The following is a 113,471-nucleotide window of genomic DNA, read 5'->3' on the forward strand; positions in this document are numbered from 1 at the left end:
AGGTGCTGGAGCCCGGCGCCATGGTGCTGCGCGGCTTCGCGCTGGAGAAGGCGGCAGACCTGCTGCAAGCGGTGCAGCAGGTGACGGCACAAGCCCCCTTCCGGCACCTCATCACCCCCGGTGGCCTGCGCATGTCGGTGGCCATGACCAACTGCGGAAGACTCGGCTGGGTGAGCGACCGCAGCGGCTACCGCTACGACCCCCTCGACCCCGACAGCGGCCAGCCCTGGCCCGCCATGCCGCCGCTATTGCGCCAGCTGGCATTTGACGCGGCGCAAGCAGCGGGCTTCCCCGGCTTTGCGCCTGACGCCTGCCTCATCAACCGATATGCCCCTGGCACCCGGCTGTCGCTGCACCAGGACCGGGACGAGGGCAACTACGCGCACCCCATCGTGTCCGTGTCGCTCGGCATTCCGGCGGTGTTTCTGTGGGGCGGCGCACAGCGCTCCGACAAGGCGCGGCGCATTGCGCTGATGCATGGAGATGTCGTGGTGTGGGGCGGCCCGGCGCGGCTGCGGTTTCATGGGGTGTTGCCGCTACCGGAGGCCCATCACCCGACGACGGGCAGCTACCGCATCAACCTCACGTTTCGCAAGGCGCGCTGAACCCACCCCTTCACCGGGCATAGCCCGTGGCTTTGGCCAAGGTGCTCAGCATCTGCTCCGCCACAGGGCGGCCCTGGAGGCTGTCTGCAATGCTCACGCTCTTGCCGTTGCGCAGATTCACCTGCACCCGAAAGAACGTGGTGCGCTGGTTGCCACTTTGCAGCGTGTAACTCTCCTGGATGGAGAGGCGGGCAATGTCGTGCGCAGGCACCTGCCGCCAGGCCAGCATCAGGCCCAACAGACGGCGTTCGGTGCGCAGGCCCTGGCGGTCCAGCTGCACGGTCAGGCTGTTGGACACTGCATAGAAGCCCCACACCAGCATGGCGCCGCCCACGCCACCAAACGCCAGCGGAAACAACACAGGCGCGCCGATGTAGCCCGCCATCACGCCCAGGCCCAGGAAGCCCCCGCCCATCACCAGCCACAGCAGGTTCTGCCGCCACAGGCGGCCGTAGGGCTGGTACAGGCGCACGCCACCTTCCACGGGCTCGATGTCGCTCACCGCGTCCAGCTCGGCCTCGCGCAGGGCTTGCATCTGCGGGTGCTTGGCGGCGTCGTGTGCGAGCCAGGTGGACTCTGCACCCGTGGCATACACGGGCACCTCAAACCGGCGCGAGAACTTCAGCGCCGGATCGGTGCTTTCCAGCAGCACCGTCCAGTGGTGCTCGTTGGTGCCCACGGCTTGTTCAGACTCGGGCAGGCCCTTGGGCACGCTCAGGCGGAACGCCACGCGGCTGCCCCGTCCCTGGGGTTGCACCTGTGCGGCACCCTCGCCCTCCCACACGATCTGCTCACGCGATTCGCTGCTGTTGTCGCCGCCTCCCGTGCGCGTCTGGTAGTGGTAGGCACAGCGCAGCGTCACGGCAAATCGCAGATCAGGCCGGTACGGCACACCGGGCAAGTCCACGGTGGCGCCCACATGCCCGCCGATGGCTCCAGGAAACGGGTCCATCACCAGCCGCACCTCGCCATAGCACCGCGCATCCAGCGTGGCGCGCACGGCCCACACCAGCAGGCCCAGCCCCACGGCAACCATCAGCACCAGCACGCACAGCACGATGTGGTTCTCGTTGCGCCAGGCGCGGGGAATGGCAGACAACGCCGCGGGGTAGGCAATGGCACCCCACACCACGGCAAAGCCCCAGGCGAACCACACCTCCCAGCGCTTGCTGGAGCGGATGCGGTTGTCGGCCCATGCCTTGTTGGCCAGCCAAGGCTCGTCGCCATGGGTCTGCAAGCGCTCCGCCTTGTGTGCATCGCTGCGCCGAAGGCTCCACCCCCAGATCAACATGCCCACCCCGGCGCCACCAAACAGCACCACAAAAATCATCTGAAAACCCAGCAAACCCAGGCGCAGGCTGCGGTCGGCCACCGAATCCTGCGGGCGCGACGGGTTCACCCACACCGGCACAGGCGTACCGCTGCGCTGCGCACTCTCCAAGCGCCAGGCCAGGTTCTCATGGAAGCTGCCAATGTTGTCGGCCAAGGTGTTGATGGCAGGCCGGTGGCCGTCATACGCCACGCCCGCCACTTCATAACGGTAGTGGACCGACACGCTGTAGGTGCTGCCTGATTTGCTGCCCCGGTGCGTGTTCAGCTGGGCCGAAACCACCCGTGCGGGCACCTCATGCCAGAACTGCATGCGCGACCAGTCGTACAGAGTGGGCAGCACACCCAGCAGCAGCATGCCAATGCCCACGGCGGAAAGCGGCAGCGCAAACAGCATGAGAAACCAGGAGCTGCTTTTGTTGCTTGCCGCGGCCTGATGGTTGGCACCTTTGGTGCGCCGCCGTGCCTGGTTGGCCATACACCCTCCCTCTGCGTGCCCCCTTGCCGGGGGCTTTTGTTCTTCCGGAATCCGGGCGGCGCTGATTCTGCGGCTTGCTGCGGCGGCGGGCCAGTACGTTTTGCAACTCCTAGGGGCCCATGTGGTTTTGCAAGGCCCGTTCTGCTGCAGTACTGACGCAGAAATGCAAACCAAAATGGCACCTAGCGCTTATCCATCAAGCGCAATTAGCTATAAAAACAGAAGCACCGTGGTAAAACGTGCGCGGCCTGTCCTGTATGCGCACCACCACACCTTTGCCAGAATGGCGGCCATGACTGCCTCTGCCACACCCCGCCCCGCGCGCTACTGGCTCATGAAATCCGAGCCCGAGGAATGCTCCATCGACGACGCCCTGGCCGCGCCCAATGCCACCGTGCCCTGGACGGGCGTGCGCAACTACCAGGCCCGCAACTTCATGCGCGACGACATGCAGGTGGGCGATGGCGTTTTGTTCTACCACTCCAGTTGCCCCGAACCAGGCATTGCCGGCCTTGCGCGCGTGGCGAGCGGCACCCGAACCGACCCTACGCAGTTTGACCCCGCCTCGCCGTACTACGACCCCAAATCCCCTGCCGACAAACCCCGCTGGCTGCTGCTGGATGTGCAGGCGCAGCGCAAGACACGGGTGGTGGGTTTGGCGCAGCTGCGGGAGCACCCGGATCTGGCGCAGATGCGAGTGCTGCAGCGCGGCAACCGCCTGTCCATCACCCCCGTGGAGCCCGTCGAGTGGGCAGCGATCATGGAGATGCTGGGCTGAGCCACAGGCTTGCCCTGCTTTGCCCCCGCCTTGCCCGCCCTGGGGCCTCCCCGCTTTACTGCGGCCGCTGAACGGCCACGGCGGCGCGCGCCTGGGCGTGGAGCTTGGCCAGGAACTCCCGGTCCAGCAACAGCCACAGCATCACCGGGGCCAGTGCGGTAAAGATGAACAGGTTGAAGTGGTACAGAAATGCCACCACGTCGGCCACCCACCCGGGCAGTCCCGTCTGCACAAACACCTCAGGCCCCGCCCGGTTGAAGACATCGTTGCACCACTGCAGGGCCACGTTGAGCGCCTGGATCGGCAGCATGGCCAGGGAGCCTATGAGCAGCTTGCGCCCCCAGTGACGGGGAAACGATGCCAGCACCAGCGCCCAGAAGATCACGATGCCGTAGCCCAGCAAGCGGTAGTCCACCAAAGGCGCCAGCTTGCCCGACTTGAACTGGCCGTTTTGCACGGAGACCACCTTGAGCGTGGTGTTCAACAACGCCGTGGTCTCTTTCTGGGTGTAGCTCAGTGCCCAGTGAAACAGGGTGGAAGCCGCCTCGCCCGCCATGAAGAACACGGGCTTGGACAGTTGTGGCGACAGGTAGTACCACAGCGGCATCAGGCACAGCAGGCTGGCGATGGCAACCAGCAGGAAACGTCCGACAGAACTAAGCTGCATTGGCGAGGGGGGGTTGAGGGGGTGAGGGAGGTTGCTGGCGGGCGATCCAGCGAATCCAGAGCATCCAGACCACCAGCACATCCAGCATGATGAGCGCCTGCCAGAGGTACAGGTGGGCAAACTCGAACACGGTCATGTTCCACTTGCCCAGGTAGTACAGGCTGATGATGCGCAGCAGGTTGACGACCTGCACCGCCGCAATGCCAATGGCGATGCCGGCGAGCTTGTGTTTCCAGCTGGAAGGAAACGCGATCATGCCGGCGATAAGGATGATGGCCGCCTCCACGCCATTGCAACCCGCCTCGATAGACACCGCAAAACCCGTGGCCTTGCTCATCAGGATGCGGCCATGGTGCGCCACATCCGAGTCCAGCGGGGTCATCAGCGCTGCGCTGGCGGTGGCGAGCAGGCTGGTCCAGGGCTCGATGGCGACCCGTTGCACCTCATCGAGCATGTCGATGCGAAAGAGGACCGCCAAGACGGCGATGAAAATCAAGAAAAATCGGACCATACGTCGATGAGAAGAACCTGGTGAAGCGCGCACCAACACGTCAGGAATGCGCCAGGCGGCGAGGCCGTGAGAACGTGGGCCTGTGGTTCACACAGGCGCCGCAAAGAATATCAGAAGCTACCCATAACCCACAAAGCCCAAATGGCACTCGCAAGCGGCCCCGAGAAGCTGTTCAAAGGTTCGGGGCGGCGTACACCAGCACCTTGAGGGCGCGCTCGGGGTCCACATCCGCAAAAACAGCCGGGTTGGCCACCCGTTCGACAAAGTGCAGTTCAGGCGCCAGCTCCTGCATCTGCCCTTGCAGGAAGCCCACGCCCAGCTCGGGCGCGTTCAGGCACAGCAGTGCGTGGCCCCCGGGTGCCAGCAGGTCGGGCAGGCGGCGCATCAGCCGTGCGTAGTCCTTGGTGGCCACGAAGCTGCCCTTCTGGTAGCTGGGCGGGTCCACGATGACCAGGCCATACGGCCCGCTGCGGGTGATCTTGCCCCAGCTGCTGAAAATGTCATGCGCCAGAAAGCTGGCGCCGGTGGTGAGGCCGTTGAGCTGGTGGTTCTGCTGGCCCACTGCAATGGCGCCATGGCTCATGTCCACATTGACGACCTGCCTGGCCCCTGCCTGCAGCGCCACCACCGAGAACGCGCAGGTGTAGGCAAACAGGTTCAGCACCTTGAGGCCATAGCGGTCCGTGCTGCGTGCAGCGGCAAAGGCGCCCACCCAGCGGCGGCCTTCGGCCATGTCAAGGAACAGGCCGTGGTTCTGGCCGCGCAGCACATGCACCTTGAATGTCAGGCCGTGCTCCGTCACCGCATGCGGCTCGGGCACGGCGCCCGCCATCAACCGTGTCTCGGTGCGGCCCTGGGTGCGCAGTTGTTCGTTGCGGCACTGGAACACCCAGTTCAGCGGCTGACCGGGGGCAAGCTGCTCGCAGCGCGCGGCCAGTGCAGCGCCCACCGTCGCAAGCTGGGTTTCAGTGTCCTCGCCCGCAGGCAGGAAGCTGGTGAGCACGTAGACCGGCGGATAGGCGTCCAGCGTCCATTGCTCACAACCGGGGTGGCGCCCGCCCCGGCCGTGGAAGATGCGCTGTGCATCCGTGGGCAAAGGCATGTGGGCGATGGCGTCGAGCAGGGCTTGCATGGGGATCAAAGGCGTGTGTTGGGGCTGCGGCAGAGTGGCTTCGGCACATCGGCCACCACGGGGCCGGTCAACGTGCGTTGCGAGGGTGCCGAGGTTACCCGCTTGTGGCGCCCCCTTGCAGCATCAGCGCCACATGCAACAGCAGCATCACCGTCTTGCCGTCCTGGATGGTGCCCGCATGGATTCCGGCGATGGCGTCGGCGAGGGGCATTTCAATGACCTCGATATCCTCCCCTTCCTGGGCCAGGCCGCCGCCCTCGCGGATGCGGTCCTGCGGCGCGTACTCGGCCACAAAAAAGTGCACTTTCTCGGTGACCGAGCCTGGGCTCATGTAGGCCTCGAACACCTTGCGCGGCTGGCGGATGCGGTAGCCCGTTTCTTCTTCCGCTTCACGGCGGATGCAGGTCTCGGGGTCGTCGCCATCCAGCAAGCCCGCGCAGGCCTCAATCAGGTAGCCGTCGGCGCCTCCGTTGATGAACGCAGGCAGGCGGAACTGGCGCGTCAGCACCACGGTGTGGCGCTGCGGGTCATACAGCAGCAGCGTGGCGCCGTTGCCCCGGTCGTAGGCCTCGCGGCTCTGGCGCTGCCACTGGCCGTCGCGGCGGCGCAGTTCAAACGTGATCTTGCGCAGCACATACCAGTCGTTGGAGAGCAGTTGCACATCCAGCAGCCGCACATGGTCTGCCTGCGCGGCGATGGGAGGTGGGGGCGGCCGGCTCATGCGGCAGCCCCTTCGCCAGCGGCCAGCCGCATCGGAAGTTCATCCACATGGTGGACCACGGGCAGGCCCCGCGCCCGGGCCCGCTCCACGTCCATGTCTGCGCCGCGCGATGCGCCGGGCAGCCGCAACACGGCGTCGCAGCGGGCCAGCAGCCGCTCGGCCACGGGGTATTGGTAGGCGTGGAACACCGCGTCGCCAGGCTCTTGCCCGCCCGCCGCATGGATGATGGGCAGGGCCAGCCACTCTCCCAGCAGCGGCAAATGGCCACGTTCGTAGATGGGCAGCGCTGCGGCTTCAAGCCGTTCGCGGTTGGCGGCGATCCGGGCGGGGTCGCCGTCGGTGCCCGAGAGATAAGGGCCGGCGATCAGAACGAGCCAAGGAGAGTCGGCCGGGGGCGCAATGGACATGGTTTCTCCGAAAAATTGCAATCGTGCAGCATCATGCACTTTCAGGCAGTTTCGCGCAACCACTGACACCCATCCGCACCACAATACGGGCCCATATGCTCACCACCCAACGCAAGCAACTCATCCTCCACCGGCTTCAGCAGGACGGCCAGATCGTGGCCCGTGCGCTCAGCGAAGAGCTGGGCATCTCCGAAGACACTGTGCGGCGCGACCTGCGTGAACTGGCGGCCGAAGGGCGGTTGCAACGGGTGCATGGCGGTGCCCTGCCCGCTTCTGCCGCCGTGGGCAGCCTGCAAGTGCGCGCGCAACTTGCCACCGACGAAAAGCGTGAGCTGGGCCGCGCCGGGGCCGCGCTGGTGCAGCCTGGGCAGGTGGTGATCATCGATGGCGGCACCACATCGCTGCAGGTGGTGCAGCACCTTCCGCTGGACCTGCGCGCCACCGTGGTCACCCACAGCCCCAGCGTGGCCGTGGCGCTGGCGGACCACCTGCAGGTGGAGGTGCTGATGCTGGGCGGCCGCCTGTTCCGCCACTCGATGGTGAACGTGGGCGCCAGCGTGACCGAAGCCGCCATGAGGCTGCGCGCAGACCTGTACCTGATGGGCGTGACGGGTGTGCATGCCGACGCTGGCTTGACCACCGGCGATTTCGAGGAGGCCGCCGTCAAGCGCACGCTGCATGCGCGCGCCGCAGAAACCGTGGTGCTGGCCTCCATCGACAAGCTCGGAGCCGCCTCCCCTTTCGGCATTGCGGCGCTCAAGGAGCTGGCGACGCTGGTCGTGCCAGCGGCCACACCGGGCAAGGTTGTCGCCAGCCTGCGGGCGGCGGGGGCCAAGGTCGTCAGCGCCCGGCCGTGATGGCCGCCTGCCGGTGCTTGCTGCCGCTTGCGCGCAAATAGTCGACCAACGTCTGGGCAAAGCCCGAGCGCTCGGCCCCCTTGCGCACGCAGACCTGCAAGTCGCGCTGTGCCCAGGGTTCGTCCATCTCCACCACCACGGGCGGCTCGCTCAGGCCGGCCACCTGCAAGGCCGCACCGCGTGGCACCATGCCAATCCCCACGCCCGCCCCCACCATGCGGCATACCGCCTCGAAGCTGCGCACCTGGATGCGCACGTCCAAGTGCCTGCCCAGTGCGGCGGCGGCATTCATCGTGAAGGTATGGATGGCCGAGCCCGCGTGCAGCATGACAAAGGCGTGGTCGAGTACCTCCGCAAATCCCACCTTCGCCCGCCCGGCCAGCGCATGGCCCGCCGGGACGATGAGCACCAGGCGGTCCTGCCGGTAGGGGGACAACTCCACACCCGCACCCGTGCCACTGTCGGCCAGCACACCCACCTCGATCTCGCCGCTGGCCACTGCGACCACGATCTCTGCGCTGGTGCGCTCCTCCAGGCTCACGCTCACCTGCGGGTGCTGCTTCAGGAAACCCGCCAGGTCGTCAGGCAGAAAGGTGTGCGTGGCATGGGTATTGGCCCACAGGCTCACATGGCCCCGGATGCCACTGGCAAAGGGCGAGAGGTTGGCATGCATCTGCTCGACGCTGGCCAGGACCTGGCGCGCATTGCGCAGCAGGGCCTCGCCCGCCCGGGTCAGCGCCACGCCCCGGGTCTGGCGCTCGAACAGGGAGGTGTTCAGCGCCTCCTCCAGCCGGCGCAGCCGGTGGCTGGCCGACGACGGCGCAAGGTAGGCACGCGCGGCGCCGCGCGTGAGGTTGCGCTCTTCGGCAATGGCGACAAAAAGGCGCAGATCGATCAGGTCATAGGTCAATGGAGGCCCCTCTCACGTTCGTCTTTGACGAACGCATGGTTGCGGCAATGCCAATTGTGCCTGCCGTGCCTACAAGGCACTATCGCCGCATCCTTTCATATTGCCACTGCCCCATGTGCACTGCGTTCGTTGTCTTCGCATGGTCTGGCAGTTTCTACCCCACCCCACCCACCATACCCCCATGCCCTGGAAACACTGGTCCGCCGAACGCCTTGGCCTCCTCCTTGCCATCCTGGCAGCGCTGGGCTTCTCGTTCAAAGCCATCTTCGTGAAACTGGCCTATGCGGTGCCCCAGGCCGCGCCCGTGGACTCCGTCACCCTGCTGTGCCTGCGCATGGCGTTTTCCGTGCCGGTGTTTGCCTGGGTCGGCTGGCGCGCCAGCCGCCACCTGGCACCACTTGCCCGGCGCGACTGGCTGCTCGTGATTGCGCTGGGCCTGCTGGGCTACTACGGCGCGAGCATCCTCGACTTCATCGGCCTGCAATACATCACCGCCAGCCTGGAGCGGCTGATCCTGTTCACCTACCCCACACTCACGATCCTGATCGGCGTGCTCTTTATGGGCAAGCGGGCATCGCGGCGCGAGATGGGGGCGCTGCTGCTGTCCTACGCGGGCATCGGCCTGGCCTTCGCGCACGACCTGCACATTGCGGGCGACACGCGCGCCGTGCTCATCGGCGCGGGCTTTGTATTCGGTTCGGCCGTGTCGTACGCTTTCTACCAGGCGGGCAGCGAGCCCGCCATCCGCAGGCTGGGCGCTGCACGCTTTACCGCCCTGGCCATGCTGGTCTCCACGGGCGCCACACTGCTGCATTTCATGGTGTCGCAACCCGTAGCCTCCTTGGTGCAGCCCGCGCCGGTCTACCTGCACGCCTTGGGCATGGCCATCTTTTCCACGGTGCTGCCCGTGTTCATGACGTCAGCCGCCACCCGACGCATTGGCGCATCCAAAACCGCGCTCGTGGGCACGCTGGGCCCGGTGCTCACGATCTTTTTTGGCTGCTGGTTGCTGGACGAGCCCTTGTCCTGGCCGCAGATGGCGGGGGCCGCGCTGGTGCTGGCGGGGGTGTTGTTGATCAGCAAACGGGGCGCACCGGCAATGCGCCGCCCGCCAGAGGGCGTGCCTTCGCCCGCATCCGCTGAACCCGGCGCCAGGTCGGCCTGACCCTGCGCGGCGGTGGGCCCCAAGGGGTTGGCGCAAACGTCTCTCCAGCCAATGCCTATGCCCCAAACATGGCACCCACCTGCTGCAACCACGCTTGTCGTTTGGCATCGGTGGCGTGGCTGACGGGTGACAAGGCCACCCATTGCACCTTGCGCACGCCACATTTGCGCAGCGTGCCACGCACCAAGGCGCGCTGCACGGCGTCGCCATACAGCCAGCGGTAGGCCCATTTGGGCGTGTTCATCGTGGTCACGACCACCGCGCGCTCGATATGGGTCAAGCGCCCCTCGACGCCGTGTTTTGAGGGCTTGTAGGCCCAGCCGTTGGTGAACACCTTGTCGATAAAGCCCTTGAGCAGCGCGGGCATCACCTCCCACCAGATCGGAAAGATGAAGACCAGTTGCTGGGCGGCATCGATGCGCGCCTGGTAGTGCGCGACGGTCGGGTCTGGGCTTTGGCCCCGGGAGTACCCCGCCAGGTCTGCGCCCCGCATCACGGGGTCAAAACCGTCTGCATCCAGGTGCAGGCGGTCCACGGTGTGGCCGGCGCCTTCCAGCTGCTGCACCACGCGCTGGTACAGCGCGTGGCAATAACTTTTTGAATACGGGTGGGCCAGGATGACCAGGGTCTGCATGCGTGTGCTCCATCAAAGAATGTGATGGGGCGATGGTGCAAAAGGCCCGGCCCGCCGTCATTAACAAAGGTTCAGGTGTTCAGCCGTGCGGGTCGGCTTCCGGCGGGTTCTCTTTCAACTTGCGGCGGATCCGGCTCAGGTGCACCGCACTCACGCCCAGGTAGGCCGCCAGGATGTGCAGCGGAATACGCTCCAACCGGTGCTGGTGCGTGGCCTGCAGCGCCTGGTAGCGCTGGGTGGGCGAGTCGGCAATCGCGCTGGTGTAGAGGTTGGCGTAGTGGATGAGCCGCTGTTGCGTCAGCGCCTGGATGTCCGCTTGCAGGGCCGGGTCGGTCTTGGCGCGGGACTTCAGGGCTGCGCCCTCCACCACGCGCACGCGGCACGGCTCCATGGTGACGAGGTGCAGCGCACTGGGGCGGCCGGTCAAAAAGCTCTCCATCGAGCTGACCACGTCGCCCTCAAAGAAAAACTGGGTGCTGGTCTCGCGCCCCTGCGTGTCCACCAGGTACAGCCGCGCACAACCCTGCTCGATGAGGTACAGCCGCCGTGCGACTTCGCCCGCGCGCAGCAGCAGTTGCCGCGCGTCCACTTGGCGGACCGTGCCCAGTTCAAGGAGTGTGGTGTGAAGGGCGTTCATGGCGGGGTGCTGTGGGCACGGAGATTCAGACAGATCGGAAAGCGCATGGTGGATGCTGCGGTGAGGGGCGCAACGGTGAAGCGCAGCGTGTATTCACGGCGAAACTTGAATCAAATTGCTGCCTTGCGCTTGATGTATAACGATTTTTCGCTATGCATTGCATAGCAATCCATCATTTGCTGCTTTGCGGCCCCGCCTCGCATCGGGCAGCGCCACCGGTGCAGATGGGGAAATCGTGTACCCATCGTGGCCCTGGCCTTGGGCCTTGGTCACGCTCGCGGGCTCACTTCAACCCCAGCCGCGTCAGCTTCTTGATCAACCCCACCCGCGAAATCCCCAGCCGCCGCGCTGCCTCCGACTGGTTGCCCGCCACCGCCGCCATGGTGTCGCGCACCATGCGCACTTCCAGCTCCATCAGCGCGGCGTCCAGCGGGCCGGTGCTGCCAGGCGGGGCCAGTGGGATGGGTTTGAGGTTCGCTGCGGTGTCGCTCGCGTCGGGGATATCGCCGCTGGCCAGTTGCAGCAGCTCGGCGTCCACCTCGCGCTGGTCAGGCATCAGCAGTGCCCCGGCGGACTCCACCACGGCCTTGAGCTCGCGCACATTGCCGGGCCACTCGCGCGCCATCAGCCACGCCAGGGCGCTGGCCGACAGGCTGGCACGGTGCGCCACACGGTGCAAAAAGCGGGTGGCCAGCAGCGGGATGTCGGCGGGCCGCTCGGCCAGCGACGGCGTGCGCAGCACCACGCCCTTGAGGCGGTAGAACAGGTCCTCGCGGAACGTACCTTCGCGCACCATGGCTTCCAGGTCGCGGTGGGTGGCGGCCACCACGCGGGCGTCGGCACGTTTGGGCACACGGCCGCCCACGGGCACAAAAGTGCCCTCTTGCAAAAAGCGCAGCAGCTTGACCTGCATGGGCGGCGGCATTTCGCCCACCTCGTCCAGAAACAGCGTGCCGCCGTGGGCAGCCTCCACCAGGCCGGGCTGGTCGCGGTAGGCGCCGGTGAAGCTGCCCTTCATGTGCCCGAAGAGCTCGCTCTCCAACAGCTCGGCCGACAGGGCGCCGCAGTGGATGGCGACAAAGGGCTCGCTGCGGCGGGCGCTGCAGGCGTGCAAGGCGCGCGCCACCAGCTCTTTGCCGGTGCCCGTGGGGCCCAGCACCAGCACGCTAACCTGGGTAGGCGCCACGCGGCGCACCAGGGCGCGCAGTTGCACCGTGGCGGCCGCCTGCCCCACCATACCCAGGTCATCCAGCGACTGCCCTGCGCGCAGGGTTGCCAGTTCGGCATCCAGACGCGCCTTGCGCAGGCCCCGCGCCACCACAAACCGCAGCATGTCGGGGTCGATGGGTTTGGTCAGAAAGTCCCAGGCGCCCAGTTCGGTGGCGCGCAGGGCCAGCGCGTGGTCGCCGTGGCCGGTCAGCACCACCACCGGCACGCGTGCAAAGCGGGGGATCAGCTCCAGGCCGATCTCTGGGTCCATGTGCGGCGGCATGGCCAGGTCCAGCAGCACCAGCTCGGGCTGCCGTTTGGCAAACGCCGCCAGGGCCTGGTCGCCATCGCCCGCCAGCGTGACGGTGTGGCCCAGGTTGCGCAAAAAGGCACCGCCCAGCCGCTGAAACGCGGCCTCGTCATCGACCAGCAGCACGTGGCCGTTGACATGGTCGCTTGTCGGCTCGCCCGCTGGCGCGGCGTCTTGCCCTGCACCCGGCGGGGCGTCGGCTGCGTTGTCTGTGGTGTTGGCTGTCATGGCAGGCGTTGCGTCGTCGTCAAGGGAAAGCGCAGCGTGAAACACGTGCTCCACGGAGGCCGCTCGGTCAGCGCCACCGAGCCATCATGCGCCGCCATGATGCGGGCCACGATGGCCAGGCCCAGCCCAGTGCCACCGGGGCTGCGCGATGCAAAGGGCTCGAACAGCCGGCTGCGGATTTCGTCGGGTACGCCGGGGCCCGCGTCGCAGATGTGCAGCAGCACGGCGTCGGCGGTGGTTTCTGCGTCGATGTGCACGGGGCTGTGGGTTGCTGACGCTGTTGGGCCGCCACCGGCATCGGCCTCCCCGACATCGGACGCCAGTGCGATGCGCGCGTTCTCCAGCAGGTTGGTCAGCGCCTGGTCCACGCGCCGGGGGTCAGCCTGCAACACCAGCGGCTGGGCCAGGCCCGCGCCCAGGCTCACCTCAGGCAATCGCAGGGCCGCGTTGCGCACGTGGGCGGCCAAATCCAGCTCACGGGGCACCAGCTTCCAGGGCTTGGCAAAGTCGAGCAGGTCGTGCGTCAGGTTGGCAATGCGCGCCACTTGGTCGGCCACCTCGCGCCGCGTCTCGCCGGGCGCAGCAGCCACGGCCATGGAGATGATGTTGAGCGGGTTGCGGATGTCGTGCGCCACGGTGGCGGCCAGCGCCCCCAGCTCGGCTAGCCGCGCCTGCAACTGGCGCTCGCGTTCGCGGGCGGCAAACTGCTGGGCCTGCTCAACCCGCGCCGCAGCCTCGGCCACCACCGTGCCAAACAGTTCGGCCACGTGGCGCGGCCCGGGCGGTGCGGCGTCCCAACCCTGCAGCGTGGTCTGCCAGCCTTGCTCGCCCGGGGTGCACACCAGCTGCGGGGTGCTGCCGGGTGGCGTTGATGGGGCTGATGACGTTGAGGGTGTTGTTGACGCGGACGGATCGCCAATCTGCACTTCCACCTGCGTCCCAATGCGTGCACTCAGCAGCGTGGCGGCCTGCTGCGCCAGGGCCTCGGGCGTCTCCATCGACAGCAGCGCGCTGCGCCACGCACCCAGGTCGGCAATCGACACCTCGCCCCCTGGGTACACCAGCCGCTCGGCCACACGGCGCACCGGGCCGTTGAGCGCCAGCACACTGGCCGCTACCGCCAGCCCACCCAGCCAGCGCGACTCAAACGGCAGCAACGGCGTGAGCGCCAGCACCACCGCCCCCAGCGCCAGCAGCAGCGCCCATACCAGCGCGCGTCGTGCCCAGGCGTTGGCCACAAACACGCCATAACGCAAGATGCCGTAGACCAGAATCAGCGAATACAGCGGCAGGCCCAGCAGCGGAAACGGGTAAATCGGAAAATCCAGCACCGCAATGCCGTAGCCCGCCAGGCACAGCAGCCCCCACAGGCACGACGCGGTGACGGCGGCAATCTGCCGAAACTTCTGCCCGTCACCCGACCGGCGCGCGCGCAGCAAGGCCAGCAGCAGCACCGCCACACCGCCAATGCCCAAAATCACCCAGGCCATGCTGGCCACAGTGCCCACCGGGTCGGCCACCGCAATAAAGCCAATGTCGCGGTGCTCAACCAAGTGCCCCGGCACCAGGATGACGGAGACCACCGAGGCGCCCCCACCCAGCGCATAGGCGGCAGCAACGCCCCAGCGGCCCAGGTCGACACGGCAAAACACCGTGCAGAAATGAAAGAACAGCGCAGAGGTGAACGGCGCTGTGGCCAGCAAGCGCATCGCCACCGGTTCGGTCTCCGGCCCCAGCCAGTTAGGCAGCTCGTTGCCCACCATCCACAGCGAGATCCCGATCAAGAACGCCGCCAACAGGCGGGCCCCCGCCACGCGGTCGGCCCAGGCCAGCAGCAGGGCTGCCAGCACCAGCGTTTCAAGCACCGAAAACCCGAGGACGGCGTGGATCAGCATGTGCAGACGGTGGCGGTGATCATGGCGTGACCTGTTCCTAGCGTTAACGGTGGGGGCTGCGCGCACTGTAAACCAAGTATGCAGTTCGCCAAGCAAATTTCAATGAAATCAACCACTTGCAGCGGCCACTGAGGCTGGCCCGGGTTTCGCAATAGAGAGTGCAACCGCCACTCTTGCAAAGCCCGCCATGTTTGCCCTTTTCACCCCAGCGCCCCGCCACTGCACCGCCAACCCAGCGCACCCCAGCCCGGTGCTCGACCTGCCCGCCCTGGCCGGGGCCGCAGCCTGGGCACGCCTGCCCTCCGCCGTGCAACGCCGCTTTGGCACCGCCCACGCCGACGTCAGCTACCACGGCCACATGGACCTGCGCTGCTCGCTGATCGGCCACATCTACGCCGCGATGACCCGGGCCTGGGGCGGCCCGCTGACCCACATCAACACCACCGCCCTGCCCGCCACCGTGAACGTCAGCCACAACGGGCGCGGCGGCGTGGTGTGGGAGCGGCGCTTTCACACCGGCACGGATGCCAACAACGGCACCCACCACGGCGCAGACCGCACCGTGCGGTCCACCAAGGAGCTGGGCACCGACGGCACCCTGCTGGAGCGCACCGACGGCGGCCTGGCCATGTCGCTGGACGTGCTGGAAGAAGACGGCGCGCTGGTGTTCCGCAGCCGCCGCTTCTGGTGGGTGGCGGCAGGCCTGCGCATCCCCGTGCCGACCTTGCTGACGCCTGGCACCTGCCGCGTTGCCCACACCGACCTGGGCGCAGGCCAGTTCCGCTTCACGCTGAGCATGGTGCACCCGCTGTGGGGCGAAACCTTCCACCAGTCTGGCGTGTTCACCGATCCCGTCATCGATCCCGTGGTCGATGACTGCACCGACCCCGCTGACACCGACTCTTCTTCTCACTGAGGGCTTCACACCATGACTGCCATGAACACCATCTTCCTGCTGCTCTCCATCCAGGCCGCCCTGGGCGCGTTTGACAACCTGTGGCACCACGAGCTGGAGGCCCGGTTGCCCCAGCGCACCTCGGCGCGGTATGAACTCTCGCTGCACGCCGCACGCGAGGCCATCTACGGCGTCGTCTTTGTCGGCCTGGCCTGGTTTGAATGGCGCGGCGCCTTTGCCGCCGTGCTGGCGGCCCTGCTGCTCGTCGAGCTGGGCATCACCCTGGCCGACTTTCTGGAAGAAGACCGCACCCGCCGCCTGCCGCCATTCGAGCGCGTGCTGCACACCGTGCTGACCATCAGCTACGGCCTCTTCCTGGGCCTCATCGCCCCCGTGCTGTGGGCCTGGGTGCAGCAACCCACCGCCATGGTGCTGGCTCCGCACGGCTGGGTATCGTGGCTGTTCACCGCCTATGCCGTCGGCGTGTGGGCCTGGAGCGTGCGCAACACGCTGGCCGCCATCAAGCTCTACCGCACGGCACCGCCTGCACAGCCCCGTGCACTGCATGCCCGTGGCCTTCAACCCCAGCCAGCCACCCTGGTCACCGGCGCCACCGGCTTTGTGGGCAGCGCCCTGGTGGCCGACCTGGTGCGCGACGGCCAGCGGGTGATCGTGTTGTCACGCGACGCCCTGCAGGCCCGCGCCAGTTTTGGCCCCGGCGTGTGGGTGGTGGACACGCTGGACGCGATCCCGCCTGAAACGACCATCGACGCAGTGGTCAACCTGGCAGGCGCCCGCGTGCTGGGCATGCCGTGGACAGCGGCGCGCAGACGCCAACTGCTGGCCAGCCGCGTCGACACCACCGTGGCAGTCGTCAGCCTGATGCGGCGCCTGCAAAAGGCACCGCGCGTGCTGGTCAGCGCATCGGCCGTCGGCTTCTACGGCGCATCGCCCAACGCGACGATGGAGCCCTTGGACGAAACCGCCCCACCCCGCCCGGGCGAGTTCCAGTCAGACCTGTGCGCTGCTATCGAACACGAGGCCCGCCGCGCCGAAGCCCTGGGCGTGCGGGTGGTGCGCATGCGTTTTGGCGTGGTGCTGGGGCATGGTCGTGGTGCGTACCCGATGCAGGCGCTGGCGGGCCGCCTGGGCCTGGGCACCGTGCTGGGCCATGGTCGCCAACCTGCGCCGTGGGTTCACTTGGCGGACGCGGTGGGCTTGGTGCGTTTTGCTATGGCGCACTCATATCTGCAAGGCCCCGTCAATGCGGTGGCGCCTGATGCGGTGACGCAGGCCACGTTCGCGCGAACACTGGCTGCATCGTTTGGCCGACCTGCCTGGCTGCGTGTGCCAGTCTGGCCACTGCGCGCGCTACTCCGGGAAATGTCTACCCTGCTGGTGGACGGGCAGAACGCGGTGCCGAGTGCAGCGCTGGGTCAGGGCTACCGGTTTGTGCACCCTCGACTGAGTGGTGCACTGGCAAACCTTGCGGAGAGTGGAAGGACCGAAGAAAGATTGGTCCAGCAAGAATAAAAATAGGCACTAGCACTTAATGGTAAAGCGCGGATAGCTATCAATACCGTAGCTTAATCTCCAAATTTAATACATTACGCTCAGAAGTTGTCGAGTTGCCAGCGTCCACCGGTCACTCCTACCTGGCGTGGCTAGTCAGTTGTCGCTGAGTGGTTCCAGCGACTTGCGCGAACGGCTTTGCCCAGAAAAAGTGTCATGCGACCTGAATGCGGTTAGAAGAACGGTGCTCTCTCGTCACCCGTGGCACTCCGGTTGGTACATTTATACCGAACACCGAGGATCCAGGATGACAGACTACGATTTCAAAACATTGAACGACAAAGAGTTTGAGGCTCTTTGTACTGACCTCCTCAGCAGGGCTTTGAGTCACAAGTTTGAAAGATTTAAACCAGGAAAAGATGCAGGCGTTGATGGACGATATTTTGCCGAGGACGGCTCGGAGGTAATTTTGCAATGCAAGCATTGGGCAAATACACCTTTGCAGCAACTAATTACTACCCTAGGGCGTGATGAGAAGGCCAAGTTGGATAAGCTTAAGCCTAGCCGATACATTTTAGCGATTTCAAATCCTCTATCGAGGCTTGACAAGAAAAAAATTTCAACTGTACTGTCACCGCATCTTGCTCGAGATAGCGACATATACGGAAAAGAAGATCTTAATGATCTCTTGAAGCAATTTCCAGATATTGAAAGGTTGCACTACAAGCTATGGCTACATAGCACAAACATTTTGGCTATCATCACGCAAAGCGGAATAATTGGACGAAGCGAGTTCACCATCGAGCAGATTGCCCAAAAGGCATCCCGATATGCGCTGACGGAAAATCACAAAAAAGCGGCAGAAATTCTAAATAATTTGGGCGTTCTGATAATTTCAGGTGATCCGGGAATAGGGAAGACGACGCTCGCTGAACACCTATGCCTACAATATGCGGCAGATGGCTTTGCATTCGTCAACGTGATCGACGACATCAGTGAAGCTGAGAAAGTTTTTTCGAAGGATACAAAACAGATATTTTATTTTGATGATTTTTTAGGTCGCAATTATTTAGAAGCACTCACGGGGCATGAAGGCGGGCATCTTGCTGCATTCATACGAAGAATTTCCACCAATAAATTGAAAAAATTTATCCTCACATCGCGAAGTACCATACTAAACCAAGGAAAATTTCTGATTGATGCATTCCATCACGAAAACCTAAAACGCAATGAGTATGAGCTCAGAATCGATGCACTCAGTGCAATTGACAAAGCGCGCATTCTTTATAATCACATCTGGCACTCAGGCTTGTCAGACGAGTTTAAAGAAGAATTTTACAGAGACAAGCGCTACCGCGTGATTATCGAGCACAAAAATTTTAATCCACGCCTAATCAGTTTTATAACCGATCCATCACGAAGAAATTCGGAGAATGTAAGTCAATATTGGCCGTATATTGAACAGTCTCTCTCGGATCCATCGCATATATGGGGTCACTCTTTTGATACTCAAGCAGACCCGGGCCAGCGTGCAATAGTTCTTCTCGTAGTTTTAAACGGCAAACGTATCCAAGAGCAACTACTTGCAAACGCCTTCCACAGGCTCGCAGATCGTCCAGGAGGACAAACTCTACGGGGATCACACGACTTTGGATCGTATATCCGCCTATTAACCGGTTCTTTTTTAAGCAGATTCTTTTTGGCAAAATTTGGAGCTGCACTAGATTTATTCAATCCGTCTATCGGCGACTTTGTTTTAAAAAAATATTCAAGCGATCCGAGAATTCTAAAGGATGGAGTAGCTGCTCTTCGTTCGATCAATGGACTAGCAACAATTCTAAATATAAGAATAGCCGGTTTAATTGCTGACGACGTGGTTAACGAAATTTTCCGTGACGTTCTGGCAGAGGCAGGGCGAGATGAATTTTATGACTACCCCATCTCGTTTGTTGCCAAGCTGTGTCAGGAAGTGCTGTTGTCCGATGCTTCGAACAAATATTTGGATCGTGCTCTTGAAGTCATTATTGAGAAAGGAGCAATAAATGATTTCGATCCATCTCTAAATACCGTCAGAATAGGTTTAGGCCTTGGAAAGATATCTGGTGCAAATGCGGTTCAGTTTGTGATGCGCAACTTGGAAGATATTAGCTCCGACGATGACATTTCCGATGCAACGGCTATCGTTGAGGAACTCCCAAGCGACATGCTGGAGCGAGATTCACTGGCAAATGCAATTTACGATCACGTTGTGGAACTTGCATCGAATTCCCTTGATGAATTTATCGAAGTTACCGATGCATTTTATGGAGTGGGATGGGAGGATACCGATGAAGCTGAAGATAATATTACAAAAATGATCGAGGAGAAATTTTCGCAGTTGGGAATAGAAATAACCAGATACTGCGCTAGGGATATCGCACAGTCGATCGATATTGAGAATCGTCTGCAAAAACATATAATGAATAGCAGCGAGTCCTATGATCGCGATGTATCTCCCAGTTTTTCCGGAGGTCCCGACGAAGTCGATGATCTGTTTGATCGTGGCTAAACAGTAAAAACTCGTACTTTAGAAATTTCTGCATGCGAAAACCTGTTCGGCAATTCCCACTGCGTGGTAGGGCCCCTTCAGCAACCGGACGAAAAATTTCGAATTTAAGCTGTGAAGTCAATAACGTAATCAACTCATTGGTCGAGACAGAAGGGCAGATAAAAACGGATGCTGCCCCCGACCGTTCGCATTTGACATTGAGCGTAATGCCAGCCATCGTCCTACGGCAAATTCTCCCGAAATATCACCTGACTCCGCGTCGTCTCCACCCCGCTCGTCGGCTCCCGCCCATCCCGCAGGTTGGCAAATATCCGAACGCAGTTCATCACCGCGCCCTGCGGGTTCTGCGTGATCACCGCGTCCATGGTTCCGTCAATCAACAGCGCCCGCGTATCCGGCGTGAGCCCGTGGCCGATGAACACGATCTTGCGGTCTGCCCCCGCCTCTTTCAGCGCCCGGCCAATGCCTTCGGCCCCGCCGCCGATGTTGTAGATGCCCGCTAAATCACCGTGCTGCTCCAGCAGCGCGCGGGCCTGGCGGTAGTTGCGTTCGGCGTCGTCCTGGCCTTCGCGCACGCCCACCACCTGCACCAGCGGGAACTGCTCTTCAAACAAGTGCAGAAAGCCCGCCTCGCGCTCCTCGTGGGCGCGGTAGCGCAGTGATCCAACAATCATCGCCACATGCGCCTTGCGGCTGTGGGCCAGCGGGCCCATGAAGCGGGCGATCAGGTAGGCGGCGGTGCGGCCCGCCGCGCGGTTGTCCAGGCCCACGTATGCCACGCGGCGCGAGTTGGATAAATCCGAGATCAGCGTGACCGTGGGCACGCCCTGCTCGGCCAGCTGGGCCACGGCCTCGCGCACCACGGGGTGCTCCAGCGCCATGAAGGCGATGCCGTCGCAGCGCTTGCTGTAGTGCAGCAGCGCCTTGGCCAGCGCGTCGGGGTTAAAGCTTTCGATGTACGCCGCCTGGCAGCGCACGTTGAACGGTGCCCAGTGGTCTTGCGCGTAGCCAATCACGTCGCCCAGCATTTGCAGAAAGCGGTTGCTGCCCTCGGGGATCAGCACCATCAGGCGCAAGGGCTGGGGTTGCAGCGCGGCGTGCAGCTCGGCCTGCGGCAGGTAGCCCAGGGTGGCGGCGGCCTGCAGCACACGCTGCGCGGTGGCGTTGCGCACGCCCGACCGCTGGTTCAGCACCCTATCGACCGTGGCGGTGGAGACGCCGGACAGCTGGGCGATGTCGGGGATGCGCGGGCTGCGGGGACTGCTGGGGTTGGGCGGGGTTTGGGCCATGTCGATTCAATCAAAAACCATCATCTAGTTTGCTGGTATTTGATGGATTCCGCGGATAGTATCACTGGGCGTTCGGTGCTGAAAGGCATCAAATCGAATCAGTACAAACCCTAGGTTGTGACGGTCGCCCTTTCGCGAAACCGATCACGCAGGAGACAAAGACATGCCTGGTATTTCCGCTCACGCTCGCCTGCGCCCACAGGGCAAGCCGCCAGCTTTTGGCCGCCGCGCCAGCACTTGCTGATTGACGCGCACGGCTGCCCACTCATGACCTACGAGTTCGACTTTGCCAGCGTGCTGGCCAACTGGCCCCAGTTTCTGGAAGGGGCGTGGATGACCATCCTGCTGTCCTTCCCGGCCACCGTGTTCGGTTTTGTGGGTGGCACGCTGCTGGCCATTGGCCGGCGCAGCGACCAGCGCTGGCTGGTGCGGGCCTGTGGTGCGTATGTGGAGGTGCTGCGCAACACGCCGCTGCTGGTGCAGGTGTTTCTGGTGTTCTTTGGCCTGGCCAGCCTGGGCTTCAAGGTGTCGGCGTTTGCTGCGGCGCTGCTGACCCTGGTGATCAACGTGGCGGCCTACACCTGCGAAATCATGCGGGCGGGTATGGACTCGATCCACAAGGGCCAGATCGAGGCGGCCGAGTGCCTGGGCCTGACGCGCCGGCAGGTGTATTGGCACGTGGTGCTGCGCCCGGCGATGGAGAAGGTGTACCCCGCGCTGACCAGCCAGTTCGTGCTGCTGATGCTGGCCTCGTCCATCACCTCGCAGATCTCGGTGGAAGAACTGACCGCCGTGGCGGCGCGGGTTCAGTCCGAGACCTTCCGCCCGTTTGAGGCCTACATATTGGTGGCGGTGGCGTACCTGGCGCTGTCGCTGCTGATGCGGCTGGGGCTGTGGGTGTTTGGGCAGATCGTGTTTACGCGCCAACGCAAATTGGGGAGCGCCAAATGATTGACGGTGGATTGAATTCGTACCACCTGCAGTACCTGCTGTTCGGCGCGCTGTGGACCATTGGCCTGTCGCTGATTGCGTTTGTGGGGGGTGGCCTGGCCGGGGGCGTGATTGCGCTGTGCCGCGTCAGCCCGATCAAGGCGGTGCGCTGGGCGACGATTGCGTGGATCCAGATCATCCAGGGCACGCCGCTGCTGGTGGTGCTGTTCCTGTGCTACTTCGGCCTGTCCATCATGGGGCTGGAGCTGCCCGCCATCGTGGCGGCCAGCATTGCGATGATTGTTTACGTCAGTGCGTATCTGGGCGAGATCTGGCGCGGGTGCATTGAATCGGTGCCGCGCACGCAGTGGGAGGCTGCCGAGTGCCTGGCCCTGTCGCGCACCCAGCGCATGCGGCTGGTGGTGCTGCCGCAGGCGGTGCGCATTGCCACGCCGCCCACGGTGGGCTTCATGGTGCAGATCGTCAAGAACACGTCGCTCGCGTCCATCGTGGGGTTTATCGAGCTGGTGCGTGCCGGGCAGCTCATCAACAACTCGATCTTTCAGCCCTTCACCGTGTACCTGCTGATCGCCATCGTCTACTTTGCGATGTGCTACCCGCTGTCGGTGTGGAGCCGCAAGCTGGAGCAGCGCCAGCAGTTTGGAAACCGTGGCGCAGCCACTGTGCCTGTGACCACCGCATGAAACGAGAAGACACCATGAACCTCGCCCAAGACGCTGCCGTGCACCCTTTCGCGCAAGCGGCCCTGTCTGCGCAACAACTACGACAACAGCAGCAGCCCGTGGTCGAACTGAAAGACGTGCACAAAAGCTTTGGCAGCAACCAGGTGCTCAAGGGCGTGTCGTTTGCCATTCCCCGGGGCCAGGTCGTGGCCATCATCGGCAAGAGCGGCTCGGGCAAGAGCACGGCGCTGCGCTGCATTGACCGGCTGGAGATCATCGACAGCGGCACCATCAATGTCTGCGGCCACGCGGTGCATGACCCGGCCATCGACCTGCGCCAGCTGCGCCAGGACGTGGGCATCGTGTTCCAGAGCTACAACCTGTTCCCGCACCTGACGGTGGAACAGAACATCACCCTGGCCCCCAAGGCCGTGAAGAACCTGCCCGCAGCCAAGGCGCGCGAGATTGCCGCCCGCACGCTGCAGCAGGTGGGCCTGGCGGACAAGGCGCAGGCCTACCCCGAGCAGCTGTCGGGCGGACAGCAGCAGCGCGTGGCCATTGCCCGGTCGCTGGCGATGGAGCCGCAGGTGATGCTGTTTGACGAGGTGACATCGGCCCTGGACCCGCAGCTCACCGGCGAGGTGCTGCGTGTGATCGAAGCGCTGGCCCAGGGCGGCATGACCATGGTGCTGGTCACGCACGAGATGGAGTTTGCCGCCCGCGTGGCCGACACCATCATCTACATGCACGAAGGCAAGGTGTGGGAGACCGGCCCGGGCGCGATGCTCAAAAACCCGCAGACCGCCGAGCTGCGCGACTTTCTTTCTCACGGGCTTTGAGATTCAGGCCTGCCCCTTTCGATTCGCTATTCAAAAACCACCAGGAGACAACCATGACCACTTCCCTCACCATCCTCCGCCGCACCCTGCTGGCCGTCAGCGCCGCCGCCCTTTGCGTGCCCGCCATGGCCGAGCTGGCCGACATCAAGTCCGCAGGCAAGCTGCGCGTGGGCATTGACTTTGGCGCGCCGTTTTACGGCTACGTGGACGAAAAGATGAAGCCCGTGGGCTCGGACGTAGAAGCGGCCGAGCTGCTGGCCAAGGACCTGGGCCTGACGCTGGAGATCGTGAACACCACCAACTCCTCGCGCATCCCCAACCTGCTGTCGAACAAGGTCGACCTGATCATCTCGTCGCTGTCGATCACGCCCGAGCGCCAGAAGGCGGTGGACTTCTCCATCCCCTACGGCGCCATCCAGGCCGCGGTGGGCGCGCCCAAGGGCCTCAAGCTCACCAGCATTGAAGACCTGGCCGGCAAAACCGTGGCCGTGACCCGTGGTGGCCCGCAAGACAAGATCGTGACCGAGCGCGCGCCGCAGGCCAAGGTGGTGCGGTTTGATGACGAATCGGCCTCCATCACCGCGGCTGCCACGGGTCAGGCGGACATCGTAGCCATCACGCCGCCGATCATCGCGGCCATCGCCAAGAAGAACCCGTCGCGCGACTTCGAGACCAAGTTCATCCTGCAGTCTTACCAACTGGGCGTGGCCATGCGCAAGGGCCAACCCGAGCTGATGGCCGCCGTGAACGGCTGGATCAAGACCAATCTGGCCAACGGCAAGTTGAACGACATCCATGTGAAGTACGCGGGCGTGCCAATCCCCAAAGAAATCATCGACGGCGCCAAGTAAGTAAATAAAGCAAGCCTGCAACCTGGGCGGCGCCTGATGGGCCCCGCCCGGCTGCGCCCTGCCCTGACGCATCACCAACAAAGGAAATTCTTATGAGCCGTCATTTCGGCGCCATCCGCCAACTTGGCTATGTGGTCCACGACATCGAAGCCGCCATGGACTACTGGAGCAAGACCCTGGGCGTGGGCCCCTGGTTCTACAACCCCAAAGTCCCGATCAAAAACTACATCTACAAGGGCGAGTCGTACGAGCCGCACAACTCGGTGGCGCTGGCCAACTCGGGCTATGTGCAGGTCGAGCTGATCCAGACGCGCAACGACGTGCCGTCGATGTACCGCGACTTTCTGCAAGCCGGGCGCACCGGGCTGCAGCACGTGGCGTACTGGACGAGCGAGTACGACGCAGACTTGGCACGGCTGACGGCCCAGGGTTTCAAAACGGTGATGAGCGGCGAGGTGGGCGAAAAGGGCCGCTTTGTCTACTTCGACACCGAGTACCACCCCGGCACCGTGATCGAGCTGTCGGAAGTGGCCGGGCCCAAGGGGCGGATGTTCGACCTGATCCGTGCGGAGTCGGAAACCTGGGACGGCACGACGGACCCGGTGCGGCCGTTCCCAGACCTGTCCAAGATCTGAAGAAGGTCTGATGAAGTGCGTCTCTCAGATAGGTACATCAACCTGAGCACCCGCACCGGCGCTCGGGGTTGACCCCCTCTCCCCTCGCGGGAGAGGGTTGGGGAGAGGGGGCCCGCACCCGTGCCGCGCCCGTTGCCCCCCTCTCCCACAAGGGGAGAGGGAGTGAGAACCAGCTGAGATAGATAAAAAATCAGGCAAATTAGCCTCTAGCGCTTGTTCCATCAGAGCCAACAGCTATCAAAAAAGTAGTAAAGCCTTGACCATGTCCCCAGACCGCTTTGAAGCCACCTACCTGATCGAGACCCCGCTGGACCCGGCCCACGTGGCCGAAGTGCTGGCGGGCGAACAATCGTGTGGCACCTTCACCCGCGTAGAGGGCGAGACCGACGCACTGCGCGAACGCGCTCGCGCCACGGTCGAGTCGGTCGAGCTGCTGGACGTGGCGCCCGTGCCGTCGCTGCCCAACGGGTGGATGCAGCGGCGCGGCATGTTCGACACGCCGCAGACCTGGCAGCGCGCCCGGCTGCGCGTGAGTTTTCCGTGCGACAACATCGGCCCCAACCTGCCCACGCTGGCGGCCACCGTGTCGGGCAACCTGTACGACCTGGGCGAAGTCACCGGCCTGCGGCTGGAGTCCATGAAGCTGCCCAGCGCCTACCGCGCGCAGTTCGATATGCCCCGCCACGGCATCGCTGGCACCCGCGCGCTGACCGGCGTGCAGGGCCGCCCGCTGATCGGCACCATCATCAAACCCAACGTGGGCCTGTCGGCGGAGGAAACCGGCGACCTGGCCGGCCGCCTGTGCGCCGCCGGGGTGGACTTCATCAAGGACGACGAGGTCTGTGCCAACCCCGTGCACGCGCCGCTGGCCGACCGCGTCAAAGCCGTGATGCGCCGGGTGCGCGCCCACCAGGACAAGACCGGCAAGCTGGTGATGGTGGCCTTCAACATCACCGACGAGACCGACGCCATGCGCCGCCACGCCGACCTGATCGCCGCCGAAGGCGGAAGCTGCGTGATGGTCAGCCTCAACTGGTGTGGATATTCGGCCGTGCAAACCCTGCGCCGCCACACCCCGCTGGCGCTGCACGGCCACCGCAACGGCTACGGCGCACTGTCGCGCCACCCGCTGCTGGGCTTTTCGTTCAACGCCTGGCAAACGCTGTGGCGCCTGGCGGGGGTGGACCACATGCACGTGCATGGCCTGCAAGGCAAGTTTTCGCAGACCGACGAAGAAGTGATCGAGTCGGCCCACGACACGCTGGCGCCGCTGTGTGAAGGGCTGGACGACCGCGTGCTGCCCGCCTTCTCCAACGGCCAGTGGGCCGGCACCGTGCCCGCCACGTGGGACAGCATCCAGTCCAACGACCTGCTGTTCATGTCCGGCGGCGGCATCCTGGCCCACCCCGACGGCCCCGCGGCCGGCGTGGCCAGCCTGCAGCAGGCATGGGACGCAGTGCAAAAGGGCGAGACCCTGGCCGCGCGCGCGGCCCACGCCCCCGAGCTGCGCCGCGCCATCGACTTCTTTGGCAAGAAGTAAGCCCATGACAACGCCCCTGTACGGCTGGTACGGCGACGACTTCACCGGCGCCACCGACACCCTGGCCGTGCTGGCGCAAGCCGGCCTGCGCTCGATGCTGTTCATGGGCGTACCCAGCGCCGAGGCCCTGGCCGCTGCCGGGCCGCTGGATGCGGTGGGCATCGCTGGCGCTGCGCGCGCCATGCCGCCAGACGCCATGCGGGCCGAGATGTCCGCTGTAGGCCGCTTCTTTGAAAAGCTTGCACCGCCGGTGCTGCACTACAAGGTGTGCTCCACCTTCGACAGCGCCCCGCATGTCGGCAACATCGCTTGCGGCATTCAGACCCTGCACCCGTTCGTGAACAACCGCTGGGTGCCCATTGTGGGCGGGCAGCCCAGCCTGGGGCGCTACTGCGCGTTCAGCAACCTGTTCGCTGCGGCGGGCACGGGCGGCGCCGTGCACCGCATCGACCGGCACCCCACCATGCGCCAGCACCCGGTCACGCCCATGGGTGAGGCCGATCTCCGGCTCCATCTGGCGCGCCAGGGGCTCGATGGCATCACCGCCCTGCACTACCCGCTGTACGACGCCACCAACGACACCGACACCGACGCCCTGGACGCCGCGCTGCAGGCCCTGCTGGCGCATGGCGCGGCGTCCCACGCCATGGCGCCCACCTTGCTGGACCTGACCACGCCCGGCCAGTTGGCCACAGTGGGCCGCCTGCTGTGGCAGCAGTCCCAACACGCCCGGTTGCTGGCCGTGGGTTCCAGCGCCGTGGCCCAGGCGCTGGTCGCCCACTGGGGCAAGCCGGCGTTAACGGCCGCTGCACCGCTGGCGCCCGCCGACGGGCCGGTGTTGGCCTGGGCGGGCAGCTTGTCCCCCCTGACCGCCGCGCAGGTGCAGGCCGCCACCGCATACCACCGCATCGCAGTGGACGCCCAGCGGCTGTGCAGCGACATGGCCTACGCGCAGGGCCTGCAGGACGCTATCTGCGCGGGGTTGCACAGCGGACAGAACGTACTGGCCTTCACCGGCCCCACGGACGGCGCGCCGCTGGCCGCTGCGGTTTCGTCCACCGACATCGCCCAGGCCAGTGCCGATCTGATCGCCCGCGTGGTGCAAGCCCGCGCAGAACGCGGCGCGCCACTGCGCCGCATCGGCATCGCCGGCGGTGACACGTCAAGCCACGCAGTCCAGGCGCTGCAGTTGTGGGGGCTGTCGTACAAGACCACGGTCTGCCCAGGGGTCACGCTGAGCAGCGCACACAGTTCAGAACCGTCGCGCGACGGGCTGGAGCTGATGCTCAAGGGCGGGCAGATGGGGGGAACGGATCTGTTCGAAAGGCTGCTCGGCACCGCCTGACGGAGACATCCAGGCGATAAGAAGCCCGCGCATGGCGGGCTTCTTATGGAAAGGCTTAGCGGAAGGCAAGCCTCCCGCTATTTCTTCAAACACGTGGAACGGGAGTTCCTGAGTTCACGCACAGCGCCAGGTTCAGCGCCTTGATCGCGGTCTTGTAGTCCTCGCGCTCGATCACGAACTGCATGTTCACCTGCCGCAGGGTCTGGGACACGCAGTTGACGTTGACCCGCGCATCGGCCAGCGCCTGTGCGGCCTTGGCCAGCACGCCAGGGATGCCGATGTTGGAGCCGATGGTGCACACAATCGCGCTGGGCTTGATCGTCACGATCTGGTAGCCCTCCTGCAGCTCGGCCACCAGCTCGGGCGTGACTTGGTTGTCCCACACCAGATGGGCGATGGAGTTGGCGTTGGTGGCCTTGAGGATGTAGCTCACATCGTGCTTGCAGAACACGTTCATCAAGCCCGCATCAAAGCCCACGGTGCCCACCATGCTGGGGTCGTGGATCTCGATCAGCGTGACCTTGTCGGTGCCGGTCACGATCTCCACACGCGCGCGCTCACCCACGAAGTCCTTGGTGATCAGCGTGCCGGGGTGGTCGGGCTCAAACGTGTTCTTCAGGCGGATGGGGATGCCCGCCAGTTCCATGGGCTTGGCGGCCTTGGGGTGGATGGCTTCCATGCCCACGTCGGCCAGTTGGTCGGCCACGTCGTAGTTGGTGGCGCCCACCACGATGGCGTTTTCCAGGCCCACCAGGTTGGGGTCGGCAGACGACAGGTGGAATTCCTTGTGGATCACGGCCTCTGCGGGGCGCACTTCCACGGCGATCTTGCTGAAGGTGACCTCGGAATAACCGCGGTCAAACTCGCGCATGATGCCTTCGGTGCCCTTGGTGTAGCCGGTGGCCACCACCACCTTGTCGCTCAGGTCCAGGCCCTTGAAGCTCTGCGCAATGCGCTCGTCGATGGTCCAGGCTTCGTTGTCATCAAAGCCAGCCAGGTCCATCAGAGTGGCGTTCACACCATTGGCCTTGAGGATCTCGACCGAGTTGAACGCGCTGTGCGACTCGCCAATCGAGGCCAGCACTTCACGCGCAGCCAGCAGCACATCCTTGCGGCTCAAATAGCCGCTGGCCAGCACATGCTGCATGGCCCCCAGATACTCGCGCGCCTGACCAATGCGCTGGTCGATAAAGGCATCGGCCACATCCAGCGGCAGGCCCAGCTCTGCGTAGCCCGCGTTGAGTTTTTTCAGGCTGACCGCCAAACCCGTCAAGGCATCCTGATAACCCTTGCCTTCCGCAAACAAGGCATAAATGCCGCGCTCACCCGTCTTCTTGTGCTCCAGCAGCTGGTTCGTCACGCCTGAATAGGCCGACACCACGTAGATGCGGCCGTAAATGCGTTTGGGGTCGTGCAGCACGATGTGGCGCAGCACATCGCCAAAAGCGGTCATGGAAGTACCGCCGATTTTCTCGACAGAGATCTTGGAGGAGTTGACGTCTGACATGGGCAAGCTCAGAGGAGCAAAAAAGATTGGGAGGCCGGGCGGATTTTCTGCCCCATGGATGGCGGCAGAAAACCCTCTATTTTCCACGACTTTTGTCGGGGCAGATTGGGGCAGGCCCGACAGACGGGTGCAAGGCACGTACCGTGGCAAAGGAAGTCCTCATTGCGATCTGTGGTCGCAGTTGAACGACCACGCGAATTGCCCGGCACGTTGACTCCATCACGAGGGGCTCACAAAACTCAGCGCAGCGGCCCTGGCCGGGCGGCGATTCTCGGCGTCTGTATGAAACAAACTTCTGGTTTGCGACACTTGATCAAAGTCGCGAAGCATCTGCTGTTGAGCGGGGGGCGCTGGAATCGCAAGCTGCGTCTCCAGTCCTGCAGACGGAAGGGTTGTGCATGGCTTCAAAATCCGCAATCGGTACTGGGGGCGCCATTAAATACCCCTGGTAGGCATGGCAGCCGCAGTTGGCCAGAAAGGCCCTCTGCGCCTCCTGTTCCACGCCCTCGGCAATCACGCGCAGACCCAGGCTTTCCGCCAGAGCGATCACCATGCGGGCGATGGCGGCGTCGTTCGGGTCGACCAGGATGTCCTTGATGAAGCCCTGGTCGATTTTGAGCTGGTCCAGCGGCAGGCGCTTCAAGTAGGTCAGCGACGAGTAGCCGGTGCCAAAGTCGTCCAGCGAAAAGCCCACCCCGTGGGCCTTGAGCGCGTCCATCTTGATGATGGTGTTCTCTACATCGACGACGAGGACGCTCTCGGTCAACTCCATCTTGAGCCTGTGTGGCGGGGCGCCGGTGTCGCGCAGTAGCGCCAGCACCTGCGCAACAAAGTCGTCCTCCTGCATTTGCTTGGCACTGACGTTCACCGCGATAGAGAGACCCTCTGTTTCCGGGCGCACGGCCCATCGCGCCAGTTGCGCGCAGGCCGTCTGTATCACCCAGTAGCCCAGCGGCACGATCAGGCCGGTTTCCTCGGCCAGAGGAATGAAGTACGACGGACTCACCATGCCGCGCTGTGGGTGCCGCCAGCGCAGCAGCACCTCGGCTCCAGTGATCTGGCTCTGGCCCTCTACCTGGGGTTGGTAATGCAGCGCAAACTGCTGCTGCCGCAAGGCTTCGCGCAGATCGGACTCCAGCACTGCGCGCTCACTGACCGCAGCCTGCATTGCCGTATCGAAAAACCGCAAGGTGTTGCGCCCTGCTGTCTTGGCCTGGTACATCGCCAGATCGGCCTGCTTGAGCAGTTCGTCGATGGAGTCACGCGGCCCGTCGAACAGTGCCACGCCGATGCTGGGCGTGCTGCGCACATCGTGCCCCGCCAAGGGGTAAGACAAATTCAGCGCCGAAAAGATCTTCTCGCCCACGATACGGCAGTGGGCGGCCACCTCTTCCGGGTTCTCGCCCAGGTCTTCCAAGATCACCACAAACTCGTCACCGCCCAAGCGGGCCACGGTATCGCCCTCGCGCACACAGGTCACCAGGCGGCTCGCTACCTGCTGCAGCAGCAGATCGCCTTTGTCATGGCCCAGGGTGTCGTTCAGGGTTTTGAAGTGGTCCAGATCAATGAACAGCAAGGCGCCGCACTTGGCGCTGCGGGAGCTGGCGACCAAGGCCTGCTTGAGCCTGTCCATCAGCAGGCGGCGGTTCGGCAACCGGGTCAGCGGGTCGTAGAAAGCCAGGCTGTTGATCTCGTCTTCGGCCGCCTTGCGCGCAGTGAAGTCTTCGATCACCCAGATGCTGCCGGCCTGCGGCTGCTGCGGGTTGAGGCTGCGCTTGCGCACATGTGCCCAGAAGTGTGTGCCGTCCTGGCGCTGCAAAAACCGCAACTCCTCGTCCAGCCGAGTGTCGGGCAGCGGGCTGTCTGCCGGATAAAGTGCGCTGGCCGGCAAGCCCGCCATGGCGCCATGGCCATAGCGAAAGATTTGCTCTGCATGGCGGTTGGCGATGTGCAGTTTGCCGTCGCGCACGAACAGCACGCCCACCTGCACATTGCTCAAGATGACCTGCTGCTCGGCGAACGAGGTTTTCAGGTCGCTGCGCATACGGTCCATCTGATGGGCCAGGCGGCCGATTTCGTCCTGCCGCTCCCAGCCTATGGACTGCTCAAAATCGCCACCGGCCAGCCGGTTCGAAAACAGCGTCAACCGGTGCAATGGCCGCAGCACGCGCAAGTGCAGCGCCACCAGAATACAGCCCAGGGACAGCACAAACTGACCCAGCAGGATGAACGCATAAGCCCTGCGGTCCCGGGCAAACTCCTGCTGCTTCAGGCCGTCGTCGACCTCGATCTCGACGAAGCCCGCCAGCTCTTCAGTGCCATTGCCGCGCATCAGCAGCGGCCGCTGCACCACTTGGGACGTCCCCAGCCTGCGCTGGGCTTGCTCCAGCACCACGATAGGCACTTTGTCGGAATCGCTCACCGTGATTCGCACCACTTGCGGATCCAGCAAGGCCGACTGCCCGATGGTGCGCACACTGACGGTGTTGTAGTTCCACACCGGTATCGCCAAGCTGTTGGACAGCTGCAGAGCCCTTTCGTCCAGGTAGGCAGACAGCTCCTTGTTGATCTGCTCCTGGCGCAGGTAGCTGAGGGTCATGATGCCAATCAGGGCGGGCACGAACAGGCCGGCCGCCATGGCAACCACCATGCCGACGCTCAGGCTGCTCAGCCGGTCACCCAGCTTGGACATGGACTTTCTCGGTCTTTGCAATGAGCAGGAAACGGTGAACCCTGGGCCATGGGTGTCAACACCGGCTGCACATCAGCTTCTGGATTTCGGGGGTCTTGTAGTTGGCGCGCGTCACCAGGGTGATGTCGGTAAAAATGGTTCGGGTTTGGATCGCCTGGTTGCGGGCCGCTGCAGCGGCAGCCTGTATGCCCTTGTAGCCCATCTGGGTGGGGTTTTGAATCACCAGTCCATGGATCTCCTGCTGCTCCAGGCCTGTGAGCAGAAAGTCGGTGGAGTCAAAGCCGATAAAACGCAGCTTGCCGGCCAGGCCTTTGTCGCGCAACGCGCGCAGCATGCCGTCGGTGGACGATTCGTTGACCGCAAACACGCCGTCGATACCCGGATGCGCCGCCAGCAGCTGAGTAGCGCTGTGCCGCGCCTTGCCAATCGAGCCGCCGCCGTAGACGTCGGCCACCAGCGTGACCTTCGGAGCCTTCTCTTTCAGGTAGTCGACAAAGCCCCGGGCCCGCTCATCGGTGGACGCGCTGCCGGCCACAGTCCGGAGCATGGCCACCTTCCCCTGGTTGTTCAGCAAGCCAGCCAGGTTCTTGGCCGCCAGTTGCCCACCCGCGTAGTTGTCGGAGGTGACAAAGTTGAGGTGCTGGTTACCGTCCAACCCCGAATCGACCGCAATCACCTTGATGCCCAGGGCCACGGCCTTCTGCACAGACTCGACCAGGCGCGCCCTGTCGGTGGGCGCGATCAGGATCGCATCCACCCCGGGCTTGGTGTAGAGCTGGACGATCTTGATCTGGGAATCGGTGTCGTCGTTGTGCTCTGGTCCGCGCCATGTGAGCTTGACGTGACCGTCTTCCTTCACCGCTTTATCGACCCCGATGCGCATCAGCTCCCAGAAAACCTGGTCGCTGGACTTGGGTATGAAGACGATGTTGACGTCCTTTTCTGCCGCCTGTGCCGTGCACAGCGCGAGCAACCAACAGCCAACCAACACGGTACGAAAGAACGAGTTCATTGGTATCCCCTTGGTGGGGCTCGCCGCGCACTTGTGCCTATCAAGACGGGGCCCCAATGCGCGTCTTGTAACCAGAAGATACACGATTCAAGCCCGAGCACCGCAAGAACATACCCTTGCCTGCAAATAACCCGGAAAAACGCTAACAGGGCCATCCTCAACGCCCTGTTTTGATAGCACCTCACGATTTATCTATAAGCGCTGGAGGCCGATTTCGCCGATAAAAAAGTGGGGGATGGAAAGCCGCTTCTGCACATGCTTGGGCGTCTCAGTATCGACGACGATGGCCACAGCCATATCGGCGGCCGACCATTGATCTGGCGCGCCAAGCAAAAAGCCCGAACCGTTGCGGGTTCGGGCTTCCATGCAGGCAAGCGTTAAAGCACTTTATTTCTTCTGCGGCGGAACATCCGTGCAGCTGCCGTGCGCAATCTCCGCCGCCATGCCGATGCTTTCGCCCAGCGTGGGGTGCGGGTGGATGGTCTTGCCGATGTCCACTGCGTCTGCGCCCATCTCGATGGCCAGCGCGATCTCGCCAATCATGTCGCCCGCATGGGTACCGACCATGCCACCGCCCAGGATCTTGCCGTGGCCATGGGCCTCTGGCGAGTCGTCGAACAGCAGCTTGGTCACGCCCTCGTCGCGGCCGTTGGCGATGGCGCGGCCAGAAGCCGTCCAGGGGAACAGGCCCTTCTTGACCTTGATGCCTTGCGCCTTGGCCTGGTCTTCGGTGAGGCCCACCCATGCCACTTCGGGGTCGGTGTAGGCCACCGACGGAATCACGCGGGCGTTGAAGGCGGCGGAGGCCAGTTCCTTGTTGCCCTGCAGTTCACCAGCAATCACTTCTGCCGCCACATGCGCCTCATGCACCGCCTTGTGCGCCAGCATGGGCTGGCCCACGATGTCGCCGATGGCGAAGATGTGCGGCACGTTGGTGCGCATCTGAATGTCGACGTTGATGAAGCCACGGTCCGTCACGGCAACGCCAGCCTTTTCGGCGGCAATCTTCTTGCCGTTGGGTGTGCGGCCCACAGCCTGCAGCACCAGGTCGTACACCTGCGGCTCGGGGGCGGTGCCGCCCTCTTCTGCCGGGGCGAACGTGACTTTGATGCCTTCAGGGGTTGCCTCTGCACCGACGGTTTTCGTCTTCAACATGATGTTGTCGAAGCGCTTGGCATTCATCTTCTGCCAGATCTTGACGAGATCGCGGTCAGCGCCCTGCATCAGGCCGTCCATCATTTCGACCACATCGAGGCGCGCGCCCAGCGTGCTGTACACGGTGCCCATTTCGAGACCGATGATGCCGCCGCCCAGAATGAGCATGCGCTTGGGCACTTCCTTGAGCGCCAGGGCGCCGGTGGAGTCGACCACGCGTGGATCGTCTGGCATGAAGGGCAGGCGCACGGCCTGGCTGCCGGCGGCGATGATGGCTTTCTTGAAGGCGATGACCTTCTTGCTACCCGTCTTCTCCTGCGCAGTGCCGGTGGTTTCTTCCACTTCCAGGTGGTTGGCACCCACAAAGGCACCGTAGCCACGCACGGTGGTCACCTTGCGCATCTTGGCCATGGCGGCCAGGCCGCCGGTGAGCTTGCCGATGACCTTTTCCTTATGGCCGCGCAGCTTGTCGATATTGACGGCAGGGGCGCCAAAGTCCACGCCCAGGTCGGCCATGTGGCTGACCTCGTCCATGACGGCTGCCACGTGCAGCAGCGCCTTGGACGGGATGCAGCCCACGTTCAGGCACACGCCGCCCAGGGTTGCGTAGCGCTCGACGATGATGACCTTGAGGCCCAGATCGGCCGCGCGGAAGGCAGCCGAGTAGCCGCCAGGGCCGCCGCCGAGCACGAGCACGTCGCAGTCCATATCGGCAGTGCCTGCAAAGCTGGATGCTACTGGATTGATAGCTGCTTGCGCTTGTGGGGCGGGCAGTGGGGCCGTTTTTTGCTCAGAAACGGCGGATGCCGGGGCTGTAGCAGGCGCTGGAGCTGCCGCGCCCGCGCCCTGCACTTCCAGCGTCAGCACCACCGAGCCTTCGGCGATCTTGTCGCCAAGCTTCACTTTCAGCTCCTTGACCACGCCAGCGTGGCTGGAGGGGATTTCCATGGAGGCCTTGTCGGACTCCACGGTGATCAGGCTTTGCTCGGCCTTGATGGTGTCGCCGGGTTTGACCAGCACTTCGATGATGGCCACTTCGGCGAAGTCGCCGATGTCGGGCACCTTGATGTCGATGATTGCCATGGTGTGTCTTGCCCTTTCGTTACATCACGATGCGGCGGAAGTCCGCCAGCAGCGAGGCAAAGTACACGTTGAAGCGTGCGGCGGCCGCGCCATCGATCACGCGGTGGTCCCAGCTGAGCGACAGCGGCAGCATCAGGCGCGGTGCGAACTGCTTGCCGTCCCATTTCGGTTCGATGCTGCTCTTGCACACGCCCATGATGGCGACTTCGGGCGCGTTGATGATGGGCGTGAAATAGCGCCCGCCAATGCCGCCCAGCGAGCTGATGGAGAAGCAGCCACCGGTCATGTCCGCCGGGCCGAGCTTGCCGTCGCGCGCCTTCTTTGCCAGGTCGCCCATCTCTTGCGAGATCTGGACGATGCCCTTTTGGTCGGCGTCGCGGATGACGGGCACAACGAGGCCGTTGGGCGTGTCGGCCGCAAAGCCGATGTGGAAGTACTGCTTGAGCACCAGCTGGTCGCCGTCGAGCGAGCTGTTGAACTCGGGGAACTTCTTGAGCGCGGCCACGGCGGCCTTGATCATGAAGGCGAGCATGGTGACCTTCACGCCACTCTTCTCGTTCTCTTTGTTGAACTGCACGCGGAAGGCTTCGAGGTCAGTGATGTCCGCGTCGTCGTGGTTGGTGACGTGCGGGATGACGACCCAGTTGCGGTGCAGGTTGGCGCCGCTGATCTTCTTGATGCGCGAGAGGTCCTTGCGCTCGACGGGGCCGAACTTGGTGAAGTCGACCTTGGGCCAGGGCAGCAGATCCAGGCCCACACCGGAACCGCCAGACCCAACGGATGCGGCAGGCGCCTTGGCAGCCTGCGCCTTGGTTTGGGTGGCACCCGACATCACCTGCTTGGTGAAGGACTGCACGTCGTCTTGCGTGATACGGCCCTTGGGGCCACTGCCCTTGACTTCATCGATGGGCACACCCAGCTCGCGGGCGAACTTGCGCACCGAGGGCGATGCGTGCGGCAGGCCCGCTGTGGGCGTGCCAGGCTGGTGGGCGGGCACGGAGGCCGTAGCGGCGACCGGTGCAACGGCTGCTGCAACCGGTGCAGCAGCGGGAGCCGCCGCCGGCGCCGCCGGCGCTGCAGCGGCAGCAGGCGCACTGCCCGCCACCCCTTCCAGCAAGGCCACCAAGTCGCCGATGTTGACGGTGTCCCCAATCTTGACCTTGAGCTCCTTGACCACGCCAGCGGCGGGCGACGGAATCTCCATGGAGGCCTTGTCGGATTCGACGGTGAACAGCGATTGTTCGAGCTTGATGGTGTCGCCCACCTTGACCAGCAACTCAATGACGGCCACGTCCTTGAAGTCGCCAATGTCGGGCACGCGCACTTCCACCGGGCCTGCAGTTGCAGGGGCTGCAGCGGGTGCAACCGGTGCTGGCGCAGCGGCCGCAACGGGGGCGGGTGCAACAGCGGCAGGGGCTGGCGCAGCAGCCGGGGCTGAGGCAACCGCGTCTGCCGACTCGACCACGGCAATCACAGAGCCCTGCTTGACCTTGTCGCCCAGGGCGATTTTGAGTTCCTTGACCACGCCTGCGTGGCTGGACGGAATCTCCATCGATGCCTTGTCAGACTCGACAGTGATGAGCGACTGCTCGGCCTTGACCGTGTCGCCCACCTTGACCAGCAGTTCGATCACGCCCACTTCGTCGAAATCCCCGATGTCCGGGACTTGAATGTCTACCAATGCCATTGTTGTCTCCGTTCGGTTTACGCGTACAGCGGGTTGACCTTGTCGGCCTGGATGTTGTACTTGGCAATCGCCTCGGCCACCTTGGTGGCGGGCAGCACGCCGTCTTCGCTCAGCGCCTTGAGCGCAGCGACCACGATGTAGTGGCGGTTGATCTCGAAATGCTCGCGCAGCTTGCTGCGGAAGTCGCTGCGGCCAAAGCCGTCGGTGCCCAGCACCTTGTAGGTACGGCCCTTGGGGATGAAGGGGCGGATCTGCTCGGCGTAGGCCTTCATGTAGTCAGTGGACGCGACCACGGGACCTTGCGATGCGGACAGTTGCTGCGTGACGAAAGGCACCTTCGCTTCTTCGGTCGGGTGCAGCAGGCTCCAGCGCTCGGCGTTCTGGCCGTCGCGGGTCAGTTCGTTGAAGCTTGGGCAGCTCCACACCGAAGCGGCCACGCCCCAGTCCTTTTCAAGCAGTTCTTGCGCAAAGAACGATTCGCGCAGGATGGTGCCGCTGCCCAGCAGTTGCACGGTGGGCGCATCCTTGGGCAGTGCGGGCGCCTGTTTGCACAGGTACATGCCCTTGATGATCTGCTCTTCGGTGCCGGGTTGCAGGCCGGGCATGGGGTAGTTTTCGTTCAGCAGCGTCAGGTAGTAGAAGACGTTTTCCTGGCGCTCGACCATGCGCTTCATGCCGTCGTGCATGATCACCGCGACTTCGTGCGCAAAGGTCGGGTCGTAGCTCACGCAGTTGGGGATGGTGTTGGCCAGGATGTGGCTGTGGCCATCTTCGTGCTGCAGGCCTTCGCCGTTGAGCGTGGTGCGACCCGAGGTGCCGCCCAGCAGGAAGCCACGGGCTTGCATGTCACCCGCCGCCCAGGCCAGGTCGCCAATGCGCTGGAAGCCGAACATCGAGTAGTACACGTAGAACGGGATCATGATCCGGTTGTTCGTGCTGTAGCTGGTGGCCGCCGCGATCCAGCTGCTCATGCCGCCGGCTTCGTTGATGCCCTCTTGCAGGATTTGGCCCGCCTTGTCTTCCTTGTAGTACATGACCTGGTCTTTATCGACCGGGGTGTACTGCTGGCCTGCGGGGTTGTAGATGCCGATCTGGCGGAACAGGCCTTCCATGCCGAAGGTACGGGCTTCGTCCACCAGGATGGGCACCACGCGCGGGCCCAGGGCCTGGTCGCGCAGCAGCTGCGTGAGAAAGCGCACGTAAGCTTGCGTGGTGGAGATTTCGCGGCCTTCGGGCGTAGCCTCCAGGATGGCCTTGAAGGTGTCCAGCGCAGGCACGGTGAAGCTCTCGTCGGCCTTCACGCGGCGGTGTGGCAGGTAGCCGCCCAAGGCCTTGCGGCGCTCGTGCAGGTACTTCATTTCCGGGGTGTCGTCGGCGGGCTTGTAGAAGGGCAGTTCGGCAAGCTGGCTGTCGGGGATCGGGATGTTGAAGCGATCGCGGAAGGCCTTGATGTCTTCGTCGCTGAGCTTCTTGGTCTGGTGAACCGTGTTCTTGGCTTCGCCAATCTTGCCCATGCCAAAGCCCTTGACGGTCTTGACCAGCAGGACGGAAGGCTGGCCGCCATGGTTTTGAGCGGCATGGAATGCGGCATAGACCTTTTGCGAATCGTGGCCGCCGCGCTGCAGGTTCCAGATCTCGTCGTCGGTCATGTGCTCGACCATCTTCAGCGTGCGCGGGTCGCGGCCGAAGAAGTTCTTGCGCACGTAGGCGCCGTCGTTGGCCTTCATGGCCTGGTAGTCGCCGTCGTTGGTTTCCATCATGAGCTTGCGCAGCGCGCCATCATGGTCTTTGGCGAGCAACTCGTCCCAGCCCTTGCCCCAGATGAGTTTGATGACGTTCCAGCCCGCTCCGCGGAACTCGCCTTCGAGCTCTTGAATGATCTTGCCGTTGCCACGCACGGGGCCGTCCAGGCGCTGCAGGTTGCAGTTGATGACAAACACCAGGTTGTCGAGCTTCTCGCGCGCGGCCAGGCCAATGGCGCCCAGGGATTCGACCTCGTCCATTTCACCGTCGCCGCAGAACACCCAGACCTTGCGGTTTTCGGTATTGGCGATGCCGCGGGCGTGCAGGTACTTGAGGAAACGCGCCTGGTAGATGGCCATCAGCGGGCCCAGGCCCATCGACACCGTGGGGAACTGCCAGAACTCGGGCATGAGCTTGGGGTGCGGGTAGCTCGACAGGCCCTTGCCGTCCACTTCCTGGCGGAAGTTGAGCAACTGCTCTTCGCTCAGGCGGCCTTCCAGGTAGGCGCGGGCATAAATACCGGGCGATACGTGGCCCTGGATGTAAAGCAGGTCACCGCCGTGGTTCTCGCTCTCGGCATGCCAGAAATGGTTGAAACCCGCGCCAAACATGCTGGCCAGCGAGGCAAAGGAGCCGATGTGACCACCCAGATCGCCACCTTCGGGCGGGTGATGGCGGTTGGCCTTGACCACCATGGCCATGGCGTTCCAGCGCATGTAGGCGCGCAGGCGCTGTTCGATTTCAAGGTTGCCGGGGCTGCGCGCCTCCTGGCTGGGCTCGATGGTGTTCACGTAGCCGGTATTGGCCGAGAACGGCAGGTCCACGCTGTTCTGGCGGGCGTGTTCCAGCAATTGCTCCAACAGGTAGTGGGCGCGCTCGGCCCCCTCTTTGTCGATGACGGCGGACAGCGCATCCATCCACTCACGGGTTTCCTGTTGGTCGGTATCGGTGGCGGGCGCGTTGCCGTTTCCGGCCTGAGGGTCGGGCTGAGCTGACATGCTTTGTCTCCTGTAGGTGTAGCAGCAATTTAGTACGTTGGCTCTAGTTTCGCATATTTTTTTGGAATTTCAAATGGTGCCCATGCATTTCATATTACAAGAAAATGCTGCGAACGCACATTGCACATGCTCCGGATTCCGGGCTGCGGCTCCCCTACACTTGAAGGATGGATTCCCTGCCCCCTCACCCCTCCCCCACAGCCATGGTCGTGGCAGCGCCTGCCCGCTGGTGGCGCAAGTGGTGGCGCGGGTTGTCGCCTACCCGGCAGGACAGGTTTGCGGCGCTGGCACCCTTGGCTGCCGTGCTGATGTTTCTGGCCGCCATCGTGGCGGCGTTCTGGTATTTGCGCGCCGAAGAGGCCGAGCGCGAACAAGAAGCCCTACGGCGTGACGTGGAATACGCGCAACAGCGTGTGCGCCTGCGGCTGCTGGAGCGGCAGGAACAGCTCATGCGCATTGCGCGTGACCTGTCCAACCAGGAGCTGGAACGCACGGAGTTTGTGAGCCGTGCCGAAAGCCTGATCAGCCAATACCCCGAACTGCAGGCCATCACGTGGATCGACGAGCGCCGCCGCATCCGTGCCAGCCATGCAGCGCCCACGCTGGCCAGCAGCGAGTTGCGCATTGCCGGCGAAGTGCTCAAATCCGGCGACACGGCCGACACCTTTGGCCTGGCCCGCGACCTGCAACAGCCGGTGTACGCCCAGCCGGCCGCAACCTCGGGCGATTCAACCCCGCTGCTCCAGCTGCAGGTGCCTTTGAACAACCAGGGCAAGTTCAGCGGGGTGGTGCTGGGCGAATACTCCATCGACAGCCTGCTGCGCTACGGCACGCCGACCGAGGTGCTGGCGCGCTACGCCGTCACGCTGCTCGATGGCAAGAACCAGGTGCTGGCCGGAACCCCTTTGGGACCGCGCAACACGGCCACACAGCTCCTGCCTTGGTCACCCCGAGCCAACGAGTACGAGGTGCCCGTCTCCCCGGTGGGCAACGGGCTGGTGCTCAAGGCGCAGGCCTACCGCACCTCGCTGGGTGTGGTGGGCAGTGGGCTGTTCTGGCTGGTGGGCACGCTGAGCGCGATGACGGCCTGGATGCTGATCGCCACCTGGCGCCACACCCGCCGCCGCATGCAGGCCCAGCAGGCCCTGGTCGCAGAGACGAACTTCCGCCGCGCGATGGAGAACTCCATCCTGACGGGCATGCGCGCGCTGGACATGGAAGGCCGCATCACCTATGTGAACGCCGCTTTCTGCCAGATGACTGGCTGGAGCGAGGCCGAATTGGTGGGCCTGAAAGCACCCTTCCCTTATTGGCCCGACTCCGACCACGAAGCCCTGCACGCCAAGCTGCGCGACGAACTGTCCGGTAAAACCATTGTGGGCGGCTTCCAGGTGCGGGTGCGGCGCAAAAGCGGCACTCTTTTCGATGCACGGCTCTACGTGTCGCCCCTGATCGATGCACACGGCCAGCAGACGGGCTGGATGACCTCGATGACGGACATCACCGAGCCCAATCGCATCCGCGAACAGCTTTCCGCATCGCACGAGCGCTTCACCATCGTGCTGGAATCGCTGGACGCCTCGGTGTCCGTGGCGCCGCTGGGCAGCGAAGAACTGCTGTTCGCCAACAAGCTCTACCGCCAATGGTTCGGCTCGCAGACCGGCGGCCACCTGCAGCTGGTGGCGCAGGCGGGCGTGGTGCCCGTGGCGGGCACAGAGCATACGGGCATGGACGACGAAGACGGACTCATGGGCCTGCCCACCGACCCACTCACCAGTGCCCGCACCGAGAACGCCGAAATCTACCTGCCCGACCTGGGAAAGTGGCTCGAAGTACGTTCGCGCTACCTCAACTGGGTGGACGGCCGACTGGCCCAGATGGTGATTGCCACCGACATCACCCCCCGCCGACAGGCCGAGGAACAGGCGGCGCGCCAGGCCGAGCGCGCCCAATCCGTCAGCCGCCTCATCACCATGGGCGAGATGGCCTCCAGCGTGGCGCACGAACTCAACCAGCCGCTCACGGCCATCAACAATTACTGCAGTGGCATGGTCTCGCGCATCCAGAGCGGCCAGCTGACCGAAGAAGCGCTGCTCACGGCACTGCAAAAGACCGCCCACCAGGCCCAGCGCGCGGGCCAGATCATCCAGCGCATCCGGGCCTTTGTGAAGAAGAGCGAGCCCAACCGCACCCTGGCCGACGTGCATTCGATGGTCAACGAAGCCGTGGAGCTGGCCGACATCGAGCTGCGCCGACACAACGTGCGCCTGACTCACTACGTGGCCGCCCGCCTGCCGCCCGTGATGGTGGACACCATCCTGATCGAGCAGGTGCTGGTCAACCTGATGAAGAACGGCGCCGAAGCCATCCAGCACGCCAACCGTCCACCGTCGGGTCGCAGCGTGGAACTGCGCGTGGTGCCCAAACACGTCGAAGACCGCGAAGTGGTGGAATTCTCGGTGCAGGACACCGGCAAGGGCCTGGCCCCCGAAGTGCTGGAGCGCCTCTTCGAAGCCTTCTTCTCCACCAAGGAAGAAGGCATGGGCATGGGCCTCAATCTGTGCCGCAGCATCGTCGAGTCGCACCAGGGCAGGATGCTTGCGGAGAACCTCTACAATGGATCCGAGGTCACGGGCTGCAAGTTCTCCTTCTGGCTGCCGCTTGCCAAGCCTGCTGATGCCACTACAAATTCTGTAGCAAACATTCAAAAACCAAGGACAATTGCATGAGCTTGATTCCGAAAAAAGGCACTGTCTACGTTGTGGACGACGACGAGGCAGTTCGCGATTCCCTGCAGTGGCTGCTGGAAGGCAAGGACTACCGGGTGCGTTGCTTTGATTCGGCCGAGACCTTTCTCTCACGCTACGACCCCCGCGAAGTCGCCTGCCTGATTGTGGACATCCGCATGGGCGGCATGACGGGCCTGGAGCTTCAGGATCGACTGATCGAGCGCAAGTCCCCCCTGCCCATCGTGTTCATTACAGGCCACGGCGACGTGCCCATGGCCGTGAACACCATGAAAAAAGGCGCGCTGGATTTCATCCAGAAGCCTTTTGACGAGGAAGAACTAGTGGGCCTCGTCGAGCGCATGCTCGACCACGCCCGCGAAGCCTTCGCCGGCTACCAGCAGGCCGCCAGCCGCGATGCCCTGCTGTCCAAGCTGACCAGCCGCGAAGCCCAGGTGCTCGAACGCATCGTGGCCGGTCGCCTGAACAAGCAGATTGCCGACGACCTGGGCATCAGCATCAAGACGGTGGAGGCGCACCGCGCCAACATCATGGAAAAGCTCAACGCCAACACCGTGGCCGACCTGCTCAAGATCGCCCTCGGCCAGAACGCCCCCAAGGGTTGAAACTCACATTTTGATAGCTGCTCGCGTTTGCTGATAAAGCGCTAGAGACCAATTTGACTCATATTCTCTGACATGACAGCCCAACTCATCGACGGCAACGCCCTTTCCCGCCAACTGCGCAGCGAGGTGGCGCAACGCGCTGCAGCGCTCACCGCCCGCGGCCACCAGCCCGGCTTGGCCGTGATCCTGGTGGGTGAAGACCCTGCTTCGACCGTATACGTGCGCAACAAAGTCAAGGCTTGCGAAGACAGCGGCGTGCGCTCCATTTTTGAAAAATACGACGCCGATCTGAGCGAAGCCGCGCTGCTGGCCCGTATCGAGGCGCTCAATGCCGATCCCACGGTACACGGCATCCTGGTGCAAATGCCGTTGCCCAAGCACATCGACCCGCACAAGGTCATCGAGGCCATTGCGACATCCAAGGACGTCGATGGCTACTCGGTCCTCTCCGCGGGCGAGCTCATGGCCGGGCTGGAAGGTTTCCGGCCTTGCACGCCCTACGGCAGCATGAAGCTCATCGAATCCACCGGCCAGACCATCAAGGGCAAGCACGCCGTGGTCATTGGCCGCAGCAATACGGTGGGCAAGCCCATGGCCCTGCTGCTGCTGCAGGCCAACGCCACGGTTACCGTCACCCACAGCGGCACCCCCGACCTGGGCTACCACACCCGCCAGGCCGACATCGTGGTGGCAGCGGTCGGCCGCGCCAACACGCTCACAGCCGACATGGTCAAGCCTGGTGCCATCGTCATCGACGTAGGCATCAACCGCAAGGCGGACGGCAAACTCTGCGGCGACGTGGACTTTGACGGCGTCAAGGAAGTGGCCGGCTGGATCACCCCCGTGCCTGGCGGGGTTGGGCCCATGACCATTACCATGCTGCTGGTGAACACCATCGAAGCCGCTGAGCGCACTGCAGGGCACTGACCTGGGTCAGTGCTGTCGATGTCGGCGGCTTTGCAACTTGAACCTGCGCCATCTGGCGCCATCTGATTTCGCATGAGCAACGCCCTTCTCGACTTCTCGGACCTCCCCCATTTCGACCGCATCACACCGCAGGACGTGGCGCCTGCCGTGGATGTTCTGCTGGAGCGTGCCAATGCCGCGCTGGAGACCGTCACCTCACCCGACTTTCCAGCCCGCTGGGATGCGATTGCGAAAGTGCTGGATGTGGCCACCGAACGGCTGGGCACCGCCTGGGGCAGCATCAGCCACCTCAACAGCGTGGCCGACACCCCTGAACTGCGCGCAGCCTACAACGCCGCCTTGCCCAAGGTCACCGAGTTCTGGACGCGCCTGGGTGCCGATGAACGCCTGTACGCCAAGTACAAGGCCATCGACCCCGCCACCCTGACTGCAGAGCAGCGGCAGGCACACCTGAACGCGGTGCGCAACTTTGTGTTGAGTGGCGCGGAGCTGACCGGTGCAGCCAAGGAGCGTTTTGCGCAGATCCAGGAACGCCAGGCCGAGCTGAGCCAGAAGTTCAGCGAAAACGCCCTCGATGCCACGGACGCCTACGCTTACTACGCCACGGCCGAAGAACTGGAAGGCATTCCAGACGATGTGCAACAGGCCGCGCTGGCCGCAGCACAGGCAGACGGCAAGGAAGGCTACAAGCTCACCCTGAAGATGCCCTGCTACCTGCCGGTCATGCAGTTTGCCGCGCGCAGCGACCTGCGCGAGAAGCTCTACCGCGCCTATGTGACCCGTGCCTCCGACCAGGCTGAGGGCGATGCACGCAAATTCGACAACACAGCGCTGATCAGCGAAATCCTGGCACTGCGCCGCGAAGAGGCCCAACTGCTGGGCTACGCCAATTTTGGGGAAGTGTCCGTGGTACCCAAGATGGCCCAATCACCGGCGCAGGTGATCACCTTCCTGCGCGATCTGGCCCGACGCGCCCGCCCTTACGCCGAGAAAGACATCGCCGACCTGCGCGCGTTTGCCGCCGAACACCTGGGCCTGGCCAATCCGCAGGCCTGGGACTGGCCCTACATTTCCGAAAAGCTCAAGGAAGCGCGCTACGCCTTCAGCGAGCAGGAGGTCAAGAAGTACTTCACGGCGCCCAAGGTGCTGGCGGGCCTGTTCAAGATCATCGAAACCCTGTTCGAAGTGTCCATCCGGCGCGACACGGCCGCCGTCTGGCACCCAGCCGTTGAGTTCTACCGCATTGAGCGCACGCACCCGGAGGGCGCCCATAAGGGCACCCAGCTGGTGGGCCAGTTCTACCTCGACCAACCTGCACGCACCGGCAAACGCGGCGGCGCATGGATGGACGATGTGCGCACACGCTGGCTGCGCCCCGACACGGGCGTGCTGCAAACCCCGGTGGCGCACCTGGTGTGCAACTTCGCCAGCGGCGTGGACGGCAAGCCACCGCTGCTGACCCACGACGACGTGATCACCCTCTTCCACGAGTTCGGCCACGGCTTGCACCACATGCTCACCCAGGTGAACGAGCGCGACGTCTCGGGCATTGGCGGCGTGGAGTGGGACGCGGTGGAGCTGCCCAGCCAGTTCATGGAGAACTTCTGCTGGGAATGGGATGTGCTCAAGCACATGACGGCCCATGTGGACACGGGCGAGCCCCTGCCCCGCGCGCTGTTCGACAAGATGATTGCCGCCAAGAACTACCAGAGCGGCATGCAGACGCTGCGACAGATTGAGTTCTCGCTGTTCGACATGCTGCTGCACACCGAACACGACCCGGCCCAGGACATCATGCCTCTGCTGGACCAGGTGCGCCGCGAAGTGGCCGTGCTGCAGCCCCCGGCATTCAGCCGTACGGCACACACCTTCAGCCATATCTTTGCGGGCGGGTATGCCGCTGGCTACTACAGCTACAAATGGGCCGAGGTACTGAGTGCAGACGCCTACGCAGCCTTCGAGGAAACCGCTGGAAGCGACGGTCTGCCGAGTATAGAAACGGGTCGCCGCTACCGCCAGGCCATCCTGGAAGCCGGTGGCAGCCGCCCTGCGATGGAATCGTTCAAGGCCTTCCGGGGCCGCGAGCCCAGCCTGGAAGCCCTGCTGCGCCACCAGGGCATGGCGGAAGAATCGACTGCCTGAGCGAACCGAACCCACGGCCTGAAATGCACACGTTGCACCCAGGCCTGACGACAAAGAAGGAGCAAGGAGAATGAACATGCACAAGCCACTGACCGCCCCCCTGTTGGCGACTTTGCTGATGACACTGGCCTGCGCCAGCGTGCAAGCACAAGGCGTCTACCGCATCGTCGGCCCGGATGGCAAAGTGACGTTTTCGGACCGACCTCCCGCCGACGCCAATGCCAACGCGCAGCCCGCCCGCACGGCCAACGAGGCGCCCGCTATTGCCAACGGCGCGCTGCCCTACGAGCTGCGCCAGGTTGCCAACCGCTTTCCGGTCACTCTCTACACCGGCAACGACTGCCCGCCCTGCACCTCTGCGCGCAACCTGCTCACGTCACGGGGTGTCCCGTTTACCGAGCGCACCGTGTCCAGCAACGAAGACATAGCGGCGTTTCAAAGGTTGAGTGGCGGTACCGGCCTGCCCTTCGGCACCATCGGCGGCCAGCAGCTCGCAGGCTTTTCCGAAGGGGAATGGGTACAGTATCTGGACGCTGCGGGTTACCCGAAACAATCCGCACTGCCCCGAAACTACCGCCAGCCAGCGCCCACGCCATTGGTGGCCGTCAAGGCGGCAGAACCCGCAGCAGCGGCCTCGGCCCCAGCGCCCGCAGCACCGTCCAGGGCACGCCCGCCCGCACCTGTCAATGATGGGCCATCACCCAGCAATCCCGCAGGTATCCGGTTCTGATCTCGGAGTGCGGGAACGCGCGGCCAACTGCCAAAACAAAGGGGCCTATTCAGGCCCCTTTTTCTTTGCCGGAAAAACTGCTCAGGAGTTCATGCTCAGTAGGTGAGCGTTTTCACACCCTGTGCGGTGCCCAACAGGCAGACAGACGCCTTCTGGTGGGCAAAAACCCCCACCGTCACCACCCCCGGCCACTGGTTGATGTCGGATTCAAACGCCAACGGGTCCGTGATCGAGAGCCCACGGACATCCAGGATGTGTTGACCGTTGTCGGTCACCAGGGGTTGCCCATCCCGCATCCGCAGCTGCGCCTGCCCCCCCATCGCCGTAAAACGCCGTGCAATGTGGTTGGCAGCCATGGGGATCACCTCGACCGGCAAGGGAAACTGCCCCAGCGCCTGGACCAGCTTGGATTCATCGGCAATACACACAAAACGCGTGGCCAGTGCCGCGACGATCTTCTCGCGCGTCAGCGCAGCGCCACCGCCCTTGACCATATGGCCTTTGCCATCGATCTCGTCGGCACCGTCGATGTAGACCGCAAGCGAAGCCACTTCGTTGGCATCAAACACTGGAATACCGAGCGCCTTGAGCCGCTCCGTGCTGGCCACCGAGCTGGAGACAGCACCCTTGATCTGGTCCTTGATGGTAGCCAGTGCGTCAATGAACTTGTTGACGGTGGAGCCGGTGCCTACGCCCACAATCTCGCCAGGCACCACATATTGCAGTGCGGCTTGGCCTACCAGGGTCTTGAGTTCGTCTTGGGTCAGGGAAGGAGTGGTCGTCATGGGAGAAAATCAGGGGTAATTCTTGAATTATCCCTCCATGTCCCTGATCCCCTACGCCCTCACCCGCCCCTTTCTCTTTGGCATGGATGCCGAGACCGCCCACGAACTCACCATGGACATGCTGGCACGCGGGCAGCGCACTCCGCTGCAGTGGGCCTGGTGCAACGAAACCGTGGACGACCCCGTGGAACTGGCAGGCCTGACCTTTCCCAACCGCGTGGGTATGGCGGCAGGCCTGGACAAGAACGCCCGCTGCATCGACGCACTGGGTGCCATGGGCTTCGGCTTTGTCGAAGTGGGCACGGTGACGCCCAAGGCGCAGCCCGGCAACCCCAAGCCGCGCATGTTCCGCCTGCCCGAAGCCCGGGCGCTGATCAACCGCCTGGGCTTCAACAACGAGGGCCTGGACGCCTTCCTGCACAACGTGCAGCAGGCGCAATTTCGCACCCAAAGCCGCAAACATCCCCTTCTGCTGGGCCTCAACATCGGAAAGAACGCCACCACCCCCATCGAGAATGCCACCAGCGACTACCTGACCTGCCTGGAGGGCGTCTACGCCCACGCTGACTACGTCACAGTCAACATCAGCTCACCCAACACCCAGAACCTGCGCGCTCTGCAAAGCGACGCTGCCCTGGACGCCCTGCTGGGTGCCATCGCCGAAAGGCGTGAGGCCCTGGCCACACAGCATGGCCGCCGCGTGCCGGTGTTTGTGAAGATTGCCCCCGACCTCGACGAAGCCCAGGTGTCCGTGATCGCCGCCACACTGCAACGCCACGGGATGGACGGCGTGATCGCGACCAATACCACCATCAGCCGCACTGCCGTGCAAGGCCTGCGCCATGCAGGAGAGACCGGCGGCCTGAGCGGAGCGCCGGTTTTGGAGGCCAGCAACCAGGTCATCCGCCAGTTGCGGGCCGCACTGGGCAGCCGCTTTCCCATCATTGGTGTGGGCGGCATCATGAGCGCAGAGGATGCCGTCAGCAAAGTCCGCGCGGGCGCCGACGTGGTGCAGATCTATACCGGACTGATCTACGAAGGCCCCGCTTTGGTGGTGAAGGCCGCAAAGGCAATCAAAGCCATGGGTTGAGTCCAGGTCGCCCCGCTGAACCGGAAACACAAAGAGCCGCTGTGATCAGCGGCTCTTTGTGTTTGCGAGAGGCAGGCCGCCTTGCGCAGGTGCGTGCAGCACCGGCCTAGCGCCGCAGCCGCATCAACATGGGCAGCAGCACACCCGCCCAACGAATCAGGCGGCGCGGCCCTGCCACCAAGGCAACCCCTGCCATGGCCGCAACCGCCAGGGGATGCTCCCGCGCAAACCCTGCAGCGCGAAGCGCCATGGATTCGTCCATGCCGCCTGCCCCAGGGTCACGCTGCGCCAAGGCCAGCGACTGGGCTCGCGCAGCCCTGCGAGCGCGAAGACGTTCGCGTTGCAGGGCAATGCGGTCCAGCACCCGCTGCTGGGCAGCCGTCGGCGGGGGAAACACAGGCTGCGACATGGGAGATGGAGATGAAGGGGTCGTCGCCATTACAAACGCTCCTTGATGTCACGCCAGTCCTGTGCGAGTTCGCGGCGCGTGAGGGCGAAGCCATTGCCCGCCTTCTGAACCACGGAAACCAGCGACATCAGCGTCGCGGCCCATCCCACAGTCCACACGGCCGCGACCAACCAGGCCACCAGCGTGCGATGGGGGGTATCCCAGAAATGAACCAGCACCGCCAACGAAAGCATGATCAAGGCCACCACCGTGAGCCCTGCCACCACGATGGTCAACACCAGCATCTGCTGCAGGCGTTGTTTCTGATCCTGCCATTCCAGACGGGCGAGGTCCATCCGGTCTTCGGCCGCAATGGCGCCTTCGATCACATTGGCGCGCCACCGGGCCACCAGCGACTCCAGCCCCAGAAGAGAAAGCCAGTTCATGCGCAGCCCCCGTGTTGTGCAACCGAGCCCTGACGGCCCGGATCAGCGGCGTGCAAGCAGGAAGCCCACCAGCGCGCCCACCGCCAGTGCGGCCCCGGCCACGCGCCATGGTTCATCATGCGCATAGCGGTCGGCCGCAAGTGCCGCTTCTTTGGCCTGGCGGGCGGCATCTTGCGCCGCACGCACGGCAGACTCGCGCACGTTGTGCATGCCATCGTCAAGACGCTGGCGCAGCAGCTTGATTTCCGGAACCGCGTCGAGATCTTTGTTGGCCAGTAGCCCCCGCAGATCAGAAACCAGCTTTTCCAGTTCGCCCTGGGTCGTGGTGGTGTCGGAAGCAGTCATACAAGCCTTTCTTTAAGCAACAAAAAAATCAGTCAGCCCTGTCGGCAGAGCCGTGCAAAACACCAGTTCATCTTAGTCATCCGCTCTGTTCCCCTTCGTAGGACGGGGTCTCAAGAGGTTACCGATTGCAAATGGCTTGCCCCAGATCAAACGAGTGCGGCCACATGTTCTGCAATCGCCAGAGAACTTGTCAACCCCGGGGACTCAATGCCAAACAGGTTCACGAGACCGGGGATGCCATGGACTGATGGTCCCTGGATCACAAAGTCCGCTGCCGGCTCATCCGGTCCGTGGATCTTGGGCCGCATGCCCGCATAGCCGGGTGCCAGCGCCCCGTCGCGCAGTGCGGGCCAGTACTTGCGGACCTCGGCGTAAAACGCATCTCCGCGTGCGGGGTCTACCAACAGGTCATCTGGCGAATCCACCCACTGCACGTCGGGGCCGAACTTGGCCTGCCCACCCAGGTCCAGTGTCAGATGCACGCCCAGGCCTGCGGCCTCGGGCACGGGGTAGATCAAGCGGCTGAAGGGGGCTTTGCCGGACAGCGTGAAATAGCTGCCTTTGGCACAGCGAGCATGGGGCACATGATCCACCCCCAGCCCTGCGAATCGGCGGGCCAGCGCGGGGGCGTGCAGCCCTGCTGCATTGACCACCGTGCGCGCTCGCAAGCGCGTACCGTCGAATGCTTCCAAATTTATAGCATCTTGCGCACATTCCGCAAGCGCCAGGGGCGAATTCAGTGCAACAAGTCCCCCCGCATGCTCCAGATCGCCCTGCAGCGCGAGCATCAGGGCATGGCTGTCCACAATGCCGGTACTGGGCGAAAACAAAGCGGCAACACATTCCAGCGCAGGTTCCATGGCCTGGGCTTCATGGCGACCTAGCCAGCGCAGATCCAGCACGCCGTTGGCTTGCGCCCGCGCCTGGATGGACTCAAGACTTGACAACTGGCCCGTCGAGGTTGCCACCAGGAGTTTGCCGCAGCGGCGGTGAGGCACATTGCGCTCAATGCAGTAGGCATACAGCATGTCTCGGCCTCGCACGCACAGCTTGGCCTTCAACGAATCGGTAGGGTAGTAGATCCCGGCATGGATCACCTCGCTGTTGCGCGAGCTGATACCCGTTCCGATGGCATCGGCAGACTCCAGCACCATCACTTCGCGGCCCTGCAGGGCCAGCGCCCGCGCGACGGCAAGGCCCACGACACCCGCACCAACCACCACACAATCAACAGCATCCGCCATCACTCAGCCCTCCAATAGGCACCGCATCCTCAAACCTGCTCGAACCCGTCGAGCACATTGACGGCGTTGGTGCCCAGTTCTGCAGCCGCATAGCCACCTTCCAGCACAAAGACGGTGGGCAGGCCCGCCCGTGCAAGGCGCTCACCCACCCGGGTGAAATCGGCGGACGCCAGCGCAAACTTGGAGATGGGATCGCCCTCAAAGGTATCGAGCCCGAGGGAGACCACCAGGGCGTCGGCCCCCTGGCTGGCAATACGCGCACAGGCGCTTTCCAGCGCATCGAACCAGGTCGTCGCACTGGTGCCTGCAGGCAGCGGCAGGTTCAGATTGAATCCAGCGCCCTCGCCCACCCCGGTTTCGTCCGCATGGCCCAGATAAAACGGGTACTCGGTGCGGGGATCGCCATGGATGCTGATGAACAGCACATCGGCCCGGTCGTAGAAGATGCTTTGCGTGCCGTTGCCGTGGTGGTAGTCCACATCAAGCAACGCCACACGCTGTGCACCCTGGTTGCGCAGCACCTGTGCGGCCACGGCAGCATTGTTCAGAAAACAATAGCCGCCCATGAAGTCGGGGCCGGCATGGTGGCCGGGCGGCCGTGTGCAGCAAAACGCCGCGCGGGCCCCTTGCGCCACAAGGGTCGCAGCGCTGGCGGCAGCATCGGCTCCCGCCTTGGCTGCAGCCCAGGTACCCGACGCCATGGGCGTGCCGTTGTCCATGGAGTACAGGCCCAGGCGTGCCACAAAATTCTCAGGCTCCAGATCACTGCGCAAGGTACGCACGGGCCAGACCGACGGGAATGGCTGCACTCCAGCGTTGGCAGGATCAAGGGCCAGCCAATGCTGCCAAGCGGTCTGCAAAAAGGCCAAATAGCGTGGCGCGTGCACCTGAGACAAAACGGGGGCGCTATCCACATCCGGGGCCATCAGGCCATGGCCCCGCACCCGCAGCGCCCCTTCGACATAGTCCACGCGTGCAGGCTTCTCAAAACACGGCACGCGTTCGCCGCGAAAAAATTCATGGACGGGGGCGTGACCCTGGTGAAACGGATTGTGGAAGGTGATCATGGGTCAGGGCGTATCGATAGCGGCAAAGGGGCCAGAGGACAGCGAGTGCGGTCCCAGGAAATGCAACCGCCGTGGAATCAAGTCCGACACTTTAGCCTCTCTACGGCATGTAGCAGGCGAAACAGCCGCCTATGCAAACGCCCATGAAAAAACCCCTGCAGACCAAAATCTGCAGGGGTTTTCAAATTGGTGGGTGATACATGGATCGAACATGTGACCCCTGCCGTGTGAAGGCAGTGCTCTACCGCTGAGCTAATCACCCGACGTAGGCACCCTGAAACAGAGTGCATTCGCAAGAAGTCAAAAAGCGTGGTGGGTGATACATGGATCGAACATGTGACCCCTGCCGTGTGAAGGCAGTGCTCTACCGCTGAGCTAATCACCCGTGTCTCTGTGACAGCCCTCTATTATGGCACAGCTTTTTAGGCCGCCTGAACAGTTCGCCAAATTGTTTTGCCACCACTGGCCTTGTCGATCTGCGCCAGCAGCTCCGCGTGGGCCACTTGTTCCTGCTCACTGGCACGCAGGACGGGCAGGCTCAATCCGCGCAGGTCGATGGCTGCGATCTTCAGGCCATCGCCACTGTCCTGCGCATCATCGGAAATCAGCAGGGCATCCTGGCCGCGCGTGAGATTGATGTATACATCGGCCAGCAGCTCGGCATCCAGCAAGGCGCCATGCAGCGTGCGGCCCGAGTTGTCCACACCCAGGCGGTCGCACAGAGCGTCGAGCGAATTGCGCTTGCCCGGGTACATCTCCTTGGCCATGGCCAGCGTGTCGGTCACGCTCTCCACATACGTGCGGAACGCGGGACGCCCCACCAGTTCCAGCTCCTTGTTCAGAAAGCCCACATCGAACGCGGCGTTGTGGATGATGATCTCGGCACCTTGCAGGTACTGCAGGATGTCATCCACCACCTCGGCGAACTTGGGCTTGTCCTTCAGGAACTCGTTGCTGATGCCGTGCACCTTCAGCGCGTCTTCGTGGCTGTCGCGGCCGGGGTTGAAGTACAGGTGCAGGTTGTTGCCGGTGAGCTTGCGGTTGAGCAGCTCTACACAACCCAGTTCAATGATGCGATCGCCCCCCTCGGCCGACAGGCCGGTGGTTTCGGTGTCGAGAACGATCTGACGGGTCATACATGCCCTCGTGCTCGGCACTTCGTGTCCTCGCTGCCCCCCGAGAGGGCGAAAGCTTGCTTGGGGCGGCCCGGCGCTGCGCTCATCTAGTGGTTCTCCTTGGCGTGGTTGATCGTGTACTTGGGAATTTCCACAGTCACATCGGTTTGCGCAAGGATGGCCTGGCACGACAGGCGCGATTGTGGCTCCAGGCCCCAGGCGCGGTCCAACAGGTCTTCTTCCTCTTCCTCGGCCTGGTTGAGCGAGCTCAGCCCCTGGCGCACGATGACGTGGCAGGTGGTGCAAGCGCAGCTCATGTCACAGGCGTGCTCGATGTTGATGTGGTTGTCCAGCAGGGCTTCGCAGATCGAGGTGCCAGCAGGCGCCGTGATTTCAGTACCTGCGGGGCAGTATTCGGGATGGGGGAGGATTTTGATGACGGGCATGGGGTGTCTTTTTCTTGTTCAGAGGGATGCGCCGGGCACGCTCAGAGGCTCGCGACGTTCTTGCCAGCCAATGCCTGCTGGATGCCGCGATTCATGCGCTGGGCCGCAAAACCTTCGGTGCCTTTGGCCAGTGCATCGGTCGCGGCTTCGATGACAGCGGCATCATCGGCATCGCGCTGGTGGCGCAGGGCCACCATCAAGGCATCGATGGCGGCGCGCTCCTTGGGGCTGAGCACATCGCCATCCGCATCCAACGCACTCTGGGTGGCGATCAGCATACGGTCGGCATCCACGCGCGCCTCGACCACGGCGCGAGCCTTCATGTCCTGCGCGGCAGTGGCAAACCCGTCCTGCAGCATGCGCGCAATCTGGTCATCGGAGAGACCATATGACGGCTTCACATCAATGCGCGCTTCCACACCGCTACCCTGCTCCTTCGCACTCACACTCAAAAGTCCATCGGCGTCGACGGTAAAGGTCACACGGATGCGAGCAGCCCCTGCGGCCATGGGCGGGATGCCACGCAGCTCAAAACGCGCGAGGCTGCGGCAGTCTTGCACCAGGTCGCGTTCGCCCTGCACCACATGGATCGCCAAGGCGGTCTGACCATCCTTGTACGTGGTGAAGTCCTGCGCCTTGGCGGTGGGAATGGTCTCGTTACGCGCCACGATGCGTTCCACCAGCCCGCCCATGGTTTCGATGCCCAGCGACAGCGGAATCACATCAAGCAGCAGCAGATCACCTGAGGTGTTGTTGCCCGCCAGCTGGTTGGCCTGGATGGCGGCGCCCAAGGCTACGACTTCATCGGGATTGAGGTTGGTCAGCGGCGGCTTGCCGAAGAACTCCTCAACGGCGCGCTGCACTTGCGGCATGCGGGTGGAGCCACCCACCATCACCACGCCTTGCACCTCGTCCCGTGCCAGATGGGCATCACGCAGCGCACGGCGCACTGCGGCCATGGAGCGTGCCGTCAAGTCGGCTGTGATCGCTTCAAAGTCCGACCGTTTGACGTCAAATCGGGCCTCAGCGCTTGATAGTAAAGCGCTGAATGCTGCCAAATCAGTAGCAGTCAAGGCCTCCTTGCAGGCGCGTGCAGCCATGCGCACGGCGGATTTGTCGGCTGCAGTGGTCGCCCGCAGCCCTAGCTGTTGCAGGACCCAGTCAGCCAGCGCGGCATCGTAGTCATCCCCCCCCAAAGCCGAGTCACCCCCCGTGGAAATGACTTCAAACACGCCCTGCGTCAGGCGCAAGATCGAGATGTCAAAGGTGCCTCCGCCCAGGTCGTATACGGCATAGACCCCCTCGCTGGCGTTGTCCAGGCCATAGGCAATCGCGGCAGCGGTGGGCTCGTTGATCAGGCGCAGCAGGTTAATGCCGGCAAGCTTGGTCGCATCCTTGGTGGCCTGGCGCTGCGCGTCGTCAAAGTAGGCCGGCACGGTGATGACGGCGCCATAGAGATCGTCGTTGAAGGTGTCTTCGGCTCGGTAGCGCAGCGTGGCCAGAATCTCAGCGCTGACCTCAACGGGCGACTTGTTGCCATCCACCGTAGCGAGACTGACCATACCGCCCTCGTCACTATCGGCAGCAACCACGAAGTCGTAGGGCAACTTGCCCGCTTCCGCCACGTCTTTCAGGCCACGCCCCATGAAGCGCTTGGCCGAGGCGATGGTGTTGCGCGCATCCTGGGCCTGCGCCGCCACGGCGTCATATCCGATCTGGCGACCACCGTTTTCGAGGTAGCGCACAACGGAGGGCAGCAGCACCCTGCCCTGCGCGTCGGGCAGGCACTCTGCCACGCCATTGCGCACGGCGGCAACCAACGAATGGGTCGTGCCCAGGTCAATGCCCACGGCAATGCGCCGCTGGTGTGGGTCGGGAGATTGGCCGGGTTCGGAAATCTGCAAAAGCGCCATGAAATTTCGGGTCTCAACGTGGTGGAGCCTACCGTCAGATCAGCAAACGATAGAGGCCCCAAGGGGAAGGCAAAACCGCTCTATTGTCCCAGTTGCTCTCGGCGTCGTTCAATGTCGTCGGCAAATCGCGCAATGAACATGAGGGCTCTAACCTGGCGAGCCGCGCCCGCGTAGTCCTGCTGCTGGTCGATGAGTTGCTCGCACTGCGCCAGCGCGGCGCTGCGGGCCTGCGCGACAGCGTCGTCCAACGTGTCGAGTTCGCCCTCTTCGCGGGCATCTTCCAAAGCCTCGCGCCACTCCATCTGCTGCATCAAAAACGCAGCGGGCATGGCCGTGTTGTCCTCGGCGTTGATGGGGGCTGCATGCAGTTCACACAGGTAGGCCGCGCGGCGCATTGGGTCTTTCAGGCGTTGGTAAGCCTCGTTGATGCGCACGGACCACTGCATGGCCACGCGTTGCGCCGCCGCACCCTGCGCCGCGAATTTGTCGGGGTGGGCTTCGCGCTGCAGTTCCTTCCAGCGCGCATCGATGGCGCTGCGCTCCTGGGCAAAGCGGCGCTCAAGGCCAAACAATTCAAAGTCGTCAGATTGCAGGTTCATGCGCTAGTAGGCTGAATGCGGAAATCCAAGAAAAAAACCGCCAGCACGCGACGCGATGGCGGTTCGACGGCGCGAAAGCAGCTGGTGATCAAACGCGGAAACTCTCCCCACAACCGCAGCGGTCACGCTCGTTGGGGTTGTTGAACTTGAAGCCTTCATTGAGACCCTCGCGCACAAAGTCCAGCTCGGTGCCGTCGATGTAGGCCAGGCTCTTGGGGTCAATCAGCACTTTGACACCGTGGTTCTCGAACACGATGTCCTCAGGCTCGCTGTCGTCCACATATTCGAGCTTGTAGGCAAGCCCGGAGCAGCCGGTCGTCTTGACTCCCAGGCGCACTCCCAGGCCCTTGCCTCGGCGGGACAAGTAGCGGTTGACGTGCCGTGCAGCGGCTTCTGTCAGCGTAATGGCCATGTCTCTCGATCTATTTATCTGTCAAATCAGGCAGCGGCAGTTGCAGTGGCTGCGTGCTTGGTCTTGTAGTCGAGCACAGCAGCCTTGATGGCATCTTCAGCCAGGATGGAGCAATGGATCTTGACGGGCGGCAGGGCCAGCTCTTCAGCGATCTCGCTGTTCTTGAGGGCTGCCGCTTCGTCCAGCGTCTTGCCCTTGACCCATTCAGTCACCAGCGAAGACGAGGCGATGGCCGAGCCACAGCCGTAGGTCTTGAAGCGCGCGTCTTCAATCACGCCGGTCTCGGGGTTCACCTTGATCTGCAGCTTCATCACGTCGCCGCAGGCGGGCGCGCCCACCATACCGGTGCCCACCGAATCGTCGCCCTTGTCGAACGAACCCACATTGCGGGGGTTTTCGTAATGGTCAACCACTTTTTCTGAGTAAGCCATGATGTGTACCTCTTCAATTCTTCCAAAATCTTCAGGAAATCAGTGCGCAGCCCACTGGATGGTGCTGATGTCGATGCCGTCCTTGTACATCTCCCACAGTGGGCTCAATTCGCGCAGGCGGGCCACGTTCTCGCGGATGGTGGAGATGGCGTAGTCGATCTCTTCTTCGGTCGTGAAACGGCCGATGGTCATCCGCAGGCTGCTGTGCGCCAGCTCATCGCTGCGGCCCAGGGCGCGCAACACGTAGCTGGGCTCCAGACTGGCGGATGTGCAGGCAGAACCCGACGACACCGCCAGGCCCTTGATGCCCATGATGAGCGATTCGCCTTCGACGAAGTTGAAGCTCATGTTCAGGTTCTGCGGCACGCGGCGCTCCATGCTGCCGTTGATGAACACCTGTTCAATGTCCTTCAAGCCATCGAGCAAGCGCTGCTGCAAGGCATGGGCCTTGGCATTGCTCTCGGCCATTTCTTCTTTGGCGATGCGAAAGGCTTCACCCATGCCCACGATCTGGTGCGTGGGCAAGGTGCCCGAACGCATGCCACGCTCGTGACCACCGCCGTGCATCTGCGCTTCCAGCCGAACACGAGGCTTGCGTCGCACATACAGCGCGCCAACGCCCTTGGGTCCGTAGGTCTTGTGCGCGGTCATGCTCATCAGATCGATGGGCAGCACGTTCATGTCGATTTCGACCCGGCCTGTGGCTTGGGCGGCATCCACGTGCAGCAGGATGCCCTTTTCACGGCACAGCGCGCCGATAGCAGGGATGTCTTGGATCACGCCGATTTCGTTGTTCACGAACAGGATGCTGATCAGTACCGTATCGGGGCGGATGGCGGCCTTCAGGGCATCCATGTTGACCAGACCGTCTTCCTGCACATCCAGATAAGTGGCTTCAAAACCCTGCCGCTCCAGCTCACGCATGGTGTCCAGCACGGCCTTGTGCTCGGTCTTGAGCGTAATGAGGTGCTTGCCCTTGCCTTTGTAGAAGTGCGCTGCACCCTTCAAGGCCAGGTTGATGGATTCGGTAGCGCCGCTGGTCCACACGATTTCACGCGGGTCCGCACCGATCAAGTCTGCCACCTGCACCCGCGCCTTTTCAACCGCTTCCTCAGCCTCCCAGCCCCAGGCATGACTGCGCGACGCCGGGTTGCCGAAGTGTTCACGCAACCAGGGAATCATGGCATCGACCACACGGGGGTCCACGGGGGTGGTGGCGCCGTAGTCGAGATAGATGGGGAAGTGCGGGGTCATGTCCATGGCTGGCTCAGTAGTGCTTGCTGGCTGGCAAACGCAATAAGAAACAAAAACGGGTTCAAAAACTGTTCAGGGCGGTGCCGACCCCAGGGTCGACACAAGCCCTTGGGCTATCAGGATTTGGCGAAAACGTTGCCCAGCGCGAACACGGAGTTCGGAGCATTCACGCGGATCGGCTTGACCACCGGGGTCGTCGAAATGGCACGGCGTACCACCGGCTTGTCTTCGATCTGCACGCCCTTGGCAATCTGTTCGTCCACCAGCTTTTGCAGAGTGACGGAATCCAGAAACTCGACCATGCGTTGGTTGAGCGATGCCCACAGCTCATGAGTCATGCAGCGGCCAGCTTCGCCCAGGCAGTTTTCCTTGCCACCGCACTGCGTGGCGTCAATGGGCTCATCCACCGAGACAATGATGTCGGCCACGGTGATGTCGCCCGCCTTGCGGGCCAGGGTATAACCGCCACCGGGGCCACGGGTCGATTCGACCAGTTCATGGCGGCGAAGCTTGCCGAAAAGCTGCTCCAGGTACGACAGCGAGATCTGCTGGCGCTGGCTGATGGCCGCGAGGGTGACTGGGCCATTGTTCTGGCGCAGGGCCAGATCAATCATGGCGGTGACCGCAAAACGGCCTTTGGTTGTGAGACGCATCGCAAGCTCCTTGTGCTAAGGCTTGTTCGTTGTAGAAACCGCCTGCACTGACTGTTGGTCAGCAAGGCACCGTCTCCGCCCCTTACTCCGAACAGTCGCCTGCCACGGAGCCCTTCATCGCTGGGCTGTTTTCTTGAGTATTTTGTGCGAGTATAACACAAATCCCTATCGAATCTGTCGGGTTAAAAAACCCACTAGTTTTTAATTGACCCGATAGTTATTTCCGATTGTTCTTTCGCCCATTACAAGGCCACCGAATCATTGCCATGTGCACCAAATGCCTGGTCCTTGAGCCGCGTGAGCTGGTCGCGCACCCGGGCGGCCTGCTCGAACTCCAGATTGCGAGCGTGTTCCAGCATGAGTTTTTCCAGCCGCTTGATCTCGCGCGCCACGTCTTTCTCTGACATGTCCTCCACCTTCGCGCGCTGCAGGGCTTCCTGCTCCAGCCGTTCTGCGTCCTTACCGGCCTTTTCGCTGTAAACCCCGTCAATCAGGTCTCTTACCCGCTTGACAATGCTGCGCGGCGTGATTCCGTGGGCCTCGTTGTGTGCGATCTGCTTGATGCGCCGACGTTCCGTCTCGCCCATGGCTTTTTTCATGGAGTCGGTGATGCGGTCCGCATAGAGGATGGCCCGGCCATTGAGGTTCCGCGCCGCACGGCCGATGGTCTGGATCAGGCTGCGCTCGGCCCGCAGGAAGCCTTCCTTGTCCGCATCCAGGATCGCCACCAGAGACACTTCGGGAATATCCAAGCCTTCGCGCAGCAGGTTGATGCCCACCAGCACGTCAAAGGCGCCCAGGCGCAGGTCGCGGATGATCTCCACCCGCTCCACTGTGTCCACGTCGCTGTGCAGGTAGCGCACCTTCACGCCGTTGTCCGTCAGGTAGTCGGTCAACTGCTCGGCCATGCGCTTGGTCAGTGTAGTAATGAGTACCCGCTCATGCTTTTCGACACGAATGCGTATTTCTTGCAGCACATCATCCACCTGATGGGTGGCGGGACGTACTTCCACCTCGGGGTCCACCAGTCCGGTGGGGCGCACCACCTGGTCGACGATCTGGCCGGAGTGCGTGCGCTCGTAGTCTGCCGGCGTGGCGGTGACAAAGATGACCTGCCGCATACGCTGTTCGAACTCCTCGAATTTGAGCGGTCTGTTGTCCAGCGCCGAGGGCAGGCGAAAGCCATACTCGACCAGCGTGGTCTTGCGCGAGCGGTCGCCGCTGTACATGGCGTTGAGCTGGCCGATCATCTGATGGCTTTCGTCCAGGAACATCAGAGCGTTCTTGGGCATGTAGTCGGTCAGCGTGCTGGGCGGGTCGCCGGGCGCGGCGCCCGACAGGTGGCGCGTGTAGTTCTCGATGCCCTTGCAGTGCCCTACTTCGCTGAGCATCTCCAGGTCAAAGCGCGTGCGCTGCTCCAGCCGCTGCGCCTCCACCAGCTTGCCGTCGGCCAGCAACTGTTTGAGGCGCTCGGCCAGTTCGACCTTGATGGTCTCCACCGCTGCCAGCACCTTGTCGCGTGGAGTGACGTAGTGGCTGCTCGGGTACACCGTGAAGCGCGGAATCTTCTGTTTGACCCGGCCCGTGAGCGGGTCAAACAGCTGCAGGCTCTCGATCTCGTCGTCAAACAGCTCGATGCGCACGGCCAGCTCGGAATGCTCGGCCGGAAACACATCAATGGTGTCGCCCCGCACGCGGAACTTGCCGCGCGAAAAATCAGCCTCATTGCGCTGGTATTGCATGCGTATCAGCTGTGCTATTACGTCGCGCTGGCCCAGCTTGTCACCGGTGCGCAGCGTCATCACCATGCGGTGGTAACTCTCGGGCTCGCCAATGCCGTAGATGGCCGACACCGTGGCCACGATGACTACATCCGTGCGCTCCATGAGGCTCTTGGTGCACGAAAGCCGCATCTGCTCGATGTGCTCGTTGATGGCGCTGTCCTTCTCAATGAACAGGTCGCGCTGCGGCACATACGCCTCGGGCTGGTAGTAGTCGTAGTAGCTCACGAAATACTCCACGGCGTTCTTGGGGAAGAACTCGCGGAACTCGCTGTACAGCTGCGCGGCCAAGGTTTTGTTGGGCGCGAACACGATGGCCGGGCGCCCCATGCGGGCGATCACATTGGCCATGGTGAAGGTCTTTCCAGAGCCCGTCACACCCAGCAGCGTCTGGAAGGTTTCCCCATCGTTCAAACCTTCCACCAGCTTGTTGATGGCCTCGGGCTGGTCGCCGGCCGGTGGGTACGGCTGGAACAGTTCGAAGGGAGAGTTGGGGAAATGGACGAACTCGCCGTCTTGCTTTTCCGTTATGACTTCTGTGAGATCCGGCATAGGTGCGGTCAACGATTGGTAGAGGCAGGCCGTTAAAATCGGCCGAACCCGGCACAGTACACCACGCCCGGATTCTTCGCTACTGACAACCTTTCAAGGATTTTCATGTCTCTGTTCACCGCCGTCGAAATGGCCCCCCGCGACCCCATCCTGGGCCTCAACGAGCAATTCAACGCCGACACCAACCCCAACAAGGTCAACCTGGGCGTCGGCGTTTATTTCGACGACAACGGCAAGCTGCCCCTGCTGCAATGTGTGCAGGCCGCAGAAAAGACCATGATGTCCACCCCCACGGCCCGTGGCTACCTGCCCATCGACGGCATCGTGGCGTACGACAACGCCGTGAAGGCTTTGGTGTTTGGCGCGGACAGCGAACCCGTCACCTCGGGCCGCGTAGCTACCGTGCAAGCGGTGGGTGGCACGGGCGGCCTGAAGATCGGCGCTGACTTCCTCAAGAAACTCAGCCCCAACGCCAAGGTGCTGATCTCCGACCCCAGCTGGGAAAATCACCGCGCACTGTTCACCAACGCCGGTTTTGAAGTCGATACCTACACGTACTACGACGCGGAAAAGCGTGGCGTGAACTTCGAAGGCATGCTCGCCAGCCTGAACGCAGCCGCTGCCGGCACCATCGTTGTGCTGCACGCCTGCTGCCACAACCCCACGGGCTACGACATCACCCCCGAGCAGTGGGACCAAGTGATTGCGGCCGTCAAGGCCAAGGGCCTGACGCCCTTCCTCGACATGGCCTACCAAGGCTTTGGCCACGGCATCGCCGAAGACGGTGCCGTGATCGGCAAGTTCGTGGCTGCAGGCCTCAACTTCTTTGTCTCTACCTCGTTCAGCAAGAGCTTCAGCCTTTACGGTGAGCGCGTGGGCGGCCTGTCCGTGTTGTGCGCCGACAAGGAAGAAGCTTCGCGCGTGCTGAGCCAGCTCAAGATCGTGATCCGCACCAACTACTCCAACCCACCCATCCACGGTGGCGCAGTGGTGGCTGCCGTGCTGAACAACCCTGAGCTGCGCGCGATGTGGGAGAAGGAACTGGGCGAGATGCGCGTGCGCATCAAGGCCATGCGCCAGAAGCTGGTGGACGGTCTCAAGGCTGCGGGTGTGAAGCAAGACATGAGCTTCATCACCACCCAGATCGGCATGTTCAGCTACTCCGGCCTGTCCAAGGACCAGATGGTGCGCCTGCGCAATGAGTTCGGCGTGTACGGTACCGACACCGGCCGCATGTGTGTGGCAGCCCTGAACAGCAAGAACATCGACTACGTCTGCCAGGCCATTGCAAAGGTTGTCTGAGCACGATGAGAAAGCGGCTCTCGCGCGCCGCTTTGTGAGCGAAGCGCTCCAGAACCCGCACAACGCGGCCCTTCTGGAGCGTTTGCCTTTTCTGGGCTTGCCCGACGCCTGGTTGGTGGCGGGTTGCCTGTTCCAGACGGTGTGGAATCTGCACTCCGGCGTGGCGCCCACGGCGAACATCAAAGACTACGACCTGTTCTACTTCGACGGCAACGACTTGTCCGAATCGGCAGAGCAGCAGGTGCAAGCCCAAGTCGCCGCCCTCTTCGCCGACCTACCCATCACCGTGGAAGCCAAGAACCAGGCCCGCGTGCACCTCTGGTACGAACGCTGGTTTGGCTACCCGTATGCGCCACTGCAATCAGCCCGCAACGGGATCGAGCGTTTTCTGGTGCCCTGCACCTGCGTCGGGCTGCAACCTGCTGACAACCTGAGCGTCAACGAGTCCACCCTGTACGCGCCCTACGGGCTGGAAGAACTGTACGCAGGACTGCTCAAACCCAACCCCGCATGCCCGCATCTACCGCTGTTCCAGGCCAAGGCTGAAAGCTATCGAGAACGCTGGCCGTGGCTGACGATCCGGGCCACCGCCTGATCGGCAAAGCCGCCAATTTTTTACGTCTTTTTGATCCCTAGCGCTTGAAGCAAAAGCGCTGGCAGCTATCAAAATAGAAGCAGCCGGCGCTATCCTGCATCACCCCCACAGCACCGACCGCATCGATATCGACGCCGACTGGTAACCCGTATTGAAGAAACGCGGCATCTCGCTGGGCAAAACAGCTCCTGCGGCGTACAGCAGCGGCAGATAGTGCTCGTGCGTGGGGTGCGCCTGCTGGGCCACCGCACCCAGTTTCTGGAAGTCCTGCAGGGCGCCCAACTGGCCCTTCTTGATCTGCTCCTGAACCACGGTGTCGAACTCGGTGGCCCAGTCATACGCTTCGTTGGCGGCCGAGCCACGGCGGGATGCGCGCAGGTTGTGCACGATGTTGCCGCTGCCCACGATGAGCACACCCCGCTCGCGCAGGCCCTTGAGTTGCTGGCCCAGCGCATAGTGCTCCGCCGGGGCACGGCTGTAGTCCATGCTGAGCTGCATCACGGGAATCTCTGCCTTGGGAAACATGGGCTTGAGCACCGACCAGGTGCCGTGGTCCAGACCCCATTCGCCTTCGTCCACGCCCAGTGCCCCGCCGGTAGCGGGCGACTTGAGTTCGCTGGCCAGGCTGCGCGCCACCTGCGGCGCCCCAGGCGCGGGGTAGCGCTGGTCGAACAGCGCCTGCGGAAAGCCGCCGAAGTCGTGGATCGTCTTGGGGTTGGCCATGCCCGTCAGCTGCCAGCCGCCGCGTGTGAGCCAGTGGGCCGACACACACAGGATGAGCTGCGGCTGCACCGCGCGTGCCATCAGTTCCGCGCCCATGGCCTGCCAGCTGCGGCGCCAGGCGTTGTCTTCGATGGCGTTCATGGGGCTGCCATGGCCCACAAACAGCACGGGCATGCGGGGAGAGGGCTTGAGCGCCTGCAATGCAGATGCCGTGGCGGCGCTGCTCAGGGACGTGGTCATGAAAGCTCCCGGAAAGGCGGCCAGGCCCGTGAGGGCGGCCAAAGAGGTTCTGCGTTGCATGGGTCGGGGAGCGTAACAAATTATGTATAACGCGGGGAGTGAGCCCGCGCGCCGCTTGAAGTTCCAGCGCCGCGTTTTCTCCTTCCGTTCAAAACCAAAACACCGAGACAACCCCACACCCATGACAACTGCCCTGCCCCAGCCCCTGCGCAACGTTCGCGTACTGAGCCTCGCGCTCAACCTGCCCGGCCCCGCCGCCCTGATGCGCTGCGCGCGCATGGGGGCCGACTGCACCAAGCTTGAACCCCCGCCCGCCCCGGGCCACCCCAGCGCCGACCCCATGGGCATCTACAGCCCGGCGGCCTATGCCACGCTGCACAGCGGAGTGCGCGTGGTGCATGCCCACCTCAAGACGGCAGAAGGCCAGGCCGCGCTGCACGAAGAACTGACCCGCACCGATGTGCTGATCACCTCGTTTCGCCCCTCGGCGCTCACCAAGCTGGGCCTCTCCTGGGAGGCGCTGCAATCGAAATACCCGCGCCTGTCGCTGGTGCGCATCGTGGGCGCTGCGGCCGAGCGTGCCGAAGAACCCGGCCATGACCTCACCTACCTGGCCGATGCCGGGCTGGTCACCGGCACCGAGATGCCCCCCACCCTGTACGCCGACATGGGCGGCGCCCTGATGGCCAGCGAAGCCGTGCTGCAGGCCCTGCTGGAGCGTGCCCACACCGGCGGCGGCGTGTGCATCGAGGTCGCCCTGGCCGACGCCGCCGCCTGGCTGGCCCAGCCGCGCCACTGGGGCCTGACCACGCCCGACGGCGACGTGGGCGGCCACCACGCGGGCTACCGCATCTACCCCTGCGCCGACGGCCGCGTGGCCGTGGCCGCACTGGAGCCGCACTTTGCCGCCAGCCTGTGCGCTGCTGCAGGCCTGCCCGCCACGGGCGACCCGCAGGTGCTACGCGCCCCTGCCACCCACGCGGCCGTGGCAGCATTCCTGCGCACGCAAACCCGTGCGCAACTCGATGCGCTCGCGGTGGCGCAGGACATTCCGTTGCACACCCTGGTTTGAGAATTCCGTTGACCGATGCAGAAACAAGGCACCGTCATCCGCTGGGACGCTACCCGCGCCTTCGGCTTCATCCGCAGCCCGGACACGTCCGCCGATGTGTTCTTTCATGTGCGGGACTACCGGGGCGCCACCCCGCCGCGCGAAGGGCTCGCCGTGGTGTACGAGGAAATTCATGTCGGCGGAAAAGGACCACGGGCCATGGCAGTGCTGCCTGCGGCCCATCAAGGGGGCGCATCCCCGTCCCGCCCAGCGGCCACATCAACCCCTCAGCGGGGACGACAGAAACCGTCGCAGCGGGCGACCCAATCCCAGCCTCAACGCCGCCGGCGCCCCCCAGAGTCCAGCGGCCCACCCAACCCTGCCAGTCCTGCACTGGTGTTGATGCTGGGCTGGGTGGCGCTGCTGGCATGGGGCTTCTGGGCGGGCCGACTCCCATGGTGGGTGTTGGGGGCGGCCCTGGCCGTCAACCTCCTGACGTTTCTGGTCTATGCCATCGACAAAAGCGCCGCGCAAAACGGCCAGTGGCGCACCAAAGAGAGCCATCTGCACCTGCTGAGCCTGGCAGGCGGCTGGCCGGGTGCTTGGTTTGCGCAGCAATGGCTGCGGCACAAATCCCGCAAGGTGGAGTTTCGCGCCGTCTACTGGGTCACCGTGGTGCTGCATTGCGGGGCGCTCGGGGCCTGGGCGGGCGGGTGGCTGCCATAGCGGCGCCACCAATGCAGTATCAATTTGATAGCTGATAGCGCTTGATACAAAAGCGTCAGGGGCAATTTTTAGTCAAACTTTGCAGCCCATCGCCCGCAACACAGGGGGCTGACGCGCAGATTGCCCGCTGGCCTACACCGTGCGCCACAGCCACGGGTTTCAATCCCAAAGGTCTGAAACACCTCGGGAGAAGCCCATGAAACCCCTCATTCTTGATTCCACCATGACCAACATGGGCGGCGTTTTCTACCCCACCGGCCATGTGTTCGCACTCTTCCCCGACGAAGACTGCGTGCGCCAGGCCGCCACCGCGTTGCAGGCCGCTGGCCACCAGGGCGACACCGCCTACGCCAGCCCCGAAGTCATTCTGCAAGAGATCGTCCGCACCCTGGGCACGGCAGATGCCCCGATGCCCTCGGTGGGCGCCGAGGGCGACATGGTGCGCCGCATTGCCGACCTGGCGGGCACTGGCCACCACGGCATGCTGATCGCCATGGCCGACAAAGACAATACCGACACCCTGGTGGAAGCCATTGCCCCCCAAGGTGCAGTCACCGCCTTCTACTACCGCACCTTCATCATCGAAGACCTGATCTCACAGCCCGCCGGTGACGGCCCGCAATCGGTGGTGGTGGGCACCCACGCAGCAGAAGGCTGAAGCTTGCATTCATCGCGCAGCAGCGGTACCGGCCGGGCTGGCAACGCTGGTTGAAAACGGCAGAAGGAGTTTTGGCCGGGATCCAGCAAATCCCTCCGGGGCGCAAAGGCCCAGTGCTTGCGCCCGGTAAACGCTGCCGCAATACCGTGCCGGGGCATCACCAGCAGGATTTGCCGGTGGAACCCCACGGCCGTGCCCCCCCGCTCCGGCATGCTCCACCACTGGTCGGCATAGCGCGCAGCCGCCAACCCATAGACACCGTGGGCGCAAACACCCTGGCTACCCAATCGCGCGATACCAGCTGGCGGCCATTCCACTCGCCGCCACGCAGGTAGAGCAGCGCCAGGCGCGCCATGTCGCGGGTGCGCATCTGCACGCTAAATTCACCGGTGGAGGTACCTTGTGGATCCGCCTCCCGCGACACATCCCGCAAACCCAACGGGCCAGACAGATGCGTCAGGGCGTAGGCATGGTCAGCGGGGCTTGCGTGCCGATGGTTTGGCCGCCCCGGTCACACGCGGCGGCAAGCCGGTGTGCTGGGTCAGCATGCGGCCCTTTTGGGGCTGCCCTGGCTTGGCAGGCCGGGATGGCAGCACTTTGGCGGCTTCTGCCTTCTGTCCCACGGGCGTCGAGTTCTTGCGCCGCGCACTCTGGTATCCGCCGTCGGTCAGCGGCTGGAAGGTCGGTATCAGGTGGTGCTTGCCGTTGCCGATCAGATCCGCGCGGCCCATGGCCTTGAGCGCCTCGCGCAGCAGCGGCCAATTGTTGGGGTCGTGGTAGCGCAGGAAGGCCTTATGCAGGCGGCGGCGCTTGTCGCCGCGCACGATGTCCACAGCCTCGCTGTCGCGCGTGATCTTGCGCAGCGGGTTCTTGTTGCTGTGGTACATGGCCGTGGCCGTGGCCATGGGGCTGGGGTAGAAGGTCTGCACCTGGTCGGCACGGAAGCCATTCTTTTTCAGCCAAATGGCGAGGTTCATCATGTCCTCGTCGCTGGTGCCCGGGTGCGCGGCAATGAAGTACGGTATCAAGAACTGCTTCTTGCCCGCTTCTTCGCTGAACTTCTCGAACATCTGCTTGAACTTGTCATAGCTGCCGATGCCCGGCTTCATCATCTTGGTCAGCGGCCCCTGCTCGGTGTGCTCGGGCGCGATCTTGAGGTAGCCGCCCACGTGGTGCTGCACCAGCTCCTTCACATACTCGGGGCTTTTCACAGCCAGGTCGTAGCGCAGGCCCGATCCGATGAGGATCTTCTTGATGCCTTTGAGCGCGCGGCCACGGCGGTAGATCTTGATCAGCGGATCGTGGTTGGTGCCCAGGTTGGAGCAGATGCCTGGGTACACGCAACTCGGTTTGCGGCAGGCGGCTTCGATCTCGGGGCTCTTGCAGCCCAGGCGGTACATGTTGGCCGTGGGGCCGCCCAGGTCGCTGATGGTGCCGGTGAAGCCCTTGACCTTGTCGCGGATGTCCTCGATCTCCTGAATGATCGAATCTTCACTTCGGCTCTGGATGATGCGGCCCTCGTGCTCGGTGATCGAGCAGAAGGTGCAGCCACCAAAGCAGCCGCGCATGATGTTGATCGAGAAGCGGATCATCTCCCACGCGGGGATCTTGGTCGCGCCGTCGTGGCTGCCGTTCTCGTCGGCGTAGCTCGGGTGCGGGCCACGGGCGTAAGGCAGGTCGAACACGTAGTCCATCTCCGCCGTGGTGAGCGGGATGGGCGGCGGGTTGATCCACACGTCGCGCGCGGTCACGCCCTCGCCATGCGCCTGCACCAGCGCGCGGGCGTTGCCGGGGTTGGTCTCCAGGTGCAGCACGCGGTTGGCATGGGCATACAGCACGGGGTCGCTTTTGACCTGCTCGTAGCTGGGCAGCCGGATCACGCTTTTGTCGCGTGGTGGCACCTTGAGCTTGGCCTTGAGCGCCGGGTTCGCCACGAACACCATGGGCTGAATGGCGGGGTTGGGCTCGGCAGATTTTGGGTCTTTTTGGCCGCCAGCGCTTGTTCCACCTTCGCTAGTTGCTACGGAATCAGGAGCATCCTCCTTGCTACAGGTACTGCCCTGGGCAGCCGCCTGTTCGCTGGTGGTCATGTAGGGGTTGACGTGCGCCTCGACACGGCCAGGCTCGTCCACGCTGGTGGAGTCGATCTCGAACCAGCCCTTGCCGGTCTCATCATCAGGCCGGCGCACAAACGCCGTGCCGCGCACGTCGGTGATCTGTTCGACCGGCTCGCGTGCGGCGATGCGGTGGGCCACCTCAACCAGCGCACGCTCGGCGTTGCCGTACAGCAGCAGGTCACACTTGGCATCCACCACGATGGAGCGGCGCACCTTGTCGCTCCAGTAGTCGTAGTGCGCAATGCGGCGCAGGCTGCCTTCGATGCCGCCCAGAATGATGGGCACGTCCTTGAACGCCTCGCGGCATCGCTGGCTGTAGACGATGGCGGCGCGGTCCGGGCGCTTGCCGCCGATGTCGCCGGGGGTGTAGGCGTCGTCGCTGCGAATCTTCCGGTCGGCGGTGTACCGGTTGATCATCGAATCCATGTTGCCCGCCGTCACGCCCCAGAACAGGTTGGGCTTGCCCAGCACCTTGAAGGGCTCGGCGCTTTGCCAGTCGGGCTGGGCGATGATGCCTACGCGAAAGCCCTGGGCTTCGAGCGTGCGGCCGATCACGGCCATGCCGAAGCTCGGGTGGTCCACATAGGCATCGCCCGTCACCAGGATGATGTCGCAGCTGTCCCAGCCCAGTTTGTCCATCTCGGCGCGGCTCATCGGCAGGAACGGGGCCGTGCCAAAGCGCTTAGCCCAGTACGGACGGTAGCTGGTCAATGGCTTTGCGGCGCGCGCAAAAAAGGAGACGTCAACGGGGGCGTTCATGCAGAGGAGTTTCGCGACCGGCCCTTGTGCGTCAAGGGCGTCGTGGGGCGCGGCTGTGGTGGTTAACCCGCGATTTTACGGCGGCAAGCCCTTTTTGTCGCTGCTTGCGCGTTGCCCTTGTGCGTTGGAGGTCTTGATGAACATCAGGCATATACTTGCCAAAGTCAATCAATTGCATGACTACGGCATTCATGACCACGACCAGCACTACATCCCAGCCCACCTCCGCAGCCGTGAAAGCAGTGCGGCGTTTCAACCGCTTTTTTACCCGGCGGGTGGGCGTGCTCGACCAGTATCTGGGCAGCGACCTGTCGCTCACCGATGTACGCGTGCTGTACGAACTGGCGCACCGCGAGGCGCCCGTTGCCAGCGAACTGGCGCGCGACCTGGGCCTGGACGGCGGCTACCTGAGCCGCATCCTGCGCCGTTTTGAAGCATCCGGCTGGATCACCCGCAGCGCCAGCGCCAAGGATGCCCGCCAGAGCATGCTCACCCTCACCCCCACGGGGCGCGAGGTGTTCGAGCCGCTGCAACAACGCTCACGCGACGAGGCCGCAGCCCTGCTGACCCCCCTGCCCCCCGCGCGCCAGCAGGAGCTGGTGGACGCCATGGAACGCATCGAAGCCTTGCTGGACCCCGCCAACGCGGCGCCTAAGGCCACGCGCATGGCCGTGCTGCGCGACCCGGTTCCTGGCGATATCGGCTGGGTGGTGCAACAGCACGGCGAGATCTACTGGCGCGAATACGGCTGGGACAGCCGCTTTGAAGCCCTGGTCGCGGATATTGCCGCGCAGTTTGTGCGCAAGTTCCAGCCCGCGTGGGAGCGTTGCTGGGTGGCCGAGCTGGACGGCGAACGCGTGGGCGCTGTGTTTGTGGTGCGCAAGTCGGCCACCACGGCCCAGCTGCGCATGCTGATCTTGTCACCCAAGGCGCGCGGGCTGGGTCTGGGCGCGCGCCTGGCTGACGAGTGCATCGCCTTTGCGCGGGCCAAGGGCTACAAAAAGATGGTGCTGTGGACCAACAGCTGCCTGGCTGCTGCGCGGGGCATTTATGCCAAACGCGGATTCAAGCTGGTCAAGTCAGAGCCGTACGAAGGTTTTGGCCAGCAGCTGGTGGGGGAGACGTGGGAGCTCAAGCTGTAACATCGCCTGCTTGGCACCACGTCGACAACTACCCAGAGAAGAACGCATGCAACGCGCCGCCTGGCCTCCATTGATGTACTGAACGCCCGCAGCGTGAGCCTCCACTGCGCCTTTGGCACAGACGGTGGCAACCGCTGCCCTTGCTGGCCCCCTGCCCGGGCCAGCGCTTTGCTTTTTTCGTCTATTTCGAGTGCTCCGTTGCCATGACGGAGCTCGGAAGACGAAAGGCGGCAGTTCTCATCCTGGATACCGACATGCAACTTCTCGACACACTGGTGGCGCGCGCCATCCCTTGGGTGCCCCGCGCACTGATCCGCAAAATTTCTCGCCGCTACATCGCAGGCGACACCCTCGCCGAAGCCCTCGTGCGCGTGCAACAGCTCAACGCGCAAGGCTTCTCCGTGACGCTCGACGTACTGGGCGAAACCATCTCGACCCTGCAGCAGGCGCAGGCCACTGCCAACATCTACATCGAAGTGCTCCACGCCGTCCACGCCCAGGGATTGCAGGCCAACATTTCGATCAAGCCTTCCGCACTCGGACTGCTGCTGGATGCGCAGCAGTGCGAACAACTCATCCTGAGCATTCTCGACACCGCAGAGCACCACCGGAACTCCGTTTGCCTGGATATGGAGGACACCCGCTGTACCCAAAAGGAAATCGAATTGTTCGGACGCTTGCGGGAAGGCTTTGACAACGTCGGCCTGGCACTACAGGCGTATCTACTGCGCACCTACCAGGACATTGAGCCGCTCTTGCGCGAAGCCAGCACCTTGCGCATGTGCAAAGGCATATACGTGGAGGATCGCTCGCACCTCGTGCACGAGGCCTGGAACGACCGCAGCGCCATCAACGAACACTTCCTGAAGCATGTTGAGCGTTGTTTCGAAGCAGGTAGCTTCGTCGGCATTGCCACGCACGATGCTGCATTGATCGCGCGCATCGTCGAACGGGCGCGCCGCGATGACATCGATCGAAGCCAATTTGAATTTCAGATGCTGCTGGGCGTGTGCGAACCCCTGCGCGACAAACTGCGGGACATGGGCTTCAACGTGCGCATCTATGTGCCCTTTGGCAAGGACTGGTATGGCTACAGCACACGGAGGCTGAAGGAGTCTCCCCGAATCGCAGGGCATATCGCCAAAGCGCTGATCGGGCTCTGAAAACACCCCATAAAAAAATGGTCCCTCAGGACCATTTTTTTTGTGACGCGGTGGCAATACCACCACCGGCAGCAGGCGAGACAGCTACCACTCCCCCACTTCGCGCACCCGCTGGGCCAAGTCCGGGATCGCATCGTCCTCCACAACGGGTGCTGCCTGCACTGGGGCCATGACCGCCTCCGCCACACTTGGCTGCGCGCGCTGGGGCATCAACCGACCAAAAACGTGGCTGGCGAGGGTTTCATGCAGGGGAGCGGTAAATGGTGCGGCAAACATGGCAGTTCCTTTTCTGATGGCCTGAGTGCTTTCAAGTCGGTAGCAGCAGGTTAGGCCACAGCAACAAGCCTCAAGTGTAGGAACGAGCGCCTTTTGCAGGTGTGACAGAACGCACAAACAACACGGTTTTGTCACGAAGGGCGCGCTTATCGCGACAAACGGCACGGTGCACGCCACAAATCGGCCGAATCCGCCACGCCGTAAACTCTTCGCCCCATGTCACAGACCCTGGCTGCGCCCGCGCACAGCGAAATCATCATCAAGAAAAGCCGCTTCATCGGCTGTGTGCAACCCATGGCCGACCGTGCCAGTGCGCAGGCGGCGGTGGATGCCCTGTGGAAGCAGCACCCCGGCGCCGCCCACATCTGCTGGGCGCTGCTGGCGGGCGGCCAGTCGGCGGCGGTGGACGATGGCGAGCCTGGTGGCACGGCAGGCCGCCCCATGCTCGACGTGCTGCGCCACCAGGACCTGGAAGGCGTGCTGGCCACCGTGGTGCGCTACTTTGGCGGCGTCAAGCTGGGCGCAGGCGGACTGGTGCGAGCCTACACCGACGCCATTGCCCAGGCCCTGCTGACTGCGCCCAAGGTCACGCTGCAACGCATGAAAACCCTGCAGTGCCATGTGCCCTATGCGCTGGAGGGGCTGCTGCGCCGCGAGATCGAGGCCGCGGGTGCGGAGCTGATCAACGTGCAGCACGGCACGCTCGTCACCCTGCAGTTGCGCTTGCCCGAGGCCCAGGCCGCCGCCTTTGTGCTGCGCATCAACAACAGCGGCCAAGGCCGCGTGGGCTGGACCGAGCCCGACGCCTGAGCTGGGAGTGTGGGCTGTAGAGGGAGCATCGGCTGCAACCCGCGATAAACCGGTATCGCGCGTTTCGCTTCGATGCCTTCTGCCGCCCCCCCACCTAGGGGCAGCCCAGCCGGACCTGGCGCCGACTCGGAACAAATGCCTTTACGCCTACAAGCGCTGTAGCGGCAGGCCGCCACACTCAGAGCTTTACCGGGCTGCTAAGGAGACGCTATGAGCCAACCGCTCGACACCATCATCATCGGCGCAGGTACCGCCGGTCTGGCCGCCCTGCGCGAAGTGCGCAAGCGCACGGAACGCTACCTCATCGTCAACGAAGGCCCCTGGGGCACCACCTGCGCCCGCGTGGGCTGCATGCCCTCCAAGGCACTGATCGAGGCGGCCAACGCCTTCCACCGCCGCCATACGTTTGAAGAATTCGGCCTGCGGGGCGCCAGCGCACTGACCGCCGACCTGCCCGCCGTGCTGCAGCGCGTGCGCGATCTGCGCGACGACTTTGTGGCCGGCGCCCTCAAAGCCACCAGCGAACTGGGCAGCGCCCAGATGTCGGGGCGTGCCACCCTGCTGGGCCCCCACTCGGTGGACATTGACGGCACCGCCTACGCTACGCGCAGCATCATCATCGCCACCGGGTCACGCCCCAGCGTGCCGGAAGAATGGCTCGCGTTTGGCGACCGCATGCTCACCACCGACACCTTGTTCGAGCAAAGCACCCTCGGCCCCCGCATTGCCGTGGTTGGCATGGGCCCCATTGGGGTGGAGATTTCGCAAGCCCTTGCGCGGCTGGGTTTGCAGGTGGCCGCATTCACCACGGGCGATACGCTGGCGGGTCTGAGCGACCCCGTGCTCAACGCCGAACTGACAGCGCTGCTCAAGCAGGAAATGGTGCTGCACATGGGGGCCGAAGCGCAGCTGCGTGAAGTACCCGGCGGCATTGAAGTCACCAGTGGCAACAACCGCGTGGTGGTGGACCAGGTCATCGCGGCCATGGGCCGGGTACCCAACATCCAGTACCTGGGCCTGGAGACGCTGGGGGTGCCCCTGGACCCGCGCGGCATGCCCACCGTCAATCCACAAACCCAGCAAATAGGCGATTTGCCCGTGTTTCTGGCCGGAGACGCCAACACCCATGCCCCCCTGTTGCACGAGGCCGCCGACGAAGGCCACATTGCGGGCATGAACGCGCTGGCTGACACCCCCACACGCTTTCAGCGCCGCACCCCGCTGGGCATCGTGTTCTGCGACCCCAACATCGCCACCGTGGGCCAGCGCTTTGCCGACATGGACCCCGCCCACACCGTCACCGGCACAGCCAGCTTTGACAACCAGGGCCGCGCCCGCACCGCGCAGCAAAACCACGGGCGCATCTGCATCCACGCCGACCAGGCCACCGGCCGCCTGCTGGGCGCTGAAATGTGCGCCCCACAAGGCGAACATATGGCCCACCTGCTCGCGCTGGCCATTCAGCAAAAACTCACCGTGCACGATCTGCTGGGTATGCCGTTCTACCACCCTACGCTGGAAGAAGGCTTGCGCACCGCGCTGCGGGATACAGCACGGCAATTGCCCCAGGGGCGCGAGTCTGATTTGGCGACGTGCACGGCCATTGGGGTGGCGGCGTTGGAGTAGGAGCCTTAGAGCCTGTTTACGATCTCCCAGGAGTCGCGCAGCGGTCTTTGCGGGATGGTATGCAAGGCGCGGTGCGCAGCCAATAGCTCGGCTATTGGCAAGCGCCGCAACGCCGCAGACCGCCCGCAAAGACCGCTGCCCGAAGGGTTGGAGCGAAATCGGGCGATTGAACGCCTCGGCTGCTTGCATGGGCATGAGCCCACGCGGCGCACCCGAAGCATCCACTCATCCCGATTGCGCTCCAACGCGACCCCTGGGAGATCGTAAACAGGCTCTTAAGGATGACCTGCACAACTCCCTGCGGTCTGTGATAGCGCGGTCTCGGGCGGGCCACTGCGTTGCTTTTCTTGCCAATAGCGCGGCTATTGGCAAGAAAAGACGCCTTGTGCCCCATCCCGATCCGCACTACGACCGCCTCGCGAGGGTTATGCAGGTCATCCTTAACAGGGCAGAGATGTAACACCCCTCAAGCTCACTTCCCAAATTACCGATATCTACCCATTACCCCAAGGAACCACCATGGACGTCGCCCTCACCAACAGCATCGTCAACACCGCCACCGCGCTGGCCAGTGCCAAGACGTCGGACGCGCTGAACATGGTGGTCTTGAAGAAGGCGCTGGACATGCAGGCCGTGTCGGCCGCCACGATGCTGGACGCCATGCAGCAGTCCATGCCCCAGCCTGCGCTGGCAACGTCTGGCACGCTGGGCACCCAGGTCAACACGTTCGCCTGAGCCGCTCGGCCACCCAAATCAAGGGGCGCGGAACTACCTCAGCCGCGCAGGCGACAGCCCTGCCACATCCACCTTCTCGCGCACCAGCTCCTCGGCCAGCGGCTCGCCGCGCAACAACTGCCGGGCCAACAACGAGGCACCCGCCGCGCTCTGGATGCCATACCCGCCCTGCCCGGCCAGCCAGAAGAAGCCGGGTACATGGTTGTCCCAGCCAATCACCATGTCGCCATCGGGCACGAACGAGCGCAGGCCCGCCCAAGTGTGGGAGGGGCGGCGGATCTGGAAGGTGGTTTTTTCCTCGATGTGATAAATCCCCGTGGCCACGTCCAGCTCTTCGGGCACCACGTCGTGCGGGTGCGTAGGGTCCGCGTTGGCGGGCGAGCCCAGCAGCTGGCCCGCATCGGGCTTGAAGTAAAAACTCTCGTCGATGCCGATCACCGCAGGCCAGTGCGTAGCATCCATGCCCTCGGGCACGGCAAAGGTGAAGGCGGTGCGGCGGCGCGGCTCCAGGCCAATGGGCGGCACGCCTGCCAGGCCCGCTACCACGTCAGCCCAGGCGCCTGCGGCGTTCACAATGGTTTTGGCCTGCAGCACCCGGCCATCGGCCAGGGTCACCTTCCAGCTATCGCCAACGCGCTGCAGGGCCGTGACCTCGGCATTCGTCAGCACCTGGCCGCCGCGCTGGCGCAGGCCACGCAGGTAGCCCTGGTGCAGCGCGTGCACATCAATGTCGGCCGCCTCGGGCTCGCTCATGCCTGCGGCCACGGCTTCGGGCTTCAGGCACGGCAGCTGGGCCAGCAGTGCGGCCTGCTCCACCCATTCCACGTTGGGCGAGATCGCATGGGCTTCTGCATAGGCCTGTTTCAGCATATCGAGCTGGTCCGGCCCGGCCACGTAGACCACGCCACGGGGCGTGAGGATGGGGTCTGACCCGAACTCCGGCGGCGGCGCGTCGTAAAAAGCGCGGCTCGCCCGCGTCAGCGCCTGGATGTTCGGTGTGCCGTAGGTAGCCATGTACAGCGCGGCCGAACGCCCGGTGGTGTGGTAACCGGGCTGCGATTCGCGCTCCAGCAGCAGCACGCTGGCGCCCTCCCCACCGGCTTTTTCCTGTACCAACTGCCAAGCCACCGAGGCACCTGCAATGCCCGCGCCAATAACGATGGTGTCCGCTGATTGCATGGTTTTGTCTCCTGGCTCGAATTACACCGCAGACACTTGCGCCACCGAGGTGGCACGGTCATCACGCGGCAGGCTGCGCGCATCACGCGGATCGGGCGAGCCGGTCACGATGGAGGTCAGCGCGGGCGCGGCGTTTGTTTGCATCAGCTTGGCGATGTCAGGCCGTGGTCGGGCCAGCCCGGCGATGCCCTTGAATACCTGCTCCAGCGCATGGCCCACGCCCAGCGTGTGGCGGTCGGCGCGAAAGCGCCCCACGATCTGCAGACCAAACGGCATCCCCACGTCATCCAGCCCACACGGCAAACTGAGCGCTGGGTGCGTGGTCAACGTGGTCACATAGGTCAGCGCCAGCCATCGGTAGTAGTTGGCTTGCGGCTCGCCGTTGATGTGGCTGGCGAACAGCTGCGTCCACGCAAAAGGCGACACGGGCGTGGTGGGCGCCAGGATCACGTCGTACTGCTCATACAACTTCTGGAACCGCGCCAGGATGCGCGTCTGCTCGGCCTGCGCCCACGCGCTGTCCAGCAGGGTCATGGCGGCGCCCATCTCGTAGTTGGCACGAGTGTTGGGCCCCAGGCTGGCGGGGTCTCGCTCATAGGCCTCGCGCGTGCTGGCCACAAAGGCCTCGGCGCGCAGCACGTCAAAACAGCGGTGCACGTCGCCCAGGTCGATGTCGATGGCGTCGCAGCTGGCAAACAGGTGCTTCATGGCCTGCACCTTCTGGCGGAACACCGTGCGGATGCCGTTGTCCACAGCGCAGGCGCCGAAGTCTTCGGTGTAGGCCACACGCAAGCGGCTCAGGTCCACCGTTTCGGGCAGCAAGAAGCTCATGGGGTCCAGCGGGTAGCTCAGCGGGTCGCCCGCCGACATGCCCGCCGTGGCAGCCAGTTGCAGGCAGGCTTCTTCCACTGTGCGGCCCATGGGGCCGACCACCGAAATGGGGGTCCAGCCCAGCAGCTTGCGCGAGCTGGGCACAACACCCGGCGATGGCCGAAAGCCCACCACCCCGCAAATGGACGCCGGTATGCGCAGCGACCCCCCCGTGTCCGACCCCGTGCACACCGGCAGCATGTCGCACGCCAGCGCAGCGGCCGAGCCGCCCGACGAGCCCCCTGCGTTCAGATTGGGGTTGAACGGATTGCCCGTGGCGCCCCACACCGTGTTGCGCGAATTCGCGCCCGCACCCATCTCGGGGATATTGGTCTTGCCCGCCACGATGGCGCCCGCCGCACGCAGCCGCGCCACCAGCACGTTGTCCTCCGCCGGTATGTTGCTGCGGTAGATCTCCGAGCCGTAGGTGGTCAGCAGCCCGGCCGTGGCTTCGAGGTCTTTCACGCCCAGCGGCAGGCCATGCAGCAGGCCTAGGGGCTCGCCGCGCAGCACCGCCTGCTCGGCGGCCTTGGCCTCGGTGCGGGCGCGGTCGTAGCAGGTGGCGGTGATGGCGTTCACATGCGGGTTGACGGCCTCGATGCGTTCAATACAGGCATCCAGCAGTTCCACCGGAGAAATTTCGCGCGTACCGATGCGGTGGCGCAGCTCGTTGGCGGTCAGCTCGACCAGGGTGCTGTGTGAAGTCGTCATATCGAATGTGTCTCCTCTTTTTCTCGGCCTTTTGGGGGCTGATCAGTCTGCCGTGATGGCCGCACGCTGCGCAACGGCACGCATCAGAGGCAATTCCTTGTCGATCAACTCGCTCACCGCCTTGGCAGAAGCATAGGTGGGTTCAAACCCCACGGCGATCAGTTTGTCGCGGGTTTCGGGGTCTGCCACCACCTGCGCCAGCGTCAGCTCCAGCCGCGCCTTGACGGCGGGCGGCAAGCCGCGTGGGGCCACCATGGCCAGCCAGGTGTCCATCTCCACGCCGGGGTAGCCGCTTTCGGCCAGCGTGGGCACCTTGGGTAGCAAGGCCGAGCGTTTACCGGCCGTCACCGCGATGGCCTTGATCTTGCCGTCTTTCAGCTGCGGCAGCGCAGCCGACACGGTATCGACCGTGAACGGGATCTGCCCGCCCATCAGGTCCACCATGGCGGGCGAACTGCCTTTGTAGGGCACATGCTGGATCTTGAGCCCCGCCGCGTGGAAGAACATCTCGCCCGCAAACTGCGACGTGGTGCCGGCACCATACGAGCCATACGAATACTTGTCGGGCCCCGCCTTCACCATGGCCACAAACTGCTTCACGTCGCTGACCGGCACGTCCTTGTTGGCCAGCAGGATCAGGCTGGTGCGCCCTGCGATGCCGATGGGCTCAAAGCTCTTGACGGGGTCGTACGGCAGCTTGGCGCGCACGGCGGGGTTCACGGTAAAGGTGGTGCCCGAACTCATCAGCAGCGTGTAGCCGTCCGGCGCGGCCTTGGCTACGTAGGCTGCGCCAATGGTGGTGCCCGCCCCTGCGCGGTTGTCGATCACCACGCTCTGGCCCAGCTTGTCGCCCAGCTTCTTGCCGATCAGACGGCCCAGCACGTCGGTGGCGCCACCGGGCGGGAACGGAATCACCAGCGTGATCGGTTTGGTAGGGAACGTAGCCTCTTGCGCCACGGCAGGGCCCCATGCAGCGGCCCCCAGGGCACAAATGACAGCGGACGACAAAAGCAGTTGCTTGCGGTTCATAGGGGTGCTCTCAAAAGGTGGCAAAGGTTGAGGAATAGAGAATTCGACGAATCGGGGAAATGACAACAATCAGCCTTGCGCCGCGAGCACGGCCCGCCCGCGCTGGACAAAGCCCTGGTACTGCGCATCGGGCACCAGCAGGCCGCCCGTGGTCCACACCAGATGGGTGCCCTGATGCAACACGGCATCAATGCCCGTGCTGCGCAGCCAGGCCTGCCCGGCGGTAGTGCCCGTCAAGATGGACGGGCCACTGAAGCCTGCGGCGGCCGAGGGCTCGATGCGCTCGCCCAGGGCATCCAGCACCAGCACCAGCTGCGCAAACAAGGTGTCGTCAGCCACGGTGAACACGCCCGACAGCAGCGGCTGCATTAGCTCAGCCGCCAGCAGCGATGCACGCGGCACGGCCAGGCCGTCGGCCTCGGTGCGGTTGGTCAGGCCCCAGTCGTAGACCGAGGGGTGACCGCCCACGCCTTGCGTTGAATCCGCCAGCATCTGAACCATGAAGCATGGCGACTGCACCGGCTCGGCAAAGAAACAAAACACATGCGGCCCCAGCACCTGCCGCATGCCAAACGTAATGCCCGCTGGCGCGCCACCCACGCCGCAGGGCAGGTACACGATGAGCGGGTGCTCCGCATCCACCAACACGCCCTGCTCCACCAATTGGTTTTGCAAATGCAGCGCCGCAGCGCTGTACCCCAGCAGCAGCGAGAACGATTGCTCGTCGTCCACAAAGTGGCACAGCGGGTTGCTGGCCGCCTCGGCGCGGCCTGCGGCCACGGCGCGTTCGTAGTCGCCGGTGTGCTCTACCACCTGCACACCGCGCTGGCGCAGGCGGTCTTTCTTCCACTCCTTGGCATCGGCCGACATGTGCACGGTGGCCTGGAAGCCCAGGGCCGATGCCACCACGCCAATGCTCATCCCCAGGTTGCCGGTGGAGCCCACCGCCACCTGATAGCGGCCCAGCACCTTGCGGGCGGCCGGTGTGGCGAGCGCACGGTAATCACCGCCGGGCAACACCAAGCCGTGCTGCAGCGCCAGCCGCTCGGCCAACTCCAGCACCTCGTGCATGCCGCCCCGGGCCTTGATGGAGCCCGCCACCGGCAGGCTGTGATCGGCCTTGATGAACAGGCGCCCCTGCCCCTCGGCCAAACCGAGCGCAGGTTGCAACGCGGAGGCGGGCAGCAGAGGCGACTCCACAACGCCCCCGGTGGCAGCCAGCTCCGGGAACACCTGCGCCAGCAGGCCCGCAAAACGGGCCAATCGGTCGGCGGCGGCCTGCGTATCATCCAGACTAATGCTGTGCCCCAGCGCCTGCAAAGCAGCCGGGGGTTGGGCCTGCCGGGCCGGGTTGGTCCACAGCGCGGGCTGGGCATTGCGCAAGCGGGTGGCCAGCAGCGCATCCACAGCAGGCGTTCGTTCAGCAGGCGTCATACAGATTCATTCAGTCGTTGAAGTCTTGCCTGCATTCTTCGCCGGTCACGCTGCTGTCACAAGCCATTTATAGTGAGCGAAGCATTAGTATTAATAATGGATATTCGCCTCTCCCCCTCCCTGCTCGCTTGGCTGCGCAGTTTTGATGCAGCGGCCCGCCACGGCAGCTTTACCAAGGCGGCGGCCGAGCTGTGCATCACCCAGGGCGCCGTCAGCCAGCAGGTCAAACAGCTCGAAGACTGGCTGCGCCGCCCGCTGTTCCTGCGCACCCCGCGCGCGTTGGTGCCCACGCCCGAGGGCAAATGGCTGGCCGTGGTGCTGCGCGAAAGCTTCGACGCCATCGAAAGCACTCTGGCCCAGATGCGCCAGCCGCCCGAGGCGGCCACCGCCACCTTGAGTTGCTCGCCATCGTTTGCCATGAGCTGGCTCACGCCCCGCCTGGGCGACTTCTTTCGCCAGCACCCGCACACCGGCCTGCGCGTGTTTGGCGAATTCCACACGCTGGACCGCACCCGCATGGTGCGCGATGGCATCGAGGCCGCCGTGCGCTTTGACCTGGGCGGCTACCGCGACCTGAACGCCACCGTGTTTCTGGACGAATGGCTCATCCCCGTGGCCAGCCCCGAGTTTCTGGCCCGCCATCCGCCCATCACCCAGCCGCAAGACCTGCACGGCGACTGGCTGCTGCACGACGGCAGCGCCTGGGACGGCGCGGACACCTATGAAGAGTGGCAACACTGGTTTGCGCAGGTGGACGCCACGCCGCCGCCTTGGGCAGGCGGCCAGCAATTCAACCTGTCGCAATTGGCCCTGGGCGCCGCCCTGGCAGGCCAAGGCATCGCCATGGGCCGCGCGGCGCTGGTGCTGCAGGACGTGAAGGCCGGGCGTTTGGTTCCGCTGCTGGGGCGTAGCGTGTTGTCACGGGCGGCGTATTCGTTTGTGACCACCGCCCACCCCAGCCCGGCGATGCAGCTGGTGCGGGATTGGTTGGGGGATGAGGCGCAGCGGTTTTGTGGGGAGCGGGCGCAGGCGCTGCCAGAGCCGCAGGATGCCAAGTAGCTGGGTAGGTCAGGTAACGACGCCCAACCGGCGCACTACCCAGCAACTAGGTGTCAGGTGGTACCCAGTGAGTCGAGGCGAATACTACGGCTAAATATTCGGTGTTTTGGGCCCCTAGCGCTTATTGAGCAAGCGCTAGCAGCTATTATTTTTGACAGATTCTTGGCTGTTCATGGCCAATGAATCCTGAGACAACTGGTCCTGTGACGCGGCCCACTCATTCACGGCGAAAGTTTGAGACAGGAGGCCCCAGCATGTCACTCGCGAGCAGTCGCGACGGCAATGTCTGAGATAACGAGGACGACCGCTTCCGGCCAAGAGCGGCCAGTGGGGCGGCTGAAAGCGGACGCTCAACGTTGGAGTTAAGCCGCGGCGCCACGGGCGTACTCCCGGAATTCCACGTCGGAAGCTTCGATGACCCAGCGAGCTTCGTACCCCGGGCCGCCAGCCCACTCAATTTCGTGAACTAGGCTCCCCTTGGGCCCAAGGCGGAACTCGTCGTACCGCCAGTCGAAGTGGCCGCCGTACCCGCGAGGCTTCTGGATCTCATACCCAAAGACAACCGGGTAGTGGAATTCCAAAACGCGGTCGTGATACGCACCGAGCAAGCGAATCGTCAGGCTGAGATGGCGTTCCTCGCTCCGTTCTCCAACTCCGGTTTCGGTCAAGTGAAAAGCCTCGAGCCAGGCATCATGAGGAGCACGGTGATCCGAGAAGCCGAAATACCAGTCCGAGGTTGCGAGTGCGTACGCGCCGGGAGGGAATGTGGGCTCGTTTTCCCTGAGGTAGTTTCGGTACTCCTCCCAACGTCGCTCGGCATGAGTCGAGTCTCCATCGCGTTGTGCGCCAAGGATGTACATCTGCGGTCTAACGTTTAACACGAGGGGCGGCCGAGGGCGGCAGCCCTTGGACGAACCTTTCGATGAAAGGGCTAGGCGTCATTGGGCAGGGCGACGAATGACTTCACCTGACCTCGCTGGCGGTATGCCCAGCCCGCCGGCAACGGACTTCTGGACGGCTTGCATTGCAACGGCCATCGACTTGTCGTAGTCGGTAGGGTTGTTTAGAAGCGCTGGCCAAGCAAAGCGAATTGACACTGTTACGTCGGCAGTTTTGCGGACTGAGTCGACGATTGTGTACTTTGTGCTTTGTTGAGTAGCAGTTTGAGAGTAGACCGTCCAGCCGTCTTGAATGCTAGCCGTTGGGGCGATCGAGCTGTATGGCCTACCCACCTTAGACATGGCTAGTCTTCCTTGCTCGGTGTCGACATCGAACAGAGACACTATGACGTTTGTCGAGTGCGATGTTCCGTCGTCCGCTGAATTTGGTATCTGAAAGGCGATGGCTGCGAGAGGAGGCTTTGTTTGAGCGTTAAGAACCTGCCACTCGTCTGGCACTGTGAAGCGAACATAGCCTTTGGCCGTTACGACTGTGAGTTCGACCGCGTGAGTGATATGGCCGCAAAGTAGTAGTGCGGCTGTGACGAGGAGTTTGCGCATGTGTGGCTCTTGTGACGCCTAACGTGATGTATCCCGCAAACGTTGCGGGATAAGCTGTACTGTGCGGGATATCCTGGACATTGACTTCTCCTGAACGCGGTTTGCAGCTTGGGTTTGCAGGTAGTGCGCCGTTCAAAAGCACAGGTATAAAAATCCGTGAAACCCGGCAAGTTTTATGTGCCCAAACTATAGCTTGCCAGTAGGCAGGGACCGGGCACCTAGACAGCGCGGTTTGGACCGCAAGCAAGTGGGTAGTGAATCAACGGCAGCTTTAGGGTAGTTTTTTCCAACGGCGGCTTCGGGCCCGCTAGCGCCCTTCAACGTGGGGCAGAATTCGGCCAGGAGCAGCCGGTGGCGACAAGTAAGAGCGGACACTCAACGCACCACCATGTAAACGCGACTGGTCCTCTTGGTGGAGGCGTTAGGCGGCCGCTGGAAGATACTCATTTGGCTGCAAAGTTGCCAATAAAAAACCCAGTAAAAGAGGCCTTCCCGGAAACGAAAACTTCCTGATCCGTCCTGAGCGGGGCGCCGACGTAGTGATCGGCGAGGCAGATAGTTGCTTGAACCGATAGGAGGCTGAGGGTGGCATGCTGGTCGCACCCCTTGCGAGCTCTGAACTGTTCCACCGAAATGACCTTAGCGACGAGAGGAGCTTGCGGTGTGCCGAAGGCCCAAGTGCCTGCCGCGAGCCAGCCACGAGGCGCAACGACTATGGCTCCTGCAGTGATGACAGTGATGAGAGGGTTGATGAACAGCCAGCGCACCCAACGAGTTGGATAGCGCCATTGCATTTGGGCAGTGAAACGCGGTTGGGTGAGCAACAGACCGGCGCAGGCAGGGAGGAGGAAGAGAAAGGCCACCAACGCCGCTTGCGTGTACTGAGCGCCGTAGAAAAAAACGAAGCGGCCCCCTTGAACAAGGTCCAGGAAGGCGCCCAGCGAGACAAAGAAGAATGCGGTGAGGACCGCCGCGCGAGTTAGCGGGCTGGTCATTGGCTTCGAGAGTGGCATTAATACCCAGGTGAATACCGTTATACAGCGCGGAGGCCTTGATAGCCCCCCAACGTAAATTAGACCGAGAAACCTGCGATATAGGATCTCCAACAGCATCGCTCGAACTGTGAGCAAGCCGGATTGTGAATAGATGACTGTTTAGGGAAATGGTGCCCACCGTCTGCTCAGGGCCCGTTGCACCCGTTGCAACGACTGTTGCTATTGACCAATACGAGCCGTCCACGGCTACCGGCAACGGATGCTTGATCTACTGAGGAGCGGGAATATTTGCGTACGTTCGCCGCAATGATGGGCTACGCGAAGCCAGTGCGCCAAGGCCAAAGCATGTTGCTATGCCAACCACTGCACACAGCGACCCGAGAGCCACCCAAGAAAACGATTTGGCGATGAGGATGTAGGCTTGCCAACTCATCAACGCGATCAGCATGGTCGCGCAAGCTTTCAGCTTATGTGAGGGCGCGAGCAACACGCCAGTGCAAACAAGAAGTATCGAAACTGCAGCGTAGCTAATCGACCAGATCGAAATTGATACGGGTGGAAAAGCACAGAGTCCGGGCGACGAACGCCACCACCCTTCTGGACAGACAAACCTCCCCCAACGCGTGACCTGATAAAAAATCAGCATTTGGCCGACAGTGACAATGCCGAAGCAAAAAATTGCAAAAGCCAACCAACGAACGGCTGCAACAACGCTGAGGGGAAATCTTTGCATAGCTCAGTCTATCCCTTCGTACCTGGCAATGGGATCCATCAATGATCTCATCGCTAGCAGCGTGCACTTAGCTGAAGGTAACGGTAGCCAACAAGAGCGTCGAGGGCTGGTGGAGTCCTTCACAATCAAGACTTACCCCCGCTTGTTCGAGATGCCGCCCCTTCATCATGGATAAATTTTTGCTGCAGAAGCAGGTGCTGGAACGGCTCGCCGAAGACCTGGTGCAAGCAGAACAGGCAATGCGGGCGGCCCATGAAACGGCCACTCACGAAGAAAACATCGCCGAAAACAAATACGACACATTAGGACTCGAAGCCGCCTACCTGGCCACCGGCCAAGCTCGCCGCGCCGAAGCCATCCGCCAGGCGATAGCCAATTGGCGCCAATTCCGCCCGCGCCCCTACGACGCCAGCAAAGGTATCCAACTCGGCGCGCTGGTCTGCCTGGTTGATTCTGACGACAAGGAGCAGCAGCTCTTCCTCGGCCCGGATGGGGGCAGCATGAAGTTGGTCAGCGGCGCACAGCTCGTTCAAGTCATCAGCAGCGAGGCCCCTTTGGGCGGGGCCATGCTGGGTAAATGCGAGGGTGACGAGGTGTCGATACAGGTCGCTTCAATCCGACAGCAATTTGAGGTGCTGCGGGTTCATTGATCTGCATGCAAGTCCACGCCGAATGGGCCGATGTCAATAGAGGTTCGGGCGTGGTGAACGTACCGGCTGGCTGGCAAGGTCAGCCGAACTTTGAACCAGGCCATTGGGTCCGAGGTGTCGCATGCGCGTGAATGAGCGCTGAGTGGCCCAGACCGTGAACTCAGAGGGCCGACATTACGGACTGCAGCCGCTGCATTGCGGCCGTTCCGGGCAGTCCCGCCGGAACGGTGGCACAGACTGGGCCTGACCTGTAGCGGCATACCCGCCACTTCTCGCTCCCGTTGGGTCAAAAAACTTTGCGAAAAGATAAAATTTATACTCTTTTAAAATATTAAGAGTATAAATAGCATCATGCCTACTGACCTCATACCTACCCTTGCCGCCGCCCGCAAGGCCCACCAGATGACCCAGGCCCAGCTTGCCGAGCGTGCAGGCCTTAGCCGCATGACGGTGCAGCGCACTGAAGGCGGCGACCTGGACCCGCGCTATTCCACCCTGGCTGAAATGGCCCGCGTGCTGGGCATGGACATCATTGCCGTGCCCAGCAGCCTGCGGCCCAGTCTGGAGGCGTTCATCCAGTCGGGAGGCAAGTTTCTGGGCCAGCCCGAGGGGGTGGATGCGCCGCCATCCGTGGTGGATGGTCTGCGCCGCTGACGGTAGCAACACTCCATGAGCACCTCCATCCGCTACCTGCGCCTGTACCTGCACCGCCCGGCAAAGGCGGACGGGGCGGCGGGCGGTCGCGAGCCGATTGGCTACCTCTCGCAATACGGCGACATCCTGCGCGTGTCGTTTGACGAGAGCTACATCCGCAACCCGCAGCGCCCCACCCTGTCGCTGAGCTTTCAGGGTGCCGACGAGGCCGCGACGCAGCAGATCCTCGCGTCGGCGCGGGATGCGCGGCTGGTGCGCACCGATGGGCGCTGGCCGGTGTATTTTCAGAACCTGCTGCCCGAGGGCCACAACCGCGAGCGGCTTGCGCACGAGCGTGGCTGTAGCCCCGATGACGAGTTCGAGCTGCTGGCCGCCGCAGGCCACGACCTGATGGGCGCGCTGGAGGTGGCGCCTGTGCCCGCGCAAGACGGCATCCCGGACGTGGTGCGGCACTGGCACACCACGCAGGGGCTCGATGTGCTGGAGCCGGGGTTTGTGGAATACCCGGTGGAAGACGCGGCCTCGCTGCCCGGCGTGGTGACCAAGTTCAGCGCGGTGCAGGACGGCCGCCGCTACACGGTGCATCGCAAGGGCGCGGCGGGCAGCGTGATCTTGAAGCTGCCCACCACAGCCCACCCCGACCTCGTGGCCAACGAGTTCACCGGCTACCAGCTGTGCAAGGCGCTGGGCCTGCATTGCGCCGATGTGCGCGTCATCACCCGGGCCGAGGCCGACCTGCCCGATGCCGTGCCCTTCAACGAAATTTTGGCCGTGCAGCGTTTTGACCACCTGCCCGGCGGCGCCCGCGTGCACATGGAAGAGTTCAACCAGGTGCTGGGCTACACGCCGCGCCAGAAATACGGCAAAACCCATGGCAAGGGCGCGCTGCAGGACTGGGCCACAATGCTGCGCGTGCTCAACCGCCTGAGCCGCCAACCGGTGTTGGACACGCGCGAGTTTCTGGCGCGCATGGTGGCCTTCATCCTGATGGGCAACACCGACGCGCACCTGAAAAACTGGGCCCTGGTCTACCCCGACGGCCGCGTGCCACAGCTGGCCCCGGTGTACGACCCGGTGTGTGTGGCCGCGTTTTTTGAGGGCGTGCCCGACCAGCAATATGCCGTGAACCGCGCCATCGACAACACCCTGCGGGCGCTGACCTGGGACGACATGGAAGGCCTGATGAAATCGGCCGGGCTGCTGCGCGTGCCCCGGCACCTGGCCTTGTTGCGCGACACGGTGGCGCGGGCCAAAACGGAATGGCCCAGCCTGCTGGAGAGCGCCCCGGCGTCTGTGCGCAATGTGGTGGCGCAGCGGCTTGCAGGCGATGTGGCCCTGGCCCGGTGATGGCGGACCACCCTGCAAAATCGGCAGGCCTGCGCGCAGGGTTCGGCGCGGGCCGTGCCTTGTGACCCCGAACCGTTTTTGATTTGCTCCATCCATGCACTCCCCGATCGCAACCACCACGCCCCCAACAGCGTCTGGCTCCTTGCCGCCCGATACGGACAGGGGCGCCCTGCAGGTCCCACACCTCAAACGCTGTTGGTCACGCTGGATGGCCGCACGCCAGGGCCAGGGTTTGAAGGGCGCCGAAGCGGAGGCCCACCGCACACAGATCGTGCTGGCCGCGCTGGGTGTGGGGCTGGAGCAGACCATGCAATACGTGCTGCGCGAGGCCCCGGAGTTCGCTGCCTTTGAGGACTGGATCGTGCGCACGGCGGGCGCGCCCGATGCCGCTACCGTGGCGCGGATTCAAGCCCTTGTGGATGGCGGCCCGGCGCCCGAAGCGGCCTTGCAGCTGCAGGCCCGGATCGATGCGATGGAGCCCGTGCTGGATGCGGACGACCTGGCGCATTGGGACGAGCATGGCTATGTGGTGGTACGCCAGGCCACCACGCCAGAGCACTGCGCCGCCGCCGCACAGGCGGTGTGGGAGGCCGTGCGCGCCGACCCGGCAGATGTGGAGTCGTGGTACGCCCACGCCCCGCGCAACACCATGGTGCAGATGTTTCAGCACCCGGCATTCGACGTCAACCGACGTTCCCTGCGCATCCACAAGGCATTTGCGCAGCTGTGGGGCACGGCAGACCTGTGGCGCAGCACCGACCGCTGTGGCTTCAACCCTCCAGAACGCCCCGGCTACCCCTACGGCGGCCAGGGCATGCACTGGGATGTGAGCCTGCACCAGCCTATTCCCTTTGCCACCCAGGGCATCCTGTACCTGACCGACACGCCCCCCGAACAAGGTGCCCTCACCCTGGTGCCAGGCTTTCACCGCCGGGTGGGCGACTGGCTGGCCCAGCTACCCGCTGGGGTCGAGCCCCGCCAGCAAGACCTGCATGCGCTGGGTGCCACCCCCATCGGCGCGGGCGCGGGCGATCTGGTGATCTGGCACCAGGCCCTGCCCCATGGCCCCAGCCCCAATCGGGGCACGCAGCCCCGGCTGGTGCAGTACATCAACCTGGCCCCCGCCCAGGTGCCTTGCCACGACACCTGGGTCTGAGAGGCTGAGAGTCTTTTATCCATGCCCGCCTTGCACGCGAAAACGCCCCGGCTCGTCGTTGCAAATGCTCGCCATAGCCCGAGCTATGGCTGTGCTTTGCGCCTAGATCCGAGGCGTTTTCGCGCGCCTTTCGGGCTCGGCTAAAAAACTCTCAGCCTCTGAGGTGCGGCGAGCGGGGGGCGCACCTCCCCCAAAAACCGCAAAACTCATAGCAACAAAACCATACAGATAAAGCGCTAGCGGTCATTTTCGATTGAACCGGTCTTGCTAACTCACCGTGGCCGCTGTGCCTTCGTCTTGCGGCGCGCCTCGTAGCGCCGCATCAGCGGCGTTACCGACACACCGTGCAGCAGCACCGACGCCACCACCACCGCCAGCGTGATCGCCAGCAGGCGCTGCGCAATCACCGGATGCAGGTCGTGTGTGATGGCGTACATGAGGTAGTAGATGGAGCCAATGCCCCGGATGCCAAACCATGCGATCAGGCGGCGCTGCGAGCGCTCTACCTTGGCGCCCACCAGCCCTGCATACACCGCCAGCGGGCGGATCACCAGCAGCAGCACGGGCACAAACCACAACACCTCGGTGCCAAAGTCCACCACCGAAAGCAGCGCACCCACCACCAGCACCACGGTCACTTCGGCCAGGCGCTCCAGCTGGGCGTTGAAGCGCTCGACCGACTCCATCATGTGGCCCGGCGCCTGTGCGGCCAGGGGGGCTTCACCATCGTTGTTGTCGCCTTGAACAGGTGATGCCACGGACGCCGCTGGTTCCGCCGCCGCACGCCGCAGCGCTAGCCCGGCAGCAAACACCGCCAGAAAGCCGTAGGTATGGCACAACAAGGCCACGCCATAAGCCAGCGCGATGAGCCCCAGCACCATGAACTCGTCCGGGCCCAGCGCCTCGCGGTGGCGGATGCGCAGGTACAAAATGGCCCGGCCCACAACCACGCCCAGCAGGTAGCCAATCAACAGGCCACCCACCACGGCCCAGAGCACGTCCACCGCCCACCAGCGCCAGCCACTCTCGCCCAGGTCGTGCAGCGACATCAGGCCCAGACCCAGCATCACCAGCGGAAACGCCGCCCCATCGTTCAGCCCGCCCTCGCCCGTCAGGCCAAAACGCAAGCGATCACGGTCTTGCGGGTCGGACACCTGCACATCGGACGCAAGCACCGGATCGGTGGGCGCCAGGATGGCCCCCAGCAGCACGGCAGCGCCCAGCGGCAGGTGCAGCAGCCACACGCCCACGGCGGCGATGGCGCCCACGGTGATCAGCATCGACACGGTGGCCAGCTGCACCGGAATGCGCCAGCGCCGGTCGCGCAGGGGCAGATCCAGCTTCAGGCCCACGGTAAACAGCGAGATGAGCACGGCAATCTCGGTCAGCCGCTCCAGCAGCGGGGCATCACCCACCGGGTCCAATACCAGCAGGCCCAGCCCCCAGGGCCCAATGCCAACGCCCACGGCGAGGTACAGGATGGCCGAGCTGAGCGGCACGCGCGCGATGAAGGAGCTGGTCAACGTCATCACCACCAGCAGCAGGCCGACCAGCACAAAGCCCAGGGCGGGAAGCAGCTCAGCGGTCATGGAACACACAGACTTGAGGGGGAAAAGGTTGCACGCGCATCCGGCCACTGTGCACGCCACCCGGGCCCACCGCTGCGGGGGTGCGGCCCCCCGGGCTGTCAGCGGATGTCGCCAATCGGTGGAGCGCCTTTCGGCGTTACCTGAGGTTGCATCTGTGCACAATTCCGTGACTCTTGTGTATGCCCATGAACGTCTCCACCCTCCTCAAGCTCGCCATGGCCCTGCTGGTGGCGTTTTTTGCCGTCGAGAAGCTCAGGGTGCACTACGCCGACCAGCGGCTGCAAAACCACGGGCTGGCCGCTGTCTCTCAGCCAATGGCCGACAGCCCCGTACAGGAGGCCACCAGCCAGGCGGCTTTCGAGTTCCGGGGCTACCAGGTCAAGCCACTGGCCACGTTTGCCGTGCGCGCACGGGTGTTGTCGCGCGAAGACTATTACGTGGGCAAGGAGGCCGAGCTGTCCCCGCTGGACCTGGCCCTGGGCTGGAAGCGCATGGCCGACCCTGCGGTGTACGAAGCCTTGAACATCACCCAGGGCGGCCGCTGGTACCGCTACACCTGGCGCGACCAACCGCCCATCCCGCTGCAGGAGATCATCGAGTCGTCAGCCAACATGCACATGATTGCAGCCACGCCCGTGGTGGAGCGGGCGCTCAAAAAGGCCCGTGCGGGGGCCTACATCCGCATCACCGGCAGGCTGGTGGAGGTGACACACCCCAGCGGCTGGCGCTGGACGAGTTCGCTCACACGATCGGATTCCGGGGCCAATTCCTGCGAGCTGGTGTTTGTAGAGTCTGTGCAGGTGGAGAACTGACCCGCCACCGGGCCCTGGTTGCTCCTCGCACTCCCAATTTGATAGCTGCTTGCGCTTTCCCATCAAGCGCCAGGCCCTGTTTTTACTCAAAATCTTACATCTCTACAGGGCAACCCGGGGGCTGGCGCGCCCAAAGTCTGGATACCCTTGGAAGGACAAGCCCCCGCCCGAACCACCGCCCGAAAGGATGCCCATGGCCAAGATCCTGGAAGTGAAATACGAAAACCAGGCCGACGCCCACATTTGCGAGGTGGCGCATGAAAGCCAGGCCGACCTGTGCTGGCACGAGGTGCACTACGCCACCCAGGCCAGCGGCGATGCGATCTGGTTCTTTGTGGCCTATGCCAACCAGGCCAGCTTCAAGGTCTACCGCGTCAAGCACGCCAGCCAGGCGGACCTGAAAATCTTCAGGGTCAGCACCCCGGAGCAGGCTGGCTGGCGAACCAAGGACCATCTGCTGATCGGCAAGCTGGGCAAATAGGTTCGGCCCCAAGAGCGCTACGCCGTGTGAACCGCACCAGGCCCACCGCCCGACTCATCCCCCCACGCACTTTTGCACCTGCTCACCCAGGCCCGTGGCGCCCAGGCGCATCACATCACCGGGCTTGAGGAACCAGGGGGCGGGCTTTTGCCCCAGCCCCACACCTGCGGGTGTGCCAGTCAGCACCACGTCGCCGGGCTCCAGCGTCATGAACTGGCTGATGTACGACACCACGGTGGGCACGCCAAAGATGAAGTTGCGGGTGCTGCCGTTTTGCACGCGCTGGCCGTTGACCTCCAGCCACAGGTCGATGGCGTGCGGGTCGGGCACCTCGTCAACCGTGGCCAGCCACGGGCCGATCGGGGCAAAGGTGTCGTAGCTCTTGCCCTTGTCCCACTGGCCGCCGCGCTCCATCTGCCAGGCACGTTCAGACACATCGTTGGCCAGCACATAGCCCGCCACATGCTGCAGCGCATCGGCCTCGGCCACCTGGCGCGCACGGGTGCCGATGACGATGCCCAGCTCGACCTCCCAGTCGGTCTTGACGGCGCCGGGCGGAATGCGCACATCGTCGTTGGGGCCGCTGAGCGCCGTCACGGCCTTCATGAACAACACAGGCTCGGCGGGCGGCTGCAGGCCCGCCTCGCGCGCGTGGTCGGCATAGTTGAGCCCCACGCACACGATCTTGCCCACCCCAGCCACCGGGCTGCCCAGGCGCGGTGTGCCATAGACGGGCGGCAGGCGGCTTGCGTCGATGGCGGCCAGGGCAGAAAGCGTGCGCGGGTTGAGCTGGGCCGGGCCCATGTCGGGCAGCAGCATGGACAGGTCGCGCAGCGTGCCGGTGGCGTCGATCAGGCCGGGGCGTTCTGCGCCGGGCTGGCCGTAACGGATGAGTTTCATGGCGGGAAATCCTGGTGGGGTCGGCGAAAGGTGGCAGTCGCAGCAAGGAGCCGCGCTGCGCCGACACGCAGCATAGCGGCACGCAACCCCCAGCGTGTACGCCAATCACCGGCCCTGCCTTGCCGCAAGACGAGGGCCACATCCCCTGCGCAGCCCGTGTGGCGCGCGTAACATGGCGCGGGGTGCACCGCAGCGCCAGCCGCGCACCCCAAATACTCCTGATTTAATAGCTTCCAACGCTTACCAGATAAGCGCTAGCAGCCATTTTTACGCAATTTCTCCATGGCCACTGCCACCGATCTGCCCTCCCCGCCCCCGGAATCCCCACCCCGGCCCCAACCCCGCAACCCGTCCGATCTGTTCTGGTCTTTCACCTGGCTGGCCCTGCAAGGTTTTGGCGGCGTGCTGGCCGTGGTGCAGCGCGAGCTGGTGGAGAAAAAGCGCTGGATGACGAACGAGGAGTTTGTCGAGGACTGGGCCGTGGCACAGATCATGCCGGGCCCCAACGTGGTCAACCTCAGCATCATGATTGGCGACCGCTACTTTGGTCTGCGCGGCGCGTTGGCGGCGCTGGCGGGCATGCTGACCTTTCCGCTGATCCTGGTGCTGGCCCTGGCCGTGGTCTATGCGCAGTTTGCCAGCCACCCGGCCGTGGCCGGTGCGCTGCGCGGCATGGGCGCCGTGGCGGCGGGGCTGATTGCGGGGGTGGGCATCAAGCTGTTTGTGTCGATCAAAAACCACTCGTTGGGCCGCCCGCTGTGTGTGGCGTTTGCAGGGCTGACCATCGTGGCCATGGCGTGGCTGCGCTGGCCGCTGTTCTGGATTTTGCCGGTGATCGGTGGCGCGGCCTGCGTGCTGACGTGGAGAAAGCTCGCGCCATGAATGCAGCCACCACCCTCACCACACCCTTGACGGCCCTGGGCGCGGGCGACTGGTTCAACCTGTTCCTGTACTACCTGTCGCTGTCGCTGCTGGCCGTGGGCGGCGCCATTGCCACCGCGCCCGACATGCACCGCTACCTGGTGGAGCGCAACGCCTGGCTCACCGACCCGCAGTTCAACGCATCCATCGCCATTGCCCAGGCTGCACCCGGCCCCAACGTGCTGTTCATCGCCCTGCTGGGCTGGAACGTGGGCATCAACGCAGGCGGCCCGGGCCTTGCAGGCTGGCTGCTGGGCGCCCTGGGCATGGCGGTGTGCATGCTGGGCGTGATGCTGCCCAGCAGCCTGCTGACCTGGACAGCCACCCGCTGGGGCCACCGCAACCGCGAGCGGCGCGGCGTGCGCGCCTTCAAACAAGGCATGGCGCCGGTGGTCATTGGCCTGCTGCTGGCCACCTCGTGGGTGCTGACACGCGCACACGGCAACTTCGACACCGCTTGGCCCCTGTGGCTGCTCAGCGCCGTGACCGTGGTGCTGGTGTGGCGCACCAGGCTGCACCTGCTGTGGATGCTGGGCGCCGGGGCGGTGCTGGGGGCTATCGGCTGGGTGTAGCTGATGGCAGAGGTGCCGCGCTTGGCACCCCTGCGTGACACGGGGCTGGGTCAGCTGATCCGGCGCCCGTTTTCCGCGTACACGGCCAGGTAGATCGCGTCGGAGCCGATGTAGGGCGCCTTGTTGCCAAAGCCAACGTTGAAGTCACCAAACGACAGCGCGCGGATGCTGGCCAGGCCCGCGCGAAGGCGGTCGCGTGTGAGGTCCTTGCCCGCGTTTTTGAGCCCCTCGATCATGATCTGGCCGTTGAGCCAGCCTTCAAGCGCGCTGCCGCTGTTCAAGAAGGCCGGGTCAGCCCCGGTAGCCTTCATGGTGCTCTGAAACTTGCGAACCACCACCGATTTTTGCGAATTCGCGTCCGGAAACACCTGCACCAGCGCAAGGCCCCGTGTGGACGCAGCCAGCTTGGGCAGCTCGGACGAGATCACCGTAACCGACAGCCCCGCCAGCGGCACGCCCTGTGCCTTGGCACGGAAGGCCTGCACAAACGCGGTGTTGGCTGTGCCCGTGGTGGCCAGCAGGACGGCACCCGGGCGCTCTGCAGCCACCTTGTCGGCCAGCTCAGCGCCGTTCTTGCCGTCCACGGCCAGTGCAAACTCGCCACCGCGTTCGACCTTGATCTCGTCCAGCGCGCGGGACATGTCCTTGAGCACTTCCTTGCCAAACGGGTTGTCCAGGTACACCACGGCAATGCGTTTGAGGCCCATGTCCACGATCTGCTTGACCAGGCGCTGCGTCTCTTCGCGATAGGTGGGGCGCAGGAAGAATACATGGCGGTTCTCAGGCGCACGCAGCGAGGTCGCGCCCGTCACCGGACCCACGGTGGGAATGCCCTTGGATTCGATCAACGGCAGGATGGATGCCGTGTTGGCCGTGCCCAGCGGCGAGATCAGCGCGAACACCGACTGGGCCTCGACCATCTCGGTCACGTTCTTGAGGGTGCGTGCAGCCACATAGCCATCGTCCTTGGGGTCCATGCGGATCTCGCGGCCATGCACGCCGCCAGCAGCATTCACTTCAGCAAACGCGGCCTTCATGCCTGCCACCTGCTCGATGCCAGCCTGGCCCAAGGGGCCGGTCAGTGCGATGGAGCAACCCAGGTTGATGGTGCGGGCGGTCAGTGCTTCTTCGGCGGCCTGGGCCGTGTGGGCCCATGCGGGCAGGCCAGTGGCAGCAACGGCCTGGGTGGCGCGCAAGAGAAATTGACGACGGCTCATGGTGTGGGAGATCCCGAAGAAAGCAAAGGTGGAGCAGCCTAGCGGCAGCTGGGGAAACTTGCTGTCAGTTTCGCGACAGAACATACCCAGAAAGGACCGGCTCTCTCCGGGGGATGCAGTACTTGGCGACGGCAGCCTGCAGTGCACAGGGTGCCGAACCGCACGACACCCCGGCATCGTGCGAGTCAACGCCGCACGCCGTGAAACTCACCGGGGCACGTTGTGGATCAGCAGATCACCGCACGACGGCGGCGTCTGTCTGCGTCGCTGCGCCCATGGTTTCTTGACCTACAGGCCCTTGCGCCGAATTGCAGCAAATCCCGCAATGGCCAGAAGTCCGGCGAGGAACAGCATCGCCCACTCGGAAAGGGAGGGGATGGTCGAGGGCGGAACGAATCCATCCAAGTTGTTGGTGAAGGTGCACGCGATGGCCGCCCCTGCTGCAGTGGCCGCTGCATCCAGCGTGACGGTGCGCGTCAAGAGGTCGTTTGTCTGCGTTCCACCTGAACCCAGGCCGGTGCAAGTGATGGAAGCCAGGGTGTAACCCAAGGGTGGCGCTGCTTCAGTGATGGAAGTGCTGACACCCGCTGCGGTCAGCGTCTGCGTCGCCCCAGCCACGGCCGAGCCGGATGCCAGGGTCGTGATGGACTGGTTGGCAAAGCCGTTGCTGCCGCTGAAGCCAAACGTACCCACGCCACCATTGGAGATTTTGGATACCGTGATCGAAGGCACGGTGGGGGCTGCACACACGCCAGGGAGCGAAATCGCATTGGCGCTCGTCGTGACGGTTCCGCCCGACGTCAAGGCTCGGCCGGACAAGGTGGCACCGGCGCCCATGGACATACCGGCGTTTCCAATGACCGTTCCGATGAAAGTGGAGTTGGCACCCAGCGTGGTCGCGGCAGTGGGCGCCCAAAACACGTTGCCGGCGCAAGCACCACCATTGAGGGAGACGATGGAGTCGGCGGCGGTGTTGAGCGCCGCAGTCGTCGCCCCGGCGCCGGGGCGAAAGACGTAGATTCCAGAACCGTTCAGGGTTACCGTCGAGCCAATACTCATGGCTCCCGTGCTGGAATAACAGCCAGGCGGGATCACTCCAGGCGTGCCGCCGCTCACAACGACGGCACTGAGATCAACGGCGGAGCCGAGGGGAATGCAGGTGCCCAGTTGGGAATCCAGATCCGCCAACGCAATGCCTTGGTCGGCAATCTCGGTATCACACGGCGTTTTGATGATCCCGGTCACTGTGGTGGGCGCAGTGGACGGGGGGGTGGTGTAGCAAACCGAGCCGTTGATCGTGGTCGGATTTCCACTGTTGGTAAAGGTGTCGGAAACTATGGCGAAGTTGCTGGCACTACCTAGCGGCGGTGCCGTCGCCGCCAATGCGCCACAGCTGTATGTCAGGGACAGCAGGGAAACAAGCCCCAGGCTCAGCAGCAAGGCGGGATTTTTTCGACCGAACTTGGATAGCAGCGGGGCAGCATCGCGTGTGGCGTATCCTGATTTGGTGAGGGTGGTTGTGCTGTCGGATGGCATGGTGTTAAACCTTCTGTGGTGACTTAAAAGTCAGTAATCAAACAAAAACTTATCTTGTGTGACCCACAGTACTGCGCTTGGCTGCCCAGCGGTGCGATTTGCGCGACTTATGTCCACGGCGGCCATTAGTCGGGCAGTTGGCCTACACCCATGACCCCGACGCGTTACACATGGGCGCCCCCTCGGGCAAGCCTTCCACGAATCGGCCCTGGTTGTGCCACGGCGATGCCTGAACCAGAACAGCGCTCACTTTGGGCCATTGGGCATTAGGGATGCGCAGTGCTCCCTGTGCAGGGGGGTGCGCAAGGGTCATTGCCCCCTATTGACCCCTATTGACCCCTTGCATGCTCATCTGGCACTCGCATTCCAGCGTCGCTCCGTTGCAGAGATTGCTTCTACATGAGGGCCAAAGGCAGTGCGCGTGTCTGTCGCTTGTTCAAAAAGCAATACGGTTTAACGCCAAGCGGCTACCACTATCCAACGCACTTGCGGCTTGCCGCCCAACATCAGCAAAATGTGCATGCAAAGCCAGAGACTTGAGACATGCCCCTTTGAGGGATCAGCCGCTGATCATGCTTGCGAAGGAACAGGCTGATTGACTGGCTGCGGACCCATGCGGTGTATCTAAAGTGCCTACCCATGCCGAATACACCCCGGCGCGATGTCTGAGGGAATTTTTGAACAGCGGCCTGGGGACTGTGCCGCGCCGCCACCCAGCCTCATGAATCGCCAGGGGTCCGCACTTCCGGCATCCAGACAATGAACCAGGGAGACCCACACATGTCCGACGGACCACCCGCTTGTCGCCGCCACAGCACCTTTGCAGCCATGGCATTGAGCGCATTCGTTGGGCTGGGCGCGGCTCCACAGGCATCGGCGGAAGGCAGCCGTACGCTGTACCCCTCCACCTACCCTACCAGCGGCGGCACCTGTGCCAACACGCTCGACCGGGGATGCCGCGCCAACCTGGACCTGCAGCCAGGCAACCGCTATGTGGGCAAGGTCCAGCGCCGCACCTTCCTGTACGTCTACGCAGAGGCGGGCGAGTATGTGCTGCTGGGCTCCCGCAACCGCACGACGGGCGGCGACATCCTGGTCTACAACCCGCAGGATTTCGGCACACCGGGCGACGAGACCCTGCCGGCCAGCGCCGACTTCTCGTGCGCATCCAACACGCCGCCGCCGGGGAGCTTTGGAGGCAGCACTCTGGGGGAACTGAACTCCCGCGACCAGGAGCTCGCTGGCCCCCACAGCGCCGACGGCAGCGCTACCGTCACCAACGGGTTCGCGCCCTGCGCCTACCGTGTTCCCGCCACCGGGATCTATGGCGTGCAGTTCATGCCCGCCACCAGCGGCAACACCAATCTGAATGCCGACATCTTCAATCCGCTGCCCAGCACCTCCACCGTGGCCGCCTGGGACGTCACGGTGCGGGCCTCGGCCAGCAGTCTCAGCGATCTCAATGGCCGCCTGTTCACCTACGCCTGGCTGGGCTTCACGGGGGTGAACAACCGCCCTGTCTATTCGCGCCATGACTACGTGACGCTTGATGGCTACCGCTACTCGCAGGCACTGGCGGGGCTCGATCCCAATGGCTTTGCGCTGTATGCCAACCGGCTGGGGTTTCTGGACAACGGGCAGCCCCTGTACAAGGGCGTGCGCGGCAGCGACTCGTTTGTGACGAACCTGGCGGCGGGCCTGTCGGCCCAGCGGCCGGAGTTTCCGATTTTTTTCAGCAGCATTGCCCCCGCAGCCCCCCACTCGGCCGAGGTGGACAAGGTGCTCACAGCGCTGCGCATTCCGCTCACGCCCCAGCCACCTTCGCTGTCGACCGCCACATTCACCGGGCGCCCGCCCAGCGTGGGTTCACGCACCCTGCCGGGTGCGGGCGGCACGTTCCGGCTTTCGATCACCGGTGCCTCCACCTTCCAGATCGTCGTGAGCCGCGACGGTGTGGATTTCAGCCCCTCCAATACGGCCAACGCGGTCATCACGGGTATCGCCGCCACGGGCACACAGGATGTGCCGTGGGATGGCAACGATGCCGCGGGCACCGCCTTTCCCGCCAGCGCCACGCCCTACGCCTACCGGGCATTCGCGCGTGCTGGCGAGATTCACCTGCCCATGATCGATACCGAGAACAACGGCAATGGCACCAGCACCGCCACGGCGACCTTTGGCGGTGGCCCCACCATCACCAAGCTCAACGGGCCGCAGGCTGGCAATACCACCGTCTATTTTGATGACCGGGGTTATGTCACCCGGAGTGGCACCCTGGTGGGTCAGGTGAACGGCACCCTCTGCCCCGGCTCCCCACCACCCGCCTCCGACCCTGCGCAGGCCCTGGGCGGAGCGGATTCAACACTGGTCTATGGCGCTTCGCCACAGCTGTACCGCTGGTGGCCGCCCGGCGCCAATGCCAACGCCGACTGTGCAGCCACCGGCGGGTGGGGCGATGCCAAGGGGCTGGACCTCTGGACCTACATCACATCCCCGGCCGGCAATGGCGTGCTCTGGATTGACCCGCTCCTGCGGGATACAGCGGCGTCCATTTTTGTGCCTGCTGCAGCAAGGCCGGGCAGCGGGGTGCAGGGGCGCCTGACTTTTGCGAACCGTGGTGCAGACACAGCCACGGGGCTGCAGTACACCCTGACCCTGGATCACAGCTGTGCCGATACGGCAGTGAGCTTCTCCAATCTGCCCACCGGTGCGTCCGCATCCTGCGTGGACACGCTGGGCCAAGGCCGCTACGTGTTCTCGGGCTTCCCGGCCACGCTGGCAGGCGGAGCGTCGGTGCTCGGCGCCGATCCCGCGGCGCCCATGGCGTTCTCGTACACAGCCCCAGCGGCCGGAACCGTGACTGCGGCCGCCACGATTTCCGGCCCCGTGCCCGATGACCTGCCCGCCAACAACTCGGCCACCGGCACCACGGTGATCAGCCCGGTGGATCTGCAAACCACCGCCAGCGCGCCCCTGACGGCGCTGGCTGGCGAATCGGTGACGGTCCTGGCGTCGTTTGCCAACCTGAGCGGCGTCGCAGCGTCGCCCTGGACCCCCACCATCGCCATCGGGGCTGCGCTGAACTGCCCTTCGGCCGTACAGCTGGTGAGCGCCCCGCCCGGGGTCACGATGGGCGGCTTTGATACGGCAACGTGTGTGGTGGCCCTCCTGGGCCTGCCTCCGACGCTGGCCGACGGCCAGATCCTGTCGCTGAGCTTTCGCTACCAGGCGCCCACCCTGGGTCAGGTGCCCATCACCACCACGGTGGCAACCCCGGGGGACGCGCACACCGCCAACAACAGCGCCACGGCCACCACCACCATCGCGGTGGTGAACATGGTCATCAGCCTGTCGGGCATGCCGCTGCAAGCGATCTCCGGGCAGCCCTATTCCGGGACGTTTTCCTGCACCAATGCGGGACTGCTGGACGCCGTCGGCGGCACGCGGTGCGCCATCGACTCAGGACTCCCCCCGGGCCTGAGCCAGACCGGCTGCGTGCTGGACAGTACAAATGCGGCCTGGTCGGCGGGAGACACCGTGCCAGCAGGCGCCACCGTCATCTGCAGTGTGGCCGGTACGCCTGTCACCATCGGGCAGATGGTGATTGTGGCCAGCACCGCCGCCGTGGGCGAGGCCATCCTGTCTGACAACACCGCCACCCAGGGCTTGGCGGTGGTGCCCTTGCAAACCATCCCCACGCTCACACAGCCTGCGACCGTGGCACTGGCTGCGCTGCTTTTTCTGATGGCGGCGCGCCTGCGGCCCCGGCGCCGGGCGGGCTGATCGGCGTGTCCCGCAGGAACGGCCCCCCCGCCGACGCACTTGGGCGCCTGAGAGCGTTTCAGGTGCGCTGGCGCAGCGCCTCGTACAGGCACACGCCGCTGGCCACCGATACGTTCAAGCTCTCCACAGCGCCCTTCATCGGGATGCTGACCAGCTCGTCGCAGGTCTTGCGCGTGAGCTGGCGCATACCGTCGCCTTCGGCGCCCAGCACCAGGGCCACGGGGCCTTTCAGGTCGACCTGGTAAATGGTCTTGGGGGCGTCGTCGCTGGTACCGATGCACCAGATGTTGCGCTCCTTGAGTTCGTTCAAGGTGCGCGCGAGGTTGGTCACCATGAAGTACGGCATGGTTTCGGCCGCGCCGCTGGCCACCTTGGCCACGGTGGCGTTGATGCCCACGGCGTGGTCCTTGGGGGCGATGACGGCATGCGCGCCCGCACCATCGGCCACACGCAGGCAGGCGCCCAGGTTGTGCGGGTCGGTCACGCCGTCCAGCACGAGCAGCAGGGGCTGCTCAATGCCGGCGGCTTCCAGGTCTTCCAGCAGTTCATCCAACGAGGTGGCAACCTTCACGGGCTCAACCCGCGCAGCCACGCCCTGGTGGCCATGGCTGCCGGCCAGCTTGGCGATGCGCACGCTGTCGGCTTCGATCAGGCGGGCACCAGCCTCGCGGGCGCGGTCGAGAAACTGGCGCATGCGGGCATCGCGCCGCGTGGCCTCGTAGTAAATCTCGATGATGGATTTCGGCGCGGTCTTCAGACGCACGCCCACGGCGTGAAAGCCGAAGAGAACTTTGGGGCTGGACATGGGGGGATTATCCGCTGACGCAGGGCACCGGCTTTAGAAAGCTATCAATTTGATAGCTATTGACGCTTGATGAATAAGCGCTAGAGGCCAAAAACATGCAAAAACCTGGTTTCCGCCTCCCTCTCAGCGCGGCAAATAGCGCTTACACGACCCGCCCGGCTTCGATGGTGATGCGCCGCTCGCACTGCTCGGCGATGGCGCGGTCATGGGTGACCAACACCAGCGTGGTGCCCTGCTCGCGGTTCAGGTCGAACATGAGCTTCATGATGGTTTCGCCGGTGGCAAAGTCGAGGCTGCCCGTAGGCTCATCGGCCAGCAGCACGGCAGGTTGCACCACAAACGCTCGCGCCAGCGCCACGCGCTGCTGTTCGCCACCCGAGAGCACCTTGGGGTAGTGAGAGAGGCGCTGGCCCAGCCCCACGCGGGCCAGCATGTCGGCGGCGACCTTGCGGGCATTTTTGCGAACTTCAGGGCGGTTGGCCAGTTCCAGCGGCAGCATCACGTTCTCCAGCGCTGTGAGGTTGCCCATGAGCTGAAAGCTCTGGAACACAAAACCCACCTTCTGGGCACGCAGCGCAGCGCGTTCATCCTCGTCGATGGCAAAGAGGTCGTGGCCATCGAGCCGCACCGTGCCACGGCTGGGGGTGTCCAGCCCCGCGATGATGGACAGCAAGGTGCTCTTGCCCGAGCCCGACGCGCCCACGATGGCAGCGGTTTCCCTGGCGGCCAGGCGGAAATCGATATCCCGCAGAATGTCGAGGGTTCCGGTGGAATCCGTGACCGATTTGAAGACATGCTCCACGGCAATGATGGGTGTGGCAGCAGTTGTCTTGGGCAATGGAGAGGATTCGGACATGAAAGGCTCTTTACTTTGATTCGATATCAGCAACGGCGCCACTTTATCCTGCGCGCCTCTATCGGGCTTCTGGTGGGGCTTTCGGCGCCCTGCGCCATGGCCCAGGCAACGTCCAAGACAGCGGCCGCGCCGATTCGCCAGCCCGTGATCCTGGTGCTGGGAGACTCTCTGAGCGCCGAATATGGCCTGGCACGCGGCACGGGCTGGGTGGCTCTGCTCGAAAAACAGCTGACCCAGGAAAAGCTGGCCGCTACGGTGGTCAACGCCAGCGTGAGTGGGGAGACTACTTCGGGCGGCCGTTCGCGCCTGGCGGCGCTGCTGGCGCAGCACAAGCCCAGCCATGTGGTGATTGAACTGGGCGGCAACGATGCCCTGCGGGGATTGCCGCTCAAGAACACGGAAGAGAATCTGACCGCTATGACGCAGGCGGCGCAAAAGGCCGGGGCCAAGGTGCTGCTGGTGGGCATGCAGGTGCCACCCAACTATGGCACCGACTACGCCAACAAGTTCGCGGGCCTGTTCACCACAGTGGCCAAGGCCCAGAAGGTGGCCGTGGTGCCCTTCTTCCTGAAGGGGGTGGCCGACGGGCCCGATCCGACCCGCCTGTTCCAGCCTGACCGCATCCACCCTCGCGCCGAGGCGCATCCGCAGATGCTGGCCAATGTGTGGCCGGAACTGAAAAAACTCTTGCGCTGAGGGCTCAGGCGCCGGGAGCGCCTGTGGGCTGGTCCGGGGCCGCAGCATCGCCGCTGGGCTGGCCGTCAGCGGGCTGGTCGTCGCCTTGCGGATCGTCCGGCCTGCGCTGTGTTTTGGACCTCAGCTTCTCTTCCTTTTTTTTCTTTTTGGCGAGTTCGCGCTGGCGTTTTTCGTATCCGTAGTTGGGTGTTGCCAAGGTAATTGCTTCCTGAAGTTGAGACTCACTGTAACAGCATGGGTTTTTCAAGCCCCCGCTGGGGGGCGTTGGAGCGGGATGACCGATGCGCGGTACGCATGCCAGCTTGCAAAGCCCAGAACCGGCCCGGCCACCAGCAGCCCGATGCCCCAGAACCAGAGGGAAAACACCACGATGGTGGTGATGAGTGCGCCCCAGAGCAGCATGACCAGGGGATTCTCCAGCACCACGCGCATGCTGGTGATACCGGCCGTAAGCGCATCGGTGTCTCGGTCCAGAATCATGGGAATGGACACCACGGAGGTGGAGAACACCAGCGCTGCAAATGCGCCGCCCACCACGAGGTACACCGCCACAAAGCTCCAGTTCTGCGGGCTGAAGACCGCCTGCAGCACGCCCGTGGTGGACGGCATGCCGGTGTTGAAGAACACGGCAAACACCACCAACGATGCACGCCCCCACAGCAGCTCCAGCACTACAAGCACCAGCACCAGCATGCCCATGCTGCCCATGTGGCTGTCCCAGCAGGTGAGCGATTCGCTCAGCTCGGGCTTGAGCCCCGCCTCGCGCCGACGGCTAGTGTCGTACAGTCCCATCGCCAAGAAGGGGCCTACCAGCAGGCAGCCACTCGCCAGGGACATGGTGTATTCAGGCCGGGTGCGGAACACCCAGCCCAGCACCAGCGCCATGCACCAGAAGCAAACGCCATAAAACAAGGCAATGCCGGGAGCCGCGCGCACATCCTGCAAGCCCTTGGCCAGCCAACGGAACGGGTCTGCCAACCCCAGGCGCTGCAGGCTCACGGGCTGGGCCACCGAGGTGTCTGGCGCTGGTTGCTGGGCCGGATCGGCAGACGCAGGGAGGGGGTTGGAGGAATCCGATGGGGTGGCGGTCATTCGGGCAGTTCGTGGAAGTGGCAGCGGGACACCCGCGAACACTCACACTAAGCCAGCCCTCGGCGGTGCGCCACTGAGGAAACTACCACCCCGCGCAAAAAAGACAGGCCTCAGCCTGCCGGGAAGGCGTGCTCCAGGGCCTGCTGCAGATCGTTCCGCAGGTCTTCCACCGCCTCCAGCCCGATCGAAAACCGCACCAGCGTGCCCGGCTTCAAGTGCGCGGGCGGGCGGCTGCGCATGCTCGCGATGTTGTAGGGCACCACCAGGCTCATGGGGCCGCCCCAGCTGTAGCCCAGCTTGAACAGCCGCAGGCCGTCGCAGAACGCATCCACCTGCTTCTGGGTGTAGCGGGCATCAATCATCACGCTGAACAGGCCCGCTGCCAGCCCCGCCCCGCCCTGCCCGGCGCCACACAGTGCCTTCCAATGTGTGTGGCCGGGCGCGCCTTCCAGCGCGGGGTGCAGCACCTGCACGATGGCGGGCTGCTGCTGCAGCCACCGCGCCAGAGTGCGGGCCGCTTCGTCATGGGCGCGGTAGCGCAGGCCGATGCTGGGCAGTGCGCGCAGCACAGCCTCTGCGTCGTTGGCCCCCACCCCCAAGCCCAGCCGCATGTGGGTGAGCTTGATCTTCATGTGCAGGCCCGGGTCCCGCGTCATGACGCTGCCCATCAGCACATCGCCACCGCCACTGGGGTACTTGGTGAGCGCGTGGGCCGAAATGTCGACCCCCAGGCTGCCATCACCTGTGAGGTCAAACGGCGCAAACGCGAGACCCGCGCCCCAGGTGTTGTCCAGCGCCGTGGTCACGCCGTGTGCGCGGCAGATGCGCACCTGCTCGCACAGGTCGGGAAACTCCATGCTGACCGAGCCCGGAGCCTCCAGCCACACCAGCCGGGTTGCAGGGGTGATGCGGGCGGCCAGATCGGCTGGGTCGAGCGGATCGTAAAACCCATGGGTGATGCCAAAACGCGCCAGTTCACCATTGGCAAGGTCTTTGCCAGGGCCGTAGGCGTTGTCCGGGATCAGCACTTCGTCGCCGGGCTGAAGCAGGGCCAAGGCCACGTTGGCAATGGCGGCCAGGCCGCTGGGAACCAGCACGCACTGCAGGCCGCCCTCCAGCGCACACAGGCGCTCTTCCAGGATGAACGTGGTGGGCGTGCCGTGCAGCCCATAGGTGTAGCCGCTTTTGTCCTTCCATTCGCGCGAGCGCATGGCCGCGACGTTGGGAAAGATGACGGTGGAGGCCTTGTACACCCCCGGCTGGGGCGCTACGAAACCAGCAGGAGGAACGTAGTCATGGTGGACGATGCGGGTGGCGAGGTCGGTGTCGTGCTCTTTCATGCCGACCATGGTAGCGCGCCGCCAGGGCGTGAACCCGGGCGGCGCGTGGTCTGAAGCGCTGTTTGCGGCGCCGGGGCTGATGCCAGCCCGCGCGCTTAGCTCGCGCTGACCACCAGCTGATTGTTCACAGAACTAACGCCATTCACGGCCTTGGCAATGCCTTCGGCGCGCTCACGGGCCACGGCGGAGGGTGCGGGGCCTTTCAGCGTCACACGGCCATTGGCTGTATCGACATCAATCTTCACCGCGCTCAGGTCGGGGTCCTTGGCAAGGCTGGCGCTGATCTGTGCGGTGATTTCTGCGTCACTCAGAAAAACCATGCCCTTGTTGGCGGCATCCTTGGCCGAAGATTCTGCATTTGCAGCACCCTGCTCCACCTTCGTCTGAGCGTTCTCCATGGCACTTTCGGCCTTGGCGCGGGCTTCGGCGGCGGCCTGCTCGGTCTTTTCGACGGCGGAATCCAGGCGCTGGCCCACAGTCGGCTCTTCCTTCTTGCCGCAGGCAGACAGACCCAAGGCCAGGGCGCTCACGGCCAGGATGGTTGCAATACGGTGTGCAGGACGCTGGGAAATCTTCAGATTGTTCATGCGGAAACTCCTTGCGGTTGAAACATGGCGAGACTGTAAACGCAGGCAGCTGCGCACTAGGTCGGATGCAGCCTAGGCACCTGTAGGACGATGCCGCAAATTGCGCAAACGTGGCCCGATGCCGAGGCGCGACAATGTACCCATGGCTTTTTCCGCTGCGTCACTCACCCGTTGGTTCCCCTTTTTGTCCTGGCCCCGGCCAGACCGCACCCTGATCAAAGGCGAGTTCTGGGCGGGTATGACGGTGGGCCTGATGCTGGTGCCGCAGGGGGTCGCCTACGCAGCGCTGGCGGGCATGCCGCTGGTGACGGGTATCTATGCCTCGCTGATCCCTGCGCTGGTGGCGGTGTTGTTCAGCGCATCGACGCGGCTCGGCGTGGGGCCGACAGCGCTTACCAGCCTGCTGATCGGCGCGTCACTCACAGGCCTGGCCGAGCCGGGCAGCGCGCAATGGGTGGCCATGGCAGCGTGGATCGCTTTGCTGTCGGGCCTGCTACAGCTGGTCATGGGGATGGCGCGGTTTGGCTGGCTGCTCAATCTTGTGACGTCCCCCGTATTGAGCGGGTTTACCCAGGCAGCGGCGCTACTGATTTTGGGCTCGCAGCTGGCCGCACTCACCGGGTTACGGTCAGACTGGGGGGCGCTGCTGTCAACGCCTTCGACCGGGCTGTTTGACCTCACGGCGGCGGCTTTTGGCCTGGGCAGTCTGGCGCTGCTGATTTTGGCCCGCCGCTGGCGGCCGAACTTTCCTGCAGCCATTGTGGTGGTGGGCGCGGCCGGCGCCCTGAGCTGGGCCCTGCACTATGCCGACGCTGGCGGAGCCGTGGTGGGCGCGTTGCCCTCGGGTCTGCCGGCCCCGTACTGGCCCGGAGCGCTGCCATGGTCCAGCTTTTCTGCGCTGGTGATGCCGGTGCTGGTCGTCACGCTGGTGAGTTTTCTGGAGACGGCGTCCAGCGCCAAGGTAGAAAGCCAGCGGTCCGGCGAGCGCTGGAATGAGAACCAGGACCTCATCGGCCAGGGCCTGGCCAAAATCAGCAGCGGACTGTTTGGCAGCTTTGCGACCAGTGCCTCGTTCTCGCGCTCGGCCATCAACCTGTATGCAGGCGCCAAAAGCGGCTGGGCCACGCTGTTTGCCATTGCCCTGGTACTCGTGGTGCTGCTATGGCTCACTCCGGCGCTTTACCACGTGCCGCAGTCGGTGCTGGCTGCCGTGGTGGTAACCGCCGTGACCAGCCTCATCAAGCCCGGCATGCTGCTGCGCCTGTGGCGGGTGTCAAGGGTCGAGGCCGTGATCGGCGGCATCACCTTCGCACTGACGCTGGCCACGGCCCCGCGCATGTACTGGGGCGTGCTGGTGGGTTTGCTGATGAACCTGAGCCACTTTCTGTACCAGCGGCTGCACCCCCGCATCATTGAAGTGGGCCTGCACCCGGATGGCAGCCTGCGCGACCGGCACCTGTGGCACCTGCCCGCTCTGGCTCCCCGGCTGCTGGCGCTGCGCATGGATGCCGAGCTGGACTTTGCCTCGGCCAGCGCCCTGGAGCGGCGCGTTACCGAGCACCTGGCTACCCACCCCGATGTGGTGCACCTGTGCCTGATGGCCCAACCCATCAACCGGATCGACGTGACGGGCGTAGAAACCTTCGCGCAGCTGTTGGCCCTGCTGCAATCACGGGGGGGCACATTGCACCTCAGCGGCCTCAAGCTTCCCGTAGAGCAGGTTCTGCGCCAGGCCGGTTTGCTGGAGCCCGGAACGGGCCTCGCGATGTACCGCACCGACGCCGAAGCACTGGTAGCGCTGCAGCAGCTTCCGCAGCCGGTGGAACGGGTGTGATGCAGGAGCCTTCCACCCCCCTTTTCCCAGTACCGCTGCGGGTTTCACCTAGACCTGGGGCGGGGGCCCTTCCCGCTGGCGCACTGGTACACTGCACAAACTCTTTTTGCTCCATTTGTGTCTGACTCTGCGGCCTCTCATCTGGTAGATCTGCGCGACCTTCGCCTGGATACTGCCCACGCGCTGGTGGCTCAGGCTGGCGGCAGCGAAGCAGCGTTGCACCGCGAGGTGCCCTCGCGCTACCTGCAGGGCCTGATCGACGGACTGTGTGAACTCTCCCTCAAAGACCCGCTCACCGGTCTGGCCAACCGCCGGCACTTCCGCGCCGTGCTGGAACGCGAAATCGACCGCGTCACCCGCTCGGGAGAGGCAGCATTGCTGCTGATGCTCGACATTGACCATTTCAAGAAGGTCAACGACACGCATGGCCATCTGGCTGGCGACATCGTGCTGCAGTCGGTGGCGCGCACGCTCAGTGCCTGCGTGCGCCCCATGGACACGCTGGCGCGCTACGGTGGCGAGGAGTTCGCCGTGGTGCTCCCCGCATGCCAGGCCGGCTTTGGGAGCGTGGTGGCCGAACGTATCCGGCGTGCCGTTGCCAACACGCCCATCAAGGTCTCGGGCTCGGTGGAACTCCACGTCACGGTGAGCATTGGCGGCGCCTTTGCCCTGCAGTGGATCCGCTCCACCACCTTGCTGTGGACAGACCGCGCCGACCACCAGCTCTACCAGGCCAAGGCGGCAGGCCGCAACCGCGTCAGCATTGAGGAGCAACCCGACAGCACTGTCAGTGCCGAAGAGAAAAGCCTGTTGTTTGGCCCGCTCTACACCCCCTCGGGTTGGGGCGACCTGCCTCCGGTGGACCCCAACCCAACAGGCAGCGCCTACTGAAAGTTAGAAGATGAGCGACGCGCTGTCCCCTCCCCCACCCACATCGCCAGCGGCTCCTGCTGGCGCCGCCTCACCCTCGCACTCTGCAACGGGTGCCCGCATCATTGCCATCACCAGCGGCAAAGGCGGGGTTGGCAAGACCTTTGTGTCGGCCAACCTGGCTGCGGCCCTCACCCGCCGTGGCCAGCGCGTGCTGGTGCTCGACGCCGACCTGGGCCTGGCCAACCTGGACGTGGTGCTGAACCTGCACCCCAAAATCACCCTGCACGACGTCTTCACCGGCAAGGCCACGCTCGAAGAGGCCGTGATCCAGGCCCCGGGTGGCTTCAACGTGCTGCTGGCAGGCTCGGGCATGGTCGAGTATTCGCGCCTCACGCCCGAGGTGCGCAATCAATTCCTGAGCGTGATCCAGGCGCTCACGCCCCAGTACGACGTGGTGCTGCTGGACACCGGCGCCGGCATTTCCGACGTGGTGCTGTTTTCCATTTCGCTGGCTTCCGAGGTGCTCATCGTGGCCACGCCCGAACCCACCTCGCTGACCGATGCCTATGCCGCCATCAAGGTGCTGGCCATGCAGCAAAAGCGCCAACATGTGCGCATGGTCATCAACCAGGCCGCGCGCCCAGGCGATGGCCGTGCCATCACCAGCCAGCTGCAGCAGGTGCTGGACCGCTTTGTCACCACTGAATCCGGTCGCCCGATGCGCTTGATCCACATGGGCGACATCCCGGCCGATCCCTCGGTACGCGACGCCGTCATGCGCCGCCAGTTGCTGCTGCTGCAAACCCCGGGCTGCCCTGCGGCCCTGGCGATTGCCCAGTTAGCCAACAAGATCGAAACCACGCTGCTGACCCCGGCCGCCTGAGACGCCCGCAGGCGCCACAGCCCGGCAGCAGCGCGGTTCCCCCGCTGGCTTCAGCGAGTTGCCTTGACCGAAGTGAAAGCGCGCCCCTCGCTGCGCTCATTTGATTTGCCGTGAACCCCATCGACACCGTCCTGAACATCTCCTGCTACAAGTTCGTGCCTTTGCCCGATGCGGCGGCCCTTCGCGAGCTGCTGCATGCGCGCGCCACGGCGGCGGGACTCAAGGGCACCATCCTTCTGGCCGAGGAAGGCATCAACTTCTTTCTGGCGGGCGCGGCCGAGGCCGTGCGCGGGTTTGTCGATGCGCTGCGCACCGATGCCCGTTTTGCCGATCTGGAGCCCAAGGAAAGCTGGTCGGCCACGGTGCCGTTTCGCAAGATGCTGGTCAAGGTCAAGCGCGAGATCATCCGTATGGACCACCCCACCATCCGCCCCGCCCAGGGCCGCGCGCCCTCGGTGGACCCGGCCACCCTGCGACGCTGGCTGGCGCAGGGCCATGACGATGAGGGGCGCGAAGTGGTCACGCTGGACACCCGCAACGCCTTCGAGGTGGACGCTGGCACCTTCGACAACGCCATCGACTGGCGCATCGACAAGTTCACCGAATTCCCGCCAGCCCTGCGCGCGCACAAGACCGAGCTGCAGGACAAGACCGTGGTGAGCTTCTGCACCGGAGGCATCCGGTGCGAGAAGGCCGCGATCCTGATGCGCGAAGAAGGCCTCTCGCATGTCTACCAGCTCGAAGGCGGCATCCTCAAATACTTTGAACTGACCGATGGCGCGCACTACCACGGCGGCTGTTTTGTGTTCGATGAACGCAGGGTGCTGGCGGCAGACCTGTCTACCGACCCCTTACCCACCGACAGCGAAAACGCTATCAATAAGTGAGCTTATAGCGCTCATCCATCAAGCGCTAGATGCCAATTTTGCTTGAAATTTCAGGCATTCAAAGCCAACAATTTGGCCAAGTCAGGCCTTGAAGCGGCGCTCTGGCAGCGGAATCCACTCCACCTCCCCCGGTACCTGCCCCATGGCCTGGGCATCCCAGTCAGCGGCAGCCTGCACGATGCGGTCCTTGCGGCTGGAGACAAAGTTCCACCACATGTGGCGCGGCGCATCCAGCGCGTCGCCACCGATCACCATCAACCGCACCGGGGTATCACCTGCAGCAAGGTGTGTGGCCTGCCCGGGCTCCGCCACTGCCAGAATCTGCGCAGCCACGGTGTCTCCGTTGAGCTGGACCGGAGCATCCACGGTATAGACCGCCATCTCTGGCACCAGCGCCGGAATCTTCAACGTGGCACCGGCGGGCAACTGGACATCCAGGTACAGCGTGCGCGAATAGGTGGCAACTGGAGAGGTCTGCCCGAAGGCTTCTCCAATCAGCACCCGCACCGTGGCATCTCCCACCAGCACTTGCGGAATGGCTGCGGCAGGCGTGTGCACAAACGAAGGCTCGGCCTCTTCATGGGTCACCGGCAAAGCAGCCCACAGCTGAATGCCATGGTTCACGTAGGCCTGGTTTGCGAGACTCTCCGGGCGGCGCTCGGAATGCACGATGCCGCGCCCCGCCGTCATCCAGTTGATGGCACCGGGCTCAATCTGCTGCACATAGCCCAGGCTGTCGCGGTGCATGATGGCGCCAGAGAACAGGTAGGTCACGGTGGCCAGGCCGATGTGGGGGTGAGGCCGCACATCGTGGCCCGCATCGGGCTCCACCGTCACCGGCCCGAAGTGGTCAAAAAACAGGAAGGGTCCCACCGCCTGGCGCTGCACGGCGGGCAGCAGGCGCCGTACCGTGAAGCCACCACCCAGGTCCTTGGCTTGGCCCGACAGACGCAGAGGAGCGTTCATGACAGCACCCCCATCGCTTCAACGGTAGAGACAAGGTCAAAAAGGTGATTCATCGGGTGGCTCCTTGAGGGCAGGACAACAACGCCGCCAGCCTACCAGCTTCAGCGGTTCAGCTGCCCAGCTTGGCAGCCATCTCTGCCACACGCTGACCAAACTGCTTGCCGGTTTCCAGGTCGCCAGGGAACATCTCGGCGGCCGAGGCGTCCGATGGCGACTGCGCCATGGCGCCACTGAACGAGCCGATCCAGTTCACATCGTTGCGCGTGGCGGCCTTGGAGTTGGCGGGCATCATGCCGTTGCCCACCCACAGGCCGCCGTGCTGCATGGCCAGGTGGAACATGTAGTCCAGCGTGATCTGCTTGTCGCCATTGGTGCTGGCGCTGTTGGTAAAGCCTGCGAACAGCTTGTCCTTCCAGGCCTGGCTGAACCAGGGCTTGGACGAGGCGTCGGCAAACTTCTTGAACTGCCAGCTGGGGCCGGCCATGTAAGTGGGCGAGCCAAAGATGATGGCGCTGGCAGCGGCCAGCGTTTCCCAGCCGCCTTCGGGCAGGTTGCCCTCGGCATCGATGGCGATCAACTGGGCGCCAGCGCCCTCTGCCACGGCCTGCGCCAGGCGCTGTGTGTGACCGTAACCCGAGTGGTAAACAACTGCGATGTGTGCCATGAGAAAACTCCTGTTGAAACGAGGGGGACAAGGAAAGCGAGAACGGCGGAAGAACGGATTGAATGCTGGAAACCACAGCCCTGCGGTCAGCAGGCCTTTTGAGGGGATCGCTCAGCGGCCCGACTGGCGCGCATCCAGGCTCCAGCCGCCTGCGCCAAACGCTGCCAGTGCCAGCAGGCCGCCGGTCACGCCCACGTTCTTGAAGAACATGAGCTGCTGCATCATTTGCTTGTCAGCGGGCAGGTCCCAGAACGCATGAAAGAAGAAGCTGGCCACCAGCGTGAAGAATGCCAGCGCGAGCGCTGCCAGACGCGTGCCAAAGCCGAAGATCAGCGCCAGGCTGCCCAGCACCTCGACCGCAGCGGCCACGGCGGCGGCCACGGTGGGCATGGGCAGGCCTACCGACGTGATGTAACCGACAGTGCCAGCAAAGCCGGTGAGCTTGCTGATGCCCGCAGGCAGAAACAGGGCGGCCAGCAACAGGCGCGATGCGAGAGCCAGGGGGTTTTGCAGGGATGTGAACATGGTGAAGAACTCCGGGTGAAAGTGGGTTGAAGAATGAACGTCGAATGTCAGGCGGCCAGATCAAACACCAGCACCTCGGCGTCGTGGCCATCGGTCAACGACAAGGTGGTTTCCTTTTCCATCAGCAGCGCATCGCCGCCCGACAGGGCTTGCCCATTGGCGCTGAGTGCACCGCGCACCAGGTGCACATAGGTCTTGCGGGCGGGGTTCAGCGCCAGCGTGGCGGATTCAGCGCCATCCAGCAAGCCTGCGTACAGGGCCGCATCGGCATGGATCTTGACCGAGCCCTGGGCGCCGTCGGGCGATGCCACCAGGCGCAGGGCGCCGCGCTTTTCAGTCTCGGCAAAGGTCTTTTGCTCGTAGCTCGGCGGGATGCCACGCACATTGGGCTCGATCCAGATCTGCAGGAAGTGCGTGGTCTGGCCTGCAGCGTGGTTGAACTCGCTGTGCTGCACACCGGTGCCTGCGCTCATGCGCTGCACGTCGCCGGGCGGGATGCCCTTGATGTTGCCCATGCTGTCCTTGTGGGCCAGTTCGCCCGACAGCACATAGCTGATGATTTCCATGTCGCGGTGGCCATGGGTGCCAAACCCGGTGCCCGGGGCGATGCGGTCTTCGTTGATGACCCGCAGGTTGCCAAAGCCCATGTGGGCAGGGTCGTAGTACCCGGCAAACGAGAAGCTGTGGAAGGAATTGAGCCAGCCATGGTCGGCGTGGCCTCGGTCTTGCGATTTACGAACAGTCAGCATGTGAGTGCTCCTTTCAAGATTCGACTGTAGGACTGCAGTGCGCCCTGCAGGGGCAGATGAATTGATGGCAATGTTCAAATAATCTGAATTAACATGGCACCACCATGCAAAACGCACGCGATGTCCTGACGCCCGATGCACTGACCATGCTGCAGGTGATTGCCGAAGCGGGCAGCTTTGCCGCCGCCGCCCGGCAATTGGGCCTGGTGCCCAGCGCCCTCACCTACCGCGTGCGGCAGATTGAAGACGCACTGGATGTGCTGTTGTTCGACCGCAGCGCACGCCAGGCCCGCCCCACGGAGGCCGGAGTGGAGCTGTTGCGCGAAGGCGCGCGCCTGTTGCAGGACATTGACGCCGTGGCCCACCGCGTGCGCCGCGTGGCCACGGGCTGGGAGCCGCAGCTCACGCTGTCCATCGACGGCATCATTTCGCCCCACACCATGCTGGAGCTGGTGGATGCGTTTTACGCCATGAAACCCCCGACGCGGCTGAAGTTGCGCGACGGCATCATGACCGGCACGCTGGAGGCGCTGACCTCCGGCCGGGCCGACCTGGCCATCGGCGTATCCGTGGCG

General features: G+C 63.9%; 105 protein-coding genes and 2 tRNA genes (2 of these 107 cut by a window edge). 47 read left to right on the plus strand and 60 right to left on the minus strand.

Features of this window, described 5'->3' with window-relative positions:
* Window positions 1-605, plus strand: partial view of a DNA oxidative demethylase AlkB gene (gene alkB, locus KW832_RS19105; RefSeq protein ID WP_218301057.1) — the 3' portion only. Its footprint begins 49 nt before the window's first position; 605 of the gene's 654 nt are visible here — the last part of the coding sequence; its start codon lies off the left edge, out of view; it ends in the stop codon at window positions 603-605.
* Between the two features lie 10 nt (window positions 606-615).
* Here alkB and KW832_RS19110 read toward each other — a convergent pair whose 3' ends face one another.
* Window positions 616-2,331: a DUF3592 domain-containing protein gene (locus tag KW832_RS19110; RefSeq protein WP_255577840.1), complete on the minus strand. Its 1,716-nt coding sequence runs from the start codon at window positions 2,329-2,331 to the stop codon at window positions 616-618.
* 373 nt (window positions 2,332-2,704) lie between these two features.
* On the opposite strand from KW832_RS19110, the gene KW832_RS19115 reads away from it, so the two are divergent.
* On the plus strand, window positions 2,705-3,190 hold the full coding sequence (locus KW832_RS19115) for an EVE domain-containing protein (RefSeq protein ID WP_176885934.1): 486 nt from the start codon (window positions 2,705-2,707) through the stop codon (window positions 3,188-3,190).
* A gap of 55 nt (window positions 3,191-3,245) precedes the next feature.
* Here KW832_RS19115 and KW832_RS19120 read toward each other — a convergent pair whose 3' ends face one another.
* The 5 genes from KW832_RS19120 to KW832_RS19140 all read right to left on the minus strand — a co-directional run bounded on the left by KW832_RS19120 (window position 3,246) and on the right by KW832_RS19140 (window position 6,628).
* Entirely contained in the window at window positions 3,246-3,857 is a 612-nt protein-coding gene (locus KW832_RS19120; protein ID WP_055394618.1) for an exosortase H-associated membrane protein, read from the minus strand.
* On the minus strand, window positions 3,847-4,368 hold the full coding sequence (xrtH, locus tag KW832_RS19125; protein ID WP_121506455.1) for an exosortase H: 522 nt from the start codon (window positions 4,366-4,368) through the stop codon (window positions 3,847-3,849). The genes KW832_RS19120 and xrtH overlap by 11 nt, the downstream gene beginning before the upstream one ends.
* A gap of 172 nt (window positions 4,369-4,540) precedes the next feature.
* On the minus strand, window positions 4,541-5,500 hold the full coding sequence (locus tag KW832_RS19130) for a class I SAM-dependent methyltransferase (protein WP_218301055.1): 960 nt from the start codon (window positions 5,498-5,500) through the stop codon (window positions 4,541-4,543).
* 94 nt (window positions 5,501-5,594) lie between these two features.
* Window positions 5,595-6,221, minus strand: a complete 627-nt coding sequence (locus KW832_RS19135; RefSeq protein WP_218301054.1) for an NUDIX domain-containing protein — start codon at window positions 6,219-6,221, stop codon at window positions 5,595-5,597.
* A complete protein-coding gene (locus KW832_RS19140; RefSeq protein ID WP_010458366.1) occupies window positions 6,218-6,628 on the minus strand; it encodes a hypothetical protein in 411 nt (136 codons plus the stop codon). Before KW832_RS19140 ends, KW832_RS19135 begins: the two co-directional genes overlap by 4 nt.
* Before the next feature lie 95 nt (window positions 6,629-6,723).
* Between KW832_RS19140 and KW832_RS19145 the strand changes: the two genes are divergently transcribed.
* A complete protein-coding gene (locus tag KW832_RS19145; protein WP_010458367.1) occupies window positions 6,724-7,485 on the plus strand; it encodes a DeoR/GlpR family DNA-binding transcription regulator in 762 nt (253 codons plus the stop codon).
* Here the strand turns inward: KW832_RS19145 and KW832_RS19150 are convergent.
* The gene (locus tag KW832_RS19150) at window positions 7,469-8,395 is read right to left on the minus strand and encodes a LysR family transcriptional regulator (RefSeq protein WP_218301053.1); all 927 of its coding nucleotides are present in this window, start codon (window positions 8,393-8,395) and stop codon (window positions 7,469-7,471) included. The two genes, KW832_RS19145 and KW832_RS19150, sit on opposite strands and share 17 nt — an antisense overlap.
* Window positions 8,396-8,576: 181 nt before the next feature.
* Between KW832_RS19150 and KW832_RS19155 the strand changes: the two genes are divergently transcribed.
* Window positions 8,577-9,560, plus strand: a complete 984-nt coding sequence (locus tag KW832_RS19155; RefSeq protein ID WP_218301052.1) for a DMT family transporter — start codon at window positions 8,577-8,579, stop codon at window positions 9,558-9,560.
* A gap of 55 nt (window positions 9,561-9,615) precedes the next feature.
* Here KW832_RS19155 and KW832_RS19160 read toward each other — a convergent pair whose 3' ends face one another.
* From KW832_RS19160 to KW832_RS19175, 4 genes are all read right to left on the minus strand, one after another.
* Window positions 9,616-10,194, minus strand: a complete 579-nt coding sequence (locus tag KW832_RS19160) for an NAD(P)H-dependent oxidoreductase (protein WP_218301051.1) — start codon at window positions 10,192-10,194, stop codon at window positions 9,616-9,618.
* 79 nt (window positions 10,195-10,273) lie between these two features.
* Complete coding sequence (locus KW832_RS19165; protein WP_218301050.1) at window positions 10,274-10,831, minus strand: Crp/Fnr family transcriptional regulator; 558 nt, start codon at window positions 10,829-10,831, stop codon at window positions 10,274-10,276.
* Between the two features lie 283 nt (window positions 10,832-11,114).
* Window positions 11,115-12,578, minus strand: a complete 1,464-nt coding sequence (locus KW832_RS19170; RefSeq protein ID WP_218301049.1) for a sigma-54 dependent transcriptional regulator — start codon at window positions 12,576-12,578, stop codon at window positions 11,115-11,117.
* On the minus strand, window positions 12,575-14,473 hold the full coding sequence (locus KW832_RS19175) for a HAMP domain-containing sensor histidine kinase (RefSeq protein ID WP_218301048.1): 1,899 nt from the start codon (window positions 14,471-14,473) through the stop codon (window positions 12,575-12,577). Before KW832_RS19175 ends, KW832_RS19170 begins: the two co-directional genes overlap by 4 nt.
* 187 nt (window positions 14,474-14,660) lie before the next feature.
* Here KW832_RS19175 and KW832_RS19180 point away from each other — a divergent pair, with 187 nt between their 5' ends.
* The 3 genes from KW832_RS19180 (at window position 14,661) to KW832_RS19190 (ending at window position 19,428) form a co-directional block, all read left to right on the plus strand.
* Window positions 14,661-15,389 carry a DUF4166 domain-containing protein gene (locus KW832_RS19180; RefSeq protein WP_218301047.1) on the plus strand — a complete coding sequence of 243 codons (729 nt, stop codon included), beginning with the start codon at window positions 14,661-14,663 and terminating at the stop codon, window positions 15,387-15,389.
* A gap of 12 nt (window positions 15,390-15,401) precedes the next feature.
* Window positions 15,402-16,901 carry a TIGR01777 family oxidoreductase gene (locus KW832_RS19185; RefSeq protein ID WP_218301046.1) on the plus strand — a complete coding sequence of 500 codons (1,500 nt, stop codon included), beginning with the start codon at window positions 15,402-15,404 and terminating at the stop codon, window positions 16,899-16,901.
* Between the two features lie 286 nt (window positions 16,902-17,187).
* Window positions 17,188-19,428, plus strand: coding sequence for a restriction endonuclease (locus KW832_RS19190; RefSeq protein WP_218301045.1), 2,241 nt, complete (start codon window positions 17,188-17,190; stop codon window positions 19,426-19,428).
* Between the two features lie 221 nt (window positions 19,429-19,649).
* Here KW832_RS19190 and KW832_RS19195 read toward each other — a convergent pair whose 3' ends face one another.
* Complete coding sequence (locus tag KW832_RS19195) at window positions 19,650-20,717, minus strand: LacI family DNA-binding transcriptional regulator (protein WP_218301044.1); 1,068 nt, start codon at window positions 20,715-20,717, stop codon at window positions 19,650-19,652.
* 267 nt (window positions 20,718-20,984) lie between these two features.
* On the opposite strand from KW832_RS19195, the gene KW832_RS19200 reads away from it, so the two are divergent.
* The 7 genes from KW832_RS19200 (at window position 20,985) to KW832_RS19230 (ending at window position 27,540) form a co-directional block, all read left to right on the plus strand.
* Complete coding sequence (locus KW832_RS19200) at window positions 20,985-21,668, plus strand: amino acid ABC transporter permease (RefSeq protein ID WP_218301043.1); 684 nt, start codon at window positions 20,985-20,987, stop codon at window positions 21,666-21,668.
* Window positions 21,665-22,351 (plus strand): amino acid ABC transporter permease, encoded by a 687-nt coding sequence (locus KW832_RS19205; protein WP_218301042.1) that lies wholly within the window; start codon window positions 21,665-21,667, stop codon window positions 22,349-22,351. The genes KW832_RS19200 and KW832_RS19205 overlap by 4 nt, the downstream gene beginning before the upstream one ends.
* A 14-nt stretch (window positions 22,352-22,365) precedes the next feature.
* The gene (locus tag KW832_RS19210) at window positions 22,366-23,169 is read left to right on the plus strand and encodes an amino acid ABC transporter ATP-binding protein (RefSeq protein WP_255577841.1); all 804 of its coding nucleotides are present in this window, start codon (window positions 22,366-22,368) and stop codon (window positions 23,167-23,169) included.
* 53 nt (window positions 23,170-23,222) lie between these two features.
* The gene (locus KW832_RS19215; RefSeq protein WP_218301041.1) at window positions 23,223-24,020 is read left to right on the plus strand and encodes a transporter substrate-binding domain-containing protein; all 798 of its coding nucleotides are present in this window, start codon (window positions 23,223-23,225) and stop codon (window positions 24,018-24,020) included.
* A 92-nt stretch (window positions 24,021-24,112) separates the two neighbouring features.
* Complete coding sequence (locus KW832_RS19220; RefSeq protein ID WP_218301040.1) at window positions 24,113-24,655, plus strand: VOC family protein; 543 nt, start codon at window positions 24,113-24,115, stop codon at window positions 24,653-24,655.
* A 262-nt stretch (window positions 24,656-24,917) separates the two neighbouring features.
* Window positions 24,918-26,195: a ribulose-bisphosphate carboxylase large subunit family protein gene (locus KW832_RS19225; protein ID WP_218301197.1), complete on the plus strand. Its 1,278-nt coding sequence runs from the start codon at window positions 24,918-24,920 to the stop codon at window positions 26,193-26,195.
* A gap of 4 nt (window positions 26,196-26,199) precedes the next feature.
* Complete coding sequence (locus KW832_RS19230) at window positions 26,200-27,540, plus strand: four-carbon acid sugar kinase family protein (protein WP_218301039.1); 1,341 nt, start codon at window positions 26,200-26,202, stop codon at window positions 27,538-27,540.
* Window positions 27,541-27,625: 85 nt separating this feature from the next.
* Here the strand turns inward: KW832_RS19230 and KW832_RS19235 are convergent, their stop codons facing one another.
* The 7 genes from KW832_RS19235 to aceE form a co-directional block, all read right to left on the minus strand.
* Window positions 27,626-29,047, minus strand: a complete 1,422-nt coding sequence (locus tag KW832_RS19235) for an aspartate kinase (protein ID WP_010458385.1) — start codon at window positions 29,045-29,047, stop codon at window positions 27,626-27,628.
* Between the two features lie 313 nt (window positions 29,048-29,360).
* Complete coding sequence (locus tag KW832_RS19240; RefSeq protein WP_218301038.1) at window positions 29,361-31,739, minus strand: bifunctional diguanylate cyclase/phosphodiesterase; 2,379 nt, start codon at window positions 31,737-31,739, stop codon at window positions 29,361-29,363.
* A gap of 55 nt (window positions 31,740-31,794) precedes the next feature.
* The gene (locus KW832_RS19245) at window positions 31,795-32,751 is read right to left on the minus strand and encodes a substrate-binding domain-containing protein (RefSeq protein WP_218301037.1); all 957 of its coding nucleotides are present in this window, start codon (window positions 32,749-32,751) and stop codon (window positions 31,795-31,797) included.
* 192 nt (window positions 32,752-32,943) lie between these two features.
* On the minus strand, window positions 32,944-33,117 hold the full coding sequence (locus KW832_RS19250) for a hypothetical protein (protein WP_218301036.1): 174 nt from the start codon (window positions 33,115-33,117) through the stop codon (window positions 32,944-32,946).
* Window positions 33,118-33,138: 21 nt separating this feature from the next.
* Complete coding sequence (gene lpdA, locus KW832_RS19255) at window positions 33,139-34,989, minus strand: dihydrolipoyl dehydrogenase (RefSeq protein WP_218301035.1); 1,851 nt, start codon at window positions 34,987-34,989, stop codon at window positions 33,139-33,141.
* A gap of 19 nt (window positions 34,990-35,008) precedes the next feature.
* A complete protein-coding gene (aceF, locus tag KW832_RS19260) occupies window positions 35,009-36,676 on the minus strand; it encodes a dihydrolipoyllysine-residue acetyltransferase (RefSeq protein ID WP_218301034.1) in 1,668 nt (555 codons plus the stop codon).
* 17 nt (window positions 36,677-36,693) lie between these two features.
* The gene (gene aceE / locus KW832_RS19265; protein WP_055395894.1) at window positions 36,694-39,417 is read right to left on the minus strand and encodes a pyruvate dehydrogenase (acetyl-transferring), homodimeric type; all 2,724 of its coding nucleotides are present in this window, start codon (window positions 39,415-39,417) and stop codon (window positions 36,694-36,696) included.
* A 167-nt stretch (window positions 39,418-39,584) separates the two neighbouring features.
* On the opposite strand from aceE, the gene KW832_RS19270 reads away from it, so the two are divergent.
* The 5 genes from KW832_RS19270 to KW832_RS19290 all read left to right on the plus strand — a co-directional run bounded on the left by KW832_RS19270 (window position 39,585) and on the right by KW832_RS19290 (window position 46,568).
* Complete coding sequence (locus KW832_RS19270) at window positions 39,585-42,146, plus strand: PAS domain S-box protein (protein ID WP_218301033.1); 2,562 nt, start codon at window positions 39,585-39,587, stop codon at window positions 42,144-42,146.
* Entirely contained in the window at window positions 42,143-42,769 is a 627-nt protein-coding gene (locus tag KW832_RS19275) for a response regulator transcription factor (protein ID WP_007848524.1), read from the plus strand. The genes KW832_RS19270 and KW832_RS19275 overlap by 4 nt, the downstream gene beginning before the upstream one ends.
* Before the next feature lie 72 nt (window positions 42,770-42,841).
* The gene (gene folD, locus KW832_RS19280; protein ID WP_218301032.1) at window positions 42,842-43,696 is read left to right on the plus strand and encodes a bifunctional methylenetetrahydrofolate dehydrogenase/methenyltetrahydrofolate cyclohydrolase FolD; all 855 of its coding nucleotides are present in this window, start codon (window positions 42,842-42,844) and stop codon (window positions 43,694-43,696) included.
* A gap of 72 nt (window positions 43,697-43,768) precedes the next feature.
* Window positions 43,769-45,838, plus strand: a complete 2,070-nt coding sequence (locus KW832_RS19285; protein WP_218301031.1) for a M3 family metallopeptidase — start codon at window positions 43,769-43,771, stop codon at window positions 45,836-45,838.
* A gap of 76 nt (window positions 45,839-45,914) precedes the next feature.
* Window positions 45,915-46,568: a DUF4124 domain-containing protein gene (locus KW832_RS19290; RefSeq protein WP_370108469.1), complete on the plus strand. Its 654-nt coding sequence runs from the start codon at window positions 45,915-45,917 to the stop codon at window positions 46,566-46,568.
* A 95-nt stretch (window positions 46,569-46,663) separates the two neighbouring features.
* On the opposite strand, the gene rpiA is transcribed toward KW832_RS19290, so the two are convergent.
* Entirely contained in the window at window positions 46,664-47,353 is a 690-nt protein-coding gene (gene rpiA / locus KW832_RS19295) for a ribose-5-phosphate isomerase RpiA (protein ID WP_218301030.1), read from the minus strand.
* A 37-nt stretch (window positions 47,354-47,390) separates the two neighbouring features.
* On the opposite strand from rpiA, the gene KW832_RS19300 reads away from it, so the two are divergent.
* Complete coding sequence (locus KW832_RS19300) at window positions 47,391-48,443, plus strand: quinone-dependent dihydroorotate dehydrogenase (protein ID WP_121506479.1); 1,053 nt, start codon at window positions 47,391-47,393, stop codon at window positions 48,441-48,443.
* A gap of 106 nt (window positions 48,444-48,549) precedes the next feature.
* Here the strand turns inward: KW832_RS19300 and KW832_RS19305 are convergent, their stop codons facing one another.
* From KW832_RS19305 to uvrB, 16 genes are all read right to left on the minus strand, one after another.
* The gene (locus tag KW832_RS19305; protein WP_121420102.1) at window positions 48,550-48,882 is read right to left on the minus strand and encodes a hypothetical protein; all 333 of its coding nucleotides are present in this window, start codon (window positions 48,880-48,882) and stop codon (window positions 48,550-48,552) included.
* Entirely contained in the window at window positions 48,882-49,277 is a 396-nt protein-coding gene (locus tag KW832_RS19310) for a phage holin family protein (RefSeq protein ID WP_055395878.1), read from the minus strand. Before KW832_RS19310 ends, KW832_RS19305 begins: the two co-directional genes overlap by 1 nt.
* Before the next feature lie 42 nt (window positions 49,278-49,319).
* A complete protein-coding gene (locus KW832_RS19315; protein WP_008904788.1) occupies window positions 49,320-49,622 on the minus strand; it encodes a DUF883 family protein in 303 nt (100 codons plus the stop codon).
* A 146-nt stretch (window positions 49,623-49,768) separates the two neighbouring features.
* On the minus strand, window positions 49,769-50,866 hold the full coding sequence (locus tag KW832_RS19320; protein ID WP_218301029.1) for an NAD(P)/FAD-dependent oxidoreductase: 1,098 nt from the start codon (window positions 50,864-50,866) through the stop codon (window positions 49,769-49,771).
* Window positions 50,867-50,895: 29 nt separating this feature from the next.
* On the minus strand, window positions 50,896-51,933 hold the full coding sequence (locus tag KW832_RS19325) for a histone deacetylase family protein (protein ID WP_218301028.1): 1,038 nt from the start codon (window positions 51,931-51,933) through the stop codon (window positions 50,896-50,898).
* Between the two features lie 187 nt (window positions 51,934-52,120).
* Window positions 52,121-52,195, minus strand: a tRNA-Val gene (locus KW832_RS19330).
* A 48-nt stretch (window positions 52,196-52,243) separates the two neighbouring features.
* Window positions 52,244-52,318 (minus strand) — tRNA-Val (locus KW832_RS19335).
* 37 nt (window positions 52,319-52,355) lie between these two features.
* Complete coding sequence (gene dnaQ, locus KW832_RS19340) at window positions 52,356-53,069, minus strand: DNA polymerase III subunit epsilon (RefSeq protein WP_218301027.1); 714 nt, start codon at window positions 53,067-53,069, stop codon at window positions 52,356-52,358.
* Window positions 53,070-53,155: 86 nt separating this feature from the next.
* Entirely contained in the window at window positions 53,156-53,494 is a 339-nt protein-coding gene (gene fdx / locus KW832_RS19345) for an ISC system 2Fe-2S type ferredoxin (RefSeq protein WP_055395870.1), read from the minus strand.
* A gap of 41 nt (window positions 53,495-53,535) precedes the next feature.
* Complete coding sequence (hscA, locus tag KW832_RS19350; protein WP_218301026.1) at window positions 53,536-55,407, minus strand: Fe-S protein assembly chaperone HscA; 1,872 nt, start codon at window positions 55,405-55,407, stop codon at window positions 53,536-53,538.
* A gap of 80 nt (window positions 55,408-55,487) precedes the next feature.
* A complete protein-coding gene (hscB, locus tag KW832_RS19355) occupies window positions 55,488-56,006 on the minus strand; it encodes a Fe-S protein assembly co-chaperone HscB (RefSeq protein WP_218301025.1) in 519 nt (172 codons plus the stop codon).
* A gap of 88 nt (window positions 56,007-56,094) precedes the next feature.
* Window positions 56,095-56,418 carry an iron-sulfur cluster assembly protein IscA gene (gene iscA, locus KW832_RS19360; protein ID WP_008904781.1) on the minus strand — a complete coding sequence of 108 codons (324 nt, stop codon included), beginning with the start codon at window positions 56,416-56,418 and terminating at the stop codon, window positions 56,095-56,097.
* Between the two features lie 26 nt (window positions 56,419-56,444).
* A complete protein-coding gene (gene iscU / locus KW832_RS19365; RefSeq protein ID WP_121420096.1) occupies window positions 56,445-56,849 on the minus strand; it encodes a Fe-S cluster assembly scaffold IscU in 405 nt (134 codons plus the stop codon).
* A 39-nt stretch (window positions 56,850-56,888) separates the two neighbouring features.
* Window positions 56,889-58,109 (minus strand): IscS subfamily cysteine desulfurase, encoded by a 1,221-nt coding sequence (locus KW832_RS19370; RefSeq protein WP_121420095.1) that lies wholly within the window; start codon window positions 58,107-58,109, stop codon window positions 56,889-56,891.
* 110 nt (window positions 58,110-58,219) lie between these two features.
* A complete protein-coding gene (iscR, locus tag KW832_RS19375) occupies window positions 58,220-58,756 on the minus strand; it encodes a Fe-S cluster assembly transcriptional regulator IscR (RefSeq protein WP_008904778.1) in 537 nt (178 codons plus the stop codon).
* A gap of 242 nt (window positions 58,757-58,998) precedes the next feature.
* Entirely contained in the window at window positions 58,999-61,089 is a 2,091-nt protein-coding gene (gene uvrB / locus KW832_RS19380) for an excinuclease ABC subunit UvrB (RefSeq protein WP_121506484.1), read from the minus strand.
* A gap of 105 nt (window positions 61,090-61,194) precedes the next feature.
* Between uvrB and KW832_RS19385 the strand changes: the two genes are divergently transcribed.
* Window positions 61,195-62,391 carry an amino acid aminotransferase gene (locus tag KW832_RS19385; protein WP_218301024.1) on the plus strand — a complete coding sequence of 399 codons (1,197 nt, stop codon included), beginning with the start codon at window positions 61,195-61,197 and terminating at the stop codon, window positions 62,389-62,391.
* The gene (locus KW832_RS19390; RefSeq protein ID WP_218301023.1) at window positions 62,384-62,986 is read left to right on the plus strand and encodes a nucleotidyltransferase family protein; all 603 of its coding nucleotides are present in this window, start codon (window positions 62,384-62,386) and stop codon (window positions 62,984-62,986) included. The genes KW832_RS19385 and KW832_RS19390 overlap by 8 nt, the downstream gene beginning before the upstream one ends.
* Window positions 62,987-63,085: 99 nt before the next feature.
* Here KW832_RS19390 and ygiD read toward each other — a convergent pair whose 3' ends face one another.
* Complete coding sequence (gene ygiD / locus KW832_RS19395) at window positions 63,086-63,991, minus strand: 4,5-DOPA dioxygenase extradiol (protein WP_218301196.1); 906 nt, start codon at window positions 63,989-63,991, stop codon at window positions 63,086-63,088.
* Between the two features lie 139 nt (window positions 63,992-64,130).
* Between ygiD and KW832_RS19400 the strand changes: the two genes are divergently transcribed.
* The 3 genes from KW832_RS19400 (at window position 64,131) to KW832_RS19410 (ending at window position 66,384) form a co-directional block, all read left to right on the plus strand.
* Complete coding sequence (locus KW832_RS19400; protein ID WP_218301022.1) at window positions 64,131-65,021, plus strand: CoA transferase; 891 nt, start codon at window positions 64,131-64,133, stop codon at window positions 65,019-65,021.
* A 15-nt stretch (window positions 65,022-65,036) separates the two neighbouring features.
* The gene (locus tag KW832_RS19405) at window positions 65,037-65,726 is read left to right on the plus strand and encodes a cold shock and DUF1294 domain-containing protein (RefSeq protein WP_218301021.1); all 690 of its coding nucleotides are present in this window, start codon (window positions 65,037-65,039) and stop codon (window positions 65,724-65,726) included.
* 196 nt (window positions 65,727-65,922) lie between these two features.
* Window positions 65,923-66,384: a hypothetical protein gene (locus KW832_RS19410; protein WP_121420036.1), complete on the plus strand. Its 462-nt coding sequence runs from the start codon at window positions 65,923-65,925 to the stop codon at window positions 66,382-66,384.
* Between the two features lie 473 nt (window positions 66,385-66,857).
* Here the strand turns inward: KW832_RS19410 and KW832_RS19415 are convergent, their stop codons facing one another.
* Window positions 66,858-69,260: a YgiQ family radical SAM protein gene (locus tag KW832_RS19415; protein WP_218301020.1), complete on the minus strand. Its 2,403-nt coding sequence runs from the start codon at window positions 69,258-69,260 to the stop codon at window positions 66,858-66,860.
* A 176-nt stretch (window positions 69,261-69,436) separates the two neighbouring features.
* Between KW832_RS19415 and KW832_RS19420 the strand changes: the two genes are divergently transcribed.
* Both KW832_RS19420 and KW832_RS19425 read left to right on the plus strand, forming a co-directional pair.
* A complete protein-coding gene (locus KW832_RS19420; RefSeq protein ID WP_255577844.1) occupies window positions 69,437-70,402 on the plus strand; it encodes a helix-turn-helix domain-containing GNAT family N-acetyltransferase in 966 nt (321 codons plus the stop codon).
* A gap of 203 nt (window positions 70,403-70,605) precedes the next feature.
* Window positions 70,606-71,565 (plus strand): proline dehydrogenase family protein, encoded by a 960-nt coding sequence (locus tag KW832_RS19425; protein WP_370628742.1) that lies wholly within the window; start codon window positions 70,606-70,608, stop codon window positions 71,563-71,565.
* Between the two features lie 84 nt (window positions 71,566-71,649).
* On the opposite strand, the gene KW832_RS19430 is transcribed toward KW832_RS19425, so the two are convergent.
* Window positions 71,650-71,841 carry a hypothetical protein gene (locus tag KW832_RS19430; RefSeq protein ID WP_218301018.1) on the minus strand — a complete coding sequence of 64 codons (192 nt, stop codon included), beginning with the start codon at window positions 71,839-71,841 and terminating at the stop codon, window positions 71,650-71,652.
* A gap of 216 nt (window positions 71,842-72,057) precedes the next feature.
* Between KW832_RS19430 and KW832_RS19435 the strand changes: the two genes are divergently transcribed.
* The 3 genes from KW832_RS19435 (at window position 72,058) to KW832_RS19445 (ending at window position 75,012) form a co-directional block, all read left to right on the plus strand.
* Complete coding sequence (locus tag KW832_RS19435; protein ID WP_218301017.1) at window positions 72,058-72,651, plus strand: YigZ family protein; 594 nt, start codon at window positions 72,058-72,060, stop codon at window positions 72,649-72,651.
* 210 nt (window positions 72,652-72,861) lie between these two features.
* Window positions 72,862-74,277 (plus strand): dihydrolipoyl dehydrogenase, encoded by a 1,416-nt coding sequence (locus tag KW832_RS19440; RefSeq protein ID WP_218301016.1) that lies wholly within the window; start codon window positions 72,862-72,864, stop codon window positions 74,275-74,277.
* A gap of 519 nt (window positions 74,278-74,796) precedes the next feature.
* Complete coding sequence (locus KW832_RS19445) at window positions 74,797-75,012, plus strand: putative motility protein (protein WP_121420030.1); 216 nt, start codon at window positions 74,797-74,799, stop codon at window positions 75,010-75,012.
* Between the two features lie 33 nt (window positions 75,013-75,045).
* Here the strand turns inward: KW832_RS19445 and KW832_RS19450 are convergent, their stop codons facing one another.
* The 4 genes from KW832_RS19450 to KW832_RS19465 form a co-directional block, all read right to left on the minus strand.
* The gene (locus KW832_RS19450) at window positions 75,046-76,191 is read right to left on the minus strand and encodes an FAD-binding oxidoreductase (RefSeq protein WP_218301015.1); all 1,146 of its coding nucleotides are present in this window, start codon (window positions 76,189-76,191) and stop codon (window positions 75,046-75,048) included.
* A gap of 21 nt (window positions 76,192-76,212) precedes the next feature.
* Window positions 76,213-77,772 (minus strand): amidase, encoded by a 1,560-nt coding sequence (locus tag KW832_RS19455; protein WP_218301014.1) that lies wholly within the window; start codon window positions 77,770-77,772, stop codon window positions 76,213-76,215.
* A gap of 42 nt (window positions 77,773-77,814) precedes the next feature.
* Window positions 77,815-78,801, minus strand: coding sequence for a tripartite tricarboxylate transporter substrate binding protein (locus KW832_RS19460; RefSeq protein WP_055394731.1), 987 nt, complete (start codon window positions 78,799-78,801; stop codon window positions 77,815-77,817).
* A gap of 69 nt (window positions 78,802-78,870) precedes the next feature.
* Entirely contained in the window at window positions 78,871-80,235 is a 1,365-nt protein-coding gene (locus tag KW832_RS19465) for a D-serine ammonia-lyase (protein WP_218301013.1), read from the minus strand.
* Window positions 80,236-80,331: 96 nt separating this feature from the next.
* Between KW832_RS19465 and KW832_RS19470 the strand changes: the two genes are divergently transcribed.
* Complete coding sequence (locus KW832_RS19470; protein ID WP_218301012.1) at window positions 80,332-81,294, plus strand: LysR substrate-binding domain-containing protein; 963 nt, start codon at window positions 80,332-80,334, stop codon at window positions 81,292-81,294.
* A gap of 362 nt (window positions 81,295-81,656) precedes the next feature.
* Here the strand turns inward: KW832_RS19470 and KW832_RS19475 are convergent, their stop codons facing one another.
* From KW832_RS19475 to KW832_RS19485, 3 genes are all read right to left on the minus strand, one after another.
* Complete coding sequence (locus KW832_RS19475) at window positions 81,657-82,154, minus strand: hypothetical protein (RefSeq protein ID WP_218301011.1); 498 nt, start codon at window positions 82,152-82,154, stop codon at window positions 81,657-81,659.
* Between the two features lie 78 nt (window positions 82,155-82,232).
* Window positions 82,233-82,793: a hypothetical protein gene (locus KW832_RS19480; protein ID WP_218301010.1), complete on the minus strand. Its 561-nt coding sequence runs from the start codon at window positions 82,791-82,793 to the stop codon at window positions 82,233-82,235.
* A 443-nt stretch (window positions 82,794-83,236) separates the two neighbouring features.
* Window positions 83,237-83,806 carry a hypothetical protein gene (locus KW832_RS19485; protein WP_218338457.1) on the minus strand — a complete coding sequence of 190 codons (570 nt, stop codon included), beginning with the start codon at window positions 83,804-83,806 and terminating at the stop codon, window positions 83,237-83,239.
* An 882-nt stretch (window positions 83,807-84,688) separates the two neighbouring features.
* On the opposite strand from KW832_RS19485, the gene KW832_RS19490 reads away from it, so the two are divergent.
* The 5 genes from KW832_RS19490 (at window position 84,689) to KW832_RS19510 (ending at window position 88,328) form a co-directional block, all read left to right on the plus strand.
* The gene (locus KW832_RS19490; protein WP_055401157.1) at window positions 84,689-85,171 is read left to right on the plus strand and encodes a GreA/GreB family elongation factor; all 483 of its coding nucleotides are present in this window, start codon (window positions 84,689-84,691) and stop codon (window positions 85,169-85,171) included.
* A gap of 5 nt (window positions 85,172-85,176) precedes the next feature.
* Window positions 85,177-85,302 carry a YXWGXW repeat-containing protein gene (locus KW832_RS25950; protein WP_156358826.1) on the plus strand — a complete coding sequence of 42 codons (126 nt, stop codon included), beginning with the start codon at window positions 85,177-85,179 and terminating at the stop codon, window positions 85,300-85,302.
* A gap of 220 nt (window positions 85,303-85,522) precedes the next feature.
* On the plus strand, window positions 85,523-85,825 hold the full coding sequence (locus tag KW832_RS19500; protein ID WP_055401159.1) for a helix-turn-helix transcriptional regulator: 303 nt from the start codon (window positions 85,523-85,525) through the stop codon (window positions 85,823-85,825).
* Between the two features lie 15 nt (window positions 85,826-85,840).
* Window positions 85,841-87,172, plus strand: a complete 1,332-nt coding sequence (locus tag KW832_RS19505) for a type II toxin-antitoxin system HipA family toxin (protein WP_055401161.1) — start codon at window positions 85,841-85,843, stop codon at window positions 87,170-87,172.
* 94 nt (window positions 87,173-87,266) lie between these two features.
* The gene (locus KW832_RS19510; protein ID WP_242701330.1) at window positions 87,267-88,328 is read left to right on the plus strand and encodes a phytanoyl-CoA dioxygenase family protein; all 1,062 of its coding nucleotides are present in this window, start codon (window positions 87,267-87,269) and stop codon (window positions 88,326-88,328) included.
* 272 nt (window positions 88,329-88,600) lie between these two features.
* On the opposite strand, the gene KW832_RS19515 is transcribed toward KW832_RS19510, so the two are convergent.
* Entirely contained in the window at window positions 88,601-89,917 is a 1,317-nt protein-coding gene (locus KW832_RS19515; protein WP_218301008.1) for a sodium:proton antiporter, read from the minus strand.
* A 185-nt stretch (window positions 89,918-90,102) separates the two neighbouring features.
* Here KW832_RS19515 and KW832_RS19520 point away from each other — a divergent pair, with 185 nt between their 5' ends.
* Both KW832_RS19520 and KW832_RS19525 read left to right on the plus strand, forming a co-directional pair.
* Window positions 90,103-90,729 carry a hypothetical protein gene (locus KW832_RS19520; RefSeq protein WP_055401166.1) on the plus strand — a complete coding sequence of 209 codons (627 nt, stop codon included), beginning with the start codon at window positions 90,103-90,105 and terminating at the stop codon, window positions 90,727-90,729.
* Between the two features lie 193 nt (window positions 90,730-90,922).
* Window positions 90,923-91,210 (plus strand): DUF6150 family protein, encoded by a 288-nt coding sequence (locus tag KW832_RS19525; protein WP_055401176.1) that lies wholly within the window; start codon window positions 90,923-90,925, stop codon window positions 91,208-91,210.
* 54 nt (window positions 91,211-91,264) lie between these two features.
* Here KW832_RS19525 and KW832_RS19530 read toward each other — a convergent pair whose 3' ends face one another.
* Window positions 91,265-92,110, minus strand: a complete 846-nt coding sequence (locus tag KW832_RS19530; protein ID WP_055401168.1) for a fumarylacetoacetate hydrolase family protein — start codon at window positions 92,108-92,110, stop codon at window positions 91,265-91,267.
* A gap of 282 nt (window positions 92,111-92,392) precedes the next feature.
* Here KW832_RS19530 and KW832_RS19535 point away from each other — a divergent pair, with 282 nt between their 5' ends.
* Window positions 92,393-92,992, plus strand: a complete 600-nt coding sequence (locus KW832_RS19535; RefSeq protein WP_218301007.1) for a chromate transporter — start codon at window positions 92,393-92,395, stop codon at window positions 92,990-92,992.
* The gene (locus KW832_RS19540) at window positions 92,989-93,603 is read left to right on the plus strand and encodes a chromate transporter (protein ID WP_055398122.1); all 615 of its coding nucleotides are present in this window, start codon (window positions 92,989-92,991) and stop codon (window positions 93,601-93,603) included. Before KW832_RS19535 ends, KW832_RS19540 begins: the two co-directional genes overlap by 4 nt.
* A gap of 50 nt (window positions 93,604-93,653) precedes the next feature.
* Here the strand turns inward: KW832_RS19540 and KW832_RS19545 are convergent, their stop codons facing one another.
* Complete coding sequence (locus tag KW832_RS19545) at window positions 93,654-94,820, minus strand: ABC transporter substrate-binding protein (RefSeq protein ID WP_218301006.1); 1,167 nt, start codon at window positions 94,818-94,820, stop codon at window positions 93,654-93,656.
* 288 nt (window positions 94,821-95,108) lie between these two features.
* Complete coding sequence (locus KW832_RS19550; protein ID WP_218301194.1) at window positions 95,109-96,356, minus strand: IPTL-CTERM sorting domain-containing protein; 1,248 nt, start codon at window positions 96,354-96,356, stop codon at window positions 95,109-95,111.
* A 780-nt stretch (window positions 96,357-97,136) separates the two neighbouring features.
* Between KW832_RS19550 and KW832_RS19555 the strand changes: the two genes are divergently transcribed.
* Window positions 97,137-100,139 (plus strand): hypothetical protein, encoded by a 3,003-nt coding sequence (locus KW832_RS19555; RefSeq protein WP_218301005.1) that lies wholly within the window; start codon window positions 97,137-97,139, stop codon window positions 100,137-100,139.
* A 58-nt stretch (window positions 100,140-100,197) separates the two neighbouring features.
* Here the strand turns inward: KW832_RS19555 and rlmB are convergent, their stop codons facing one another.
* Entirely contained in the window at window positions 100,198-100,944 is a 747-nt protein-coding gene (gene rlmB, locus KW832_RS19560; RefSeq protein WP_056644258.1) for a 23S rRNA (guanosine(2251)-2'-O)-methyltransferase RlmB, read from the minus strand.
* 142 nt (window positions 100,945-101,086) lie between these two features.
* Complete coding sequence (locus KW832_RS19565) at window positions 101,087-101,800, minus strand: ABC transporter ATP-binding protein (protein ID WP_218301004.1); 714 nt, start codon at window positions 101,798-101,800, stop codon at window positions 101,087-101,089.
* 15 nt (window positions 101,801-101,815) lie between these two features.
* On the opposite strand from KW832_RS19565, the gene KW832_RS19570 reads away from it, so the two are divergent.
* The gene (locus KW832_RS19570) at window positions 101,816-102,496 is read left to right on the plus strand and encodes an arylesterase (protein ID WP_218301003.1); all 681 of its coding nucleotides are present in this window, start codon (window positions 101,816-101,818) and stop codon (window positions 102,494-102,496) included.
* A 4-nt stretch (window positions 102,497-102,500) separates the two neighbouring features.
* Here KW832_RS19570 and KW832_RS19575 read toward each other — a convergent pair whose 3' ends face one another.
* The 4 genes from KW832_RS19575 to KW832_RS19590 form a co-directional block, all read right to left on the minus strand.
* Window positions 102,501-102,692 carry a hypothetical protein gene (locus tag KW832_RS19575; protein WP_218301002.1) on the minus strand — a complete coding sequence of 64 codons (192 nt, stop codon included), beginning with the start codon at window positions 102,690-102,692 and terminating at the stop codon, window positions 102,501-102,503.
* Window positions 102,693-102,739: 47 nt separating this feature from the next.
* Entirely contained in the window at window positions 102,740-103,588 is an 849-nt protein-coding gene (locus KW832_RS19580; protein ID WP_255577845.1) for a DUF2189 domain-containing protein, read from the minus strand.
* Between the two features lie 110 nt (window positions 103,589-103,698).
* The gene (locus tag KW832_RS19585) at window positions 103,699-104,937 is read right to left on the minus strand and encodes a PLP-dependent transferase (protein WP_218301001.1); all 1,239 of its coding nucleotides are present in this window, start codon (window positions 104,935-104,937) and stop codon (window positions 103,699-103,701) included.
* Between the two features lie 86 nt (window positions 104,938-105,023).
* Window positions 105,024-105,515, minus strand: a complete 492-nt coding sequence (locus KW832_RS19590) for a BON domain-containing protein (RefSeq protein WP_055398114.1) — start codon at window positions 105,513-105,515, stop codon at window positions 105,024-105,026.
* A 142-nt stretch (window positions 105,516-105,657) separates the two neighbouring features.
* Between KW832_RS19590 and KW832_RS19595 the strand changes: the two genes are divergently transcribed.
* The 4 genes from KW832_RS19595 to KW832_RS19610 all read left to right on the plus strand — a co-directional run bounded on the left by KW832_RS19595 (window position 105,658) and on the right by KW832_RS19610 (window position 109,992).
* Window positions 105,658-107,349 (plus strand): SulP family inorganic anion transporter, encoded by a 1,692-nt coding sequence (locus KW832_RS19595; RefSeq protein ID WP_121506524.1) that lies wholly within the window; start codon window positions 105,658-105,660, stop codon window positions 107,347-107,349.
* 117 nt (window positions 107,350-107,466) lie between these two features.
* Window positions 107,467-108,240, plus strand: a complete 774-nt coding sequence (locus KW832_RS19600) for a GGDEF domain-containing protein (RefSeq protein WP_055398112.1) — start codon at window positions 107,467-107,469, stop codon at window positions 108,238-108,240.
* Window positions 108,241-108,250: 10 nt separating this feature from the next.
* Window positions 108,251-109,105 carry a MinD/ParA family protein gene (locus tag KW832_RS19605; protein ID WP_121506525.1) on the plus strand — a complete coding sequence of 285 codons (855 nt, stop codon included), beginning with the start codon at window positions 108,251-108,253 and terminating at the stop codon, window positions 109,103-109,105.
* A 119-nt stretch (window positions 109,106-109,224) separates the two neighbouring features.
* On the plus strand, window positions 109,225-109,992 hold the full coding sequence (locus KW832_RS19610; RefSeq protein WP_121422718.1) for a sulfurtransferase: 768 nt from the start codon (window positions 109,225-109,227) through the stop codon (window positions 109,990-109,992).
* An 81-nt stretch (window positions 109,993-110,073) separates the two neighbouring features.
* On the opposite strand, the gene KW832_RS19615 is transcribed toward KW832_RS19610, so the two are convergent.
* The 4 genes from KW832_RS19615 to KW832_RS19630 all read right to left on the minus strand — a co-directional run bounded on the left by KW832_RS19615 (window position 110,074) and on the right by KW832_RS19630 (window position 112,896).
* Window positions 110,074-110,958, minus strand: coding sequence for a pirin family protein (locus KW832_RS19615; protein ID WP_218301000.1), 885 nt, complete (start codon window positions 110,956-110,958; stop codon window positions 110,074-110,076).
* 109 nt (window positions 110,959-111,067) lie between these two features.
* The gene (locus KW832_RS19620; RefSeq protein WP_055398109.1) at window positions 111,068-111,622 is read right to left on the minus strand and encodes a flavodoxin family protein; all 555 of its coding nucleotides are present in this window, start codon (window positions 111,620-111,622) and stop codon (window positions 111,068-111,070) included.
* 111 nt (window positions 111,623-111,733) lie between these two features.
* Window positions 111,734-112,147 (minus strand): DoxX family protein, encoded by a 414-nt coding sequence (locus KW832_RS19625; RefSeq protein WP_055398108.1) that lies wholly within the window; start codon window positions 112,145-112,147, stop codon window positions 111,734-111,736.
* Between the two features lie 47 nt (window positions 112,148-112,194).
* Window positions 112,195-112,896, minus strand: a complete 702-nt coding sequence (locus KW832_RS19630) for a pirin family protein (protein WP_218300999.1) — start codon at window positions 112,894-112,896, stop codon at window positions 112,195-112,197.
* 104 nt (window positions 112,897-113,000) lie between these two features.
* Here KW832_RS19630 and KW832_RS19635 point away from each other — a divergent pair, with 104 nt between their 5' ends.
* Window positions 113,001-113,471, plus strand: partial view of a LysR substrate-binding domain-containing protein gene (locus tag KW832_RS19635; protein WP_055398106.1) — the 5' portion only. Its footprint extends 468 nt past the window's final position; only the first 471 of its 939 coding nucleotides appear in the window; the start codon lies at window positions 113,001-113,003; its stop codon lies beyond the right edge, outside the window.

Origin of the sequence: Acidovorax sp. sif0632, assembly GCF_019218805.1 — a bacterium.
In the GTDB taxonomy this organism is placed as follows: domain Bacteria; phylum Pseudomonadota; class Gammaproteobacteria; order Burkholderiales; family Burkholderiaceae_C; genus Acidovorax; species Acidovorax facilis.

Bases quoted from the DNA above. Each gene is read 5' to 3' on its own strand.
- KW832_RS19110 (WP_255577840.1), bottom strand. From the start codon at position 2,331: ATGCTGTTTGCGCTGCCGCTTTCCGCCGTGGGCATTGGCATGCTGCTG.
- KW832_RS19115 (WP_176885934.1), top strand. From the start codon at position 2,705: ATGACTGCCTCTGCCACACCCCGCCCCGCGCGCTACTGGCTCATGAAA.
- KW832_RS19120 (WP_055394618.1), bottom strand. From the start codon at position 3,857: ATGCAGCTTAGTTCTGTCGGACGTTTCCTGCTGGTTGCCATCGCCAGC.
- xrtH (WP_121506455.1), bottom strand. From the start codon at position 4,368: ATGGTCCGATTTTTCTTGATTTTCATCGCCGTCTTGGCGGTCCTCTTT.
- KW832_RS19130 (WP_218301055.1), bottom strand. From the start codon at position 5,500: ATGCAAGCCCTGCTCGACGCCATCGCCCACATGCCTTTGCCCACGGAT.
- KW832_RS19135 (WP_218301054.1), bottom strand. From the start codon at position 6,221: ATGAGCCGGCCGCCCCCACCTCCCATCGCCGCGCAGGCAGACCATGTG.
- KW832_RS19140 (WP_010458366.1), bottom strand. From the start codon at position 6,628: ATGTCCATTGCGCCCCCGGCCGACTCTCCTTGGCTCGTTCTGATCGCC.
- KW832_RS19145 (WP_010458367.1), top strand. From the start codon at position 6,724: ATGCTCACCACCCAACGCAAGCAACTCATCCTCCACCGGCTTCAGCAG.
- KW832_RS19155 (WP_218301052.1), top strand. From the start codon at position 8,577: ATGCCCTGGAAACACTGGTCCGCCGAACGCCTTGGCCTCCTCCTTGCC.
- KW832_RS19160 (WP_218301051.1), bottom strand. From the start codon at position 10,194: ATGCAGACCCTGGTCATCCTGGCCCACCCGTATTCAAAAAGTTATTGC.
- KW832_RS19165 (WP_218301050.1), bottom strand. From the start codon at position 10,831: ATGAACGCCCTTCACACCACACTCCTTGAACTGGGCACGGTCCGCCAA.
- KW832_RS19170 (WP_218301049.1), bottom strand. From the start codon at position 12,578: ATGACAGCCAACACCACAGACAACGCAGCCGACGCCCCGCCGGGTGCA.
- KW832_RS19175 (WP_218301048.1), bottom strand. From the start codon at position 14,473: ATGCTGATCCACGCCGTCCTCGGGTTTTCGGTGCTTGAAACGCTGGTG.
- KW832_RS19180 (WP_218301047.1), top strand. From the start codon at position 14,661: ATGTTTGCCCTTTTCACCCCAGCGCCCCGCCACTGCACCGCCAACCCA.
- KW832_RS19185 (WP_218301046.1), top strand. From the start codon at position 15,402: ATGACTGCCATGAACACCATCTTCCTGCTGCTCTCCATCCAGGCCGCC.
- KW832_RS19190 (WP_218301045.1), top strand. From the start codon at position 17,188: ATGACAGACTACGATTTCAAAACATTGAACGACAAAGAGTTTGAGGCT.
- KW832_RS19195 (WP_218301044.1), bottom strand. From the start codon at position 20,717: ATGGCCCAAACCCCGCCCAACCCCAGCAGTCCCCGCAGCCCGCGCATC.
- KW832_RS19200 (WP_218301043.1), top strand. From the start codon at position 20,985: ATGACCTACGAGTTCGACTTTGCCAGCGTGCTGGCCAACTGGCCCCAG.
- KW832_RS19205 (WP_218301042.1), top strand. From the start codon at position 21,665: ATGATTGACGGTGGATTGAATTCGTACCACCTGCAGTACCTGCTGTTC.
- KW832_RS19210 (WP_255577841.1), top strand. From the start codon at position 22,366: ATGAACCTCGCCCAAGACGCTGCCGTGCACCCTTTCGCGCAAGCGGCC.
- KW832_RS19215 (WP_218301041.1), top strand. From the start codon at position 23,223: ATGACCACTTCCCTCACCATCCTCCGCCGCACCCTGCTGGCCGTCAGC.
- KW832_RS19220 (WP_218301040.1), top strand. From the start codon at position 24,113: ATGAGCCGTCATTTCGGCGCCATCCGCCAACTTGGCTATGTGGTCCAC.
- KW832_RS19225 (WP_218301197.1), top strand. From the start codon at position 24,918: ATGTCCCCAGACCGCTTTGAAGCCACCTACCTGATCGAGACCCCGCTG.
- KW832_RS19230 (WP_218301039.1), top strand. From the start codon at position 26,200: ATGACAACGCCCCTGTACGGCTGGTACGGCGACGACTTCACCGGCGCC.
- KW832_RS19235 (WP_010458385.1), bottom strand. From the start codon at position 29,047: ATGTCAGACGTCAACTCCTCCAAGATCTCTGTCGAGAAAATCGGCGGT.
- KW832_RS19240 (WP_218301038.1), bottom strand. From the start codon at position 31,739: ATGTCCAAGCTGGGTGACCGGCTGAGCAGCCTGAGCGTCGGCATGGTG.
- KW832_RS19245 (WP_218301037.1), bottom strand. From the start codon at position 32,751: ATGAACTCGTTCTTTCGTACCGTGTTGGTTGGCTGTTGGTTGCTCGCG.
- KW832_RS19250 (WP_218301036.1), bottom strand. From the start codon at position 33,117: ATGGAAGCCCGAACCCGCAACGGTTCGGGCTTTTTGCTTGGCGCGCCA.
- lpdA (WP_218301035.1), bottom strand. From the start codon at position 34,989: ATGGCAATCATCGACATCAAGGTGCCCGACATCGGCGACTTCGCCGAA.
- aceF (WP_218301034.1), bottom strand. From the start codon at position 36,676: ATGGCATTGGTAGACATTCAAGTCCCGGACATCGGGGATTTCGACGAA.
- aceE (WP_055395894.1), bottom strand. From the start codon at position 39,417: ATGTCAGCTCAGCCCGACCCTCAGGCCGGAAACGGCAACGCGCCCGCC.
- KW832_RS19270 (WP_218301033.1), top strand. From the start codon at position 39,585: ATGGATTCCCTGCCCCCTCACCCCTCCCCCACAGCCATGGTCGTGGCA.
- KW832_RS19275 (WP_007848524.1), top strand. From the start codon at position 42,143: ATGAGCTTGATTCCGAAAAAAGGCACTGTCTACGTTGTGGACGACGAC.
- folD (WP_218301032.1), top strand. From the start codon at position 42,842: ATGACAGCCCAACTCATCGACGGCAACGCCCTTTCCCGCCAACTGCGC.
- KW832_RS19285 (WP_218301031.1), top strand. From the start codon at position 43,769: ATGAGCAACGCCCTTCTCGACTTCTCGGACCTCCCCCATTTCGACCGC.
- KW832_RS19290 (WP_370108469.1), top strand. From the start codon at position 45,915: ATGCACAAGCCACTGACCGCCCCCCTGTTGGCGACTTTGCTGATGACA.
- rpiA (WP_218301030.1), bottom strand. From the start codon at position 47,353: ATGACGACCACTCCTTCCCTGACCCAAGACGAACTCAAGACCCTGGTA.
- KW832_RS19300 (WP_121506479.1), top strand. From the start codon at position 47,391: ATGTCCCTGATCCCCTACGCCCTCACCCGCCCCTTTCTCTTTGGCATG.
- KW832_RS19305 (WP_121420102.1), bottom strand. From the start codon at position 48,882: ATGGCGACGACCCCTTCATCTCCATCTCCCATGTCGCAGCCTGTGTTT.
- KW832_RS19310 (WP_055395878.1), bottom strand. From the start codon at position 49,277: ATGAACTGGCTTTCTCTTCTGGGGCTGGAGTCGCTGGTGGCCCGGTGG.
- KW832_RS19315 (WP_008904788.1), bottom strand. From the start codon at position 49,622: ATGACTGCTTCCGACACCACCACGACCCAGGGCGAACTGGAAAAGCTG.
- KW832_RS19320 (WP_218301029.1), bottom strand. From the start codon at position 50,866: ATGGCGGATGCTGTTGATTGTGTGGTGGTTGGTGCGGGTGTCGTGGGC.
- KW832_RS19325 (WP_218301028.1), bottom strand. From the start codon at position 51,933: ATGATCACCTTCCACAATCCGTTTCACCAGGGTCACGCCCCCGTCCAT.
- dnaQ (WP_218301027.1), bottom strand. From the start codon at position 53,069: ATGACCCGTCAGATCGTTCTCGACACCGAAACCACCGGCCTGTCGGCC.
- fdx (WP_055395870.1), bottom strand. From the start codon at position 53,494: ATGCCCGTCATCAAAATCCTCCCCCATCCCGAATACTGCCCCGCAGGT.
- hscA (WP_218301026.1), bottom strand. From the start codon at position 55,407: ATGGCGCTTTTGCAGATTTCCGAACCCGGCCAATCTCCCGACCCACAC.
- hscB (WP_218301025.1), bottom strand. From the start codon at position 56,006: ATGAACCTGCAATCTGACGACTTTGAATTGTTTGGCCTTGAGCGCCGC.
- iscA (WP_008904781.1), bottom strand. From the start codon at position 56,418: ATGGCCATTACGCTGACAGAAGCCGCTGCACGGCACGTCAACCGCTAC.
- iscU (WP_121420096.1), bottom strand. From the start codon at position 56,849: ATGGCTTACTCAGAAAAAGTGGTTGACCATTACGAAAACCCCCGCAAT.
- KW832_RS19370 (WP_121420095.1), bottom strand. From the start codon at position 58,109: ATGGACATGACCCCGCACTTCCCCATCTATCTCGACTACGGCGCCACC.
- iscR (WP_008904778.1), bottom strand. From the start codon at position 58,756: ATGCGTCTCACAACCAAAGGCCGTTTTGCGGTCACCGCCATGATTGAT.
- uvrB (WP_121506484.1), bottom strand. From the start codon at position 61,089: ATGCCGGATCTCACAGAAGTCATAACGGAAAAGCAAGACGGCGAGTTC.
- KW832_RS19385 (WP_218301024.1), top strand. From the start codon at position 61,195: ATGTCTCTGTTCACCGCCGTCGAAATGGCCCCCCGCGACCCCATCCTG.
- KW832_RS19400 (WP_218301022.1), top strand. From the start codon at position 64,131: ATGACAACTGCCCTGCCCCAGCCCCTGCGCAACGTTCGCGTACTGAGC.
- KW832_RS19405 (WP_218301021.1), top strand. From the start codon at position 65,037: ATGCAGAAACAAGGCACCGTCATCCGCTGGGACGCTACCCGCGCCTTC.
- KW832_RS19410 (WP_121420036.1), top strand. From the start codon at position 65,923: ATGAAACCCCTCATTCTTGATTCCACCATGACCAACATGGGCGGCGTT.
- KW832_RS19415 (WP_218301020.1), bottom strand. From the start codon at position 69,260: ATGAACGCCCCCGTTGACGTCTCCTTTTTTGCGCGCGCCGCAAAGCCA.
- KW832_RS19420 (WP_255577844.1), top strand. From the start codon at position 69,437: ATGACTACGGCATTCATGACCACGACCAGCACTACATCCCAGCCCACC.
- KW832_RS19425 (WP_370628742.1), top strand. From the start codon at position 70,606: ATGACGGAGCTCGGAAGACGAAAGGCGGCAGTTCTCATCCTGGATACC.
- KW832_RS19430 (WP_218301018.1), bottom strand. From the start codon at position 71,841: ATGTTTGCCGCACCATTTACCGCTCCCCTGCATGAAACCCTCGCCAGC.
- KW832_RS19435 (WP_218301017.1), top strand. From the start codon at position 72,058: ATGTCACAGACCCTGGCTGCGCCCGCGCACAGCGAAATCATCATCAAG.
- KW832_RS19440 (WP_218301016.1), top strand. From the start codon at position 72,862: ATGAGCCAACCGCTCGACACCATCATCATCGGCGCAGGTACCGCCGGT.
- KW832_RS19445 (WP_121420030.1), top strand. From the start codon at position 74,797: ATGGACGTCGCCCTCACCAACAGCATCGTCAACACCGCCACCGCGCTG.
- KW832_RS19450 (WP_218301015.1), bottom strand. From the start codon at position 76,191: ATGCAATCAGCGGACACCATCGTTATTGGCGCGGGCATTGCAGGTGCC.
- KW832_RS19455 (WP_218301014.1), bottom strand. From the start codon at position 77,772: ATGACGACTTCACACAGCACCCTGGTCGAGCTGACCGCCAACGAGCTG.
- KW832_RS19460 (WP_055394731.1), bottom strand. From the start codon at position 78,801: ATGAACCGCAAGCAACTGCTTTTGTCGTCCGCTGTCATTTGTGCCCTG.
- KW832_RS19465 (WP_218301013.1), bottom strand. From the start codon at position 80,235: ATGACGCCTGCTGAACGAACGCCTGCTGTGGATGCGCTGCTGGCCACC.
- KW832_RS19470 (WP_218301012.1), top strand. From the start codon at position 80,332: ATGGATATTCGCCTCTCCCCCTCCCTGCTCGCTTGGCTGCGCAGTTTT.
- KW832_RS19475 (WP_218301011.1), bottom strand. From the start codon at position 82,154: ATGTACATCCTTGGCGCACAACGCGATGGAGACTCGACTCATGCCGAG.
- KW832_RS19480 (WP_218301010.1), bottom strand. From the start codon at position 82,793: ATGCGCAAACTCCTCGTCACAGCCGCACTACTACTTTGCGGCCATATC.
- KW832_RS19485 (WP_218338457.1), bottom strand. From the start codon at position 83,806: ATGCCACTCTCGAAGCCAATGACCAGCCCGCTAACTCGCGCGGCGGTC.
- KW832_RS19490 (WP_055401157.1), top strand. From the start codon at position 84,689: ATGGATAAATTTTTGCTGCAGAAGCAGGTGCTGGAACGGCTCGCCGAA.
- KW832_RS25950 (WP_156358826.1), top strand. From the start codon at position 85,177: ATGCAAGTCCACGCCGAATGGGCCGATGTCAATAGAGGTTCGGGCGTG.
- KW832_RS19500 (WP_055401159.1), top strand. From the start codon at position 85,523: ATGCCTACTGACCTCATACCTACCCTTGCCGCCGCCCGCAAGGCCCAC.
- KW832_RS19505 (WP_055401161.1), top strand. From the start codon at position 85,841: ATGAGCACCTCCATCCGCTACCTGCGCCTGTACCTGCACCGCCCGGCA.
- KW832_RS19510 (WP_242701330.1), top strand. From the start codon at position 87,267: ATGCACTCCCCGATCGCAACCACCACGCCCCCAACAGCGTCTGGCTCC.
- KW832_RS19515 (WP_218301008.1), bottom strand. From the start codon at position 89,917: ATGACCGCTGAGCTGCTTCCCGCCCTGGGCTTTGTGCTGGTCGGCCTG.
- KW832_RS19520 (WP_055401166.1), top strand. From the start codon at position 90,103: ATGAACGTCTCCACCCTCCTCAAGCTCGCCATGGCCCTGCTGGTGGCG.
- KW832_RS19525 (WP_055401176.1), top strand. From the start codon at position 90,923: ATGGCCAAGATCCTGGAAGTGAAATACGAAAACCAGGCCGACGCCCAC.
- KW832_RS19530 (WP_055401168.1), bottom strand. From the start codon at position 92,110: ATGAAACTCATCCGTTACGGCCAGCCCGGCGCAGAACGCCCCGGCCTG.
- KW832_RS19535 (WP_218301007.1), top strand. From the start codon at position 92,393: ATGGCCACTGCCACCGATCTGCCCTCCCCGCCCCCGGAATCCCCACCC.
- KW832_RS19540 (WP_055398122.1), top strand. From the start codon at position 92,989: ATGAATGCAGCCACCACCCTCACCACACCCTTGACGGCCCTGGGCGCG.
- KW832_RS19545 (WP_218301006.1), bottom strand. From the start codon at position 94,820: ATGAGCCGTCGTCAATTTCTCTTGCGCGCCACCCAGGCCGTTGCTGCC.
- KW832_RS19550 (WP_218301194.1), bottom strand. From the start codon at position 96,356: ATGCCATCCGACAGCACAACCACCCTCACCAAATCAGGATACGCCACA.
- KW832_RS19555 (WP_218301005.1), top strand. From the start codon at position 97,137: ATGTCCGACGGACCACCCGCTTGTCGCCGCCACAGCACCTTTGCAGCC.
- rlmB (WP_056644258.1), bottom strand. From the start codon at position 100,944: ATGTCCAGCCCCAAAGTTCTCTTCGGCTTTCACGCCGTGGGCGTGCGT.
- KW832_RS19565 (WP_218301004.1), bottom strand. From the start codon at position 101,800: ATGTCCGAATCCTCTCCATTGCCCAAGACAACTGCTGCCACACCCATC.
- KW832_RS19580 (WP_255577845.1), bottom strand. From the start codon at position 103,588: ATGACCGCCACCCCATCGGATTCCTCCAACCCCCTCCCTGCGTCTGCC.
- KW832_RS19585 (WP_218301001.1), bottom strand. From the start codon at position 104,937: ATGGTCGGCATGAAAGAGCACGACACCGACCTCGCCACCCGCATCGTC.
- KW832_RS19590 (WP_055398114.1), bottom strand. From the start codon at position 105,515: ATGAACAATCTGAAGATTTCCCAGCGTCCTGCACACCGTATTGCAACC.
- KW832_RS19595 (WP_121506524.1), top strand. From the start codon at position 105,658: ATGGCTTTTTCCGCTGCGTCACTCACCCGTTGGTTCCCCTTTTTGTCC.
- KW832_RS19605 (WP_121506525.1), top strand. From the start codon at position 108,251: ATGAGCGACGCGCTGTCCCCTCCCCCACCCACATCGCCAGCGGCTCCT.
- KW832_RS19615 (WP_218301000.1), bottom strand. From the start codon at position 110,958: ATGAACGCTCCTCTGCGTCTGTCGGGCCAAGCCAAGGACCTGGGTGGT.
- KW832_RS19620 (WP_055398109.1), bottom strand. From the start codon at position 111,622: ATGGCACACATCGCAGTTGTTTACCACTCGGGTTACGGTCACACACAG.
- KW832_RS19625 (WP_055398108.1), bottom strand. From the start codon at position 112,147: ATGTTCACATCCCTGCAAAACCCCCTGGCTCTCGCATCGCGCCTGTTG.
- KW832_RS19630 (WP_218300999.1), bottom strand. From the start codon at position 112,896: ATGCTGACTGTTCGTAAATCGCAAGACCGAGGCCACGCCGACCATGGC.